The organism is Nocardia pneumoniae NBRC 100136 (assembly GCF_000308755.1).
GTDB lineage: Bacteria > Actinomycetota > Actinomycetes > Mycobacteriales > Mycobacteriaceae > Nocardia > Nocardia pneumoniae.
On the sequence record NZ_BAGF01000075.1, the window covers coordinates 1 to 114,014 of the forward strand.

The 114,014-nt window shown below is 66.9% G+C and carries 106 protein-coding genes and 2 pseudogenes (1 of these 108 running past the window's edge); 49 read left to right on the forward strand and 59 right to left on the reverse strand.

Translation table 11 applies throughout. From position 1 onward, the window contains the following. Positions 1-276 precede the first annotated feature (276 nt). Both ON34_RS23500 and ON34_RS23505 read left to right on the forward strand, forming a co-directional pair. The gene (locus ON34_RS23500; protein ID WP_040783110.1) at positions 277-1,083 is read left to right on the forward strand and encodes an LLM class flavin-dependent oxidoreductase; all 807 of its coding nucleotides are present in this window, start codon (positions 277-279) and stop codon (positions 1,081-1,083) included. Positions 1,084-1,436: 353 nt separating this feature from the next. After that, positions 1,437-1,910, forward strand: coding sequence for an ATP-binding protein (locus ON34_RS23505; protein WP_040783113.1), 474 nt, complete (start codon positions 1,437-1,439; stop codon positions 1,908-1,910). 415 nt (positions 1,911-2,325) lie between these two features. Here ON34_RS23505 and ON34_RS23515 read toward each other — a convergent pair whose 3' ends face one another. Further along, positions 2,326-2,532: a hypothetical protein gene (locus tag ON34_RS23515; RefSeq protein WP_040783117.1), complete on the reverse strand. Its 207-nt coding sequence runs from the start codon at positions 2,530-2,532 to the stop codon at positions 2,326-2,328. 1,157 nt (positions 2,533-3,689) lie between these two features. Here ON34_RS23515 and ON34_RS23520 point away from each other — a divergent pair. Next, a complete protein-coding gene (locus ON34_RS23520) occupies positions 3,690-4,055 on the forward strand; it encodes a MerR family transcriptional regulator (protein WP_245548165.1) in 366 nt (121 codons plus the stop codon). 7 nt (positions 4,056-4,062) lie between these two features. Here the strand turns inward: ON34_RS23520 and ON34_RS36285 are convergent, their stop codons facing one another. Next, positions 4,063-4,233, reverse strand: coding sequence for an ATP-binding protein (locus ON34_RS36285; RefSeq protein ID WP_157172393.1), 171 nt, complete (start codon positions 4,231-4,233; stop codon positions 4,063-4,065). 33 nt (positions 4,234-4,266) lie between these two features. Here ON34_RS36285 and ON34_RS38155 point away from each other — a divergent pair, with 33 nt between their 5' ends. Further along, positions 4,267-4,671: a Rossmann-fold NAD(P)-binding domain-containing protein gene (locus ON34_RS38155; RefSeq protein ID WP_051023023.1), complete on the forward strand. Its 405-nt coding sequence runs from the start codon at positions 4,267-4,269 to the stop codon at positions 4,669-4,671. Between the two features lie 459 nt (positions 4,672-5,130). Here the strand turns inward: ON34_RS38155 and ON34_RS23530 are convergent, their stop codons facing one another. Next, a complete protein-coding gene (locus ON34_RS23530) occupies positions 5,131-6,165 on the reverse strand; it encodes a LysR family transcriptional regulator (RefSeq protein WP_051023024.1) in 1,035 nt (344 codons plus the stop codon). 177 nt (positions 6,166-6,342) lie between these two features. On the opposite strand from ON34_RS23530, the gene ON34_RS23535 reads away from it, so the two are divergent. Then, positions 6,343-7,632, forward strand: a complete 1,290-nt coding sequence (locus tag ON34_RS23535; protein ID WP_040783120.1) for an amidohydrolase family protein — start codon at positions 6,343-6,345, stop codon at positions 7,630-7,632. 192 nt (positions 7,633-7,824) lie between these two features. Here ON34_RS23535 and ON34_RS23540 read toward each other — a convergent pair whose 3' ends face one another. After that, positions 7,825-8,778 carry an ADP-ribosylglycohydrolase family protein gene (locus tag ON34_RS23540; RefSeq protein ID WP_040783122.1) on the reverse strand — a complete coding sequence of 318 codons (954 nt, stop codon included), beginning with the start codon at positions 8,776-8,778 and terminating at the stop codon, positions 7,825-7,827. Between the two features lie 413 nt (positions 8,779-9,191). On the opposite strand from ON34_RS23540, the gene ON34_RS23545 reads away from it, so the two are divergent. Together ON34_RS23545 and ON34_RS23550 are read left to right on the forward strand one after the other, a co-directional pair. Then, positions 9,192-9,743 (forward strand): dihydrofolate reductase family protein, encoded by a 552-nt coding sequence (locus tag ON34_RS23545; RefSeq protein ID WP_040783124.1) that lies wholly within the window; start codon positions 9,192-9,194, stop codon positions 9,741-9,743. A gap of 275 nt (positions 9,744-10,018) precedes the next feature. Continuing rightward, positions 10,019-10,750, forward strand: coding sequence for a hypothetical protein (locus ON34_RS23550; protein ID WP_040783126.1), 732 nt, complete (start codon positions 10,019-10,021; stop codon positions 10,748-10,750). A 10-nt stretch (positions 10,751-10,760) separates the two neighbouring features. Here ON34_RS23550 and ON34_RS38160 read toward each other — a convergent pair whose 3' ends face one another. Beyond that, positions 10,761-10,886 carry a hypothetical protein gene (locus tag ON34_RS38160; protein ID WP_281032464.1) on the reverse strand — a complete coding sequence of 42 codons (126 nt, stop codon included), beginning with the start codon at positions 10,884-10,886 and terminating at the stop codon, positions 10,761-10,763. A gap of 187 nt (positions 10,887-11,073) precedes the next feature. Here ON34_RS38160 and ON34_RS23555 point away from each other — a divergent pair, with 187 nt between their 5' ends. Further along, on the forward strand, positions 11,074-11,511 hold the full coding sequence (locus tag ON34_RS23555) for a DoxX family protein (RefSeq protein WP_040783129.1): 438 nt from the start codon (positions 11,074-11,076) through the stop codon (positions 11,509-11,511). A gap of 130 nt (positions 11,512-11,641) precedes the next feature. Here the strand turns inward: ON34_RS23555 and ON34_RS23560 are convergent, their stop codons facing one another. After that, complete coding sequence (locus ON34_RS23560; RefSeq protein WP_157172394.1) at positions 11,642-11,887, reverse strand: hypothetical protein; 246 nt, start codon at positions 11,885-11,887, stop codon at positions 11,642-11,644. Between the two features lie 377 nt (positions 11,888-12,264). Here ON34_RS23560 and ON34_RS23565 point away from each other — a divergent pair, with 377 nt between their 5' ends. The 4 genes from ON34_RS23565 to ON34_RS23580 all read left to right on the forward strand — a co-directional run bounded on the left by ON34_RS23565 (position 12,265) and on the right by ON34_RS23580 (position 16,587). Continuing rightward, the gene (locus tag ON34_RS23565) at positions 12,265-13,098 is read left to right on the forward strand and encodes a hypothetical protein (RefSeq protein WP_157172395.1); all 834 of its coding nucleotides are present in this window, start codon (positions 12,265-12,267) and stop codon (positions 13,096-13,098) included. Between the two features lie 520 nt (positions 13,099-13,618). Further along, a complete protein-coding gene (locus ON34_RS23570; RefSeq protein WP_157172396.1) occupies positions 13,619-14,131 on the forward strand; it encodes a hypothetical protein in 513 nt (170 codons plus the stop codon). A 344-nt stretch (positions 14,132-14,475) separates the two neighbouring features. Further along, positions 14,476-14,655, forward strand: a complete 180-nt coding sequence (locus ON34_RS23575; RefSeq protein WP_040783137.1) for a hypothetical protein — start codon at positions 14,476-14,478, stop codon at positions 14,653-14,655. 1,035 nt (positions 14,656-15,690) lie between these two features. Beyond that, entirely contained in the window at positions 15,691-16,587 is an 897-nt protein-coding gene (locus ON34_RS23580; RefSeq protein ID WP_085997131.1) for a TetR-type transcription factor C-terminal domain-containing protein, read from the forward strand. Between the two features lie 211 nt (positions 16,588-16,798). Here ON34_RS23580 and ON34_RS23585 read toward each other — a convergent pair whose 3' ends face one another. Further along, positions 16,799-17,650, reverse strand: a complete 852-nt coding sequence (locus ON34_RS23585) for an AraC family transcriptional regulator (protein ID WP_040783140.1) — start codon at positions 17,648-17,650, stop codon at positions 16,799-16,801. 142 nt (positions 17,651-17,792) lie between these two features. On the opposite strand from ON34_RS23585, the gene ON34_RS23590 reads away from it, so the two are divergent. Next, on the forward strand, positions 17,793-18,338 hold the full coding sequence (locus ON34_RS23590) for a carboxymuconolactone decarboxylase family protein (RefSeq protein ID WP_040783143.1): 546 nt from the start codon (positions 17,793-17,795) through the stop codon (positions 18,336-18,338). A 235-nt stretch (positions 18,339-18,573) separates the two neighbouring features. Further along, complete coding sequence (locus ON34_RS23595; protein WP_040783145.1) at positions 18,574-19,275, forward strand: glutamine amidotransferase; 702 nt, start codon at positions 18,574-18,576, stop codon at positions 19,273-19,275. 78 nt (positions 19,276-19,353) lie between these two features. On the opposite strand, the gene ON34_RS23600 is transcribed toward ON34_RS23595, so the two are convergent. Continuing rightward, positions 19,354-20,298, reverse strand: coding sequence for a MerR family transcriptional regulator (locus tag ON34_RS23600; protein WP_040783148.1), 945 nt, complete (start codon positions 20,296-20,298; stop codon positions 19,354-19,356). A 221-nt stretch (positions 20,299-20,519) separates the two neighbouring features. On the opposite strand from ON34_RS23600, the gene ON34_RS23605 reads away from it, so the two are divergent. Next, complete coding sequence (locus ON34_RS23605; protein WP_051023025.1) at positions 20,520-21,230, forward strand: maleylpyruvate isomerase N-terminal domain-containing protein; 711 nt, start codon at positions 20,520-20,522, stop codon at positions 21,228-21,230. Positions 21,231-21,400: 170 nt separating this feature from the next. Beyond that, positions 21,401-22,462 (forward strand): BtrH N-terminal domain-containing protein, encoded by a 1,062-nt coding sequence (locus ON34_RS23610; RefSeq protein ID WP_245548166.1) that lies wholly within the window; start codon positions 21,401-21,403, stop codon positions 22,460-22,462. Between the two features lie 77 nt (positions 22,463-22,539). Here the strand turns inward: ON34_RS23610 and ON34_RS23615 are convergent, their stop codons facing one another. The 3 genes from ON34_RS23615 to ON34_RS23625 form a co-directional block, all read right to left on the reverse strand. Further along, complete coding sequence (locus tag ON34_RS23615; protein ID WP_085997128.1) at positions 22,540-23,406, reverse strand: alpha/beta fold hydrolase; 867 nt, start codon at positions 23,404-23,406, stop codon at positions 22,540-22,542. 10 nt (positions 23,407-23,416) lie between these two features. Then, positions 23,417-23,683, reverse strand: coding sequence for a hypothetical protein (locus ON34_RS23620; RefSeq protein ID WP_040783156.1), 267 nt, complete (start codon positions 23,681-23,683; stop codon positions 23,417-23,419). 161 nt (positions 23,684-23,844) lie between these two features. After that, the gene (locus ON34_RS23625) at positions 23,845-24,786 is read right to left on the reverse strand and encodes an alpha/beta hydrolase family protein (RefSeq protein ID WP_040783158.1); all 942 of its coding nucleotides are present in this window, start codon (positions 24,784-24,786) and stop codon (positions 23,845-23,847) included. Positions 24,787-24,960: 174 nt separating this feature from the next. On the opposite strand from ON34_RS23625, the gene ON34_RS23630 reads away from it, so the two are divergent. The 3 genes from ON34_RS23630 to ON34_RS23640 all read left to right on the forward strand — a co-directional run bounded on the left by ON34_RS23630 (position 24,961) and on the right by ON34_RS23640 (position 27,421). Next, on the forward strand, positions 24,961-25,548 hold the full coding sequence (locus ON34_RS23630) for a TetR/AcrR family transcriptional regulator (RefSeq protein WP_040783160.1): 588 nt from the start codon (positions 24,961-24,963) through the stop codon (positions 25,546-25,548). Between the two features lie 373 nt (positions 25,549-25,921). Continuing rightward, positions 25,922-26,875: an EamA family transporter gene (locus tag ON34_RS23635; RefSeq protein ID WP_051023026.1), complete on the forward strand. Its 954-nt coding sequence runs from the start codon at positions 25,922-25,924 to the stop codon at positions 26,873-26,875. A 225-nt stretch (positions 26,876-27,100) separates the two neighbouring features. Continuing rightward, on the forward strand, positions 27,101-27,421 hold the full coding sequence (locus tag ON34_RS23640) for a sigma-70 family RNA polymerase sigma factor family protein (protein ID WP_063821732.1): 321 nt from the start codon (positions 27,101-27,103) through the stop codon (positions 27,419-27,421). Between the two features lie 119 nt (positions 27,422-27,540). On the opposite strand, the gene ON34_RS23645 is transcribed toward ON34_RS23640, so the two are convergent. Continuing rightward, the gene (locus tag ON34_RS23645; protein ID WP_051023027.1) at positions 27,541-28,083 is read right to left on the reverse strand and encodes a nuclear transport factor 2 family protein; all 543 of its coding nucleotides are present in this window, start codon (positions 28,081-28,083) and stop codon (positions 27,541-27,543) included. Positions 28,084-28,181: 98 nt separating this feature from the next. Between ON34_RS23645 and ON34_RS23650 the strand changes: the two genes are divergently transcribed. After that, the gene (locus tag ON34_RS23650; protein WP_040783162.1) at positions 28,182-28,634 is read left to right on the forward strand and encodes a MarR family winged helix-turn-helix transcriptional regulator; all 453 of its coding nucleotides are present in this window, start codon (positions 28,182-28,184) and stop codon (positions 28,632-28,634) included. 96 nt (positions 28,635-28,730) lie between these two features. Here the strand turns inward: ON34_RS23650 and ON34_RS23655 are convergent, their stop codons facing one another. Continuing rightward, on the reverse strand, positions 28,731-29,873 hold the full coding sequence (locus tag ON34_RS23655; protein WP_040783164.1) for an epoxide hydrolase family protein: 1,143 nt from the start codon (positions 29,871-29,873) through the stop codon (positions 28,731-28,733). Positions 29,874-29,936: 63 nt separating this feature from the next. On the opposite strand from ON34_RS23655, the gene ON34_RS23660 reads away from it, so the two are divergent. Then, complete coding sequence (locus ON34_RS23660; RefSeq protein ID WP_040783472.1) at positions 29,937-30,896, forward strand: helix-turn-helix transcriptional regulator; 960 nt, start codon at positions 29,937-29,939, stop codon at positions 30,894-30,896. A 114-nt stretch (positions 30,897-31,010) separates the two neighbouring features. Here ON34_RS23660 and ON34_RS38345 read toward each other — a convergent pair whose 3' ends face one another. The 3 genes and pseudogenes from ON34_RS38345 to ON34_RS37790 all read right to left on the reverse strand — a co-directional run. Continuing rightward, positions 31,011-31,661 carry a VldE C-terminal domain-containing protein gene (locus ON34_RS38345; RefSeq protein WP_040783167.1) on the reverse strand — a complete coding sequence of 217 codons (651 nt, stop codon included), beginning with the start codon at positions 31,659-31,661 and terminating at the stop codon, positions 31,011-31,013. 407 nt (positions 31,662-32,068) lie between these two features. Further along, the gene (locus ON34_RS37785; protein ID WP_245548167.1) at positions 32,069-32,617 is read right to left on the reverse strand and encodes an MmyB family transcriptional regulator; all 549 of its coding nucleotides are present in this window, start codon (positions 32,615-32,617) and stop codon (positions 32,069-32,071) included. A gap of 133 nt (positions 32,618-32,750) precedes the next feature. After that, positions 32,751-32,936 (reverse strand): annotated as a pseudogene (locus tag ON34_RS37790) (helix-turn-helix domain-containing protein); the annotation flags it as partial. Between the two features lie 138 nt (positions 32,937-33,074). Here ON34_RS37790 and ON34_RS23675 point away from each other — a divergent pair. From ON34_RS23675 to ON34_RS34940, 4 genes are all read left to right on the forward strand, one after another. Further along, complete coding sequence (locus ON34_RS23675) at positions 33,075-33,854, forward strand: NAD(P)H-dependent oxidoreductase (RefSeq protein WP_040783168.1); 780 nt, start codon at positions 33,075-33,077, stop codon at positions 33,852-33,854. A 174-nt stretch (positions 33,855-34,028) separates the two neighbouring features. Further along, a complete protein-coding gene (locus ON34_RS23680; RefSeq protein WP_051023028.1) occupies positions 34,029-34,949 on the forward strand; it encodes a TIGR04222 domain-containing membrane protein in 921 nt (306 codons plus the stop codon). Positions 34,950-34,962: 13 nt separating this feature from the next. After that, positions 34,963-35,817, forward strand: coding sequence for an MbnB/TglH/ChrH family RiPP precursor modification enzyme (locus ON34_RS23685; RefSeq protein ID WP_040783480.1), 855 nt, complete (start codon positions 34,963-34,965; stop codon positions 35,815-35,817). Then, positions 35,814-36,203, forward strand: a complete 390-nt coding sequence (locus tag ON34_RS34940) for an SCO6045 C-terminal-like domain-containing protein (protein WP_174372070.1) — start codon at positions 35,814-35,816, stop codon at positions 36,201-36,203. The genes ON34_RS23685 and ON34_RS34940 overlap by 4 nt, the downstream gene beginning before the upstream one ends. A gap of 18 nt (positions 36,204-36,221) precedes the next feature. Here ON34_RS34940 and ON34_RS23690 read toward each other — a convergent pair whose 3' ends face one another. Further along, positions 36,222-36,641: an ATP-binding protein gene (locus tag ON34_RS23690; RefSeq protein WP_157172399.1), complete on the reverse strand. Its 420-nt coding sequence runs from the start codon at positions 36,639-36,641 to the stop codon at positions 36,222-36,224. Positions 36,642-36,890: 249 nt separating this feature from the next. Here ON34_RS23690 and ON34_RS23695 point away from each other — a divergent pair, with 249 nt between their 5' ends. After that, complete coding sequence (locus tag ON34_RS23695; protein ID WP_063821733.1) at positions 36,891-37,262, forward strand: STAS domain-containing protein; 372 nt, start codon at positions 36,891-36,893, stop codon at positions 37,260-37,262. Between the two features lie 75 nt (positions 37,263-37,337). On the opposite strand, the gene ON34_RS23700 is transcribed toward ON34_RS23695, so the two are convergent. The 3 genes from ON34_RS23700 to ON34_RS23710 are packed head-to-tail and all read right to left on the reverse strand — an operon-like array spanning position 37,338 to position 40,542. Then, the gene (locus ON34_RS23700; protein WP_040783173.1) at positions 37,338-37,781 is read right to left on the reverse strand and encodes a response regulator; all 444 of its coding nucleotides are present in this window, start codon (positions 37,779-37,781) and stop codon (positions 37,338-37,340) included. Further along, positions 37,778-39,385 carry a sensor histidine kinase gene (locus tag ON34_RS23705; protein ID WP_051023029.1) on the reverse strand — a complete coding sequence of 536 codons (1,608 nt, stop codon included), beginning with the start codon at positions 39,383-39,385 and terminating at the stop codon, positions 37,778-37,780. Before ON34_RS23705 ends, ON34_RS23700 begins: the two co-directional genes overlap by 4 nt. Continuing rightward, entirely contained in the window at positions 39,382-40,542 is a 1,161-nt protein-coding gene (locus tag ON34_RS23710) for a PP2C family protein-serine/threonine phosphatase (RefSeq protein ID WP_083889726.1), read from the reverse strand. The genes ON34_RS23705 and ON34_RS23710 overlap by 4 nt, the downstream gene beginning before the upstream one ends. Before the next feature lie 677 nt (positions 40,543-41,219). Between ON34_RS23710 and ON34_RS23715 the strand changes: the two genes are divergently transcribed. Both ON34_RS23715 and ON34_RS23720 read left to right on the forward strand, forming a co-directional pair. Then, positions 41,220-42,002, forward strand: a complete 783-nt coding sequence (locus tag ON34_RS23715; protein ID WP_157172400.1) for a hypothetical protein — start codon at positions 41,220-41,222, stop codon at positions 42,000-42,002. 146 nt (positions 42,003-42,148) lie between these two features. Continuing rightward, positions 42,149-43,639, forward strand: a complete 1,491-nt coding sequence (locus ON34_RS23720) for a glyceraldehyde-3-phosphate dehydrogenase (RefSeq protein ID WP_040783181.1) — start codon at positions 42,149-42,151, stop codon at positions 43,637-43,639. A gap of 10 nt (positions 43,640-43,649) precedes the next feature. Here the strand turns inward: ON34_RS23720 and sigJ are convergent, their stop codons facing one another. Then, a complete protein-coding gene (sigJ, locus tag ON34_RS23725) occupies positions 43,650-44,540 on the reverse strand; it encodes an RNA polymerase sigma factor SigJ (protein WP_040783184.1) in 891 nt (296 codons plus the stop codon). Positions 44,541-44,677: 137 nt separating this feature from the next. On the opposite strand from sigJ, the gene ON34_RS23730 reads away from it, so the two are divergent. Together ON34_RS23730 and ON34_RS23735 are read left to right on the forward strand one after the other, a co-directional pair. Beyond that, positions 44,678-45,262, forward strand: a complete 585-nt coding sequence (locus tag ON34_RS23730) for an NADPH-dependent FMN reductase (protein ID WP_040783186.1) — start codon at positions 44,678-44,680, stop codon at positions 45,260-45,262. Between the two features lie 11 nt (positions 45,263-45,273). Further along, complete coding sequence (locus ON34_RS23735; RefSeq protein ID WP_040783188.1) at positions 45,274-45,765, forward strand: nuclear transport factor 2 family protein; 492 nt, start codon at positions 45,274-45,276, stop codon at positions 45,763-45,765. A gap of 78 nt (positions 45,766-45,843) precedes the next feature. On the opposite strand, the gene ON34_RS23740 is transcribed toward ON34_RS23735, so the two are convergent. Together ON34_RS23740 and ON34_RS23745 are read right to left on the reverse strand one after the other, a co-directional pair. Beyond that, positions 45,844-46,137, reverse strand: a complete 294-nt coding sequence (locus ON34_RS23740; protein ID WP_040783190.1) for a hypothetical protein — start codon at positions 46,135-46,137, stop codon at positions 45,844-45,846. Positions 46,138-46,246: 109 nt separating this feature from the next. Continuing rightward, positions 46,247-47,653 (reverse strand): selenium-binding protein SBP56-related protein, encoded by a 1,407-nt coding sequence (locus ON34_RS23745; RefSeq protein ID WP_040783193.1) that lies wholly within the window; start codon positions 47,651-47,653, stop codon positions 46,247-46,249. A gap of 796 nt (positions 47,654-48,449) precedes the next feature. Between ON34_RS23745 and ON34_RS23750 the strand changes: the two genes are divergently transcribed. Then, the gene (locus ON34_RS23750; RefSeq protein WP_040783195.1) at positions 48,450-48,689 is read left to right on the forward strand and encodes a hypothetical protein; all 240 of its coding nucleotides are present in this window, start codon (positions 48,450-48,452) and stop codon (positions 48,687-48,689) included. 438 nt (positions 48,690-49,127) lie between these two features. Here the strand turns inward: ON34_RS23750 and ON34_RS23760 are convergent, their stop codons facing one another. Continuing rightward, a complete protein-coding gene (locus ON34_RS23760) occupies positions 49,128-49,382 on the reverse strand; it encodes a hypothetical protein (protein ID WP_040783201.1) in 255 nt (84 codons plus the stop codon). Between the two features lie 18 nt (positions 49,383-49,400). On the opposite strand from ON34_RS23760, the gene ON34_RS23765 reads away from it, so the two are divergent. Together ON34_RS23765 and ON34_RS23770 are read left to right on the forward strand one after the other, a co-directional pair. After that, positions 49,401-50,039 (forward strand): hypothetical protein, encoded by a 639-nt coding sequence (locus tag ON34_RS23765; RefSeq protein ID WP_040783204.1) that lies wholly within the window; start codon positions 49,401-49,403, stop codon positions 50,037-50,039. 228 nt (positions 50,040-50,267) lie between these two features. Further along, entirely contained in the window at positions 50,268-51,110 is an 843-nt protein-coding gene (locus tag ON34_RS23770; RefSeq protein ID WP_040783207.1) for a glutamate ABC transporter substrate-binding protein, read from the forward strand. Positions 51,111-51,406: 296 nt separating this feature from the next. Here ON34_RS23770 and ON34_RS33780 read toward each other — a convergent pair whose 3' ends face one another. Continuing rightward, positions 51,407-52,015: an SLATT domain-containing protein gene (locus tag ON34_RS33780; RefSeq protein ID WP_051023030.1), complete on the reverse strand. Its 609-nt coding sequence runs from the start codon at positions 52,013-52,015 to the stop codon at positions 51,407-51,409. Positions 52,016-52,182: 167 nt separating this feature from the next. Between ON34_RS33780 and ON34_RS23780 the strand changes: the two genes are divergently transcribed. Further along, positions 52,183-52,437: a DUF7161 family protein gene (locus ON34_RS23780; protein WP_040783209.1), complete on the forward strand. Its 255-nt coding sequence runs from the start codon at positions 52,183-52,185 to the stop codon at positions 52,435-52,437. Between the two features lie 48 nt (positions 52,438-52,485). Beyond that, on the forward strand, positions 52,486-52,680 hold the full coding sequence (locus ON34_RS23785) for a hypothetical protein (RefSeq protein WP_157172401.1): 195 nt from the start codon (positions 52,486-52,488) through the stop codon (positions 52,678-52,680). Between the two features lie 113 nt (positions 52,681-52,793). Here the strand turns inward: ON34_RS23785 and ON34_RS23790 are convergent, their stop codons facing one another. The 7 genes from ON34_RS23790 to ON34_RS23820 form a co-directional block, all read right to left on the reverse strand. Beyond that, on the reverse strand, positions 52,794-53,324 hold the full coding sequence (locus tag ON34_RS23790; protein ID WP_157172402.1) for a F0F1 ATP synthase subunit B family protein: 531 nt from the start codon (positions 53,322-53,324) through the stop codon (positions 52,794-52,796). Next, positions 53,311-53,778: a F0F1 ATP synthase subunit B family protein gene (locus ON34_RS23795; protein WP_040783215.1), complete on the reverse strand. Its 468-nt coding sequence runs from the start codon at positions 53,776-53,778 to the stop codon at positions 53,311-53,313. Before ON34_RS23795 ends, ON34_RS23790 begins: the two co-directional genes overlap by 14 nt. Before the next feature lie 4 nt (positions 53,779-53,782). After that, positions 53,783-54,043 (reverse strand): ATP synthase F0 subunit C, encoded by a 261-nt coding sequence (gene atpE / locus ON34_RS23800; protein WP_040783217.1) that lies wholly within the window; start codon positions 54,041-54,043, stop codon positions 53,783-53,785. A gap of 69 nt (positions 54,044-54,112) precedes the next feature. Continuing rightward, the gene (gene atpB, locus ON34_RS23805; protein WP_040783219.1) at positions 54,113-54,835 is read right to left on the reverse strand and encodes a F0F1 ATP synthase subunit A; all 723 of its coding nucleotides are present in this window, start codon (positions 54,833-54,835) and stop codon (positions 54,113-54,115) included. Then, positions 54,832-55,254, reverse strand: a complete 423-nt coding sequence (locus ON34_RS23810; protein ID WP_157172403.1) for a hypothetical protein — start codon at positions 55,252-55,254, stop codon at positions 54,832-54,834. Before ON34_RS23810 ends, atpB begins: the two co-directional genes overlap by 4 nt. Before the next feature lie 156 nt (positions 55,255-55,410). Continuing rightward, positions 55,411-56,628, reverse strand: a complete 1,218-nt coding sequence (locus tag ON34_RS23815; RefSeq protein ID WP_245548168.1) for a glycosyltransferase — start codon at positions 56,626-56,628, stop codon at positions 55,411-55,413. Positions 56,629-56,631: 3 nt separating this feature from the next. After that, positions 56,632-57,921, reverse strand: coding sequence for a glycosyltransferase (locus tag ON34_RS23820; RefSeq protein ID WP_040783221.1), 1,290 nt, complete (start codon positions 57,919-57,921; stop codon positions 56,632-56,634). A 114-nt stretch (positions 57,922-58,035) separates the two neighbouring features. Here ON34_RS23820 and ON34_RS23825 point away from each other — a divergent pair, with 114 nt between their 5' ends. Further along, on the forward strand, positions 58,036-59,025 hold the full coding sequence (locus ON34_RS23825; protein ID WP_040783491.1) for a Gfo/Idh/MocA family protein: 990 nt from the start codon (positions 58,036-58,038) through the stop codon (positions 59,023-59,025). Here ON34_RS23825 and ON34_RS23830 read toward each other — a convergent pair. The 3 genes from ON34_RS23830 to ON34_RS33785 are packed head-to-tail and all read right to left on the reverse strand — an operon-like array spanning position 59,008 to position 72,469. Continuing rightward, positions 59,008-60,084: an alpha/beta hydrolase gene (locus ON34_RS23830; protein ID WP_040783224.1), complete on the reverse strand. Its 1,077-nt coding sequence runs from the start codon at positions 60,082-60,084 to the stop codon at positions 59,008-59,010. The two genes, ON34_RS23825 and ON34_RS23830, sit on opposite strands and share 18 nt — an antisense overlap. After that, positions 60,081-62,381, reverse strand: coding sequence for a thioester reductase domain-containing protein (locus ON34_RS23835; protein WP_040783226.1), 2,301 nt, complete (start codon positions 62,379-62,381; stop codon positions 60,081-60,083). Before ON34_RS23835 ends, ON34_RS23830 begins: the two co-directional genes overlap by 4 nt. Next, positions 62,378-72,469: a hybrid fatty acyl-AMP ligase/type I polyketide synthase gene (locus ON34_RS33785; RefSeq protein ID WP_051023031.1), complete on the reverse strand. Its 10,092-nt coding sequence runs from the start codon at positions 72,467-72,469 to the stop codon at positions 62,378-62,380. Before ON34_RS33785 ends, ON34_RS23835 begins: the two co-directional genes overlap by 4 nt. Positions 72,470-72,724: 255 nt before the next feature. Here ON34_RS33785 and ON34_RS23845 point away from each other — a divergent pair, with 255 nt between their 5' ends. Next, a complete protein-coding gene (locus ON34_RS23845; protein ID WP_040783228.1) occupies positions 72,725-74,050 on the forward strand; it encodes a cytochrome P450 in 1,326 nt (441 codons plus the stop codon). Positions 74,051-74,082: 32 nt separating this feature from the next. Here ON34_RS23845 and ON34_RS23850 read toward each other — a convergent pair whose 3' ends face one another. The 7 genes from ON34_RS23850 to ON34_RS23880 all read right to left on the reverse strand — a co-directional run bounded on the left by ON34_RS23850 (position 74,083) and on the right by ON34_RS23880 (position 80,937). Continuing rightward, positions 74,083-75,327: an SGNH/GDSL hydrolase family protein gene (locus tag ON34_RS23850; RefSeq protein ID WP_040783229.1), complete on the reverse strand. Its 1,245-nt coding sequence runs from the start codon at positions 75,325-75,327 to the stop codon at positions 74,083-74,085. Between the two features lie 135 nt (positions 75,328-75,462). Next, positions 75,463-75,963: a metallophosphoesterase family protein gene (locus ON34_RS23855; protein ID WP_040783231.1), complete on the reverse strand. Its 501-nt coding sequence runs from the start codon at positions 75,961-75,963 to the stop codon at positions 75,463-75,465. Positions 75,964-76,051: 88 nt separating this feature from the next. Beyond that, positions 76,052-76,471, reverse strand: coding sequence for a VOC family protein (locus ON34_RS23860; protein ID WP_040783235.1), 420 nt, complete (start codon positions 76,469-76,471; stop codon positions 76,052-76,054). Between the two features lie 85 nt (positions 76,472-76,556). Then, the gene (locus ON34_RS23865; protein WP_040783238.1) at positions 76,557-78,125 is read right to left on the reverse strand and encodes an esterase-like activity of phytase family protein; all 1,569 of its coding nucleotides are present in this window, start codon (positions 78,123-78,125) and stop codon (positions 76,557-76,559) included. A gap of 420 nt (positions 78,126-78,545) precedes the next feature. Further along, positions 78,546-78,719 carry a hypothetical protein gene (locus ON34_RS36870; protein WP_169333894.1) on the reverse strand — a complete coding sequence of 58 codons (174 nt, stop codon included), beginning with the start codon at positions 78,717-78,719 and terminating at the stop codon, positions 78,546-78,548. A 395-nt stretch (positions 78,720-79,114) separates the two neighbouring features. Further along, entirely contained in the window at positions 79,115-80,008 is an 894-nt protein-coding gene (iolB, locus tag ON34_RS23875; RefSeq protein WP_040783497.1) for a 5-deoxy-glucuronate isomerase, read from the reverse strand. A 5-nt stretch (positions 80,009-80,013) separates the two neighbouring features. Then, positions 80,014-80,937, reverse strand: coding sequence for a Cgl0159 family (beta/alpha)8-fold protein (locus ON34_RS23880; RefSeq protein WP_040783243.1), 924 nt, complete (start codon positions 80,935-80,937; stop codon positions 80,014-80,016). A 214-nt stretch (positions 80,938-81,151) separates the two neighbouring features. On the opposite strand from ON34_RS23880, the gene ON34_RS23885 reads away from it, so the two are divergent. Further along, positions 81,152-81,886 carry a GntR family transcriptional regulator gene (locus ON34_RS23885; RefSeq protein ID WP_040783245.1) on the forward strand — a complete coding sequence of 245 codons (735 nt, stop codon included), beginning with the start codon at positions 81,152-81,154 and terminating at the stop codon, positions 81,884-81,886. Between the two features lie 42 nt (positions 81,887-81,928). On the opposite strand, the gene ON34_RS23890 is transcribed toward ON34_RS23885, so the two are convergent. Continuing rightward, a complete protein-coding gene (locus tag ON34_RS23890) occupies positions 81,929-82,744 on the reverse strand; it encodes an SGNH/GDSL hydrolase family protein (protein WP_040783247.1) in 816 nt (271 codons plus the stop codon). A 114-nt stretch (positions 82,745-82,858) separates the two neighbouring features. Then, complete coding sequence (locus ON34_RS23895; RefSeq protein WP_245548169.1) at positions 82,859-83,074, reverse strand: hypothetical protein; 216 nt, start codon at positions 83,072-83,074, stop codon at positions 82,859-82,861. 326 nt (positions 83,075-83,400) lie between these two features. On the opposite strand from ON34_RS23895, the gene ON34_RS23900 reads away from it, so the two are divergent. Further along, positions 83,401-84,330 carry a DUF5996 family protein gene (locus tag ON34_RS23900; RefSeq protein ID WP_051023058.1) on the forward strand — a complete coding sequence of 310 codons (930 nt, stop codon included), beginning with the start codon at positions 83,401-83,403 and terminating at the stop codon, positions 84,328-84,330. 139 nt (positions 84,331-84,469) lie between these two features. Here ON34_RS23900 and ON34_RS23905 read toward each other — a convergent pair whose 3' ends face one another. Further along, complete coding sequence (locus ON34_RS23905; RefSeq protein ID WP_040783250.1) at positions 84,470-84,847, reverse strand: winged helix-turn-helix transcriptional regulator; 378 nt, start codon at positions 84,845-84,847, stop codon at positions 84,470-84,472. A gap of 109 nt (positions 84,848-84,956) precedes the next feature. On the opposite strand from ON34_RS23905, the gene ON34_RS23910 reads away from it, so the two are divergent. Further along, entirely contained in the window at positions 84,957-85,862 is a 906-nt protein-coding gene (locus ON34_RS23910; RefSeq protein ID WP_051023032.1) for an alpha/beta fold hydrolase, read from the forward strand. Positions 85,863-85,868: 6 nt separating this feature from the next. Here ON34_RS23910 and ON34_RS23915 read toward each other — a convergent pair whose 3' ends face one another. Beyond that, positions 85,869-87,026: a hypothetical protein gene (locus tag ON34_RS23915; RefSeq protein WP_040783253.1), complete on the reverse strand. Its 1,158-nt coding sequence runs from the start codon at positions 87,024-87,026 to the stop codon at positions 85,869-85,871. Positions 87,027-87,034: 8 nt separating this feature from the next. Next, positions 87,035-87,961: a metal-dependent hydrolase gene (locus tag ON34_RS23920; RefSeq protein WP_040783255.1), complete on the reverse strand. Its 927-nt coding sequence runs from the start codon at positions 87,959-87,961 to the stop codon at positions 87,035-87,037. Between the two features lie 252 nt (positions 87,962-88,213). On the opposite strand from ON34_RS23920, the gene ON34_RS23925 reads away from it, so the two are divergent. Then, a complete protein-coding gene (locus tag ON34_RS23925; protein ID WP_040783257.1) occupies positions 88,214-88,846 on the forward strand; it encodes a TetR/AcrR family transcriptional regulator in 633 nt (210 codons plus the stop codon). A 97-nt stretch (positions 88,847-88,943) separates the two neighbouring features. Here the strand turns inward: ON34_RS23925 and ON34_RS23930 are convergent, their stop codons facing one another. From ON34_RS23930 to ON34_RS23955, 5 genes are all read right to left on the reverse strand, one after another. Then, on the reverse strand, positions 88,944-89,516 hold the full coding sequence (locus tag ON34_RS23930; protein WP_040783259.1) for a 3'-5' exonuclease: 573 nt from the start codon (positions 89,514-89,516) through the stop codon (positions 88,944-88,946). A gap of 381 nt (positions 89,517-89,897) precedes the next feature. Then, positions 89,898-91,124, reverse strand: coding sequence for a helix-turn-helix domain-containing protein (locus ON34_RS36290; protein ID WP_157172404.1), 1,227 nt, complete (start codon positions 91,122-91,124; stop codon positions 89,898-89,900). 721 nt (positions 91,125-91,845) lie between these two features. Further along, positions 91,846-92,256: a VOC family protein gene (locus tag ON34_RS23945; RefSeq protein WP_040783262.1), complete on the reverse strand. Its 411-nt coding sequence runs from the start codon at positions 92,254-92,256 to the stop codon at positions 91,846-91,848. A 5-nt stretch (positions 92,257-92,261) separates the two neighbouring features. Beyond that, entirely contained in the window at positions 92,262-92,711 is a 450-nt protein-coding gene (locus ON34_RS23950) for a helix-turn-helix transcriptional regulator (RefSeq protein ID WP_040783265.1), read from the reverse strand. A 65-nt stretch (positions 92,712-92,776) separates the two neighbouring features. Beyond that, positions 92,777-95,173, reverse strand: coding sequence for an ATP-binding cassette domain-containing protein (locus ON34_RS23955; RefSeq protein ID WP_040783267.1), 2,397 nt, complete (start codon positions 95,171-95,173; stop codon positions 92,777-92,779). Positions 95,174-95,491: 318 nt separating this feature from the next. Here ON34_RS23955 and ON34_RS23960 point away from each other — a divergent pair, with 318 nt between their 5' ends. Next, entirely contained in the window at positions 95,492-95,752 is a 261-nt protein-coding gene (locus tag ON34_RS23960; RefSeq protein ID WP_040783269.1) for a hypothetical protein, read from the forward strand. Between the two features lie 12 nt (positions 95,753-95,764). On the opposite strand, the gene ON34_RS23965 is transcribed toward ON34_RS23960, so the two are convergent. After that, a complete protein-coding gene (locus tag ON34_RS23965; RefSeq protein ID WP_040783272.1) occupies positions 95,765-96,874 on the reverse strand; it encodes an FAD-dependent oxidoreductase in 1,110 nt (369 codons plus the stop codon). Between the two features lie 67 nt (positions 96,875-96,941). Between ON34_RS23965 and ON34_RS23970 the strand changes: the two genes are divergently transcribed. Then, positions 96,942-97,622, forward strand: coding sequence for a TetR/AcrR family transcriptional regulator (locus ON34_RS23970; protein ID WP_083889729.1), 681 nt, complete (start codon positions 96,942-96,944; stop codon positions 97,620-97,622). 114 nt (positions 97,623-97,736) lie between these two features. On the opposite strand, the pseudogene ON34_RS23975 reads toward ON34_RS23970, so the two are convergent. Continuing rightward, positions 97,737-100,096: pseudogene (locus ON34_RS23975) on the reverse strand (arylsulfatase). 866 nt (positions 100,097-100,962) lie between these two features. On the opposite strand from ON34_RS23975, the gene ON34_RS23980 reads away from it, so the two are divergent. The 3 genes from ON34_RS23980 to ON34_RS23990 all read left to right on the forward strand — a co-directional run bounded on the left by ON34_RS23980 (position 100,963) and on the right by ON34_RS23990 (position 105,331). After that, positions 100,963-102,747 (forward strand): acyl-CoA dehydrogenase family protein, encoded by a 1,785-nt coding sequence (locus tag ON34_RS23980; protein ID WP_040783276.1) that lies wholly within the window; start codon positions 100,963-100,965, stop codon positions 102,745-102,747. Positions 102,748-102,979: 232 nt separating this feature from the next. Then, positions 102,980-104,188: a cytochrome P450 family protein gene (locus tag ON34_RS23985; RefSeq protein ID WP_040783511.1), complete on the forward strand. Its 1,209-nt coding sequence runs from the start codon at positions 102,980-102,982 to the stop codon at positions 104,186-104,188. A gap of 390 nt (positions 104,189-104,578) precedes the next feature. Continuing rightward, positions 104,579-105,331, forward strand: a complete 753-nt coding sequence (locus ON34_RS23990) for a YwaF family protein (protein WP_051023034.1) — start codon at positions 104,579-104,581, stop codon at positions 105,329-105,331. Here the strand turns inward: ON34_RS23990 and ON34_RS23995 are convergent. Both ON34_RS23995 and ON34_RS24000 read right to left on the reverse strand, forming a co-directional pair. Next, positions 105,262-106,485: a cytochrome P450 family protein gene (locus ON34_RS23995; protein ID WP_051023035.1), complete on the reverse strand. Its 1,224-nt coding sequence runs from the start codon at positions 106,483-106,485 to the stop codon at positions 105,262-105,264. The two genes, ON34_RS23990 and ON34_RS23995, sit on opposite strands and share 70 nt — an antisense overlap. Before the next feature lie 126 nt (positions 106,486-106,611). Further along, a complete protein-coding gene (locus ON34_RS24000; protein ID WP_245548170.1) occupies positions 106,612-107,571 on the reverse strand; it encodes an MBL fold metallo-hydrolase in 960 nt (319 codons plus the stop codon). Positions 107,572-107,717: 146 nt separating this feature from the next. Here ON34_RS24000 and ON34_RS24005 point away from each other — a divergent pair, with 146 nt between their 5' ends. Next, complete coding sequence (locus ON34_RS24005; RefSeq protein ID WP_051023036.1) at positions 107,718-108,671, forward strand: AraC family transcriptional regulator; 954 nt, start codon at positions 107,718-107,720, stop codon at positions 108,669-108,671. 73 nt (positions 108,672-108,744) lie between these two features. Then, positions 108,745-110,094: a family 1 glycosylhydrolase gene (locus tag ON34_RS24010; RefSeq protein ID WP_040783278.1), complete on the forward strand. Its 1,350-nt coding sequence runs from the start codon at positions 108,745-108,747 to the stop codon at positions 110,092-110,094. A gap of 67 nt (positions 110,095-110,161) precedes the next feature. Here the strand turns inward: ON34_RS24010 and ON34_RS24015 are convergent, their stop codons facing one another. The 3 genes from ON34_RS24015 to ON34_RS24025 all read right to left on the reverse strand — a co-directional run bounded on the left by ON34_RS24015 (position 110,162) and on the right by ON34_RS24025 (position 113,062). Continuing rightward, the gene (locus ON34_RS24015; RefSeq protein ID WP_040783524.1) at positions 110,162-111,088 is read right to left on the reverse strand and encodes a hypothetical protein; all 927 of its coding nucleotides are present in this window, start codon (positions 111,086-111,088) and stop codon (positions 110,162-110,164) included. 2 nt (positions 111,089-111,090) lie between these two features. Beyond that, complete coding sequence (locus tag ON34_RS24020; RefSeq protein WP_040783281.1) at positions 111,091-112,140, reverse strand: 3-oxoacyl-ACP synthase III family protein; 1,050 nt, start codon at positions 112,138-112,140, stop codon at positions 111,091-111,093. 85 nt (positions 112,141-112,225) lie between these two features. After that, complete coding sequence (locus ON34_RS24025) at positions 112,226-113,062, reverse strand: SDR family oxidoreductase (RefSeq protein ID WP_085997129.1); 837 nt, start codon at positions 113,060-113,062, stop codon at positions 112,226-112,228. Between the two features lie 248 nt (positions 113,063-113,310). Here ON34_RS24025 and ON34_RS24030 point away from each other — a divergent pair, with 248 nt between their 5' ends. Next, on the forward strand, positions 113,311-114,014 hold the 5' portion of the coding sequence (locus ON34_RS24030) for a lipase family protein (protein WP_040783287.1). 496 nt of this gene lie beyond the right edge of the window; 704 of the gene's 1,200 nt are visible here — the first part of the coding sequence; the start codon lies at positions 113,311-113,313; its stop codon lies off the right edge, out of view.

Sequence of the window (114,014 nt, forward strand, 5' to 3'; positions counted from 1 at the left end):
GCCGATGTCAGAGCCGCCGCTGAAGCAGACAGTCGGTACCGCCCAACCGACGTGCCAGGCCCTGCGGAACCCGCCTCCCGGCCTGATTCCGCGGCGGTGCCGCGAGTGAACAAGTCCGGGCTGCGCCGCGGCTGAAACAGCCCGTTCTGGTCGGGGTGTCCCCTTCAGTGGTCCTTGCGTGCCCTCCGTACAGGACGGGTCGGCACTCGACCCGATGAATTTCGGGTGGATCCGTCGTCGATTCCTCTGGATAGATCGAACGACAGGAGTCCAGAGATGACGAGACCGTTCCGGTTCGGGGTCGTTGCCCCGCTCAGAACCGACCTGCCGACGTGGCGAGATCGCGTACGCCGCATCGCCGACAGCGGCTACTCGACGCTGCTGGTGCCCGACTTCCCGCAGATGCAGCCGGCGCCCGGTCCCATGCTGGCCACCGTCGCGGCTCTGACCGACCTGCGCGTTGGCACGTGGGTGTACGCCTCTCCGCTGCGCTCGGCGTGGCTGACGGCGTGGGAAGCGCACTCGCTGTCGCTACTGACCGACGGTCGCTTCGAGATGGGCATCGGCACCGGCAGACCGGGAATCGAGGACGAGCTGCGCGACAAGGGACTGCCGGTCGTACCGCCGCCGAAGGAGCGGCTGGCACAGGTGCGTGAGACCGTCAGGATGCTGCGAGATCTGGACGGTCCCGACCGTCACACGCCCGTGGCGATGGCCGTACTCGGTCCGAAGGCCAGGGCGTTGGCGGCCGATGTCGCGGACACGGTCACCTTCGCGCTGGGGGATCAGCCGAGGGGCGTAGTCGAGCGGCTGGCACGCGACTTCCGCACCAACGGGGACGTCGAGCTCGCGCTCGCCGTGCCGGTCATCGGTGACACTGTCGCGCCGCACATGGCGCGCCCCGACACCGACCCTGCCGCGCTTCGCGCGGCGGACGCACTGACCGTACTTCCGGATGATCCGGCGGCCGCTGCCGAGGAAATCCAGCGGCGACGGGAGGAGATCGGTTTCTCCTATTTCGTCTTCGGCGCCGACTTCGCCGACAGGTTCGCTCCGGTCGTCGCCGAGCTCGCCGGACGTTAGTCGGGCGGTGAGGGACGATGCCCTGCCAAGAGGATGAGCGCGACAGCGTTCAGGGGTCGTCGGCCGCGGAGAAAGCGAGGGCCCACGCTATAGCCAGGATGTCGCGGATCGAATACAGACGGATTAGCGATGAACGTTCTGACTGTCGAAAGACACAGTGCCGCAGTTGGTTTCATGGAAACCTATCCAATCGACCAGTAATTTCAGTGGATCGCTAGCCGAGGAAATCCGGGACGGCGGGCCCTCGCCCGGTGCAGTACCGCAGCCTCCGCCCAGATCCACAGCGACAGCGGTCCCGCGAAAACCGTTGCCAGCCAGCCCGCCAGTTCGAGGCTTTGACCACCGCCTTGGGCATGTCGGACGGTGACGCCGAGCCGAGCCCCTACCTGGTGGGTCTCGCCGCACTGACCCTGCTGGCCGATGCGGCAGCCGAACGGCCGCTGCTGGTCATCGCCGAGGACGTGCACTGGCTCGATCCCGCCAGTGCTGAGGTTCTCGCGTTCGTCGCGCGCCGCATCGACTCCGAACCCGTCGCCGTGCTCGCCACGGTGCGCGACACTGCGGACTCACCGCTGCGCGAGGCCGGGCTGACCGTCATGCGGCTCGGTCCGCTGCCCGATGACGACGCGAACGCCCTGCTCGACAGCGCCGCACCGGAACTGCCCGCCCTCCTCCGCCGCCGGGTGCTCACCGAGGCGCACGGCAACCCGCTCGCGCTGACCGAACTGCCCACGGCGATAGGGGACCTGGCCGATTCCGCTCCGACGCTGCCCTTGACCGAACGCCTCGAGCGGGCCTTCTCGGCACGTGGCGCCGTGCTGCCCTAGCACACCCGATCGGCATTGCTCGTCGCGGCGCTGGACGACAGCGATTCGGTCGCCGAAACACTGACTGCCGCGGGGATTCTCCTGGGATTCGGGGTGGGAACCGAGATTTTCGCCCCCGCCGTTGCGGCTCGGTTGATCGACATCGGTTCCGGCACGGTGACTTTCCCCCATCCCCTACAGCCTGCTGGCCGTGACGCCCGTGATCCTGATGGGCTCGGCGCCGCGCCACCGGGGCGGTAGTGCTCGCAGTCGACCGCGCTCGGTCAGCTTCAGGCGACCAACAATTGGCATCGACTCGCCCGTGAATGGCTCTGCGACGAGCCCCCGGAAACCGAAAACGATCATCTCCTGTTGCTGGTCACGTAATCCCACCGCCTACGTCGCTACCCGACCCAGTCGAGCCGGCCGTGGCGGTTCAGCGGCGGACGCGCCGCCGCCAGTTCCAGGAGCGGCCCCCGGTACCTACGCGCGCGCCGGAACCGAATCCCGCGAGATGCAGTGCGAGCAACAATAGTCCGACGGTGACGAGGGTGCCGTCGGTAATAGCCGCACCGAGGGTGGCATCCGCCAGATCGAGAATGAGCGCAAGACCGAATGCTACGGCGGCGGCGATGGCGAGCATGAGAACCTCCTGATGTTCCTCCGGAAGCGATGACCCCCGAGCAAGCTCATCGAGTTCCTCTGTTGCACATACCCGCAAACCACGCCAACACACCGTCGTGACGCGAATCGGCTGGCACAACTTGCTACGACCTGAGCTATCCGTGCCAGACCCACGCTGCCACGCGGCGGAGCACGCGTACCCTTCTGCCTGTATCAGCGGACCGAGACACCGCGCCAGAATTCGGCGACAGCGGTCGGCATGCAGGGTGCTGGTCGGGCTCGGTGGACCAAGGGTGTCCGCGTCTTCGATGTCGTTCTTTGTGCCTGCTGCAATGGCCACCGAGGCCTGCACGTCGACGGTGACGAACTGGTGTCGATCCGATGGCAAGCCTGATCGACCCCGCAGAGCCTGCTGGATCTTCCGTCGGACGGCATCGTCGCGTTCGCGGGCGGCGGCCTCACGGAGGCTGGGCTCGGCCTCGGGAGGCCAGTGGTCTGCGGGCCACCGGGCGAGAGTGTCGGCGGCAGATACTCGATTACTGGTGACGGGACTTCGTAGCACCGCAGCGACCAGGGGCCAGCCGACAGTGGGGTGGCGCGACAGTTTCGGCGTTCCGCCCGTCCAGCGAAGAGCTGCGGCAGCGCTGGACTCACCAGTACGCCACGTCGGCGCCGGCGATGACGGCCGTCGCGTTCATCGCCGTCGCCGCCTACGCCGCGTTCGCGACGTTCGGAATCGGGTGGGCCCGCCTAGCGACCCGAGGCCCGACGGCAGAAAACAGCTACCAGGGAAGTCGGAAAATCTGCATCGCAGGATGTAGACATTCTGAAAGGTGGGGTGTACGTTCTCTGTTGTTGGAAATGAGATGTCTGGTTGGCCGGGCAGGTGAACTGCACCGGAAGCAAGATCCACCATCCCCTCCGGCGGAGAAGAGGATCCGGTGCAGTCGGCCGGACCGCCGGAGGGGATGACGAACTCCCGCAGACACGTCCGGCAGCCCAGGAGGTGGTTTACTGAACAGCTCTTCCGAGATTCCGCGTCCCGGGCTGTTGCCGGGCGCGGTACCCGCGGTCGGCACTACCGCCGACCGGCGGGATTGACGTGAAAACCCCCTCGATCCCAGGCCCCGGCGCACCACGCGCCGGGGCCTGTCGACGTTGAACCCAAGAGGTGTTGTGCAGCAACCGAATGACTCCACCGACCCGACCGACGCTTCCAGTGCCGCCGACCGGCTGGATGACGAGGACTACCCGGCCTACAGCATGGGCCGGGCCGCGGAAATCCTCGGCGTCACTCCCGCCTTCCTACGTGGCCTGGACGCCGCCGAACTGCTGACACCGCAGCGCTCACCGGGCGGGCACCGCCGCTACTCCCGCTACCAACTGCGGATCGCCGCGCGCGTCCGCGCGCTGGTCGATGCGGGCACACCGCTGGAGGCGGCGTGCCGGATCATCGTCCTGGAAGATCAGCTCGCCCAAGCCCGCGAGCTCAACGCCGAACTCACCCGACGAGATTTACCCGGGTCGGACCGCGACAGCTGAGCTCCGATCAGCCGCGGCCGCGGGCGCCGAGCTCGGCGCACACCGTCCTGCCACACCCGTGGTAGTCCACACCCCAGCAGGTGGCCAGCTGATCGACCAGGATCAACCCCCGCCCGCCGGTGTGATCCGGTCGGCAGATCCGCGCGGGCGCGGGCGACAGCGTTGCTGGCCAACACATCACCCCTGCACCGCGTCCTCGACCCCGACACCGGTGAGCAGGCGCCGCACCAACCAGGACAGCGTGTTCGCCACCTACGGCCACGGCCGCATCGCGGTCATCGACGAACACGACATCGCGTCAGTCGCCGCCACCGGGGGTCACGACGGACGGACCTACCGGCTCAGCGGACCGGATGCGTTGACCCCCGGCGAGATGACAGCCATTCTCGCCGACGTGCTGGGCAGGCCGCTACGGTTCGTCGAAGCCGCACCGCCGTCGCCCGTCAGGCACTCCTGGATACTGGCCGAGCTCATGGCCGACGCGATCATGGCGCTGCGTGCCACCGCAGTAGAGTCGTTCACCTCCGTCGTGCACCCGATGGTGCACGACGGCACCGGCGTCCGACCGAACTCCTTCCGCGAGTGGGCCACCCGGCTCGTCGACGACTTCGCCTGACAGATCGGGACCGATGGGCCGTAGCTTGTGTGGCGGTGTTGACTGCCGCGAGGGAGTCGGCGGCGGATCAGCGGGCCGAGTTGCAGGGCTTGATCAACAGTCCGGACGTGTCTAGTGCAACACCGGAGTCATCGTCTACTCGCCGCTGCAATCGGGACTGCTCACCGGCACTTTCACCACCGAACGCGCCGCCGCCCTGCCCGCCGACGACTGGCTGCCGTCTATGGGTGTGTGCTCGGTCCGCATCCCGCGCTCAGCAAACTCCGCGAATACCTCGGCTCCAGACGAGCGGACGCACCCGGCGCCGAGGTCTGGATACCGAAATGGGCGTAGCGCATCCTGGGCGCCGCAGCGACGTCCGGTTGATCGGCATGACCGCAGTCTGTCCAATGCTGCGCGTGGAAGTCCACCCGCCCACAGGGCGTGAGCATCAGCGAATGCACAAGGCGCCCAAGGAATTCAGCGACGCGAAGTGGATCCGGGTACATCGGGCCCACCGCCCGATCCTCCGTGTAGTCGTCCATCACCTATCACCGGATGTGGGCTATCCGGACCCGGGTTCCGCTCGAACTGAGTTGGTGCGGCGGATCCGGTGGCGATGCCGTTCGACGGCGCATGCTTGCTTGCTGTTCTGGTCTGTGCAGCGGTGAGCAGGCTCAGCGCGGAGGCGCGGGGTGTGGAGTCGGGTAGTGCGAGTGCGGCGGGGACGCGGATCGGTGGGTCGGGCTCGATGAGGGCGACGGCGGTGAAGTCTTGGGAGACGACGCCTGCGGGGAGCAGGGTCCAGCACTCTTCGGAGGCAACGGGTCCGGCAAGGAGGTCTTGGACTCGGGTCAGAGTCGGCCCCACGCGGGGGGTGAACCCGGCCGCTTGGCAGGCGGCCGTGATCAGGTCGTAGATGCCGGGGTTATCCGCGCGGGCGGGTCGGGCCAGGGGGAGCTCGGCGAGCGTGGCGAGGTTGCTGGCGGTGCGGGCGTATGCGGCGGGGACGGCCAGGAGTAGCGGCTCGTCCCAGAGGTGATGGACTCGCACGCCCGGGGTGTCCGGTGGAGCTGCCACGAATGCGGCATCGAGGTCGTCAGCGGCGAGGGCGGCGAGCTGACCGGTCGTCGAGGCGGAGCTTGTCACCTGGAGCGTGATGCCGGGGTGGGCCTCACGGACAGCGGCAAGAGCGGCTTCGATACGAGGGTTGAATACGACGCTGCTGCCGATGCGCAGTAAACCGGTGTTACCGGCGGCGATGTCGGCGGCCGCGGCGGCGGCACGGTCGATACCGCGTAGCGCGCGGCGCGCGTGGGCAAGGAATGCCTGGCCGTCCGGGGTGAGCCGGGCCCGACGGTGGGACCGGTCGAACAAGGTGAGTCCGAGTTCGCGTTCCAGCCGCGCGATCTGCTTGCTTACGGCGGGTTGAACGATGTGCAGGGTCTCCGCAGCCCGGCCGAAGTGTTCACATTCGGCGACGGTGACGAAATAGCGCAGCTGCCGGACCTCCATCGCTGCTGCCCTCCCGGCCTCGATCAATTCCTTTTGGTGATTGTTTCATGGCTGGGTTGGTCGTTGATCGGCACTGGTGAGACCGGCTGGAGTAGAGGGTGCAAGTAGATGTCATCAGCCAGCGTGGAAGGGCGCAGCGTGGTGAAACCGGTGCATGTGCCAGAGAGGGAGGTCGTCGTGACCGCAGCAACAACGATCGTGAACGCGAAGGTGTTCGACGGGACGAAGTCGCAGGACTGGACTTCGGTCCGATTCGCTGACGGCCTGATCACCCAGTGCTCGGCCGCCTCGGCCGCCCGAGATGGCGACGAAGTGATCGACGCGGCGGGCGGAACTGTGCTTCCCGGTCTGATCGACGCGCATGTGCATCTCGTTCCCGGCGCCCTCGCGCAATCGTTGACCTTCGGCGTTACCACCGTTCTCGACATGTTCAGCACACCCGACCTGGTGGCCAGGGCCAAGGAGCAGGCCGGTTCCCGTCCGGACGTGGCCGATGTGCGGTCCTCGGGTGTCGGTGCCACCGCGCCCGGCGGGCACCCGTCGATGATGTACGCCCCGTTCCCGACGTTGACCGCCGCTGACCAGGCCGAGCAGTTCGTCGCGGAACGGATCGCGGAGGGCTCGGACTATCTGAAGATCATCTCCGGCACCGGGGGTCTATGGCCGTCGCTGGACTCCGAAACCATCACGGCACTGGTCGCTGCCGCGCACGCCCGCGGCGTGGTCGTCGTCGCTCACGTGAGCTCGACGGCCGGTGTCGAGAAGGTCGTGTCCGCCGGTGTCGACGTGGTGGCCCACGTCCCCGCGGACGCCGAGCTGGACCAGCCCCTGGTCGAACGCATGGCCGAGGCCGGGATCGCGGTCGGTCCGACGCTGGCCACCATCGAGAACACCCTCGGTGAACCGGGTGGCGCAGCAGTGGCAGCGGACCCGCGGCTCGCTGAGGCGCTCGGGGACGCCTGGGCACGCCGGTTGACCTCGGATGCCCCGGGATGGCGTGGCCGGGAAATGCCGCCCTACTCGCGGGCCGAGGACAACGTGCGGCGGCTGGCCGATGCGGGGGTCACTCTGCTGGCGGGCACCGACGCTCCGAACCCGGGGACCGTGTTCGGAGCAAGCCTGCACCGGGAGCTGGAACTCCTTGTCCGTTGCGGTATCAGCCCGGCGCAGGCCCTGGCCGCTGCCACAACCGAACCGGCACGAGTGTTCGGCCTCGCCGACCGAGGACGTGTCGCGCCCGGGCAGCGCGCGGACCTGGTTCTCGTGTCCGGTGACCCGTTGACGGACATCACCGCGACACGCGCGATCGAGCGGGTATGGCGCGCGGGCACAGCCTGCGACCGAGGCGCCTTCGTCGCGAGCGCTGCCGAAGCCGAGCAGCTCGACGCCTTCGACGCCCAGGTCGCCAAGGTCGTGGCAGCCGTCCGCGAACGCTGGACCACCTTCGACCCGACCAAGACCAGCTGAACAGGCTCCCGCGTTCATGGGTTGCCCAGCTGCGGCCGCCGGACACGCCCTGCGGAGGAATGGTCTTCGATGTCGGATCGACAGGCTTCGAAGATCCGCAACCAACCCAGCGACGGCGAATCGATGCCGGTCGAAGTACCCATGCCCCACGATGACCGCGATCGGCGAGCTATTCACCACCCGATCGCGGCATTACCGCACGTTCGAGCCGTGCCTGTCGTCGAGCTTTTGCCGGGCGTCGCCATCCGTCGCCCAGACAGGCAGTGGCTCTCGCGCCGATAACCACTGCGGGGGTATTCCGCGTACGCCGCTTCGCGTGCCGATGCCTGTGCGCGCTGCCACGATCCCGCCGACGATCGCGGCCGTGGTGTCCGCATCACCACCGGCCTCGACACATGCGGTAACAGCGGCGGGATAGTCGTCGAGAAAGGTCGCGGCCGCCCACAGGGTGAACGGCACCGTGTCGAAGGCGCTGACTTGCGCACCGTTACCGAGTTCGTATGCCGCTTCGGCCACCGAGCGCCCCAACAACCGCCGGGCCCGGCGGACACCACTGGCGGTCCGGCCCTCGACCAGGTACGGCTCCACAACGGCCAACAATTCCTCGGGCGCGCAATCTCTTCCGCGGGTGGCCGCGGCGTGCCCGGCCGCGACGGCAACCGCCATGGCGGCCGCAATCGCTTCCGGATGCCGATGCGTCACCTCGGCCGACAATGCGGCTTGGGCCGCCGCACGGTCCAGATTCCCGGCGAAATACGCTCCGAGCGGAGCGACCCGCATCGCAGCACCGTTGCCCCAGGAGCCACGCCCGTCGAACAGGGCGCCCGCCGCGTCGGCCCAAGGCCGTCCGTCGCGAATCTCATGCAGCACAGCGACTGTGCCGCCACTGTAGCCCCGGTAGGGCTCGCATCGGTCGGCGAAGGCTGCCGCCAGCCCGTCGCGGTCGATCCGGCCGCAGCCGCGGATCTGCACATACACCGAGCAGGCCATCTCCGTGTCATCGGTCCATTCCCACGGCGCCGCCGGCGCTCGGCCAGCGAGAGGATCAGGTAGCGAACGGCCCGGCACGAAGAATTGAGCACCCAGCGCGTCACCGACGGACAAGCCCTCGAGACTGTCACGAGCGACATCGGAAACCAGTGGCATATCGGCAACTATGCTGCCAAACCAGGACGAACCACCGCAACATCACTGCCCCGAAGCATTTCGCTGGTGCAAATTGACCGTTGAAGGGTGCGGCTCGGCGCCGTGGAAGACAGCCTCGATCCATTCGTCTACGTCTGCGCTGGTGGCGCCGGCTACGCCGAAGGGTGGCCATAGGGGTGGTTTCGGAATCTCGGGGATGCCGCTGCGCCCACCTAGTTTTGCGTATAGGCGCCGCCGAGCGCGCAGCCAGGCCCAGCGGTCGGAGATCCGAGGGAGGAAGCCGACCTCAGCACTGCGCCTGCCGCCTCAGTGAGCGGCTATGAATCCGGTGAATCTTGCTGGCTGAGCATGCCCGCCGTCGCGGCGTGCCCCAGCGCCGATGAGTTTCGAGCGCGTAGGAGGTCTACCCTGTCATGAGAAAACTGATCTACGGGTTCAGCGTGTCCCTGGACGGCTACATCAACGACCGCGACGGCAGCATCGACTGGACCGTCCCGGACGAGGAGCTGCACCAGTTCCACAACGACCGCTACCGCGGGATCGATGTCTCGCTGCACGGTCGTCGCCTGTACGAGCTGATGGCCGAGTACTGGCCGCACGTGCCCGAGGACGCGCCGCGCATCGAGCGTGAGTTCGGCAGGCTCTGGACGGAGAAGCCCAAGGTCGTCTTCTCCCGGACGCTCACCGAGGTCCACTGGAACAGCACGCTGATCAGCGAGAACGCGGTCGAGGAGGTCCGCAGGCTCAAGGCCGGAGGCGACGGCGTCATGGAGGTCGGTGGCGCGAGCCTCGCGGCCTCGCTGATACCACACGGGCTCATCGACGAGTACCAGCTGTTCGTCTCGCCCGTGGTGCTCGGCGGCGGCACACCGCTGTTCCCATCGCTGGCCAAGCGCATTCAGCTCCGATTGGCCGAGACGAGGCACTTCAACACCGCGGTGATGCTGCGCTATCTCGCCGACTGAGGTTCGTTAAACCGCAGCAGCACCAGAGACGCCCGACGCCGTCACATTGATCTTTTGTTAGGACGAGCGAGCGGTTCCGTGGCATCCGGTCACGGAGCCTCCGCGAAAACCTGTTGGCGGACTATGGCGACCGCTGCTACTTTTCGGAGGCCGTGCGAGAGAACGAGGAGGTGGTACCCGTGAACATTTCGACTTGGGTGCTCCCCTCCGGGGTCACGGTCGGGCGATAGGTCGTCCGGGAGCGCCGCTCGAGAGCACTCCCGAAAGGCACGACCATGCAATTCACTTCCGAACATCGCTTCGACGACGGCGTCCTCGAACGCGAATTCACCCTCGGCGAGATCCCCGGCATCCTGTGGACGCCCGGATTCGCATCCGCACCGGCCCCGCTGATCCTGATCGGCCACCCCGGCGGACTGCACAAGATGTACCCCCGACTGGTGGCCCGGGCCCGGCACTCCGCGGCGGCGGGCTTCGCCGCGGCCACCATCGAGCTCCCCTGGAGCGGTGACCGGCCCCGTTCAGCCGCCGCCGAGCAGGCCCGCGCGGACCTGCACCGGGCGCTGCAGGCCGACGGGCCGGTCGACGACGAGATCGTCGACCGGCTCGTCCTCCCATTGGTCGAAAAGGCGGTCCCAGAATGGCGGGCCGCCCTGGACGCCCTCCTTTCGCTGCCCGAGATCGGCGGCTCGGTCGGGTACGCGGGAGGGGTGATCGCCATCGGCATCCGGCTGGCGGTGGTCGAGCCACGCATCTGTGCCGCCCTTCTGTTCGCCGGGAGTTTCGTGCCCCGCACCATGTTCGAGCAGGCACGGCAGATCACCATTCCGCTGCAGGTCCTGCTGCAGTGGGACGACGAAGGAAACGACCGACAGCTGGCCCTGGACTTGTTCGACGCCTTCGGCTCCAAGGAGAAGACGCTGCACGCCAATATGGGCGGGCACACCGGCGTCCCGCAGTTCGAGGGAGACGCCGGGAACCGGTTCTTCGCCCGGCACCTGAAGTGAGGCCGACCTGTCAGGCTGGCAGCAGACGATAGGAGCTGTCGGCCAGGATCCCGCTCATCGAGGACAGGTCCCGGCCCTCCTCGATGGCGGCGGCCAGCAGATGCACAACCGCCCCGATCACGCTGGTACCGGTCATCGGCGGTACCGGCCGATCGGGGCGGCGCTCTGGCTGCACGCGAAGTCCCGAGGCGGTGCAGTGCGAATCCGGAGTGCGGCGGCGGTTCCGAAAAATCTTCGCGGACACCGATGAGTCCTCGGACGGTGCTCCGTCCTATCCGTTGAACGCGCTACCAACCCGGCGCGACCGACCAGAAGGACCAGAAATGACCACCGCCAACCCCTCCGCCGACTTCTCCAACGACCTCACCGACCGTCCCGGCAAGGTCCGCAACCGCACCCTGTGGACCCTGCAGATCCTGCTCGGCCTGTTCTTCATCATCGCCTCCGGCGGGCCGAAACTGGTTATCCCGCACGCCCTGACGGACAACGCCCCCGAGAATCTGACCATCCCCCTCGGGCTGCTCATCTTCATCGGAGTTGCGGAGGTCGCAGGCGGTATCGGCCTGATGGTGCCGCGGCTGAGTGCGCTGGCTGCCGCGGGTCTGTCCGTTCTCACCGTGCTCGCCGCCGGGACGCAGGCTTTCATCGCCGACAAGCCCTTGATGGGGATCTTCCCCCTGGTGCTCGCCGCGATCTTCGCCTGGATCGCCTACGAGCGCCGCGCCACCATCACCGACCTGCGCAACTCGCTCTCGCGATGACGAATCCATAAGTACGACCGGCGATCGGTGGCCCACCCACCGATCGCCGGTCGTGCGTTCCCGGATCGATCGCTCGTCGGGTTGGCGGCGATCGATCCGGGCGCGTTCAGCCAACACGCGCATGCCTGAACTATCTGATCCGCCTCGTTGTGCGGCGGGAAGGACGCGGGAGCCTGCGTTGCGAGAACAGTTCGGCCACGGCGTGGACGAGGTCGGCGCGTTGTTCCGGCTGCGTGCCGCGCAGCACGATGACCAGCGCGAGTAAGCGGGTGAGTGCGTAGATCGCGGCATACGCGATACCGCCGACGACAGTGATGTCGCTGACCAGCCCCATAGGGTTCTCCGGTGATTTCGTGCGCACGCGTGCGCCAGCCACCGAAGGTCTCTTCCGCCAGAGCGGGGGCTGGTCAGCGCTCCCGCTTTCGAAGCCGACGGCCCCGGAGGAGCGTGAACTCCTCGGGTTGACGGGACCGCCGCGAAGGAATACTCCCCTCCACTTGCCTCCCCAGCATCGCACACAACCCGCTGCGCCGGGGTCCGAAGAGAAAACCAGGGGTGAATGCGTCACGTCCGGTCCGACTTTGCTCGACCTCGCGTCGCGTCCCAATCTGATTGCGGCGCCGTCCTCTAGGACGCCAAACGTGCCGGGAGCGAACGGGACCGCTACTGCCCGTGACGGCGGTGGCGGGAATACAATCGGCTCGAAGTTGCCGTTCGACGGAGAGCCCGTTGCGGAATCGAAGGGGCCACAGGGTGACCGATTTCCAGCGCGGACCTGGCGGTCAGCCGCCTATACCGGGCGACGTCGATCCCGCTGCGCAGCAATGGGATTCGCCGGTAGGCGGCTGTGCCATGTCTTCCGTGCCACCTGGCCAGGGATATGGGTCGGCACCGTCGTACCCGCCACCATCTACCGGCAACGGCAGGACAGGTTTGATCATCGCCGGTGTTCTCGGGCTGGTGGTGGTGCTGGGGCTCGGCGTGGTTATCGGCATGGTCGTCAGCGGTGGCGACAGCAGCAGCGAGTCCGCCGATACCTCGGCCACTGCCTGGCGGGAAGCGGCAACCTATTCCATGAATGCGATCACCAACGCCTGCGACCTCGTCGATCCCACGCCGTTGACCAAGTGGTCGCCCACGCCCAAAGGTGCTCCCGAGCATAGGGAAACGCGGCCGACCGCCTACGGAAGCGGCAGCCTGAAGTGCGATGCCGAATACACCAGCGCGACCGTCGGCGAGTTCGCTATGAACAAGGCCGCAATGAGCGTCGAGGCCGAATTCACCAACGGTGCGGCGGCACCCTTCTACGACCATTGGAAACACGCCGACGTCGCCACCCCCGAGTCGGAGTCGGCTTCCGGTCCGGTCACCGGAATCGGCAATCAGGGCTACTGGTACTCCGAAGTCAGAGGAAACCTCGTCGCGAACATGACCTACGTCGTCTGTGTCCAGGACGGCAATGTCTCGGTGCGGGTGAAGATCTTGCTCACGCGCGAGAAGGGTTCTCCCGTGGTGAGATGGGACGAACTCGATTCGATCGCCAGGTTGCAGGCGGCCAGGACGCTGGACGGTCTACGCGAGAAGTAGCGACCTGCGACTCGAACGGACCAGTGGGACGGCGCCGACGACCAACGGTGGCTGGAATACGATCGGGGGTCGGAGTTGACGGCGAGCCCAGTGCGGAACCGGAGAGGCGACGGGGATGACCGATTCTCAGCACGGACCTGACGATCGGCCGACGCCGAAAAGCCCAGATCCTGCTGTGCGGCGACCTGATCCGTCAGTCGGTGGCTGGGGCGTCCCGGATCCGGGCAGGTACCCGCCTCCGCCCGGGGCCACGTCCGGTCAGCCCGCTACCGGGTACGGCTCACCTGGTCCGAGATACGGGCGTCCACCGTACCCACCGCGGACCGGCAGCGGCAGAATGGGTCTGATCGTTGCCGGTGTTATCGGGCTGGCGGTAGTGCTCGGTCTCGGTGTAGTGATCGGTGTCGTCGTCGGCGGCAGAGACAGCGATTCCGCCACTGCCCCAAACCCGTCCAACACCTCGTCCAGTGCGGCTCCAGCCACGACATCCCGCCCGGAACCGGCGCCGGGAATCTATTCGATGAGTGGGATCACCAACGCGTGCCACCTTGTCGATCCCACGCCGTTGCACAGGTGGTCGTCCACTCCGAGGGAAGCCCCCCAGCATCAGGAATTCCCGCCGAATACCTTCGATGGCGGCAACCTGTACTGCGCCATCCGCTACACCAGCCCCTCGACCGTCCCCGACGACGCGACCGTCAATGAAGCAGGCATCAGCCTCCAGGCCCAGTTCACCGGTGCCGCCGCCCCCGCCTACGACCGGTGGAAACAGACCGACACCAGCGCTGCCGGATCGGGGCGCGCCTCGGGCGAGGTCACCGGAATCGGCGCCCAGGGCTACTGGCATACCGCGACCACGGACACCAGCAACGGAATGACCTACATCGTGGGCGCGCAGGACAGCAATGTCTCAGTGCGAGTGGAAGTCGCCATCCTGCGCGCGAAGGGCGAACCCCCGGTGAACCGGGACGAGCTCGCCGCGATCGCCGAGAACCAGGCCCGCAAGACGCTGGACGGATTGAAGAAGACATAGCACGCTTCGTCGAAGCCGTCCCCGCGTCACGGGCTCGAATCCCACCACCTACCCTGACGGCTGTTGGGTATCGCGGGTTTCCGCGGGCGGCGGGCTGCCATCACCGAGTGGGCGTTATCGGCCGTTGAACTCCCACTCACGGCTCGCTGATCGGCCGATCGTGTCGGGCCCCTCGCGGCATACTGAGAGTCATGGGGTATGAAGCCGTGCGGCGGCATTCTCGCAGGGGACGGGTAGGCGGGAGTTACGTAAGGGGGTCGGTCCGTTTCACCGACCGACGCGCACCCCAACGGCCGGGGCGCTACCGGTCCCCGTACTTCCACGGCTACCGCAGTGCATCGCCCATGCCGATCCTGTGGGGCCTCGGGGCCCTCGTAGGCGGCGTGTTCCTCGTGCTGGTCGTGCTGACCCTCACCCATATGGGATCTGCCAACAGGCCAGCCGACACCGCCGTGGTGCCGTCGACCCTCGCGCCCGCGCAGCCGACTGCCCCGCCGAAGTCGTGCTTCCCGTTCAACTGCTGACCACAAGAACAGCGCGGCTGTGTCCGTTGTCAATCGTCGGATGATCAACCGGGGCAACGACATCGAACAGCGATCAGTCCGCCCTCGCCCGGAATCGTCTGCGGGTCCACACCGTTGTGAACCACCCCGACGCCGTCGTCGGGGTGAGAGTGTCGCACACTCTCACCTGATCGGAGCCGCGGAGCCAGATCTTCCGAGTATTCGGAATTCGACCCCCGAACTCATCGCGGTGTCCGTCCTTCTTGCTCCCTGGCCTCATGAAGTAGGACAGCTTCACGAGCTTCGCCTGGGCGTGGAAGCTCCTGAGTAAGGAAGGTATGTTTCGCCCATTCGTATGCGTAGAGCGCTCTCCGCATCCAGTGTGAGGGACAATCTTGAAAATCATCACTGGGGTGCGGATCGTCCATCACCAGGGCTTCCATAGCCGCGTGAAACCCAGCTCTGTTGATATCTATTTCGGAAAAATACATGCTCAATCCTTATTTTCAAGTCAGTGTGAGGCACCTCCGGTAATGGCAGCGATAGCAAGTGACAGCAATATACGGACCGCACTTGCTTGTCTGCTGGGAACGACGTCAGCAACCCGCGGCCCGGCTGCCGCAAGCTCGAGGATTGGATCGACGTGTTCGCCGTTCCTGAGTCGGTGGTGCGCGAACCGGCGAATGGTGGCGAAGGTTTTTTCCCGGCAGTCCTGCTCGCGGGCGGCCGGATCGCCAGTCGTGCGCACCAGGAAACACCACGGAAGCGGATTCCGCGCCCGGCTGGGCTGGATGCTGCGGCGGCACGCACTTCGTGGGCTCCTCGGCAGTCGGGCGCCGCTTTTCGCAGTTCGTCGGCGACTCGTCGAGCAAGTCGAGAAGGGCCGGCACCTCGGCCATCGCGCATCCTTCCGTTCGCCGGTGGGCTGAACATGCACCGTACGTTCGCTAGGTAGCCGTTCAGGCAGTGACCATGCTCACAGGATCTGGGGATACTGTCAAGCTCTCCTGGCAATTCATGCACCCGCATGCGGAATGCTGATGTAGTATGTTCAGCATGACTGAACACCCAATTGTCGGTGTGGGTGCTGGCGAGACCGGTGTGGGTCATCTGGTGCGCCGGACTCGTACGGCGGCTGGAGTCTCGCTGCGCGAACTGGCGCGCAAGATCGACGTCAGCGCCGCAACCCTGAGCGCCATCGAGAACGGCAAGACGCCGCTGACCGTCGACCGACTCGACCGGATCGCGGCCGAACTCGGTGTCTCCACCGTCGACATTCTCACCGTCCGCCCAACAGCGGCTGCCGACGCTACCGACCCCTCTCCTGCCCGTCCGGCCCGTGACGGGCAAACGTGGCGCAGTTTCGAGCCTCTGATCCTCGATCCTGTTCTCGGCGCGGCGATCGCCGTATTCATGCAAACCGGTTACCACGGCGCGACGATGAGGAGCATCGCAGCGAACGCCGGTATGAGCGTCGCCGGCGTCTACCACTACTACCGGAGCAAACAGGACCTGCTCGTCGCCATCTTCGACCTCGGAATGTCCGAACTGCACTGGCGAATTCCGGCAGCCCGCGACGACGGCGTCACCGTAGTCGAACGATTCGCCAACATGGTCGAAGCCCTCGCGCTGTTCCACACGCACCGTGGTGACCTCGCGTTCATCGGCGCCAGCGAAATGCGCAGCTTCGACGAACCCAACCGCTCCCGAATCGCCGCTCTCCGCACCGACGTTCAGCGAATGATCGACGATGAAGTTGCCGCAGGCATCAGGGCAGGTGAATTCACCACCCCCCACCCCCGCGAAGCCGCCCGCGCTGTCTCCACCATGTGCACTTCCCTGCCGCAGTGGTTTCGCCCCGGCGGCACCATCTCTCGCCACCAAATCGCTGTCGAGTACGCCCAATTCGCCGTCGACATCATGCGCGGACACACGCGAGCCCAGCCGTCATAGCCCAGCCTCCATCGGGAGCGTGCCCGAGCCGCCCTCCCCCACGATCGAGAGGGCCGACGGTCCGCATGGAGTTGGCCACCGTGAGCTTTGGCGAGTGGGGCTGTGGTGTCGACGCCGACGGCGTCTACCGGGAAGTGCACTACTGACAGAACCTACATCCATCTGTGTCGATCCGCCGACACCGAGGCGACCACGGGCTTCTGCGGATGGCTCAGCGGGCAGTCGCCAACCATGCGCGTGGTGAGCATCCCACTCTTTGGGTGAACGCCCGCGAGAACGCCGGAGGGTTGGCGTACCCGAGTTCCGCGGCCGTGCGAGCGATCGAGGCGCCGGCGCGAAGCCGGTCCTGGGCGACCGTGATCCTCCACCCGATCAGGTATTCGGCGGGGGGCTGCCCCACCATCTCTTTGAACCGGGCGGCGAATGAACTGCGGGACATGCGCGCTTCGCGCGCCATCGTGGCGAGCGTCCAGGGCCGCCCAGGCGACTCGTGGATGGCGACCAGTGCACGGGCGAGGCTTTCATCGGAGAGCCCTGTCAGCAGCCCGGTGGGCAGCGCAAGCTCGTCGGCGTGGTCGACAATCCAGCGGAACAGTTGGATGAGGACAACTTCGAAGAGCCGATCGGCGAGCACCTTTTGGCCGCACCGCACGTTGTCGATCTCGGCGAACAATAGATCTAGCGCTGGTTCGAGGGTGTCGACGGCCTCGAGTGGGAGCACGATCACAGGAGGCAGCGTGCGTACCAGGGGGTGGGTAGATCCGCCGTCGAAGTCGAGTGTCGCGCAGGCGAAGTCGGAATCCTCGGTGGGCGCGTTATGGAAGGCGTGTTCCAGCGGGCGCGGGTAGAACAGCAGGCTGGGCTCATCGATCTGCCGCTTTTCCAGCCCACCGCTGGCACCTCGATGCGTCACTTCCATCTCACCGCATCGGAGCACGTGGAGGAAACCTCGGCCTAGTTGCGCGTCGAAGGTCGTCACGCCACACAACGGTCCCGCATGGAACAGGCGGGTTCGCACCCGGAACCGTTCGAGTAGGGGCGAGAGCTGGTCGAGGGAAGCCACAGACCAAGGATGACAGACGATCTGGTAAGAAATCGAGATGATATGACTCGATCAGTCCAAGGGGCCCAGGCAGTCTGAGAGTGCGTCACCCGGCGAGACACTGCCGGAGGCGTCGTCCGCATCACGACCCAAGGAGCACTCCATGTCACTTGTCCCCCTTGTCGAGCGCGATTCCGCGACCGGAACGGTCAAGGACCAGCTCGATCAGATCCATGCCGCGTTCGGCACCGTGCCCGCGATGTTCCGAGCCGTCGCGAACTCGCCTGCCGCCCTGACGAGCATGTGGGCTGCCTTCGGCGCCTTCGGCGGCGGTGCCCTCGGGCCGGCGCTCAGCGAGCAGATCGCCGTGGCCGTCGCCGACCGAAACTCCTGCGAGTACTGCCTGGCCGCGCACACCGCTCTCGGACGCAAGGCCGGGGTGAGCCGTGCGGCGCTGGAAGCCGCGCAGACGGGCCAGTCCGATGACCCTCGGACGGCGGCACTCCTGGGCTTCGCGCTGAAGCTGGTGGAACAGCGCGGCCAGGTCACGGCAGAGGACGTGCGGGCACTCCGTGACCAGGGCTGGAGTGATGAGCACATTGTCGAGGTCATCGGGCAGGTCGCGCTCAACCTGTTCACCAACTACGTCAACGTCGCCCTCGCAGTCCCGGTCGACTTCCCCGCAGTGGGTCTGCGGCGGGCCGGCTGATATTCCACCGGTGCCGACGCCGACCAGAAGCTCCCATCCCGCCGACATCATGGCGTGAATGGCAGCCCTGACCATCGTGGCGACAGCTCGATGTGGCAAGGGGGGCGTCGAGCTCGTAGATCGCTCCGCGGCGGGCGTGCATCCACTCGGATGTGCGCCCGCCCCGCCTCGGGAGCCGCAACCAGCCCGACCGCCTCCGGTGGCCCGGAGTTCCGACTGCGCAGGAGAATCCCCCATGAACTACACCGCCGTCGTCATCCGCCACGTCCTGTTCGAGGACCTCGGCATACTCCAACCGATGCTCACAGCGCGCGGGTATCGCATCCGCTATCTCGACGCCGGTATCGACCAGATCGGCGACGACCGCTTGCTCGACGCCGATCTCGTCATCGTGCTCGGCGGGCCGATCGGCGTCGGCGACGGTGACCGTTATCCGTTTCTGGACGAGGAAGTGCGGACCATCGCCGCGTGGATCGGCAACGGTCGGCCGATCCTCGGCATATGTCTCGGCGCGCAGCTCATCGCAGCAGCACTCGGCGCCGAGGTCACGCCCACTGGCAGATTCGAGGTCGGCTACGGCCCGCTCACTCTTACGCCGCTCGGTGAGCAGAGTCTCCTAGCCCCACTCAGCGGCGTCCCGGTGTTGCATTGGCACAGCGATGAATTCGCGATTCCCGCTACAGCCACTCGCCTAGGGGAGACTCCTGGCTTCCCCAACCAGGCATTCATATCCGGGCAGAACCTGCTCGCTCTGCAGTTCCATCTCGAGGCCGACCACACCATGATCGAACGGTGGCTGATCGGTCACGCTCACGAACTCGCCGCGAACGGGATCGACCCACGAACGATCCGCGAGCAGGCCCGTCTGCACGGCCCAACGCTCGCCATCCGCAGCCGATCTGTGTTCGCGACATGGCTCGACGCCCTCGATAACTGACAGATACCCTCTCGCCGCTGGAGTTCGGCGACCGTGGCCGACCAGCCGCAACCCGTTGGGTGCGACGCACACAGGAGGTCAGTGTCGGCTGTCGAACTGAGTGCGCAGTGCCTGGCCGAACCAGGTGAACACCGGTTCCAGATCCGAGAGCGGGGGCCAGCCGTTGATCGTGGCCACTAACTGCCAATACCGCGTGACGCGAGGGTCGTTGGCGACCTCGAGCCGTTCGAGGATCCACCACTTCAACTGGTCATCGTCGGCCTTGCCGAAGGTCTCGGCGTAGCGTGCGGTGAGCGTGGCGACAACACCGCTGGCCTGCTCCGAGTCCGGTGCGATCCCCGCCTCCATCGCTCGGCCAACGTCCTCGCGCACGGTCTCGGTCAAATCGTGATGCAGGCCGGTGGTGTCTCCGTCGGCGCGTTGGGCCGCCTGATACTCGGCCATCCGCCGCACCGCCGCTCGGAAATCGGTGTCCTGCACCAACTGCACCAGCTCCATCCACGCCTCGACCTGCCCAGCGGTGGAGTCTTCGGGTAGTTCCGGCATGCTCGAACGCAGCAGTTCAACCATGGCCGGATTGGCGTCGACACCGCCGAAGGTGTCGTCGATGAAATCGTGGATGAAGCGGCGCCGTTCGGCATCGGACAGGTTCACCAGTTTGTGCATCAGATCCATCTCCTGAGGGTTCGATTCCCGGTTCGCTACCGCCGCCAACACCGCGCGCCGCAGGCGCAGCGCCCGGATCTGCACGTCGAGGGCCGCCGCGTGCGCTGCGGCGACCTCGGCCAGCGAGGTCTCACGGGCCAGCACACGCCGGACCGTGGCCAGATCGATGTCCAACTCACGTAGCGTCCGGACCAGTTCCAGACGAGCCAGGGCATCCACGTCGTACAGGCGGTAGCCAGCCGGGCTATGACAGGTCGCCGGAACGATCCCCTTGTCGGAGTAGAACCGGATTGTCTTGACCGAAAGACCGGTCCGCGCAGCCAGAGCCCCGATCGCGAGGAGGTTCTCGTCGTCCATGCCCACAAGCCTGCAGTCTCCCCCTGATGGAGACTCAACCCAACACCGCGACCGGCGGCATGCCCCGACGAGCCGCACTACCCCGATCACGAAATCGGGCTGGAGTACCAGTCGCTGAGATCATGGATCGATGCAATCGCTCGGTTGCATCGATCTGATGCTCACCCGACCCCACGGGGCCACGCACGGCGCGCACCTTTTCCAATGGAGCAATGTCGATCATGAACGCTGAACGGCCTCGCGCCGCAACATCCGACGCGACCGGTGAAGATGTTGTGCGGCCGGCTTTCCGCGCGGAGAGCTCGAGATTGTCCGAGGTGCTCGGGGAGCTGACAGAGGCGCAATTCGCGCTTGCGACTCCGTGCCCGCCATGGAATGTCGCCGAATTGGCGGTGCACATCACCTCCGCTGTCGCCCGTGTCCTCGCGGGACTCGACGCGCCCGCGCCGCCTCGAGCGGACATCGCCGCCGCCGACTACTACCGGCCGGCGATCTTCGACGCCGCTGCCAATGCCGAGCGGGTGCGCATGGCCCAACGCGACGCCGCCAATTATCGGAACGCGACCGCGATCACCGCGGCATTCGACGACACTTGGCGGCGAACCGACACAGCGATATCGGCGCAACCTGCCGATCGCCTGATCACTACCCGTTGGGGCGACGGCATCCTGTTGAGCGAGTTCATGATCACCCGTGTGGTCGAACTGGTTCTGCACGGCCTCGACCTCGCCATCGCACTCGGTGCGTCGGCATGGACTACACCAGAAGCCGCTGCGGTTGTGGGCGATTTCTTGCAGATCGAGCCAGCCATTACTCACCTGGGTTGGGATCGTCGGACTGCGTTGGCCAAAGCCAGCGGCCGCTGCGCGCTGTCCACCGAAGAGTCAGCCGAACTCGCGCGTCTCAACATCATCTGGAGACGGTTCGGCTAGTTGCATGAGGTCGTGACGGATCATTTGCCCCGCGAGCGCCGGTGGCCTCGTCGTATGCACTGCCCGTGTCGGTGATGAGATTCGCCAGCGGGACGGAGCGGATCTCGGGAAGATGACTTGCCGGGCCGGTGAGTACAGCGTTGGACTCTGCCCCCGCGGGAGAGTCCAACATGACGACAGGGCTTCCTTCGCCGCCTCCCCGTCCAGGAAAGCATGGCATGACCACGGTAATAGACATTGAAACCCGCAGCGGCCAGCATTGCGAGACGACAGCTCTGGGGGTGCTGCTGCGGCACCTGGGACTCGATCTGTCCGAGCCCATGCTGTTCGGCCTCGGCTCCGGTTTGTCCTTCGTCTACTGGGACAGCAAATCCATGGGCTTCCCCTTCCTCGGGGGACGGGTGAAACCTCTCGAGCTCACCAGAAACCTGGCCCCCAGACTCGGGCTGGAACTTTTGGTCCAGGAAACCACCTCCCCTCGCAGGGCCTGGGAGAACGTGGTTGCCCCCATCGACACCGGTCGGCCCGTCGGACTGCAGCTCGACAGCTACTACCTGGACTACTTCGGATCGAAGGTGCACTTCGGCGGTCATGTCGTCGCTATGTACGGCTACGACGACCACGACGCCTATCTGGTGGACACCGACCAGCAAGGCGGCACGGTATCCACCAGCCTGACCAGCCTCGCCCAGGCCAGGGCCGCGCGCGGCCCGATGACCGCCGAGCACCGGTCTTTCACCCTCACCGCTGCGAGGAACCCGCTCTCCCCGCGGAGTCAGATCATTCCCGCGATCACCGCGTGCGCCGACGCCTTCCTCAACCCGCCCATCGCCAATCTCGGCTACCGAGGCATCGAGAAGGCCGGCAAGCTGGTGCGCACCTGGCTCCAGCGGACCGACAACCCGCAGCGGGACCTACCACAGGCCGCCCTCTTGATGGAGAAGGCCGGCACCGGCGGCGCCCTGTTCCGCAACTTCTACCGCGACTTCCTCGCCGAATGCACCCGAACGCTCGACAGCCGCCACCTGCGCACCGGCCACGAGCTGTACACCGAGGCAGCCACCCTGTGGACGGAAGTCGCCGCATTGATCACGCAAGCCGGTGTATCAGGCAATTCCCAGTGCCTCGTACAGGCGGGCACCATTCTGTGCGATCTTTCACGGATAGAGCGTGAGGCCATGCAGGCGCTGATCTGTCTGGCGAGCAAAGCCCCGAACGCGATCCAGTCCTGATGCTTGCGGCCAGGCACGCTTGCCCCGTCGGTGTATCGCGCCCGGCGCGGTTTCGCTCCGGGGCGATCTGCCCCTGGTCAGCCGAGCTTGCGGGCCAGGAAGTCGCGGATCAGTGCGGCGATCTCGGTGCCGTGCGTTTCCAGCGCGAAGTGGCCCGTATCCAGCAGGTGCAGTTCGGCGTCCGGCAGATCGCGCAGGTAGGCGCGGGCGCCGTCGGCGCCGAAGATCTCGTCGTGCTCACCCCACGTGATCAGGACCGGGGGCCGGTGCTCAGCGAAGTACTTCTGGAACTCCGGGTAGCGGTCGAGGTTCAGCTTGTAGTCGGCGAACAGCTGGAGCTGGATCTCCTTGTTGCCCGGACGATCCAGGTAGTGCTGATCCAAGGTCCACGTGTCGGGGTTGACCTGCGCCAGCCGATCGGCCGGAACACCGTGCGTGTACTGCCATTTCGTGGCGTCGAGTTCGAGCAGCTTACGCACCTCGGGCTCGTGTGCCGCACGGTCGTTGGCGTGTGCGAACAGCACCTCCCAGAACGGGGTGAAGCCCTCCAGGTAGGCGTTGCCGCTCTGGGTGACGATCGCGGTGACACGCTCCGGATTGCGGGAGGCGATGCGCAGCCCGATCGGTGCACCGTAATCGTGAATGTAGAGGGCGAACCGCTGAATGCCCAAGGTGTCCAACAGTTCCAGGGTGACCTCGGTGAGCTTCTCGAAGCTGTAGTCGAAGGCGAGTACGGACGGCATGGCCGACTGCCCGAAACCGATGTGATCCGGTGCGATCAGATGATAGTCAGCGGCCAGTTCCGGGAGCAGAGTGCGGAACATCGCCGAGCTGGTCGGGAAGCCGTGCAGCAGGACAAGTGTCGGCTTGTCCGGATCTCCCGCCTCGCGGTAGAAGACCGGCAGGCCCTGGATTTCAACGGTGTTGTGACGAACTGCGTTCATTGCGATTCTCCTAGTTGTGTTGATCGAACGGACACTTGGGTTCGGTCAGGCCGCCGATGAGCACCCGCTTCGCACCGGCCCGGTCCAGCAGGCCGCCGACGAACGGCTGCGCCGGCCCCGTCACCGTGGGGCCGAGAGCGGCGGCCACGGCCACCGCCGCCGCATTCACCCCGTACGAGTCGACGGTGGGCGCGAAGAACACTCCTATGGGGAAGTTCAGCCCGAATGACACCGTCATAGCCGCCAAGCGCGCCAAGGCGATCCGTTCGCGCCGCATACCCACCTCTAACCGTCTAACAATGTTTCAGTGGTTAAAGATTGGTCGCGTGAGTCCAACCTGTCAATGTGATATAAATGGTTAGAATTCGGGAATAAAGTCAGTGTCCGCTGGCAGCACCCATGGGGTGGGAGGGGTCCGATGCGGTGCCCGCGAATCTCTTACTTGCTCTGCAACTTCCCGAGTGGGTTGGGGTTTTCCTCCAGGGCGGTGGCGACCGACTTCCAACTGGTGTCCCCGGGATACAGGGCGCTGCGCAGGAATGCCGTAGTGAGCTGCTGTACCAGAGCGACGCGCGCGGGACTCTCGTCGGTCGTTTCGGCGACCTGGTAACCGGCGATGCCTCCGAGTGAGTGCTCTGCGCCGAACAGTGTGAGCAGGCTCTTGTTTCCCGGACTGTGGGTGTAGGAGTCGGTGAACCAGTCCGGTCCGCGAGTGGACAGGTGGGACTGGTCGTGGTCCCCGGCGACGATCAGGGCCGGAGTGGTCATGGTGTCGAAGGACGGCTTCATGAAGGGAAAGTGCTCGGCGGCGAACGGGGTCAGGTCGTCGCCCAGGCCGGTAAGGGCCAGCAGCACACCCGCTTTGGCGCGGTGGTCGGACATATCCTCGCCCGGCATGCCGTCGGGGCCGAGGATGCGCGCGCCCAGCAGTGTGCTCGCCGTCTGCGCTCCCCAGGAATGGCCTGCCACGGCGATCCTGTCGCGATCGAGGCGCCCGCGCAGGCTGGATACGGAGGCTTCCAGTATGTCGAGTCCGTCCAGTACGCGCGTGAGATCCTCGATGCGGTAGCGCCAGATCCGCGGTGTGCGAGGGTCTTCGGCAGGCAGGTCGAGCGTCCTGGAGTCGAGGTGGGTGGGCTGCACGACTACGAAGCCTCGAGCGGCCCAGAAGTCCGCCAGTGGGGCATAGCCGCTCATTGACCAGCCGAAACCGTGCGAGAAGACGATGATGGGCAGCGGGCCGCCGGTCGCGGGAGCGGACACACGGACCTGGAGGTCCTCGCCACGTCCCGGGCTGCGCAGGACGACCGGCATCGCTGATATCACCGTGGTGGGCGCGCCCGCGATCTGTGGTGCGCTCGTGGTGTTGAAGTCGGGCATGGAAGTGCCTTTCACTGTGCTTCTTCGTAGTTTGCTGCGGCTGATCCGGCCGTCGGCGGGAGCGTGACAAGGGCCAGCGACTGATTGGTCTGTCATCATGAATAAAACGGAACGTTGCTCCGATAACGATACGGAACACTGTTCCGCTTTGCAACTCAGGAAAGGAGCGCCGCTGTGAACGACAGCAACCAGCAGGAAAGCGCCGCCGGATCCAAACGGAAGGACGCCCGGCGCAATAAGCAGACCCTGCTGGACGCGGCCGCGGCGGTCTTCGTCACCTCGGGCGTGGAAGCGCCGGTACGCGACATCGCGGCCAAGGCCGGCGTCGGGACGGGCACGATCTACCGCCACTTTCCCACCCGGGCGGACCTCGTGATCGCGGTCTACCGCCACCAGGTCGACGCCTGCGCCGAAGCCGGCCCGGCCCTGCTGACAACCAGCCCGACACCCCACGCCGCCCTCGAACGGTGGGTTGAGCTGTTCGTCGACTTCCTGGTCACCAAACACGGTCTCGCGGCCGCACTGCAGACCGACAGCCCCGGCTTCGAAGCACTGCACGCCTATTTCCTCGACCGACTCGTGCCCGTGTGCGCCCAGCTGCTCGACGCTGCCGTCGCCTCCGGCGAGATCGGCGCCGACCTCGACGCCTACCAACTCATGCGCGGCATCGGAAACCTCTGTATCGGCGCCGAAAGCGACCCCCGCTACGACGCGCGCCGCCTGGTCGAGCTCCTTGTCGCAGGACTACGCCAACCGTCCTGATTGCCCTCACCAGGTGGTGGCCGGTCTACTCCAGCCGGACTCGATCGTGATGCGCCGGATTCGCCTCGGCGGCCACGCGCCGCTCACCGGCTGCTTGCCCGAGGTATGGCGGACGACGCGCGATGCGTTCCCGAGCAGCCCATCGCGATCATCGGGAACATGGCCAGGGCGCATTACGGAATCTCCAAAATGTCAGCTGGAAGCACGTCATCGGGCGCACTGCTCTCGCGGTCAGCCCAGGTGCACGGGTGGACAAGGAAGCCCGCGCGTCCGCCCTTGCGTGTCGCTATGTCCCGTCTCGTCCTGCGGTTCTGGGCGCAGCCGCTCGGAAATTCTGTGGTCCGGACGGGATCGCTCAGGCACAGTGCCAGGTGTGGTCGTATCCGAGAAGGCTGTGCGGGTGCCCAGCCGGGCCCGGTCGACCGGGCTGAGTGTGATCTCGTGGGTGCTGTTCGCAAGTTCCGGCTCGCTGGCCGCGGCGGTGATGGCGGCGGGCTGGTCTCCGGCTGCGGTGACCTCGGTGCGGATCGTGTTGGCCGCGGTACTGCTGGTGCCGGTGGTCGCGGTGCTGCGGCCGCGGGGACTGCGGTTCCGCCGCGCCGATCTCTGGCTGCTGCTCGGCTACGGCCTACTCGGCGTCGCCGGGGTGCAACTGTTGTTCTTCGTGGCCGTGGCGAGGGTTCCGGTCGGGGTGGCGACGGTTCTGGTCAACGTGGCTCCCGCGCTGGTCGCGCTCTGGGTGCGGGTGGTGCGGGGCACGCGGCTGCCTGGACTGGTGTGGCTGGGGATCGGGCTGGCATCGGCCGGATCGGCTTTGGTCGCGCAGATCTGGCAGGGCGCCAGGTTGGACCTGCTCGGTGTCGCCGCCGGGCTCGGCGCGGCGATCTGCTCGGCCGGGTATTTTCTGCTCGGCGAGCACGGCGCGAGCAGGCATGATTCGTTCGGGCTCACTGCGGCTGGTCTGACCATCGGTGCGGTGGTGGTAGCGGCGCTCGCCCCGCCGTGGACGCTGCCCTCTGATCTACTCAGCACCGCCGCGGTACTCGGCACTCTGCGGGCCCCGGTGTGGCTGGTGTTGGTGGTGCTGGCGGTAGCCGGTACCGTGCTGCCCTACCTGGCCGGGTTGCGGGCGCTGCGCGATCTGCCCGCGACCATCGCCGGTGTGCTGGCCCTGGTGGAACCCTTGGCCGCCGCCGTGCTGGCCTGGCTGCTGCTCGGCCAGGCGCTCGGGCCGACGCAACTGGCCGGGGCGGTGCTACTGCTCACCGGCGCGGTACTGGTGCAACTGGCCCGGCCCGCAACCGCTTCCGGAAGGTCGCTAGCTTGACTTCGACCTTTGCGGCGTGGTCACGACCCGGTGTCGACGTCGCGCCAATGTGGGATCTGGCACGGTTTGCATGCGCGCCGTCGCCGTCTGCGCCCGACGGCCGGGTCGTCGCCGTGCCGCCCTCGACGCGCAAACCCTGCGGCCGACGGGAACTCGGCGAGGATCTTTGCGTCCAGACCCCGATGCCACCAATCCGGGTGCCTCGCTCCTACCGAATGCAACGCCTTGCTCTCGCTCCTCGCTCCCGACGCCACCTGGACCGCCGACAGCGGCGGCAAGGCCACCGCGGCCCGCCGGCCGGTGGTGGGCGCGGAGAAGGTGGCTCAGTGCCTCCTGAACATCTTCCACACGAGGCGGCGGATGCCGGACATGCGGATCGAGATGGTCAACTGCAACAACACGCCAGCGCTGGTCGCCTACCGTGGCGACCATCTGGAAGGCGTCTTCCTGATCGACATCTTCGACGGCAAGATCACCAACTTCTACGTCATCCGCAACCCGGACAAACTCGCCACGGTCACGGTCCCGCGCCGGATCAGCCGGTAATGCACCGCCGTGGAGTGACCCGACCCGGGGACTCGGCAGCCGCACTCGGCAGCCGAGTCCGCCGCTGGGCGTGGGGCGGTAGTCGCGTCGGCAGGAGTCCGGGAATCAAGGTGACCGGATCAGGAAGGCAGGGTGCCGGTGGCCCAGACCGGTGCGGTCTCCACGCGTGAGAATCGCCAGCCTTCGGGAGTGCGGACGGCGTCGAATCGGTAGGCCCCTCCTGTGGTGAACAGGGGTTCTGGGGCAATCTTGCCGTCCACGGTCGATGTCGGAGCGATCACGAGGACCGCGGTCGCACGGACCGCCGCGCGGTCGCCCGCCACGTCGATCTGCACGTTGCTGATGTAGTGCGGGGCTCGCCGTTCGTTCGAATGGGTCCGGCTCGCCAGTGCGATCACGGCGTCACGTCCTTGCGCCTCGCCGCCGGGAGACGTGGCCTTCACGTCGGCGGTGTAGATCGTGTCGAACGTATCGAATCGCCCTTCGTCGAGGGCCGTTGCCAGCCGGTCGACCAAGGCGTGGAGTTCCTGACGGTCCAGCAGTTCTCGCAGTTGACGCCGGATGGAGTCATCCTCGGTCGCGGTGGCATCAGTCGAGCACGCGGTAGCAAGCAGCGTCAACAGCAACGCAAGGACGGAGAGTGCGCGGCGGAGCTTGTTCATCGGACGATCCCTTCCACATTATTGTTGGTGGTGCCAACATGGGTGTCGCCAACGTATCATTTGTGGGTGTCCCCAACAAGTTTTGGTAGATTGACCGCATGGAGATTGCGCACGACGGCGCGGCGAGCAGGTTGCGCGGATTGCCGACCCGGCTGGTCAACCAGGTCGCTGTCCTGGCTGATCGGGCCACCGAGCGTGCCCTTGCCGATACCGGGTTACGTCGGCATCACTACGCGCTGCTCGTCACTCTGCGTGAGTTCGGTCCCGCCAGTCAGGCAGACCTCGGCCGCCGCACCCGCATCGATCGCAGTGATATCGTCGCAGCGCTCAATGACCTGGCCGAGCGTGGCCTGATCGATCGCAGCCCCGACCCCGGCGACCGCCGCCGGAACGTCGTCACCATTACGGAACCGGGCATCGATCACCTCGAGGAGTTGGACCGTAGGATCGACCGCGCCCAAGACGAACTGGTCGCCGCCCTTTCCGGAGACCAGCGCCGCCAGCTGGTCGACCTGCTCACCCGGATCCTCGACGACCACGCCCGACGGTGATCCCTGCCAGGTGCGACAGGAGGACGCCGGATCCGGTTCGGCGTACTCGGTGCGGGGTGAGTTGGCCTGCCCGCCGCGAACCGGTGAGATCCGGTGTCAGGCGCGGTATTCGCGGAAGGTGGTGCGCAGGTCGTCGATGATGAGGTCGGGTTCCTCCATGGTGGCGAAGTGGCCGCCGCGGTCGAATTCGGTCCAGCGCACGATGTTGTGGTTGCGTTCGGCGATGCGGCGGACCGGGATGCCGAGATCGTGGGGCATGACTGCGACGGCGACCGGGACGTCGGTGTCGGGTTCGGGCCTTCCCCAGGTGGCGGCGCTTTCGTAGTAGTAGCGTGCCGACGAGCCCGCGGTGGCGTTGAGCCAGTAGATCATGACGTTGGTCAGCATCGCGTCGCGGTCGACGGCGTCCTCGGGTGCATTTGCGGAATCGGTCCAGTCCTTGAACCGTTCGACGATCCAGGCCAGCTGGCCCACCGGTGAGTCGGTGAGCGCGTACGACAGTGTTTGGGGGCGGGTTGCCTGCAGCATCGCGTAGGCGCCGAGCTCGTACTGGGCGCGGCGAGCCAGTTCGACGGCACGCTGTTCGGCGGGGTTGTCCGGGTCGGCGGTCTCGGCGGTGACGGTCGCCGAGGCGATCATCGTCAGATGCACGGCGACCACGTGCTCGGCATCGATCGCCGCCAGCTCGCGGGAGATCGCGGCACCGGTGTCTTCGCCGTGGGCGGCGTAGCGGTCGTAGCCGAGACGGCGCATCAACTCCGCCCACGCCCGCGCGGCACGGGCGGTCGACCAGCCGACCGCAGGTCCGGAGAAGCCGTATCCGGGAATGGTGGGCACCACGACGTGGAAGGCGTCCTCAGGTTTGCCGCCGTGTGCCACCGGGTCGGTCAGTGGACCGATCACCTCGAGGAATTCCACGATCGATCCGGGCCATCCGTGCGTGAGCATCAGCGGCAACGCGTCGGGTTCCGCGGAGCGGACGTGGATGAAATGCACGTTGTGGCCGTCGATCTGGGTGCGGAACTGCGGGAAGGAGTTCAGTCGGGCCTCCTGGGCGCGCCAGTCGTAGGTGTGGCGCCAGTAGCGGGCCAATTCCCGGGTGTAGTCGAGCGGGATGCCCTGTGCCCAGCCTGCCCTGGGATCTGCGTCGGGCCAGCGGGTTTCGTCGAGTCGCCGGTGCAGGTCGTCGAGCTGTTCCTGCGGGATGTCGATGCGGAAGGGAGTGATCTCTGTGCTCATGAGAATCACGCTAGAGACTGCCTAGGGCAGGTTTTGCCCTAGGTCTCCGGCAGAATGTGCGGTGTGTTGGAGACCTCGGCCCGGCTGCTGGAACTGCTGTCGCTGCTGCAGACGCCCCGCGAATGGACCGGCGCGGAACTGGCCGAACGCCTCGAGGTCGATGTGCGGACCATCCGCCGTGACATCGACAAGCTGCGCACCCTCGGCTACCCGGTGCACGCGGTCGCGGGCGCGGCCGGATACCGGCTGGGTGCGGGAGCCAAACTGCCTCCGCTGCTGCTCAACGACGACGAGGCGGTCGCCGTCGTGGTCGGGCTGCGCACCGCGGCGGGCGGCACCATCGCGGGCATCGAGGAGAATTCGCTGCAGGCGCTGGCGAAACTGGAGCAGATCCTCCCAGCCCGGCTACGTCACCGCGTCTCGGCGCTACAGGCCGCCACGATCAGCATGCCGGCCGGAACCGCGGCCGTGGACCCCGACGTGCTCACCGCGATCGCCGCCGCCATCCGCGACCACGAACAACTCCGCTTCGACTACCGCACCCACAGCGGCGCCCAGATCCGCCGAAAGACCGAACCGCACCGGCTCGTCCACACCGGACGGCACTGGTATCTGGTCGGCTGGGACGTCGACCGAACCGACTGGCGCACCTACCGGGTCGACCGCCTGCACCCGCGCATCCCCAACGGCCCGAGGTTCACCCCGCGCGAGGCGCCGGAGCCGGACCTGGCCGGGTTCGTCTCCCACGGGATCAGCACCGCCCCCTACCGGTACCGGGCACGCATCACCCTCGACGTATCGGCGATCGTGGCGGCCGACCGCATTCCACCCACCGTCGGCGTCATCGAGGTGATCGATGACGAGCACTGCCTGCTGCGCACCGGCTCGAATTCTCTCGATGAACTAGCCGTCTACGTAGGGCTTTTCGGCTTCGGATTCCGCGTGCACGAACCACCCGAACTCATCGACCACCTGCGCGCGCTGGCACACCGGATCACCACAGCCGTCCCACCCCAAGACTGAGCAGAGCATTCCACGCCGACCAACCCCGATATCAGCGAAGCCGATGACCGCGGAGATCGTGCGGTTGGCGAGGCTGCGCCGAGGCGCAGCCCGCGGAGGTATCGGTGGTGGCAGTCAGCAGGTGACGTCCACGTGGGCGGCTTTGTGGAACGACACGTGCACATGGTCGTAGTGATTGGCGGTCGGGCTGCCGCGGTCTTCGAGGTACGACCAACCGCTGCCGTCGTTGTACCGCTGCCGCCAGATCACGTAGGTCACACCGAAACGCTGCTGATTGGCCAGCACGAAGTCGGCGATCGCGTCGCCGCGCGCGGAATCGGATGTCATGAGATCGAGCGCCAGGCCGGCGCCGTGGTCGCCGTCGCGACGGCCGACGGCGCCGCCGATGTCGGTGACGCCGAAGGTCTTCTTGAGCAGGTTGCCCACCTGTGCCACGTGCGGCTGTGTTCCGGCGAGCTCCGTCGAACACGGGACGGAGGGAGGCGGTGGCGGCAGGTGCTGTTCGGCTTTCTTGGCCGACGGTGGTGGCGGCTCGGCTGCGAGCGCCGCTGGCGCCAGTGCTGGCTGAGTCGGTGACGGCACGGTGGTCGGGGCCGGGACGGATCCGACGGCGGACGGCGGCGAATCGACCGCTGCGGCATGCTGAGCAGCCGGGTTGGCTCGTATCGCCACCCACAACACGACGGCGGCAGTCGCCGCGATGCCACACACGGCTAGTCGAGTGAGCTTCCGGGCTGCGGTCCGTTTGCGGTGTTGACCAGGCATTTTGTCGATCACCGATTACTGTCGAGGATAGGTCACGGACACATTACGGAAAGGTCGCGAAAAAGTCACGCCGAGATCCTCGGTGGTCGCCATCGAGCTCAGCGTCTCGCGTTCTGGGGTCACGTCGCGTCTGCGGAACAGGCTTCCGCGCGTCGGCGTGGGGTGACGCCATGGAGGTCGGCGATTGGACGTGTTACGGGAATCGTGACGCCCGCGCAGGGGGTTATGCGGGCGCGGAGCAAGGACCGACCAGTGTGACTTGCAGTGCTATGCGGCGGTGTTTCGCGCTGTCAGGCGGCGCCGATGACGAGGGCATTGCGTCGGGTTTCGACGACGTCCGCGGTGATGGTGCGGAGAGCCATGAGCAGCGGCACTGCTCGGCGTCTGGCCGATGAGCAGCGGGGTTGTCAGGGAACCGGGTCACCGGCGCTTCGCGGCTCGTTCCGGGGGTTCGCCTGGGCGGGGTCGTCGGTGGCGCCCAGGCTGGCCAGCAGGCGCAGGTTGTCGTGGGCGGCGGTGCCGGAGGCGGCCGATTGCACAATCAGTTCCGTGCCCGTGCTGTCCGGGAGAACGAAGTTCTCCTGATGCAGTTCCAGATAGCCGACCGAGGCGTGGTTGTACGCCTTGCGGCCGTGGGTTCGGGTGCGGACATCGGCACGCGCCCAGAGTTGGCGGAAGCGTTCGCTGTGCATGGCGAGTTCGCCGATGAGGGAGGCCAGCTCGGGATCGTCGGGATAGCGACCGGCGGACAGGCGCAGATGGCCGACGGTGTCGAGGGTGCAGGTTTCCCAGTCGGCGAACAGCGCGCGCCCTTCCTCGGTCAGGAAGAGGTGCCGGGCGATGTTCAGACCCTGTGCGCGACGCCCGTAGAGCAGGTCGGCGAGCCGGTTCGCGGCCAGCACCGTCAGACGGTGGTCGATGAGGAACGCGGGGGCGTCGGCAACGAGCTCGAGCACCCGCAGCAGTTCGGGGCGCAGCCGCGGCGCGGATACCCGCCGTGGCGCGCGCCGGTCGGTGAGCGAGCCGGTGCAGATGCTCGCGTTCCACCTCGTCCAGACCGAGCGCTCGCGCGAGCGCGTCGAGAACCTGTGCCGAAGGTTGGCGCGCCCTCCCCTGTTCCAGGCGGACGTAGTAATCGACGCTCACTCCCGACAGGTGCGCGACCTCCTCACGCCGCAGCCCGCTCACGCGGCGGCGCGAATCGGCGGAGATGCCGACGGTCTCCGGGCGGACCCGGGCTCGCCGTGTGCGCAGGAAGTCGGCCAGATCGTCCATCACTCCAGTATCCGTGCCGAATCTTCCCGTCGGGTGGTCCCGCTGGTACCAGGAAGTCCGGGCCTACGGAGAAAGCGCCCCTGAATCGCAGGGTCCGAGCTCGCGAAGATCGAATCCACATCGACTCGAGGAGCAGATATGAAAGTCTTCATCGTGCACGCCCACCCCGAGCGGCGGTCGCTGAACGGCGCGCTCACCGACATCGCGGTAAACACGCTGACCGATGCCGGTCACGAGGTGCGGGTCAGCGATCTGTACGCGATGCGCTGGAAATCCACCATCGACGCCGAGGATTTCGGCGCCGCCGCATCCAATCCGCTGGACGCGGTCCACGATTCCGGACGTGCCTACGAAACCGGCACGCTCACCGCCGACATCCGCGCCGAACAGGACAAACTGTGGTGGGCCGACACCGTGATCCTCCAGTTCCCGCTGTGGTGGTACACGATGCCCGCGATCCTCAAGGGCTGGGTGGACCGCGTGTTCACCTACGGTTTCGGCTACGGCGTAGGCGAACACAACGAAACCCGCTACGGCGACCGCTTCGGTGAGGGAGCCCTCCAAGGCAAGCGCGCCATGCTGTCGGTGACAGTCGGCGGCCCCGAGTCCCACTACTCCGACCGCGGCATCAACGGCCCGATCGACGACCTGCTGTACCCGATCCAGCACGGCATCCTCTACCACCCCGGTATGCAGGTGCTGCCACCCTTCGTCCTGTATCGCACGGTACGGATGTCACCCGAGGTGTTCGCGGACGCGACCGAGTTGTGGAAGAAGAGGCTGCTGGCCTTGGAAGACACCGACCCCATCCCCTACCGCAGCCAGAACGGCGGCGACTACGAAATTCCCGCGGCGCGGCTGCGCGAGGGACTGGAGAAGCCGGGCCGCAGCGGTTTCGGCCTGCACGTATACGCCTGATCCACCCGGGTCGTCGTTTCCCGCAGCGGCCCACTGTCCGCCGAGCGCACCGTGGGTCGCCGGAGCGACGACGTGAACACTCGGCGAAAGGTCGGCACAGCGGCGATTCGTAATGGCGCGCCGACCGGCACGGCCTGATACTGAGGGCAGGTTGGACCGATTCCGAGGTGGAAGATGAGCGTGATCGACGGGGTGGACTCGGAATGGCTGGTGGCAGCCGGTAATACATGGGGAATTTCCGGGCCGCAGTTCCTGGCCGTCTATGTGCCGCTGGTGCTCGTAGCAGTGATCGCCGGCGTCTGGCTGAGGTCGCGGGTCACGGGCGCGGACCCGGAATCCGACGCGGTCGCCGCGCCGGGAGCCGAGCTGACGTTGCCCGAGGTGGGAATGCTGTTCGGCGATCAGAACGCCGCGCTCGCCGCCGTGGCGCGACTGCGCGGGATCGAGGCGATCGATTCGGCGGCCGCGCCGGTCCGCGTACTCACGGCGCAGGAGCGCGCGCAGCTGGATTCGTTCACGGTGTCGGTGTACGACCGGCTCGCGGCGGGCCAGCGCAAGACGGTCCACTCGATCATCGATGGATCGCCCGCCGCCCTCGAAGCCCTGCGCACCAGGATGGTCGAGCTCGGATATCTCCCCGGGCCCGCAATGCGGCACAGTCTGCGTGACGCCGGCATGCCGATCCTGGTCACGGGCGCGCTCGGTGTCGTGCGCGTCATCGCGGGCGCCTCGCACGGGAACCCGGTGGGGCTGTTGGTCGTGCTGGTGATCGCCCAGGCGATCTGCTACTGGCTGGTGGTGCGCAAACCCCGGCTGACCCCGCTCGGCGTCCGTGCCCGCGACGCCGCGATCGCGCGCAACAGCCATCTGCGGCCGGTGAATTCGCCCTCCTATGTGACGTACGGCGCCGAGAGTGCCGCGCTGGCCGCGGCCGTCTTCGGCATCGGCGCGCTCATCGCGCTCGACCCCGGACTCGCTCAGGCGGTCGTGCCGCCGAACGCGTCGGGCGGTGATGGCGGCGGGGGCGGTGACAGCGGCGGGGGCGACGGAGGCGGATGCGGCGGGGGCGGGGGCTGCGGTGGTTGCGGTGGATGAGCGGTCCCGGCCGCTGCCGCCGCATGCCCTCGGGATCGGATGGCGGCCCGAAATCTGCGGAGTGATCGCGGAATTGGATGGTCTCGGGTTCTGTGAGGTCATCGCCGAGTCGTTGACCCCGAGTTCCCGCGATCCCGGTCGGGTCACCGTCCCCGCCGAACTCGCGGCGTTGCGCGCGCGGGGCATCGCCGTGGTGCCGCACGGTATTTCGCTGTCCCTCGGCGGCGCGGAACCGGTCGCGAGTCATCGCGTCGAGCATTTGGCGGCATGTGCCGCGGCCCTCGCCGCGCCACTGGTGAGCGAACACGTCGCCTTCGTCCGAGCGGGCGGCCTGGAGGCCGGTCACCTGCTCCCGGTACCGCGAACCCGGGAAGCGCTGGACGCGCTCACCACCAATATCGCCCGAACCCGGGCAGCTCTCGACGTTCCGCTGGCGGTGGAGAACATCGCCAGTCTGTTCGACTGGCCCGACGACGAGTACACCGAAGCCGAATTCCTGTGCGAACTCATCGAGCGCACCGGTGTTCTGCTACTGCTCGATCTCGCCAATGTCTACGCGAACGCGCGCAACCGCAGACGCGACCCGTGCGCCGAACTGTCGCGTCTGCCCGCCCGACACGTGGCGTACTGCCATGTTGCGGGCGGTCACGAATCCGGCGGCCGCTACCACGACACCCACACCGATCCCGTCCCCGCCGAAGTGCTCGCGCTGGTCGCGGAATTCGCCGCGACGCACTCCGCACCCATGATGCTGGAGCGCGACGGCAACTATCCGCCCGCGTCCGAGCTGCTCGACGAACTGGACGCCATCGCCGCTGCCGCCGCGCGGCCGCCGATCACCACCGGCGCCAGGGCGGTGCTGGCGTGAGTACGGTGTCCGGGCCGACACCGCAAGGCGCCGCGAGTCTGGCCGAGCGGCAGGCAGCACTGGTGCGGGCATTGGTCGCGGGGGCCGCAGTGCCCGTGGGATTCGATGCCGACGCCGTCGGCGCGGCGGCGGACGCAGTGTTGTCCAAGCGGGCGGGTGAGGTCGCGCGTCGTTTTCCATTGCTCGTGCACGCTTGCGATGGCGACTTCACCGCGGCTTTCACAGCCTGGGCGCGGCATCATCCGAAGACGACGACCCCCGCTGACGCGGCCGTCTTTGCCGCGGCCACAGGTATCGACTGGAGCGCCGCACCTCGCCGAGGTAGATGGCGGCAACGCCTCGCAACGGCACTCCTGAATCGGTCGGGGAGCACGAGCCCCACCTGAATTTCGCGACCCGTGGAATCAGGCGGTGAGCGGCATCCGCATCGCCACAGTCGTTCCGCTGTCCCCGGTAGTCACATTCACCTCTGGAATCACCGTGCGGATGATGTCGAGCCCGCGGCCGCGGACGGACGTCGCCTGCCGGCCGGGCGGCTTCCAGCGACCGTGATCGGCGACCGTGACGTTGAGCTCCGCACCGGTGAACGAGGCGCGCACGCGCACCGTGCCGCCGTCGCCGCGATGTCCGTGCTCGACCGCGTTCGCGCACGCCTCCCCGACCGCGAGCAGCACGTCGCAGGCGCGGTCGCCGCCGATGCCGCACCGCCGCAGCCAGTCCCGAAAGGTGTGCCTGACCTTGGCCAAACGATCGGCGGTGGCCGGAAAGTCCAGCTCCAACGGTCTCGGCGGCGTTCGAAGCCGAAGTGAGCGGGACGTGGTCACCTCGCTACCTCCCTGCAACATCCATGTCGATTGCTCCTCGCCCGAGCAGTACCCATTCGTTCACCGCGCAAGCCCGATCGCACGCGACGATACGGCCGATAGTGGTATCCGTCCGCGTATTTCGGCGCGGCGATTACGCCGGTCACGATCGGGTAAATTGACTGCGGAGAACGCTCACAGCCTTGTCGCGCCACGGCGTGACAAGGCTCGATGCTGCAGAGGTGGAGAAGTGGCGAATTGCGAGCTGGTATGCCGGCGGTGAGTGGCGAGGGCACGTCCAAAGTTCTCGACGTACAGGTGCGCGAGCACGGCGAGGTCGACGTCGTCATCGTGCACGGCGAGGTCGACATGGCGTCCGCGCCGCGGCTGCAGGCCGCCTTGGACGAGGCTCAGCGGGGCGGAAAGCCGCTGGTCGTCGACATGTCGGAGGTGGAGTTCCTCGGTTCGGCGGGGCTGAGCGTGCTGCTCGTCGCTTCCGAAGCGGAGCAGGCACCACTGCGCGTCGTCGCCTCCGACGCGGTGCGCCGCCCGATCGAACTCACCGGGCTCGACAAGCTGCTCTCGGTGTTCGCCTCGCTGGACGCCGCGCTCGCCGCGGACGAGAGCAGCACCCCGAGCTGACCGCGCCTGGCGGGCGCGGTCGGACGACGTCCGTCGAAAACCACCCCGCATGGCCGGAGCGACGCGCAGGGACGCCTAACGCTGCCGTGGCAATCGGACGACCTGCACGAAGAACTCGTCGATCTGCTTGATCGCGGCCACGAACTGGTCGAGATCCACCGGTTTGGTCACGTACGCGTTGGCGTGCAGTTTGTAGCTGCGCAGAATGTCCTCCTCGGCCGCCGAGGTGGTCAGCACGACGACCGGGATGTGCGTCAGCTCCGGATCGGCCTTGATCTTCTCCAGCACCTGCCTGCCGTCGTATTTCGGCAGGTTCAGGTCGAGCAGGATCAGATCGGGTCGCGGCGCGTTCGCGAACGGCCCCTGCCGGTACAGGAAGTCGAGCGCCTCCTGTCCGTCGTGCGCGACGTGCAGCGTGTTGCCGATCTTGTTGTCCTCGAACGCCTCCCGCGTCATCAACTCGTCGCCGGGATCGTCCTCGACGAGCAGGATGTCGATCGGCTGGCCGGGAATGGTCATACGCTGCTGGCTCCTTCGGTGATCGGGCTGGACTCCGTGCTCGCGGATTCGACGGGCTGGAGGGTGAAGCAGAGGCGGGTGCCTTCGCGGTGGTCTGTATCGATCCAGATTCTGCCGCCGTGATATTCGACGATCTTCTTGCAGAGGGCCAATCCGATGCCCGTGCCGCTGTATTCGTCGCGGCCGTGCAGACGCTGGAAGATGACGAACACCTTCTCGGCGAACTCCGGTGCGATGCCGATGCCGTTGTCGGTCACCGAGAACTGCCAGCCTTCCGGCTCTTCGGTGGCGCGCTCGCAGTCGATGCGCACGACCGGCGGAACGTCGGGCTTGCGGAACTTGACGGCGTTGCCGATCAGGTTCTGCCACAACATCACCAGCAGGGTCGGCTCACCCACGATCTCGGGCAGTTCGTCCGGCAATTCGATGGTGGCGCCGCTGTCCTCGATCGCCGAGGCCAGGTTGGTCAGCGCCTTGTGCAACGGCCGATCCAGCCGGGTCGGCTCGATGCCCTCACTGATCCGCCCGACGCGGGAGAACGTCAGCAGGTCGTTGATGAGCACCTGCATGCGCTTGGCGCCGTCCACCGCGAAGTCGATGTACTGCTTGCCGCGTTCGTCCAGCTGTGCGCCGTAGCGCTTCTCCAACAGCTGGCAGAACGAGGCGACCTTGCGCAGCGGCTCCTGCAGGTCGTGCGACGCGACGTAGGCGAACTGCTCCAGCTCGGCGTTCGAGCGGCGCAGCTCCTCGGCCTGGAAGTCGAGGTCCGCCTTCTGCTGCTCCAGCAGCGCCTGCTGCGCGCGGTAAGCGCCGAGCTCGGCGACGATTCGACGTCGCATGTCCTCCACCGCCTCGGCGACCAGGGAGAGGTCGGCAGGGCCGTGGGCGTCGATGCGATGGTCGAAATCGCCGTCGGCGACCCGTCGCGACGACTCGGTGAGGTAGCCGAGCGGCCGCGCGACCAACCGCCGGATCAGCACGGTCAACACGACGCCGGTCAGCAGGATGGTGGCGATCAAGCCGGAGAGCACCACGCTGCGCACCGTGCGGGCGTGCGCGAGTTCCTCGTTGCCCCGCGCGACCTCGGCCGCGATGTTGTCGCGCTGCGCGGCGGAGGCGGCACGCACCTGATCGAAGACAGCTTTGCCGCGCAACGCCGTCGAGGTCTCGACCGGACGGGTGGCGCCCGTGGTCACGGTCGCGGCCAGCGGGTCGGCGTACTCGGCGCGCCACCGCTGCGCCGCCCGCTCCACCGCCTCCACATCGGCGACCCGGTCCGGCCGGTCGGCGAGCAGCTCGCGCAGCCGGGCCGCGGCGCGCTCCTGTTCCCGTTTGCCTTCGTCGTACGGCTCGAGGAACCGCGAGTCGGCGGCGATGGCGTAACCGCGCAGGCCGGTCTCCTGGTTCACCAGCGCGCTTTCCAGGCGGTATGCCTCGGCGGCCGCTGGCATGGTCTGGCTCAGCAGCCGGTCGGTGACCCGATTGGTGTGCGCGATGACCTGCCCGCCCGCGATCGCACCGACGATCACCAGCAGGACCATCACGGCGAGCACGAGCTGCAACCAGCCCTGCGCCGTCAGTCTGCCGACGGTTGTTCTCGTCATCGGTCTCCCCTTCCGTCCGTCCGCCAGCGCAGACACAAGATCGCCAGGTCATCGTCCAAACCGCCTGCTGCGCCCGCCAATTCCTCGACTCTCCGGATCAGCTCGTCGACGAACGGTTCGGTCCGTTCGGCGGGAACCGTGCGCGCCAGTTCGACCAGGCCCTGTTCGCCGAGCCGCTGCGCACCCGCGCCGACGCGGCCCTCGAAGAGGCCGTCGGTGAACAGCATCAGACCCGCGTCGTCCGGGAGCTCGATCTCGTGACTCGGCCATTGGGCGCGCCCGGGCAGGAAGCCGAGCGCGGGTCCGCCCGGCACCTCGAGCCAGTGCAACTCGTCGCCGCGCCGGCGCAGCATGCCGGGGTGTCCGGCACGCCAGACGTGCACCCGGCGCGTCCGCGGGTCGAGCACCAGGCTGGTCGCGGTCGCGAAGGTCTGCCGATCGGTGCGCTCGGCGAGCAGCACCCGCTCCAGCAGACGTAACTGCCGCGGGCCGGTGACGCCGCTGAGAACCAATGTGCGCCAAGCCAATCGCAACGCGACGCCGGTGGCGGCGGCGTCGGGTCCATGCCCCGACACGTCGCCGATGACGGCGTGCACCGTGCCGTCCTCGCCCTGCACCACGTCGTAGAAATCGCCACCGAGCAGCGAATGCGCGCGACCTGGGCGGTACCGCGAGACCACGTCGACGGTCCGATCCGGTCCGAGCAGCGGTGTCGGCAGCAGGCCGCGCTCCAATCGGGCGTTCTCCTGCGCCCGCATCTGGCTGGCCTGAAGGGCCGCGCTGGTGCGTTCGGCGTGTTTGCGCTGGATCGCGTAACGCACCGCGCGCACGAACACCTCGGGTTCGACCCGGCCCTTCACCAGGTAGTCCTGTGCCCCGGAAGCGACCGCGTCGAGGCCGGTTCGCTCTTGGTCGAGGCCGGTCATCACCACGACGGCGACCTGATCGTTGTACGCGCGGACCCTGGCCAGCGCCTCCAAGCCCTGGGCGTCGGGCAGGTGCAGATCGAGGAGCACGCAGTCGGGAGTCGAGACGCGCAGCCGCTCGCCCGCCTCGGCCAGCGTCCGCACCCACTCCAGGCGCAGACCCTGCGCGACATCGGCGACGAGTTCCTCGACCAGCAAGGCATCGCCGGGGTCGTCCTCGACCAACAGCATCGTCGGCTCCCGATCCAGCAGGCCCGAATCGATAGCGACATCAGCATCGTGGGTGCGCAACGACACCACGGCCTCCGATCACGACAAACTGGCGTCACCCCGGGGGCACGCCGACATACTCAGCGGCCGGTTGCTGGACCGAGAGGCAGCAGTGATCGTATCCGATCTTGTGCGCGTGGCGCGCTCGCCTACCGGCCAACGACGTCGACGTCAGAACCCGGGGGCCTCGGGGTTCTGCGTGCGCTGCCGATGTATCCGCTCGATCGGCGGTCATCGCCGTTGCCTGCAACTTGTCGCGGTGGCGGTGGTAGCCGCACGTCGGGTTCGAGGTTCGCGACGGCTCGGGCGCGGCCGCCGTAACGGCAAAGGACATCAGCGAATCCGGCTGTGGGGGAGCTGCTTTCGCAGCCGGGCGATCGGCTGACGATCACTGGTAACGTAGCGAGCCACCTTGCAAGAGTGCGAATCTCGAGAGGTGCGTCGTGTCCCTCGCTCAACCGGCGGAAACCTTTTGCCGCATGGTCTCTCGGCTCGCGCGAGACATCGACTCGTCCAGTCGCTCGTATGGCGATCGTCTCCGGGAAGCGGCGTCGCGAGCCCGGGAGAGCGCCAGGGCTCTGGACGAAGCCGATCGAGCCGCCGGCGAGCCGATACTTTGGTTTCCCGGCTGCGAGTGGGTGCCGAAGGCCGAACGGCAGGCGCGACTCGCACGCGGCGAAATCCCCTCGCCGAGACTGTGGTTTCGCGCCGAAGCCGTTTCCTACGAGATTCTCCAGGATGTCGAAAGGCAACCGATCGGGCTGTCGTTCAACTCCAAACCCCCTGATCACGCACAACACACCACCTGGGCCAAGGCCCGCGACCTCAGGGTCGACCGAGAGTACGAGGTGGCCGACGACGACGCCATTCGCGATTGGGAGGGCCAGGGCACGTGGATCGATCGCGCGCGCACGAGGGTTGTGCGCGCGTCCTGGTACCACCCGGATCGACCGGACGCGAAGCCGATCCACATTCGCGGGCACGGCAACCAGCACCGATTCACCTTCAACGTCCAAGTCGGTCGAGAGCCCACCGGTGCGCCCAAGCACCTGAAGGTGGCCGTCAACGGGCACGTCATGGGGAACTATCTCGCCAGCAATCCCGACTTCTGGTCTCTGCTGCAGTCCCGAGGCGGAGACGTCCTCTTCCACAATTGCAGCATCGCCGCAGACCAGGGCACCGCGTTCAGGCTCGCCGCCGGAGCCCTGCGCGACCACGGGGTAGAGGTGCCGCTGCACGGTGCTTCCAGCACAACCATCACGCACGCCAGCGATGCGTCCGGCTGGCCGCAGGCGCGTCCGGACCAGAACGTCTACGGAGGTGTCGCATGGGATCCGGACCCGTCCATCGGGGCGCTCTACGTACTGCCGGGCAAGGACGCCGATGGCAACGCCCAGCCGGGACGATTCGTAACGCTGTGACCGGGACCGCTGTGATGGTCTCGATGGAACTGCTGGATCGACGGCACAACCTGGAGATCTCACGAGTGGGTATCCGGCCTCGGTGATGTCGCGGCCCTCATTAGCATCGAGACGGCGAACAGATCGAAGAAATCCGAGGACCCGCGTTGACTACCGAACAACTTGACCGCTGGAACGCCCAGGAAGCCGCCGCTGAGGCGATGATTCCCATCATCGGCAGGTTGTACCGGGGGAAAGGGGTGACGATCCTGCTGCACAGCCGGTCACTGGTGAACAAGTCGGTGATCAGCATCCTGCGGACGCACCGCTTCGCGAGGCAGATCGAGGGCGAAGAGTTGTCGGTGGACGAGACCCTCCCCTTCCTGCAAGTGCTCAGCGAGCTGGATCTGGGGCCCTGCAAGATCGATCTCGGTCAGTTGGTCATGACCTATCGCGCCGACGATCGCGGACTCTCGATCCGCGAGTTCACCGCGGCGGTGCTGGCCGAGGTGACCAACGGCAACAAGGCTCAGTCGCCAGGCCCCAGGGACGTGGTGCTGTATGGCTTCGGCCGCATCGGTCGCCTGGTCACTCGCCTGCTCATCGAGAAGGCCGGATCCGGCAACGGGCTCAACCTGCGTGCCGTGGTCGTCCGCAAAGGAGGCGACGACGATCTGGCCAAGCGTGCCTCCCTGCTTCGCAGGGATTCGGTTCACGGCCACTTCAACGGCACGATCAAGGTCGACACCGGCAATGACACGATCACCGCGAATGGGAATGTGATCAAGTTCATCTACAGCGATGATCCGACGACGATCGACTACACCGGGTACGGGATCAACGACGCGATCCTGATCGACAACACCGGCAAATGGCGTGATCGTGACGGGCTGTCGCAGCATCTGCGCCCCGGCATCGCGAAAGTCGTTCTCACCGCGCCCGGTAAGGGCGACGTCCCGAATATCGTGCACGGCGTCAACCACCGCAGCCTGGACCTGTCGCAGCGGATCTTCTCGTGCGCGTCGTGCACGACCAACGCGATTGTTCCTCCGCTCAAGGCCATGGATGACGAGTACGGCATCATCCGCGGGCACGTGGAGACGGTTCACTCCTTCACGAACGATCAGAACCTGCTCGACAACTATCACAAGGCGGACCGGCGCGGTCGGTCCGCGCCGTTCAATCTCGTGCTCACCGAAACCGGCGCCGCGTCCGCGGTCGCGAAGGCGATGCCGGATTTCAAGGCCAAGATCACCGGCAACTCGATTCGTGTTCCCACCCCCGACGTATCGGTCGCGATTTTGAATCTGCAGCTCGCGCGCAAGACGACGAAGAGCGATGTGCTCGAGTACCTGCGTCAGGTTTCGCTCGCCGGACCGTTGAGCCGAAACCTCGACTACACCGCCGCCACGGATGTGGTTTCCAGCGATTTCATCGGATCACGCGCGGCGGCGATCATCGATGCCAATGCCACGATCGTCGAGGATGACACCGCGATTCTGTATGTCTGGTACGACAACGAATTCGGCTACTCGTGCCAGGTGGTGCGGACGGTGCAGTACATCTCGGGCATCGAGTATCCGACCTACCCGCAGGCGGGCGCGGGGCTGGACCACGCCGCCGATTCTCGCGTGTTGACCGCGACCGACGCGCGGTAATTCGCGCGATTCAGCGCGCTGTCCAGGGCCGCAGTTTCTCCGGGTTCCGGATCGCCCAGATGCGGGTGATCCGGCCGTCGGCGATGTCGAAGGCGTAGACCGACACGATCGTGTCGGCGAGCTGCGCCACCAGGCCGGGTTGGCCGTTCACCGTGCGCTCGAGCAGCGTGACTTCGGGGCCTCGGGCGGCGATGTCGATCCAGGCGCGGGCGATCTGCTCGCCGCCGGTGATCGGGCGGCGGAAGGCCGGAGCCAGGCCGCCGCTGTCGGCGGTCGCGGTCGCCTGCGGGTCGAGCAGGCCGATCAGGGCCTCGATGTCTCTCGTCTCCCAGGCTCGTTTGAAGTCCCTGACCACCTCGGCGCGCTGGGTTGTCGACGAACCCTGCGAGGTGCGGATGCGGCGGCGGGCGGAGGAGGCGAGCTGGCGGCAGGCCGCGGGGGTGCGCCCGACGATGCCGGCGACCTCGGCGAAGGAGTAGCGGAAGACATCGTGCAGGACGAACGCCACCCGTTCGGCCGGCGTCATGGAATCCAGCACGACGAGGAAGGCCATGCTGATCGACTCGTCCAGGGTGACCCGGTCGGCGGGATCGGCGGGGGCGGGTCCACCGAACCATTCGGAACGGTCGGGCACCGGCTCCGGAATCCATTCGCCCACGTAGTGTTCCCGCCTGGCACGCGCGGAGCCGAGCAGATCGAGGCAGATGCGGCTGGCGACGGTCGTCAGCCAAGCGCCGGGCGCCGTCACATCCTGGCGCTGCCGCTCCGACAGCGCGTACCAGCGCATGTAGGTCTCCTGCACCACATCCTCGGCTTCGGCCAGCGAGCCGAGCAGCCGGTAGGCGAGATTGATCAGCTGACGTCGTTCGCTGATCACCGAGCGCAGGTGCGGATCGGTCATGGTGTCGGCTCCTTCGGTCGATGCTGCCCTCATCGAAATCGACGAAATAGCGGCCCGAATTGTGAGGCGGCCTGACATTCCGGCCGCCTGCGTCGTCGAAGGGTCGTGACACCTTCAGCAGAGCAGGAGTTCCGGCCATGATCAGAATCGGCATCATTCTCGGCAGTACCCGGCCCAACCGCAACGGTACGCAGGTCGCGCAGTGGGTTCTGGACACGGCATCGCAGCGCGGCGACGCCGAGTTCGAACTGATCGATCTGCGCGATCACCCGCTACCGCATCTTGACGAGCCCGCGCCGCCGATGTTCGGCCCATCGGTCCATGAGCACACCCGCGCCTGGGCCGAGCGGATCGCCCCGTTCGACGGCTTCGTGATGGTGACTCCCGAGTACAACGGCGGCGTCCCCGGAGTGCTGAAGAACGCCATCGATCACCTTTTCGCGGAGTGGACCGACAAGGCGGTCGGCTTCGTGTCCTACGGCGTGAACGGCGGCGCCCGCGCCGTGGTGCAGCTGCGGACGGTCTGCGGCACGCTGGGCATGGCCGACGTGGGCTATCAGGTCTCGATCTCGCTGCTCACCGATTTCGAGAACCACACGACCTTCACGCCGCGCGACCACCATGTCGCAGCCCTGAACAAGACGCTGGATCAGGTCGTCGCCTGGAGCGCTGCGCTCGCGCCGCTGCGGGCTGGCGCCGAAACCACTCTCGTCAATTCCTGAGGAGCCCGAACATGCCGATACCATCCGACTTTCGGTCACTCGCCGACCGTATCGAGATCGAAGCGCTCTGCGGCGAATTCACCGACGCGGTGATGATGCGCGACTTCGACCGCCTGGCAGCACTGTTCACCGACGACGCGGTGTTACGCATCCCCGACGCGGGTATCGAAGTCGCCGGCCGCGCCGAATTCGGGCCCGGGATGCGGCGCATGCAAGGCGCCTGGGACTACTTCGTCCAGCACACCCATCCCGGCGCGATCGACGTCGACGGCGACACCGCCTCCGGCCGCGCCCACATCTGTGAATTCGGCCGACTGAAAAGCGGCAGTTCGCATTTGAACTATGCGATCTACCACGACCGCTACCGGCGAACGGCCGACGGCTGGAAGTTCACCGAACGGGTCTACGAGATTCGATACCTCGACAACTCGCCGCTGGCGGGCTCACCGCCGGGAGAGAACGGACTGGGTGTGGACATATCCGCGGCGAAGCTGCACGGGTGAGCGCGCCATGGGGCCGCCGCCATCACAGGCAGCCCCATGGGCAGCATCGTGTCCTGCTGGCCGAGTCGGCGGCTACCGTCAGGACTCCGGTGGGAGTATCGGCGAGGTGAACACTTCCTCCAAAGGTGTCGGGCCGGTGTAGCGGCGGCAGTTGCAGCCGACCCATTCCTTGAGGCCGTGGGTGCCCTTGCGGGAGATCTCGGCGTGGCACGTACCTGTGGCGCGATCGTGCAGCGCCAGGTCGTGACCGCAACCGCAGCGCGCGGGAAGCTTCTCCCCCAGCCGGGCTCGCCGCCGATGGCTCAATCGGCCGCAAACCCAGCCGACGCCCACCAGACCGGCGCCGACGGCGAGGCTGAGCGGATCCAACATACTCGCAGTATACGTATACGCATAGACGCTGTCATTCGAACCAGGACTCCGGGAGACCGGCGGTTCGCGACTGTCCGCGGATTATGGCAGCGACCTCCTGTGGGCTGGCTCACCGGTAGCAGTACGAATCTGAGGAGGCGTCGCCGCCCTGGAGGCGCACTTGGTGCACTCGCAGACCTCGGAAGTCCTCGTCGTGTGGGAAGAAGGACTCGTCGATGGTCATTCCGCCGTCGGCATTGGTGCGCAGCACGGCCATCCAGGCGCCGACACCGTCCGGGTAGAACTGGTCGTCCCACGCGCCGTACAGCGAGTTGGTGACGTAGACCCGCCGACCGTCACGGCTGACCTCGACCATTTGGGGTCCGCCGGCAAGCGGCTGATTCGGCGCGGCCGGGTGGGCGGTGCGGCCAACGATCCCGCCGAGCCGGACGGACCCGGTCTGTTTCGGGCTGGCCGGATCGCGCACGTCGAACTGCTTGAGCTCCCCGGTACCCCAGCACGAGACGTAGAGGAAAACGTCGTCGACCGACAGGTCGATGTCGCTGACCAGCGGGGGTACCGCGCCGAACGGTTTCAGCGCAGGCGGCAGCAGGTCGGGATCAGCCGGCTCGGCCGGGATAGTGATCACCTTGTCGACCACCCACTCTGCACCGTCGCGGTGCCAACGCCACACGGACGCCGACAAATCCTCGGTCGAGATCACCACGCCGACGAAACCCCAGGTGGCCTCCGGATCGTGCGAAGGGCGCAGCTCGAGTGGCATCTGGTTGTGCTCGCCGAGATCGATCCGCTGCTGGTGCCGACCGGCGGCGAGGTCCCAGAAGTGGATCGCGTGGCCGTACTCGTTGGCCAGCAGCAACTCCGGTTTCAGTCCGTCCTCGATCATCGACGGCGTCCCCCACTCGCTGCTGACCAGCGTGTTCTGGTTGAGATGCCACCAGGCGTCGTACGCGAGGTATTGCGGCCCACGGTCTGTTTCCCATTGCCGCAGCACATCGAATGTGTCGTGATCGAGCAGCGCTATCCCACCGGGCCCGTCCGACCCGTCTGCCGCGCCCAGGCAGGTCATGAACACACCGTCCGGTCCGCAGTGCAGCGTGTGCGGGCGGGAATACCCGGCCTTGGCCGCGAGTTCGGACCTGTCCACGATCTTGGCCAGGGCGGGTTGGCGTGGGTCCGGTTGGGTGTCGAACACATACAGGCATGACGAGCGCAGACCCGGCACGATCAGGTACCGCCGAGCCAGCCCCTCCATGTGGTGGCCCGCGTGCTTCAGCGCGCTGCTGCAAGCGTTCCAGCCGAAATGGTGCAGCTCGTTGCCCAGGTGCGGTACCTCGGTCCAGCCCACCACCCGGCCATAGGTGACCGAGCCCGGATCCACATCGATCACCGACAGCGCATCCGGCTTCTGTGCCGCGCGGTCGAACGCGACAACGTATGCGAGCCGCTCCGGTGGGGCGGCAGCCGCCTCCGCGGCGCTCCGATAGAAGGTCGGGTCCATTTCCGAGTGATTCATTTCCGCCTCCTTCCTTTCGATGGCGGAGACCCACGCACCTCGCCCGACTTGCTCGTTTCGAGGTCGGCGCGACCCGTATGGTCGCGTGCCGTGATCGCGCGGGCAGGCAGTTACCAGTCTCGGCCTTCCGGCGTGGATCGACCAGCTAGCGCCGATGCGATCGCAGAGCGTGAGTCGTTGTCCGGGACGACTGGAGTGTCACAGCCTGTGCGAACGGCTACGCGTTGTCTGGGTGGAGTCGGTCGAATGCGGCGAGTGCGTCCGCCAGGACGTCTGCGGCGAGTTCGGGGTGGGCCGCGATCAAGGCACGCGCCGGAGAAGATGCGTACTAACGGACGCATAAACCGGGCGTAAACCTGTGTTGATTGTGATGTGAGTCACACGCCACTGGCAAACTCCCTGGCTGGGCGGCAAACCAGGTCCGCACCTGCGGTTCTCTACAGCAACTTGCCGACTCGCCCTATGCGTAGTTAACCGACTGTGCGTAAACTGTGACCAAGCTGATATCAAAATGGCGGCCGGAAGGTCGGTGGTCCTGTAAGCGCTCGGTCGGCACGACCGTACGTCCGCAGGTTGCCCGCGAGGTCGGCGAGCAGAAGTCGGCAACCGACTCGCGATCTTCCGTCTCCCCATGCGTCACCGTATTGAGCGTCTCCCACAACAAAAGAACTGCTGCATCGGCGAGCCTCAGCGGCTCACGCTTCCCGGCTCCCTGGTACCCCACCAGGTTGCCGGAACCCGATCCCTCCGTTCGAGAAACGATCCACCGCCGCCACTGGCCACCAAAGGAGCTGCAATGCGCGAGAAGGTCGAAGACGCACTACATCAGGATTTCAATCGCTGGAGCGAGCTGGTCGACCGCGCCGCACACGCAGATAACGAAGTCGAAAGGGAAAGGCCCGCCCGGGCCGCGGCGGAGCTGGAAATGAAGTGGATCCGCACTGCCGCCGAAGACTGGAGAACACTGCACGACCAATGGTGCGAGAGAATCGACCGGACGCGCACGAGTATCAAGTCCGAATACGCTTTGCTTTGAGCCGTTCTCCACTGCAGGACGCGCACCGTCGCGGACGGCGAATGCGGGTGCACGCACCGCCGCCGAACCGCTTCCCGTAGATCCGACCCAGCCGTCGGCAATTGTGGGTCCGGAAGCATCCGCACGCCGACAGCGGCCTGAGTGGCCGCGTGTACTCGGTCTTCTGGCGATGGGCCGGAGTGCGCCACGGTCCGCTCGTTCGGCGGCAGGTAGCCAGCTACTCATTAGCAACGCTGCCGCCTGAGCGCCACCTCCTGAAGTGCCGCCTGATCCAGCCGCCGCGCACCGCGGCGCCGCTGTCCAGATCGCTGCACTTCGATGTGGTGAAGCAGTGGTCGCGCTGACCCGAGTCACTCCGCCTCGGCGAGGACGAACTCGATCACTCGACGCTCGACGAACACCCCAGTTATCGACGCGTCCAACCTGCTCGGGTCGCGCTCATTTCCCTTGCTGTGATCGGCGACGGAACAATCGCCGAATACGCCCACCGATACCGGAGGATGCCCGCGGTTCCGCGGTGGGGGTTTCGATGGTTTCCTGAACCGACGTCGCCTGGGCGAGTCGCACGTGCAGTTGTTCGCGGACCTGATCCGGGGTGTAGGCACGGCGGCGGCGCTCGGCGCGCACCACCACGACCCCGGTGGCGACCACACCGGCCGCACCCGCCAATCCCAACACCTTCCACCACCGCATACCGCATAGGCTACGACCATGACGGGGACGGGCATCACTCTCGACCGAGCGGCCGAGATCACCAGAACGGGTGACATCTGGCTTTTCCGTGGCCATTCGACAGCCGACCGGGTGATCCGGATGACGACGAACAGTCCGGTGAACCACGTCGGGATGTCCGTGGTGATCGACGATCTGCCCGCCCTGATCTGGCACGCGGAACTCGGACGGTCCCTGCCCGACATGTGGTCGGGAAGCACGCACCGTGGCGTCCAGTTGCACAACCTGCGCGATGCCGTGCTGGTGTGGGCGCACCGCTACGGTCAGCAGGCTTGGTTGCGCCAGTTGGACCCTCCTGCCACCCGAGAGATGGAGGACAGCGTGCTGCGCACCATCGCCCGGCTCGACGGCACGCCGTTCCCCTCCACCGCCGCTCTGGCGGGGCGCTGGCTACGCGGCCGCGCACGCCTCCCCCGCCGCGGAACGAGCCGGTCGGCCGCCCGGCAACTGGAGAACGCGTACTGCGCCGAAATCGTCGCTGCGACATACCAGTCGATGGGACTGCTGCCCGAACACCGCAGCCCCGACTGGTACGACCCGGGCCGATTCTGGAGCGGAGACGGACTGCGGCTGTCCGGTGACTACGAACTGGGTGGCGAGATAGCTGTACTCGGCTGACTCGACCGGGTGGTGCGGCAGTCGACGACAGTGAAACGATGGCTACCCGCCCTGTCGCGACCTCGGTCCGCACCCCCGCGCAGGTACCGGTTCGTCGCGGCCGACCGGTTTCCACTGGTGGGAAGACGTTAGATACGGCCGCTGGGCTCCCGGGGAAAAATAACCTGCCGTTAGCACCTGGGCCTGCGATCGGTCCTGACGGCTCACCCTGAGAGGGAACCAAATTCGATGAGGATCAACCGCGCACTCCGCCTCGCTATCGGGGCGATCGCCGTCACCCTCGCCGCTACCGCCTGCGGTGGCGGTAGCTCCAGCGACTCCGCGACCGCCAGCGATCACGTGCGGGACGGCAAGCTGACCATCGGCATCAAGTTCGACCAGCCCGGACTGGGCTTTCGCGAAGCGGACGGCTCGTTCCACGGCTACGACGTGGAGATCGCCAAGTACGTGGCCGGCAAGCTCGGTGTGCGGCCCGAGGGCATCACCTTCAAAGAGGCGCCGTCGGCGCAACGCGAGACGATGATCATGAACGGTGAGGTGGACTTCATCGTCGCCAGCTATTCGATCACCGACGCCCGCAAGGAGAAGGTGGACTTCGCCGGGCCGTACTTCGTGGCCGGACAGGCCCTGCTGGTGAAGAAGGAGACCACCGATATCACCGGTGTCGAGTCGCTGACCGGCAACAAGAGGCTCTGCTCGGTCAAAGGCTCCACTCCGGCGCAGTACGTCAAGGACAACCATGCCAAGGACGTTCAGCTGGTGGAAGTGGACACCTACTCGCGGTGCATCGAAGCCCTGCGCAGCGGTTCGGTCGACGCGGTGACCACCGACGACATCATCCTCGCCGGTTACGCGGGGGAAGCATCGGGCGAACTGAAGCTGGTCGGCAACACGTTCACCATCGAGAAGTACGGCATCGGCCTGAAGAAGGGCGATCAGGAGACCCGGGCCAAGATCAACGACGCGCTCGAGGCAATGATCGCCGACGGTTCCTGGAAGAAGGCGTTCGAGGACACGATCGGTCCGCTCCGTGACTCGACGCTGACGCCGCCCGCTATCGACCGGTACTGATCACCGATTTCGGCACCGGCACAGATGATCGATCCCGCGATCTTCGATCCGGCCCGGTGTCGGGATAGGCGGCGGTATCGCGTCCGTGGCGAAAACGGCACAGCGTAGTGCCGAATCGCTAACCCAACCGTTGATTCGCGGCCTGGGTGGGTGTTCCGGTTTCGACGAGTCCGGTCAGGGCCGGTGGGAATGGGCCCTGGTGCAGGACGCGGAGGCGTTGGGTGGCGCGTGCGCCACCCAATCGGATCTTCCGGTCGTCCTGACCGCGGGGCGAGGCGGTCAGGACGAAGCCGAAGCTACGAGGTTTGTCTCCGATCGAATCTGCTCATCCGCGCTTCCGCCGAGAGCGGAAATTGCATCGTCCAGGTGTCCGTTTCGCGTGCGATCACCCCATTGACCCGGTGGGAGAAATCTCTGAGCAGTCCCATTCGCCGGTCTATTTCCCCATTGGAATTTGCGGACGCCCTCGAAACGGACGCCCACTCGAGTTGGAAATCACACAGCATCGCGTTGATCGACTGCGCGCTTCGGATGTCACGCAGCCACGCTGCCGAAATTCCGAAGAATCGGTCGAAAGCCGCGCATCCGCCCGCGCAGGCGAGCAGTGCGTAACCCCAACTCGGGTTGACGGCGTCGACCCCGGCGGTCGTCAGCAGCGGCACCAGAATTCCGAGTAAGCCCAAACTGATCATGGCCGCGGTGAGGGCTAGGCTGGTTCGCCGCTTCGTCAGTTTGTCCCTCGCGTACCGATCGCGTGCCTCTATGGCATACGTCTCGACACGTTGGAACAGCCGGGCAAGGGTCTCATCGGAATTCGACCAGTCGGCGGCGCGGAGGTCCAGCGAAGGCGGCACTCCGAGGTCCTGCGAGCGATCCCCGCCGATGGGCGATCGGTGCTCTGTCACGGCCGTACTGTATCGCCCCGAACTCCGCGTTGATCACCTGATCGACTGTTCCCGGGCAGAGCGGGCTGCGCTGCGGCGCCTGACGGGCCTGCGACGCGGTCGACCCGGTGCCGCAACAGGATTCAGACCTGTGGCGATCGCGCACTAGAATCGCAAGCGATCATCATATGAGCGAGAATCAGGGTCTCACGCCGCTGCGCTACGACCAGACGGGCCTGCGCGGCAGGCTCGCGCGGGTACTCGTCGAGGAGCCCACCGATGAGATCGGTTGGCCTGCCGACCTACCGGCCGGGGTCGATACCGTCGTGATCCTTGACGATGAGCCGAACCCGCATCACACCCTGCGGGTGCACCCGCAGGAGGACCCGGCGAACATAGTCTTGGTCGTGTTCGACCAGTTGGCGCTGTGTGCGGACCGGTGACAGATGGACCCCCGACGGATCGAGCTCAACCGTAGGCACAGCCGGGAGATGGGCGTGCTGTTCCAGCGGTTCCTCGACGCCCATCCGGATGTCGAATCCGAAGTCCCCGGAGCACAGATGACCGAAGTCCAAGAAGCCGCGTGGACGGCCTTCAGCGCGGCGCTCCTTGCTCGGCATCAGGCCGACCGATCTGCGCTTGCGGCCGAAATCGAAGCCGAGCAACGACAGCGCGACACCCGGTAGACCGGTAGACACCTCGGCGAGCCACCCTGAGGCGGTGTCGATCGGGCCGCCAGCGCCCGGGTCATGAGCCGATCCGGACGCCGGTCAGGGATACCTTTGCGGAACACCGAGGATTACGACGAACCAGGGAATTCCAGTCCAGCCAACTCGTCCAGGACCCGATCGATACTGTCAGATCTGGCATCTGGTGAGTCGAGGCGTTCGCGCAGCACGGACTCGGCGCGATCGAGCACCGCCGTGGTGAGGTCGTGCCCGAGTTCCTCCCGCAACTGGCGACGCACCTGCCGGAGGTGGTCCAGACCGTGTCGGCGCACCCGTTCGACCTCGGCGGCTGCGGTTTCGCGCAGTTCCGCGAGGATCCGCTCGGCATCGGCGTGCGCTTCCCGGTGGATGCGGGTCACCTCGCTGCAGGCCCTTGCGTCCGCTTCTGCGAAGGCCCGTTCGGCGGCGGCCAGTTGGGCCGCGGCCCGCGAGCTCTCCTCCAGTTGTTCGCGAATGGTGTGCTGCGACCGGTGCATCATCGCCTTCGCCTGCGGCGCAATCCATTTGCCGAGCGCACCGACAATGACGGCGAAGCCGAGCAGCTGACTCAGGAATACCGGCCAGTTCCAGGTGATGTCGTAGATGCCGTCACGTTCGTTCAACGCCTCCACCTCCGATCACTCGGTCTGCCAGATCACCGGCCAGCGGTTCGAGTTCTCCACGCAGCCGCGCCGCCACCGCGTCGGCGTGCGCCCGCAGCTCTATCGTGGCCTCGGCCAGCATCTGGTCCGACTGTTGCCGCGCCCGCTCGCGCGTCGAGAGCAGGATCGCCCGACCGTCGGTCCTGGCCTGTTCACGCAAGCGTGCGGCCTCGCCGCGAGCCTGTGCCACTGACGAGCGATACCGTTGCTCGGCCGCCTCGAGAATCTCGCGCGCCCGTTGCCCATCAGCGGCGGTCTTGGCGACGCGAGCCTCCCGTTCCGCGAGCACATCGCGGATCGGCGGCACCACGATCAGCCGGATGACCGCGAGCACGAGCAGGAATATCGATAGTTCGACGAAGAGGGTGCCGTTGGGTATCAGAAAATTCTGCCCTGCCAGGGTTTTCGTGGTCATGGCATTACTTGCCCGGCGCAGCGAAGGCGAACAGCGCCATGAATGTCAGGTTGATGAAGTACACGGCGTCGACCAGGCTGACCGCCATCAGATAGTTGCCGCGCAGCCTTCCCTCGGCCTCGGGTTGCCGGGCAACGCCGTTGATCAGTGCCGAACCCGCCATCCCGTTGCCATAGCCTGCGCCGATCGCGCCGCCGACCATCATCAGTCCGCCCGCGAGCAGGGCCGCCGCCTGAACGATCGTCGCATGGGTCACGTCTGTCATTTCTGTTCTTTCCTTTCCCCCGTTGAATAGGAATGTGGTGGTTCGGAAGATGGATCTGGTTTACAGAGCTCAGTGCTTTTCGTGCTCGAGCGCGGTGGCCTGACCGAAGTAGAGGATGGTCAGCAGAGCGAAGATGAAGGCCTGAATGAATCCCACGAACAGGTCGAACAGCTTCCATGCGGCGTTCGGGCCCCAGCTGAGCCAGGCCGGGAGCAGTGCGATCACCGAGATCATCACCCCGCCCGCGAACATGTTGCCGAACAACCGCAGGGCCAGCGACAGCGGTTTCGCCAGTTCCTCGATGACGTTGACGAGAATCATCGGGCCCCACCCTGTATGCCCCTTCAACACCTGTTTCACATGCCCGATCGGACCGCGTCGCGCCATACCCGCGGCGTGGTAACAGAGGAAGACGAACAGCGCGAGCGCATAGGTGAAGTTGACATCCGCGGCGGGCGGTTTGATCAGTTCACCGTCGCCGTATTGCACCGGCAGCACGGACAACCAGTTCGACAGCAGAATGAAGACGAACAGCGTCACCGCCAGTGGCAGAACGAAAGGCGCGATCCGAAGTCCGACTGCGCTTTCCACCTGACCGCGCAGCTGCACGGTGACGGTCTCGAAGAACAACTGCACACCGTTCGGAACGCCGGAGGTCAGTTTGACGCGCAGGTAGAGCGCGAGTCCCACGACCACAACAGCCGCGACCGCGGTGGCGAGTACGGTATCGACGTGGAAGTCCATTCCGAGGAAGTGCGCAGTTTCATGATGTCCCACTTCGACTTTCGTCATCGGGTGCCTCGCGACACCGGCATTGCCGCCCAGGGCAGCAGGGCGATCTGAAAGGACACCAGCCCGAAGAGAACGCCGAGCCCATCACGTCGCGTCAGTACGCCGACGACCAGCGCGAGCGCCGTGACACCGAACAACCGCAACCCGCTCGCTGCAGCCAAACGCTGCTTACCGGTGCCGATGTCATGCGAAATCCGGACGACGGCAACGCGAGTGAGCCACGCATTGACACAGCCCAATGCCATCCCGACGCAGACGAATACACCCAACAGCAGCCGATCGAGCATCCCGGCCACCGCGAGAACGATGATTCCCGCTCCGGCGGAGACGATGATCGGACGCCGGTCCACGCTGACCGTCATATGCCCTCCCGTAGTGACGATGTGACGGTATGTAGCAGAGCTACTACATACGGCCACGACATCATTCTTACTTACTACGGGCGGTAGTACCAGAGATTGGGACAAATCGGGCATGCCGGTCGAGGTTGCCTGCGTATCGGGTTCATGCCTCTGTCACCCATGCTGAATCACCGTGTGGTGGGGCAGCGGATCCACGCCCCCATGCGGTGTCGATCAGGAGAGCGATTCGGCATAGACCGACAGAATCCGGGTGGTGTGCCTCGATTGGCGCGGTTCATCGGCGTGTGACGACAATGCCCGGCGCATGGCGTGCAGTTGTGTTCGGTCCCCCGCGAGGCTCCGCAGCACGGTGGCCAGCGACTCCACCGACCGGTCGGGGGCGCGGACGCCACCGGCGTCGGGCACTGTTTCGGAGAGTTCGGGGTCGCAGTACACGACCGGCAGACCCATCGCCATCGCTTCGAGCAGGACCATGCCCTGGGTGTCGCAGTCGGAGGTGAGCAGCAGGACGTCGTGGGTGCGCATGGCGCTCAGGCAGGCGGCTTGGTCGACCTCGCCGTGCAGGTGGACGCGATGACCCAGATGCGCCCCGGCGACCGCCGAGCGGGCCCGGTCGGCCAGCGGCCCGCTGCCGTAGACGTCCAGCGTGCATTCCTCCACGAGGCGCGCCACCTGGATCGCTTCCAGCGGGCGTTTCTCCGCGGACAGGCGGCCGCACCACAGGGCACGCAGCGGTGCGTCCGCGGTCGTCGCCGCACTGTCGGTGCCGCGGACCCGCTCGAGCAGTTCGTCATCGATACCGTTGGACACCACGTGAATCGGCCGGTCCACGCCGCGTGCGGCCAACCGGCGGGCGAAGTAATGGGTCGGCACGATCACCCGATCGGCCGCCTGAGCCTGCGCGACCAGCGGACGCCACGCCAGCCGGGCGATCCTGCCGTCGCCGTTGTGTGCGGGGCGTCCCTGTAGCGGTACGAACCAGCCGTGCACCAGCCGCATGGTCAGGGCGGACAAATACGGTGCGGGGGAATATTTCTCGATGACCGTTTCATCACGGCTCTGCATGGTCTGGACGGTCGGGATACCGTGCCTGCGGGCCGCTCGTGCGCCGGAGATTCCGCAGCCGTAGGTCGTCAGCGCGTGCACGATGTCGATCGGGCCGCGCTCGGCGAACGCGGCATCGATCCTGCGTTGGTTGGCTCGAGTCGGAAGGACCACCGGCAGCCCGTTGGACATCGCGATCGGCAGCGCCTGGAGAACTACCGTATCGGCATCGGGCGTCACCGACCCTGGTGCGGGCGCGGTGAATACGGTGACTCGATGACCGAGCCGCCGCAGGCCCGCGCACAGCGACCGCATCGCGGTTTGGACGCCACCCAGTGTCGCCGGATGAAAGTCGCTGAAGATCGCGACGTGCACGGATTCGGCCATGGCTCAGGCCGAGGCCGAGACGGCGAGTCGTTCCACCGCGTCCGCCGTGGCCTGGACACCGTTCTCGGTGGACACCGTGCGGCCGAGCTCTTGGGCCCGCCTGCGCGCCTCGGGTGTCAACGTCCGGACCAGCGCGTCGTGCAGCCGGTCCTCGGTCAGCGACGGATACGGGAAGTCGGCCCCGATCCCGAGTGACGAGATCCGCCAGCCGTAGAAGAATTGGTCGCTGTGCACTCCGATCACCACCGCGGGCAGCCCGGCGCGCAGCACATCGTGGGTATTGCCGCTGCCACCGTGATGGACGACCGCGCGACACCGCGGGAGGACGCGGTCGTAATCGAAGGAATCGAGGACGAACAATCTCCGGCCGTATCCGATGCCGCGCGGATAGCCCTCACCTCGCACGGTGACCAGGGCGCGGGCACCCAGGCGGCGGCACACGGCGGCGATGAGATCGCAGCACCCGGCTGGATCGAGGATCGGCATACCGGTCATGCAGAAGTAGATCGGCGGCTCGCCCTCGTCGAGCCATTCGGTCAACGCCGGATCGACCACCGCTTCACCCCAGGCGTCACGCAGGTGCGCGGGCAGGATCGGCGCACCGACGACGGTCGACCGGTCCGGCCAGTCATCGGGTTTCGGCAACAGCACCGGACTCACCATGTGCACCAGCGGAATACCGTCCTCGCGGATGCGCCGGAACGGATTCCGTGGTTTCCCCGGCAACTCCATCATTTCGCGCACCCGCCGGTCCACCCGGCGATACGCCACGCCGTACGCCACCTCGAATGCCGAGTAGCTGGCCAACCGCAGTCGCCGCGACGAGATCATGTGCTTCACCATGAACGACGACGGAAACTCACCGGTGCGCTCGAGCGGATACGGCAGGCAGCCCACCACCTTCTGCCCGGTCTTCTCCGCACGCTCCATCGCCCAGGGCAGTGTCGAGGCGCACGACACGATCACCTCGGCCGATTCGCAAGCGCCGCTCAGCACCTGGTGCATCCGCTCACCACGCTCGCCCGCCATGATCTTGACCGTGTCCAGCATGATCCGCACGAATGGCAGCGTCTTACCGGAGGACAGGGCGCGTTTGGCCGCGGGCGATTCCAGTAATTCCGCGGAGTTGAACGGGATGACGTGCGGCTGGAAGCCCGAGCGGCGCACCACATCGGCGTAGTTCTCGGTGGCGGTCATTTCGACATGGTGTCCGCGAGACTGGAACTCGTCGGCCAGGGCGAGATACGGCTGATGATCGCCCCGGGTTCCCGCCGTCAACAACGCGATGCGCATACTCTCGACTTCCGTTCGTGTCCAATGTGATCGGCCCGCATTCAGGGTTCGTCCTGCTGTCGGAGCAGCCCAGCCGTGCGGTGCCGATGTTAGTGTCTGCTGGTGACCGAAGACATGCGCTCCGGGCTCCGGATCGGGATTCTCGGCGCGGCCCGCATCGCACCGGCGTCGGTGATCAAACCGGCCGAGCGCAACCCGGAGGTCGTCGTCGCGGCGGTCGCGGCCCGGGATCGGTCGCGTGCGGAGCGGTTCGCCCGCAAGCACGGCATCCCGCGGGCCTACGACAGTTATGAGGCGCTGATCGAGGCGCCCGATCTCGACGCGGTCTATATCCCGCTGCCGAACGGCCTGCACGGCCGCTGGACCCGCGCCGCCGTACAGGCCGGAAAGCATGTGCTGTGCGAGAAGCCGTTCACCGCCAACGCCGCGGAGGCCTCCGAGATCGCAGCCCTGGCGAGTGCGTCCGATTGTGTGGTGATGGAGGCGTTCCACTACCGCTACCACCCGCTGATGTCGGCCGCCGAACAGATCATCGCGTCCGGCGAATTGGGGACACTGCGACGGGTGGAAGCCGCGCTGTGCTTTCCGCTGCCGAAGTTCTCCGACATCCGCTACGACTACGCCCTCGCCGGCGGCGCACTGATGGACGCGGGCTGCTACGCCGTGCACATGGCCCGCGTGCTGGGTGGCGAGAACCCGGAAGTCGTTGCGGCGCAGGCGAAGCTGCGCGAGCCGCGGATCGACCGAGCGATGACCGCCGAACTGCGCTTCCCGTCCGGGCACACCGGCCACATCCGGTGCTCGATGTGGTCGGCGGACGTGCTGCGTGTCGGCGCGACCGTCATCGGCGAACGCGGGCGGATGCGGCTGGTCAATCCGGTGCTGCCGCACCTGGGACATCTGCTGACGGTTCGCTCGGAGGGCCGCAGACGGGTGCGGCGGTTCGCGCGTCGGACCTCCTACGACTATCAACTCGACGCCTTCGCCGCCGCGGTGCTGCGCGGCGAGCCGGTCGCCACCGCGCCGAGCGACGCCGTCGACACCATGTCCGTCATCGATGCCATCTACCGGACCGCCGGGCTGCCGCTACGCCAACCGAGCTGACGTCTCGTCGAAGAAATCGACGATATGTCCGAACACGTCCAGCGCCGCGCCGCGGCCGAGGAACGTGTCGAGATGGCCGTAGGAAGGAATCTCGACATAGCGGACATCGACATTGGGATTGCGCGCCGAAAGCACCTCATAGCAAAGCCTGTTGGAATCCAGCCAGGCCTCGTTGCGGCTGCCGGACAGCAGCAACACCGGACAGTCGATTCGATCGGCCTCGTCGAGCGCGTTCTCCGGAAGCGCGCGGTAGCGTTCGTCGTCGACGTTCCACCGGACCACGGCGTGCGCCAATTCCATCTGTCGTAGATGCGGCAGCACCGATAGCGGTATCGCGCCGAACAATTCGGCCAGCCGACCGTGGGTACGCGCATCCAGGTGGTCGTGCTCGAACAGCCTGGCGCCCATCCCCCACCCATGGTGAACCATCCGGCAGGTCGGATCCGGGCAGTCGCCCTTGCGCGACAGCGCCGCGTAGAGCAAGGTGCGCCGGGACCAGAGCCCGACCTTGCGGAAGTCGGATTCGATGTGGCTGACCCGCGACCCGAGCAGTTCGCTGCCGAGCAGCACCCGGACCCGCGCCGACGTGCTCACCTTGGGGGTCAGGAAGACGCCCTGCGCGACCACGCCTGCCAGTCCGGGCAGCAGCCCGGCCGTCATGCTCAGCGAGAGGGCCAGCGCGCCGATGCAATGCGCCACGACGAACAGTGGGCGGTCCGCGATCCGCTCTCTCATCTGCGCGACCGCCGCGGGCAGGTCGTAGAGCGCGACGTCGTCGACGGTGTAGGGCGGGCCGGATTCGTTGTAGGGCAGACGGCAACTGCCGCGCCAATCGAGCAGCCACGACTGGTAGCCCGCATCGGTCAATACATCGGTGACATTGCGGATCTCGGGAAGCGCGAACATCTCCGATGACACCCCGTGCCCATGAATCAGCAGCACCGCGGGCGCGTCGGCGGGCCCCACGCGACGCAACGCGAGATCGAGACCGTCGGCGGTTCGGAAGGAAATCACCTCCTCCGCACCGAGTTCCGGGACGGTCGATCGCGGATCGGTCATCGGCGGTTCTCCTTACGCGCGGCTCGGCGCAGATCCAGCAGATCGACACCGACCCGCAGGACCGGTTCCAGCAGACCTTTGCCGAGCTGGCCGCCGAACCAGCTGAGCCATAGCAGTTTCGCCAGCCGCTGCTGGCGTTCGGGCAGTCGTGGATCGATCTGGATGCCGTCGATCTGGTCGGCCAGGTAGGTGTGCATCGGCACGGCGACCTCGCCGGTGTAGGACGCGGGCTCCCCGGTGCGTCCGATCTCGATCACCTGTGTTCCGAGTTGGCGCACCATGCGTCGTCGCGCCGCGGCGAACTTGTATCCCTCCAGCCACCAGGTGCCGCCGGAGGAATCACGCAGCGTCAGCCGGTAATGCATGATCGGATGCCGCAATTCGTGACGCAGCGGTATCCCGTCGTGCGGCCGAACCGTCGCCGTGCCCTCGACGGCGAGTGGCTCGTCACCCAGCCCAGCGCAGGCGAGTTCGCCGGTGACGTCGATCGTTCGAGCGGTGAACATCTGCGCGCTGCTCGCGACGGACAGTGTCAGCCGTAGATCGCAGGGGATGTCGGCGGTCTCACCGATGGGACCGACGGCCCCGGTGAGTGTTTCGTTGAACCGCAGATAGGGTTGGTCGCCCGGCTGCGGTCCGAGGCCCGGCATGGCTGCGGCCATCCGGCCGCGGGACGCCGGACCGGGTGTCGTGGGCGCGGGCAGGCCGTTGGCGGCCACGAACGCTTCGGTGCGCGCGGCCGATGCGGGCGGCGCGGTGACCATCGCCGCCAGCTGACGCCGGGCCACGGGACTCTGCAACACCTGCGCCAGCGATTCCAGCTCCGGCACCGGCTCCGTTCTGATCGCGCGGACCACGTCATCGCACCACTGCTCCCAGTGCTGGACGCGGATACCCATACCGGCCAGCGTGGTTTCGGCGACCACCTGATCGAGTGAGGTGGGCGCGCCGGTGAGGTGATAGGTGTGGCCCCAAGCACTCGGGGTGACGACGATCTGCGCGGCTACCCGGCTGACCCAATCGACCGGGGCGGCGTTGAGGTACCGGAACCCCGGTGCGGTACGAAATCGCGTGAGTGCCGCGGTGATTCCGGCGTTGAGGTCACGCGGGTTGTGGGCGCCGGTCTCCGGGTGGCTGCCGATGCCGCCGGGACGAAGGATGGTCACCACGAGTCCGTGTTCGCCCGCACGGCGCAGCACGGCCTCGGCGGCCCACTTGGATCGGTCGTAGCCGATCGGCAGCGCGGAGACGTTCGCGGTCGGATCGTCCTCGCCCAGCGTGGTGGCATCCGATCCGTTGAACACCGCCAGCGAGGAGACGTGGTGCACCGGCTTCGGCCGGTCGGTGCAGGCCAGCTCCGCGAGGGTCAGCGGGCCGAGAACGTTGGTCCGGCGCAGCGACGGATAGCCGCGCAGGAAATCCACCGCGGCCCCCGCGTTGACGATCGCATCCGCCTCCGCGGCGAGGGTCTCCCACCGTTCGTCGGACAGGCCGAGCCGGGGCAGGCGCAGATCTCCCGCCAGCGGCGTCACGCGCCGCAGGACCTCCCGGCTCCAGGGCAGTGCGAAGCGCCGTAGGGCGTGCTCCAGCCGTTGGGCGGCGGCGTCGTCGTCATCGGCGCGAATCAGGCACACCACGTGGGCTGGGCTGTGTCGCAGCAGGTCGAGCAGCAGGTGACTACCGAGGAAACCGGTCGCTCCGGTCAGCAGGATGCGGCGCGGCGCGACCCGCTCCGGCGCGGCCACCAGCGGCAATCGGTCGGCGCCCGCGAGGTCGGCGAAGAGTTGGGCGAGATCGTCGGTATCGGCTTCGGATTCGGCGTCCGGTCGCGGCGGTGCGGCTTCGGGGTGGTCGGCCAGCCAGCGATGCGCCAGCCTGCGGGGGCGCGCGTCGAAGAAGACCGTGTCGAGATCCAAGTGGACATCCAGCTCACGTGCCAGTGCCGCGACGAACTCCACCGCCGCGATGGACGTGCCGCCCGCATCGAAGAAGTCGGTGTCCGCGTCCATGGTCGTCGCGGTGAACCGATTCGCCACCACGGTGACGGCCGCGGCCAACGCCTCGGCGTCCATTGGCGTCGCGCGGGGTGCGGTGTCGGCCCGAGGCGCGCCGTCACCGTTTCCGGGCAGCGACCCACTTCCATCGGCTTCCGCCAGCGGGGCCGCGCCTTTGCCGCCCGCCCGGGCGAGCAGGGTGGCGACATCCAGTCCGACAGCGCCCCGTTCGAGGGTTTCGCCGCGCACGCGACGGTCGACGCCCGGGTTGCGGACCTGCGTCGGCTCGTCAGGAACGGTCACCGTGTCACGTCCTCTCCATTCGCCGGTGTCTCCCAGGACCGGAACTTCCGCAGGCGATCGGGCGTCGCGGCCACGTCCAGCCGTTGATCGTCGGAGCTGCCGCCGAGCAGGCGCGCGGCCAATCGGCGCGCGGGTGCATTGCGGACGGTGTGCTCGACCGACATCCGCACCGTGGAGCAGCCGAGCGCATCGGCCCGATCCGCCACCCAATTCAGCAGCCGCTCCTCGACGCCGCGTCCGAGGGCCCGGCAGCTCAGTTGCCAGCCGCTGACCCACAGACTGTCCGCGTCCACCCGGAGTGCGAGTACCGAGATCAGGCCGTAGTCGCCGAACCGGTCGCGCGCCGTCGCGGTCCATACCTCGCCCTCGTCGCGCCACCTGTCGAGGTCATCCGCGGCGACCTCGGCGAGGGTGAACTGCGTGGTGCGCCGCACGAGTTGTCGCGCACGCTCCATGGTGGCATCGGTCAGCTGCTCGAGGTCGACGACGAGGTCCAGCTGCTCCAGGAATTCCGCGAATTCCGCGGTGGCGCGCGCATTGTCGCGCTCCTGCTCCTGGCGGTAGAAATCGGCCCGCGCACGATCCTCGGCCGTCGCGGCGATCGGCACCATCGGCCACAGTCGCGCCAGGAACGATTCGAGTTCACCGGCGGGAGGGCACGTCACCGACAGCACCTCGGGCAGCATCGCGCGCATGCGCGCCACTTCCACCGGGTTGTCGTCGAGATAGCAGAAGCTGTCCAGTCCCAGCCGCAGTGTGCGAGCAACCTCCTCCAGCCGCTCGGGTTTACCGCCCCAGCCCGCCGAGATGGCGGCGAAATGCTCGCGCCGCAATGGGCTGTCGGACCGATTCAGGATGTCGCGGACGATATCATCGTCGTTGTTGGTCACTAGCACAAGCAGCGTTCCCGCCGCGCGCCATTGCAACAGCCGCCGAGCCAGCGCCTGGCGGGGCTCATCGAAAGACACCGCGCCCGAGCCGATTTCGCCAGCGGTTCCGCTCCACAATGTGTCGTCGCCGTCGACGGCGATCACCTTCGGCGCGGGCTCGGTCACGGCCGCGGCGGTCGCGACGAGGGTGAGCGCGACCGCCGCCTGGAATTCCGGTGTGAACGGCAGGTGCGCCAGAATCTCGGTCCGGTCGTCGAACGGGTTGTCCACCGCGTGGTGGCGCGTCCACTCCCCTGGCTCCAGCACCGCGACGCCGGGAATGTCGCGCAGGCGTTCGGCGACGAGCCGCTCCCACGCGAGCAACCGTTCCTCCGGGCGGGCCGAGGGCAGGATGCCGACGATGACCGGCCGGTGCGCACGTTCGGCCACCTCGCGCACGGCCGCCGGGTAGTCGGCGGCCAGCTCCGCGAGCAGGTGATCGGAGACCGCGCCGAAACGTTCCAGATCCGCCGCGCGCAGCAGCACGATGCCCAGTGCCGTCGACGGTTGCGCGAAGACGCCCGACGGGTCACGCAGGCAGGACAGCACATGGTGATACGGCGCCTGCGCGACGGTGATCGCCGTGGCATCCGAGGACGCCGCCGCCATCAGCTCCGGCAGCCTGCCGAGCGCGAACGTCGCGCCCAGCGCCGCACGAAGGCCGGAAACCGGCCGCTCACTGGTTCCGGGCCGGGCGGGCGCCCCCGGGTCTGCGACCGCGGCCGCGACCGTCTTCAGGTATTCCGTGCCGAACTCGGTGCAGGTCCGGGCGTCGATGATGTCGCTGTTGTGGGTCAACCACACCTGGCCGGTATCCGGCAGCACCGCCACCATGAGGTCGAGATCGGAATAGCCGGTGCTCACCGGAACGATCGCGGCCCGCGTGACGGCGGAGTTTGCGCGCAGGTAGTTGAAGTACACCTCGATCAACGGCGCGTTCTCGCGGTACAGGCCCTCGGCGGCCAGCGCGGCGAGCGCATCCGCGAAGCCCGCGCCGGGCGCGAGCAGATTCCGCAGCCGCTCGCCGGTGCGGCGCAGCACGTCGCCGACGAGATCACCGTCCGCCACGGCGGCCGGGAACGGCACCGGCACACCGAAATACCCGACCGCATCGGTCGCGTCGGCGTGCATCCGGGTGTCCACCGGGACCGCGAGGGCGAAGCGGTCGACCTGCTGCCGACGTGCCAGCAGGACGGTCAGCGCGCCGAGGAATACCGCGGCGGGGGTGACGCCGAGGTCGCGGGCCCGGTCCGCGACCCGGTCGTGCAATCCGGGCGGCATGTCCAGCGCGATCGATCCCGCACCGTAGCTGCGCTGGGCCGGACGCGGCCGCGCCAAGGTCAACTCGAGTCGGCGAGATCCGGAGAAGGCGTCGCGCCACCGGGTGCTCGCGGTGTCTGCGCCGTCGCGGCTGCTCGACTGCGCGGCGAGCAGTTGGTGCATATCGCGGTTGGTGACGGCGTCATCGAGCTGCGTGCCCGACAGTTCCGCGGCGAGTTCGCCCGCGACCAGCAGCATCGACTGCACGTCGCTCATGCTGTGGTGCGCGCCGAAAAGCAATACCGGATCGGCGGATTCGGCATGGAGAAGCTCGAAGCGCCACAGCGGGCCCGTCGCCAGATCGAACGGCAGCGCCATCAGCTCCCGGAAGCGCTCCTGCACGACGGCGTCATCGAGTCGGTCCAGATCGCGCCAACCGGCCAGCGCGCCGGGTTCACGGCGGATCTCCAGCTGACGTCCGTGCTCCTGGCTGGGCTGGATAGTCGTGCGCAGCGCCGCATGTCGGCGGGCCAGCCGCGCCAGCGCCTGCTCCAGCCGCGGCCGGGTGACCGGCGCGGGCAGCCGCACGGCGACGCCGCCGGTCTGCGCGGCGGCGGGGATACCGAGTTGCTCGGTCCGCAGCAGACGCATCATGTCCCGGGTCACCGGAAGCACCTCGACCTCGGGCACTTCGGTGGCCGCGGCATCCGGCGCGTCGGCGTCGGACTGCCGCAGCAGCTCACCGACGAGATGATCGGCGAGGTCGGTGAGACTCTGCCCGGCCAGCATCGTGCCGAGCGGCACCGAGATTCCGGTGTGCTCGCGCACCTTGTTGCGCAGTTCGACCGCCATCAACGAGTCCAGGCCCAGACTCTGGAAGGACTCCTCGGCCGCGACCGTCTCGGTGCCCGCATGACCGAGCACCTCCCCCGTCCACTCGGCCACCGCGGCGAGCACCAGGGCGGTGGCCTCCGCGCGCGGTACGGCCCGCAGTTGTTCGGCGAAGCGCGATCCCACCGCCACGTCGACGGTCGCGCGGTCGGCCACGGCTCGGCGTGGCACGCGGCGCACGAGTCCGCGCAACAGCGGCGGCACGGCCGGTGCGCGGCGCAGCACGTCGGTGTCGAGCAGCAACGGGACCAGCAGCGGATCACCAGCCCGCAGCGCGGCATCGAAACACGCCATCCCCTCCGGCACCGAGAATGCGCGGATGCCGGCGCGCGCGATGCGCCGGATATCGGCCTGCGCCATGTGGTCGTGCATATCGACCTCCCACGCACCCCAGGCCAGCGACTGTGCGGGGAGACCGAGCGACCTGCGATGCAGCGCCAGCGCGTCGAGATAGGCGTTGGCAGCCGCGTAGTTGGCCTGCCCTGGTGTCCCGAACAGACTCCCTGCCGCGGAGAACAGCACGAAGATCGACAGCTCCCGATCCGCCGTCAGCGCGTGCAGATGGTGTGCCGCATCGACTTTCGGACGCAGCACGGCGTCGAGCTGCGCTGGCGTCAACGAGCCGAGTGTGCTGTCGTCGAGTACGCACGCCGCGTGGACCACACCGGCCAGCGGCATGCCGTCGAGCAGCTGCGCCAGAGCCGAGCGGTCGCTGACATCGCAACGCGCGAATCGCACGCGCACCCCGCGGCTCTCCAGCTCATCCCGCAATCCGGTGCCGCCGGGACCATCGATACCGCGGCGACTGACCAGCACCAAGTCTCGGGCCCCGTACGCGTCGGCCAGGTGACGGGCCAGCGCCGACCCCAGCCGCCCCGGCGCCCCGGTGACCAGCACGGCGCCCTCGCCGAGCGATACCCTGCCTTCCGATACGCGCCCCGCCGTCTCCGGCAGCCGGGCCAGCCGTGGCACGAACGCCACTCCGTCACGCACGGCCACCTGCTGTTCCCTCGCGGCGAGAAGCGCGGCGACATCCACCTCGGGGTCGGCGGTGTCGACCAGCACGATCCGGCCGGGATTCTCCGACTGCGCCGAGCGCACCAGCCCCCACACCACCGCGCCTGCCGGATCCGGGCTGTCCTCACCGGGCAGCGCTACCGCGCGGCGGGTACGCACGACCAGCGTCGCCTGCTCGAATCGACTGTCGGCGAGGATCGTTTGCAGCGCCGCCAGAATCTGCTGGGCGGTGTCGTGTACGTGTCTCGGCGACTCGCCTTCGGGCACCGGCAGCACGATCACGTCAGCGGGCATCGGGACCGCGGAATCCCATTCGGCCAGCGTGAGCGTCCGGTCCGGCGCGGGCAGCGGAAGCTGCGCCCAGTCCATCCGGAACAAACGACGGTACGCGGGCGCGATCGATGCGGCATTCCACTGCGCGGCGGCGACCGCACGCGACAGCACCGAACCCACCGACACCACCGGACGTCCGGTCCGGTCGGTCGCGGACATGGTGACGGTGTCGGGCCCCGACCGGGTGAGCCGCACCCGGAGCGCGGTGGCACCGGAGGCCCACAGCGCGACATCGCTCCACACGAACGGCAGCAGGGCGTTCTCGTCGTCGGCGGCGAACAGCGCGGTGGCGTGCAACGCGGCATCCAGCAAGGCCGGATGGATACCGAATCTCGCGGCATCGCGATGAGCGGATTCGGCCAGTTCGACCTCGACGAAGATTTCGTCATCACGTCGCCACGCCGCCCGCATCGCCTTGAACAGCGGGCCATAGTGGTGCCCGCGCGTGAACAGCTCGGCGTACAGGTCGTCGACATCGACGCGCACCGCTTCCGCTGGCGGCCATGCCGACGAATCGATTTGCGCCGGAAGGTATTCCGACTGTTCGGCCAGTGTGCCGTCGGCATGCAGCGTCCACTGGGCATCCGGATCGTGTTCATCACGGGCGTAGACGCGCACCGTGCGGCGGTTGCCGGCGTCGGCGCCACCGACCACCACCTGGATCTGCAAAGCTCCGCGATCGGGGACGAGCATCGGGGCGCGCAACACCAGCTCCCGTACCACCGGGCTGTCCACCTCGTCACCGGCGCGGACGGCCAGTTCGACCAACGCCGCGCCGGGCACCAGCACCGCGTTCGGGCCCGCGTGATCGGCCACCCACGGCTGCTGCTGACGCGACAGCCGCCCGGTCAGTGTGATGCCACCCGAATCCGGCTGCGGCACACCCGCACCGAGAATGGGGTGGGCGACGTCCTGAAGCCCGAGCGAAACGGTGTCGCGGTTGACCGGGTCGGTCCAGAACCGCCGCTCGTCGAAGGCATAGGTGGGCAGGTCCACCCGCCCGCATTCGGGAACCAGCCGGGTCCAGTCGAGTTCGTGGCCCGCGACATACAGTTCGGCCTGCGACCTGGCCAGGCAGGTGGGTCCGTCCTGGTCCCGTACCAGCGAACCCACGGCCACCACCTCGCGCGCGAGCTCCTCCGCGACCGTCCGGACGGCCGCGGTCAGCGACGGGTGCACGCCGAGTTCGACGAAATACCGGAACCCGTCGGCGATCATGCGCTCGATCGTGGCCGCGAACCGCACGGTCTCGCGCGCGTTCCGATACCAGTAGCCGGGTCCGATCGGCTCGTTCGTCATCAATTCGCCCGACACCGTCGAATACCACGGAGTCGCAGGCGAATTCGCCGACATACTCGCTAGTTCCGTCGTCAACGGATCGCGGATGGACTCGATCAACCGGCAGTGCCCGGCGAACCCGGGACCGGCCGCGCCGAGCCGTGTGTAGATTCCCGCACTGTCCATCGCGGCCAGGAGTTCTTCCACCGCGGCCTGCTCGCCCGCCACGATCGTCGAGCGACGCACATTGACCGCCGCGATCGACACCCGGCCGCCGAACTCCGCCAGCCGTCGGCCGACCTCGGCCTCGGGCAGGCCGATCATCGCCATCGCGCCCGGGGCGGTGATGCCCTGCATCAGGCGGCTGCGGGTCATGACGATCCGTGCGGCATCGCTCAATTCGAGGACACCGGCGCAGTAGGCGGCGGCGATCTCCCCCTGACTGTGGCCGACGACCGCATCCGGGGTGACGCCCGCCGCCCGCCAGGCGGCCGCGAGCGCGGCCATGGTCGCGAACAGCAGGGGCTGCACGACGGGGAAATCAGCGAGGTCCGCGGCGGTCATGGTGGTCAACCGGTCGCTCAGCGACCAGTCGAGGTGTGCGCTGAAAGCCTTGTCGCACTTCTCGAATTCGGTGCGGAACTCCTCGCAACTGGCGAGCATGTCGCGCGCCATGCCGACCCACTGCGTCCCCTGCCCCGGGAAGACGAATGCGGTTTTGGCGTTGGTGAGCACCGGACCGGCGCCGACGACGGCATTCGGCGAGGGTTTGCCGTCCACCAGATCGCGCAGCGCACGCACCATCTCGTCCCGATCGCCCGCCACCACGACCGCACGTCGCTCGAACTGAGTGCGCTGCAACGCCAATGCACGCGCGACCGGACCAGGCTCCAGCCGCGGATCGGCGACCACCAGGTCGAGCAGCCGTTCGGCCTGGCCGTGCAGCGACGGCTGACTGCGGGCCGAGATCGGCAGCAGCGCCACGCTTCGGTCGTCCACCGTGTCCGGTACGACCACGGGTTCGGGCGGAGCCTCCTCGAGAATCACGTGCGCGTTCGTGCCGCTGAGCCCGAAGGCGCTCACCCCGGCGCGTCGCGGCCGATCCGACCTCGGCCACGGCATGGGCTCGGCCTGCACTGTCACACCGCTGCGCTCCCAGTCGACCTGGGGCGACGGCACACCCGCGTTCAGGGTGGCGGGGATTCGTTCGTGGTGCAGTGCGAGCACCAGCTTCATGACGCTGGCCACGCCTGCCGCAGCCTGGGTGTGCCCTACGTTGGACTTCAGCGACCCGATGCCCAGCGGCCGGGCCGGGTCACGATCCGGCCCGAACACCCGCGCCAGTGCGCGCGCCTCGATCGGATCGCCCAGCGCCGTGCCCGTGCCGTGCGCCTCGACATAGTCGATATCGTGCGGAGCCAGACCCGCGACACGCAGTGCCGAACGCAGGACCTGCTCCTGGGCAGCGCCGTTGGGCGCACTCAACCCCTGACTGCGGCCGTCCTGGTTGACCGCGGAACCCCGAATGACCGCGAGGATACGGTCCCCGCTTCGACGTGCGTCGCCGAGACGCTTCAAAAGCAGCAGACCGGCGCCTTCCGCCCACACGGTTCCGTCGCCGTCGGCGGAGAACGGCGCGCACCGGCCCGTCGGCGACAGCACACCCAACCGGCACAATTCGATATGGGCGGTCGGTGACATCAGCAGCGTCGCGCCGCCCGCCAAGGCGAGATCGCACTCCCCCGCGCGCAGTGCCTGCATCGCCAGGTGCATCGCGACAATCGACGAGGAACACGCCGTGTCCAGGGTGACCGCCGGACCGTGCAGCCCCAGCGTGTAGGCGATCCGGCCGGACGCGACACTCGGTGAGAGTCCCGTTCCCACCTGGCCGTTCAGCTGCTCCGGTGCCGGGTCGGCCAGATAGCCGGTGCTGTACACGCCGAGATAGACGCCGGTCGCACTGCCGTGCAGGGTGCGTGGATCGCGTCCCGACCGCTCGATCGCCTCCCAGCTGAGCTGCAACATCATGCGCTGCTGCGGATCCATCACCGCGGCCTCGCGCGGGCCGATGCCGAAGAAAGCGGCATCGAAGCGATCGATGCCGTCGACGTATCCGCCGCGGAAGGTGTACGCCTTGCCCGGCGCGGAGGTGTCGGGGTCGTACAGCCCGTCGATGTCCCAACGGCCCGCGGGTACCTCGGTGAGCGCGTCACCGTTGCCGTCCAGCAGCCGCCACAATGCCTCGGGCGAATCCGCGCCGCCGGGGAATCGGCAGGACATCGACAGGATCGCGATCGCGTCGTCGTCCGCGTCGTCGGCCGCGGCCGCATCCGTCTCGACCGCCTCGACACCGGCCTGGCCCGGCGCGTTCGGCGCGGCGGGCGCCAGTGCCGTGGCGACCTCGTCGATCGTGGGATGGTCGAAGAACAGATTCGTGTCGATGAAGCGTCCGAGGAACTCCGACAGGTCGACCACCAGCTCCACCAAATCAGCCGAGCCCAAACCGAATTCGACCATCGGGCGGTGCACATCGATGCGTTCCGGATCCAGCGCGGCCTGCCGTGCGATCGCCGTCACCAGCCAGGACCGGACCGCCTCCGCGGACGGCTCGGCCGCGGACGCCTCGTTCAGCGTGTCCGCTTCGTAGTCGTCCAGCTCGTCCTCCGGCGACCGCACCGGACCCGCCGACAGCGCGATCAACTCGCCGGACAGATACGCCGCCCGGCACGCCGCACGCTGGATCTTCCCACTGCTGGTCTTGTAGATCGTGCCCGGCCGGATCAGCAGCACGGCCGCGAGCGTGAGACCGTGGTCGGTCGCCACCGCCGCACGCACGGCGCCCTCGATCTCGGCCAACTCGCCGGGATCCGCGCCGCGCACCTCGGCCACCACGACCGGCTGCTCGCCGCCCACTCCCACGTCCGCGGAAAACGCCGCGACGCATCCGGCCCGGACATTCTCGTGCGCCGCCTCGACGGTCAACTCGATGTCCTGCGGATAATGATTGCGGCCGTCGACGATCATCAGATCCTTGTGTCTTCCGGTGACGAACAGCTCACCACCGGAAAGGAACCCGAGGTCCCCGGTACGGAGGTACCGGCGATCGTCGCCGGGCAGCGTCGCGCCGAACATCTCGGCGGTGGCCTGCTCGTCACGGAAATATCCCGCGGCAACGCTGTCGCCCGCGACCCAGATCTCGCCTTCGTCCCCGTCGGCACGCTCGGTGCCGTGCTCAGGATCGACGACCGCTATCGAGATTCCCTCAGGCGGCTGTCCGACACCGACCAAATCCGCATTGCGAGTGCGGTTGCCGTCACCGGATCGCCCGGCGACCTCCAACACTGTCGGCGTCCCGGTGGTGGACGACGCGGTCACGATCAAGGTGGCTTCGGCCAGACCATAGACCGGCCGGAGGGATTCGGCGCGGAAGCCGGCGCGAGCGAATGTCTCGGTGAACCGCCGCACCGTCGCGGCGCGCACGGGCTCGGAGCCATTGAACGCCACCCGCCATCGGCTCAGGTCGAGCCGCTCGATCCGCTCCGGCGACATCCGGCGCAGGCACAGTTCGTAGGCGAAGTTGGGGCCGCCGCTGGTGTGGGCGCGGTAGGTCGAGATCGCCTGCAGCCACCGCTCGGGGCGCTGCAGGAAATGCAGCGGCGACATCAGCACCGAATTCCCACCGAGATAGACCGTCTGCAGTATCGGCGCGATGAGCCCCATGTCGTGGTACATCGGCAGCCAGCTGGCGAACAGCGCACCGTCCCAGGACTCGATCACCGCGCGGTCGTGGCCGAGCCCCGCGGCGATCGCACGCTGGTTGTGCAGCAGATTCCCATGGGTGAGCAGCACACCCCTCGGCGCGCTGGTCGAGCCGGAGGTGTACTGGATGAACGCGACCGAGTCGGGTCCGAGATCCGGCTCCCGCCACCGCGATGCCCATTCGTCGGCCATCTCGTCGGTGGCCAGCCACGGCAAGGGGGCCAGCTCGGGAATCTGCGCATGCAGTGCGGCCGAATCCGCGACGATACGCCGCGAGGCCAGCACCACATCGACATCCGCGTGCGCCACCATCCGCCGCAGCCGATGCATCGACCGGTTCTCCCATTCCGGCAGCGGCGCGGGGACGGCCACCACTCCGGCCGCCAGGCACCCGAAGAACGCCTCGATGAACTCCGGACCGGCCGGATACAGCAACAGCGCCCGCCGCGGCATCGAATCCTGGAGTGCGGCGCCGATCGCCCGAGCACGGACACCCAGGTCGGCGTACCGCATTTCGCGGACCACACCGTCGACGTCACCGCTGTCCAGGAACCGGTACACCAACTCGGTCGGCCGATTCTCGACTTGGGCGAAGAGTGTCTCGACGAAAGTGTTGTGCACGAACTACTTCCTCTACCGGTGAAACTGGAGATTCAGCCGGTCTTGGTTCCCCGGCGTACGGAGGAACGGCAGGCGGCGCGTTCCTATTGACAGCGCACACAATATAGCCGTCGTTACGCCTCTTACCCGGGCAGGCAATATCAACGTCGTCATCGTGTGTGCCCCTAATTCTGGGGGCAGTAGCCGCCCGACACGCCTTGCGGCTGTGGGAATTTCACATTTGCGAGTCGTCGTGCGGGCAGTGAGGATGGCTACGTGTCACACACCCCCGTATCGCTGCGCGAACTTCCCCGGCTACGCAACCGTCACATCGCGCGGATCGGTGGACTGATGCGCCCTGGCACCCACCGCTCCCCCTTGCTCGAATTCGGGGATCGGTTCGTCGTCTCGCCGCCGGGATTTCCCACCATGCTGGTCACCCACGACATGGACGATGTACGAGAACTGTTCGCCAACCACGACGACTTCTCGATCGGGCAGGTGCTGAGTCGGCTCTCCAGCCACGACGTGATGTTCGGCAAGCAGACGTTGATCTTCCTCGACGGTGACGACCATCGCCGCGAGCGGCGGCGGTTCGCTCCGCCGTTCCAGCACAAGGCGCTGCGGTCCTACGAGGATCTCATGGTGGAGGTGGTCGAGCGCGAACTTCCCACCTGGCCGGTCGGGGAGCCGTTCGAGTTCCTGAAGGTGGGCTATGACCTGGCCATCGGTGTCCTGCTCGGCGTCGTCTTCGGCGATGTGGCCCCGGCCCGCAGGGACCGGCTGAAGCAGGCGGTGAGCCGGTGGTTCGGGGAGATCGAAAGCCGCGGATTTCTTGCCGTCACTTTGCTCACCCCGCTTCTCGGCGGCTACACGCCGCCCTACCCGCCGCTCAGTCGCCGCCAGTCCGATGTCGACGCCATCATCATCGAGGAGATCGCCGCACGCCGAGCCACGCCAGGGGCCGGTGACCGGAAAGACGTGCTGTCCCGGTATGTCGGCACCGAACTGGATCAGCACGACGACGCCGCGCTGGCCCGCAACATGCGCGGCGTCCTGCTGGGCGCCTACGAGACCACCGCGATCACACTCGGCTGGATCGCCGCCATGCTGGCCGGCCACCCGCAGGCCATGGCCGAAGTGGACGCGGCGGCCGACGCGGGCGACCATGCCCGGCTCGACGCGTACCTCGACGCGGTGGTCGCCGAGACGATGCGGCTGCGTCCGGTGTCCCCGTTCACCGGACGGCGAGCGCTGCGTGACACCGTGATCAACGGTGTCCACATCCCCAAGGGCGCCATCGTCATAGTCCCGATCCTGCTCATTCACGAATCACCGCGGCACTACTCGGATCCGATGGTCTTCCGCCCCGAGCGTTTTCTCGACGAGCGACCCAAGGCCAACACCTGGCTGACCTTCGGTGCCGGCGCGCATCGCTGCCTCGGCGCCAACTTCGCGCTCCTGGAAGCGCGCATCCTCTTCCGCACCGTCCTCCAGCACCGCCGCATCGACGCCACCCCCGGATCCGTCGAACCACCGCGCCGGTATCACACCGGACTCAGCCCCGCGCACAACGCCCGGATCACACTCCGCCCGCGCTGAGGTATCCACGAGAGGTCGATGCGTTTCTCGCCCTAGAGCCTGCTCAGGTCGATGACCGCGGCCATGGCGGCGTATCCGGCCGGGCTGGGATGCAGATGGTCGCCGCTGTCATAGGTCGGGTCCAGTGCGTCGGCGTCCGTCCTTGACACCAGCGCGCGTTCGAAGTCGGCGACGGCGTCGAATTCTCCGGATTCGCGGATCCAGGAGTTGACCGCCTCGCGGATGGCTTCGCCGCGTTCGCTGTAGTACCGAGCTCCCTTGTACGGCAGGAGCGTGCCACCGATGATGCGGACACCGTGGGCGCGTGCCAGGGCGATGAGATCGCGATATTCGGCGATCAGATGGTCCGCGGTGACTTCCGGGCTCGGTTCCAACCGTGGATCGCCGAGTTCGCTGGTCCCGATGTCGTTGATACCGGAGAGCAGGATCACCGTGCCCACGCCCTTCTTGTCGAGCACGTCCCGCCGGAATCGGGTGAGAGCGCGCTGACCAACGTAGACCGAATCGGACACCACCCGGTTCCCTCCGATTCCCGCATTCAAGACTGCCCGCGATTCGCCTGCGGCGGCGAGTCTTTCGGCCAGGACGTCCGGATAGCGGTTGTCGACGTCCATGGTGGCTCCCGCTCCGTCGGTGAGGGAGTCGCCGAAAGCGACCACACCTCGCCTACTCCCGGTGCCGCTGACCTCGACGTCGGACACGTAATACCAGGACCGGGACGACTCGGTGAACGACGCGCCGCCGGTGTCGGCGGCGTGATCGCCGACAGCGCGGTACGAGGTGGCGTTGCCTAGGAAGTGGAAGGTCGCCGGCCCGGTGTGATCCGCGAGGTAGAGCGTCACCGTGATCGGATGCAGCGCCGGAATCGACAGGTCGACCGCGTCACTGGTCTGCTCCGTGCCCGCCGGGATCTCCGTCCGCTGCGAGTGGCCGAAGAGCAGTTGGCGCAGGGTGCCCGGCAGCACCGCGGCCGGTCCCGCGGTGATGCCGACTGTCGCGGCCGTGATCCGCAACGGCCGGTCGCCGAATCTGTTGGAGAGGGTGATGCGGACCCGGTCGCCGCCGATGGTTGGGCGAAATGACTGCCGCACAGAGTGATTCGAGAAACCGGCCGTCGACCAGTTCGGCCCCCACACGTCCGCGGCGGCCGTCTGGGACGACGACCAACTACCGAGCCAATGGCGCTGCTCGCTCGAAGGGTTGCCGCAGGCCGCGGCACCCAGGACGAGTAGTGCCGTCACCGATGCCGACGCCAGTTCGGCTGTTCGAGTCTTCATCCGCACTCCGCTCGTGATACTTCGGTTGAAGTGAAGCTACGAGCTGAAAGTGAGCGTTGGAATGGCTGTTCGGCTCATATCAATGCCCGAATGACTCTGCAACGACACGGCCATGCCGACTTGGTCAGAGAGAGGTCAGATCCTCGAAACGGTGTGCAGTATTACCTGGCTCAGCTCACCGGAATGTATTCGGGCGGTCAGGTAGGTGTGATGCGGCTGTCGGCGTCGATCCGTCGGCGAGCCGGGATTGAGCAGCCGCAACCCGGTGTCGGTGACGCTGTCCCACGGGATGTGACTATGCCCGAAGACCAGCACGTCGGTGTCCGGGAAGTTTCGCGCGCACCGCTGCTCACGGCCCTTCGCGGGGCCGGTCTCGTGTACCACCGCCAGCCGCAGGCCGTCCAGTTCGGCGCGGGCGATCTCGGGTAGCCGGGCACGTAGTTCGGGTCCGTCGTTGTTGCCGTATACGCCGATCAGGCGCTCGGCGCGCGCTTCGAGCCGGTCCAGCAGCGCGACCTCCACCCAATCGCCCGCGTGCACGACAACGTCGGCGGCGTCGACCTCGTTCCATACGACCTGCGGCAGATCCCGCGCGCGCTTGGGCACGTGGGTATCGGAGATGATCAGCAGCCGCACGGACTCCGGTGTACCACGACGCTGAGGCCGCCCCGCGCCGAAACGCAGCGTGGTGCGCGAAGTGTCTGCACAGGTGAGCCCACTCGGCTTACGTCACACAGAACTCGTTGCCCTCGGGGTCGGCCATGGTCACCCAGGTGTACGGCCCCTGCCGCCCCTCGTGCAGGACTTTCGCTCCGATGCCGACCAGACGCTCGACCTCCGCCAATCGGTGCTCGTTACCCACCCGAATGTCCAGATGCATGCGGTTCTTGACCGTCTTGGATTCGGGGACGAGCTGGAAGAGGACACGCGGCCGGTCAGGATGGCGGATCGCCGTCCCTACCTTCCACACAAGCTTGCCCCGATGCGTGGTGGTGTCTTCCTCCGACGCCCGCCCCTGAGCGACCATGCTGCGGATGAACTCCTCGTCTTGGGGCTCCACCTCCCAGCCCAGCGCCTCCGCCCACCAGTCGGCGAGCGTGTGGGGGTCGGCACAGTCGAGGACGACCTGGAACTCGTATCCCATACCCGGAACCTTAGACCCCGCCTACGACAACTCCATGGTGCCTGCATGGGATGTGTGTCATCGACCGGTCCCGGCCTGGTGCGGCCTACTTCACCGTGATCGTGATCGTCTTCGACTGCGTCTTGGCGGGCAACTTGGTGGTGTCGATCATCAGTACCTCGCCCGAGTCCTGCACGCCGTTGACGAGGGTCTTGGCCTTCAGTCCGAACGGCGGCTGCTCACCGGTGGCGGCCTCGATGCCGAAGTCGCTGTCGTTGGCGATGTAGAGGGTCTTGCCGCCGTCGCGGGTGGCGACGCCCTCGATCTTGTCGTGGCCGAAGAACGTGCCGTCGGCGTTCAGGCCGTCCAGCAGGCCGCCGAGGTCCAGGTGGGACTTCTTGGTGACGGGGGTGATGCCCGCCTTCTGTAGCGTGGCGACGCCGTCGGCGGTGGGCACGGCGCCGACGAGCAGTTCCAGCGGCTTACCGTCGACCAGGAGGCCCTTCTCCGGATCATATTGCGCGCCCTGGACTTTCGCCTGCGGGCCGACATCGGTGGCGCCGGTGATGTCGATGGTCCACAGCTTCTTGTCGGCCTTGGGCGTCTTGTTGCCGTCGCGCTCATCGACGAGGAAGGTGGTGTTGCTCAACGCCGTGATCTCGGAGACCGCGAGCTTTCGCTTCGGGTCCTCCAGCGGATACACGAATTCCTTGACGTCCCGGGTCTTCAGATCCACGGTGACGATCCGGGTCATCGGGACCTCACGCGCCGACGCGACACCCGGCTGGCTCAGTGCGCTCTGCATGATGCCGACCAGCGTGTTGCCGTCCGGCGTAATGGTGAGCCCCTCCATGCCCTGGTTGGGAGTGCGCAACGAAAGCTCCATGGGCAGCCCGCGTCCCGGTGACAGCCGCTCCAACTCGGTGCCCTTGGCGTCGAAGTGCACGAGGAACGGCCCGTACTCGTCGGACACCCAGAAGGTGCCGTCGGGCATCGCGACCAGGCCTTCGGTGTCGATGCCGTGATCGGTGGGCGGCAGGACGTTTCCGTTGAGGTCGCGGATGGTCTCGCCGGTGCTCGCGGAGATGTCGACCTGGCCGTTGAACGGCTGACCGGCCGGGTTCTTCAGGGGGATGGCGGTTTCCAGCACCGCCGTGGAGCCGACGAGCTCGAACTTGCCGATGGCGGGCGTGAACGTCGGCACGGGCGCGAGTTTCTCGTTCTTGGTCTTGCCGTCCACGTTCGGACCGCGGTCGGTGAGACCGTAGAACTCGTCGGTCGATCCGGGTACCGGCGTAAACGCCGACCCGTACCCGCTGGCCTGCAGGCTAACGTCGCCGAAGTCGCCGAGCGGCGGCATATCGGTGGTGAACAGCCGCACGGCGTCGGTCGTGGTCACGGTGATGCTGTCGGACCCGGTGTACCCGGCCGCCGGGGTGTACACCACCGCACCGTCGGTGCGCCGGGTGATCGTGCCGTGCCGCGGATCTGCGATCGCGACCGCGGCGCTGCCGCCGGTCTCGGCCAGCAGATCATCCAGCGAGATCACCAGCGGCTGATCCTTGGTGGCGGTGAAGTCCCCGCCCGAACTCGACGACGAGCAGGCGGACAGAACAGCGGTCGCGCACACGGCAACCGTGACGAGTGCGCTTCGGGTACTGCGGCGAATTCTCACCAGCGATACTTACCATCCGAGCTCGACCACCAGTTGACGTCGAGCCGAACAGGCACCGCTCGATCCCCGCGACCATCCATCGGCGCCGGGCGGCCGCCCGTGCCGATATGAGTGCGCCGACGAACCCGCGGAGCGCGACGACATCGTGCTGACCGCACGGGAGCGGCAAGTGGCCGAAGTCGTCGCGCAGGGCCTCGGCAACCGGCAGATCGTCGCCTGACTGCACTCTCCCACCAAGGGCGGTAGCCAAGGTCACCGTGAAATACGCGGGCCCAGCGGCGAAGGCGGGTACCACCGGCCGATCAGAAGGCCGTGGCATCGGATGGTTGCACGCGGCGGTGGCGACTCCGGACCGGAAACGCGGAATCCTGCGCACCACGGACAGTCTCCCCACCGCCGCGTGCAATTCGGGTCAGCTGGTTACAGGCAGATGCTGAGCTCGATTTGGCCGACGGGGATGGGGAGGCACACTTCCACGGAGCCCGAGACGGGAGTGGCCGTGGTGGCATCCGCGGAGGCGATGCCGCCGCTGAGAGCGGTGGCGGAGAGCGCGAGCGCGGTGACCGCGAGCGGACGGATAATTCTGGAGGTCATGCAATCATCCTCGGTTGTACTTTGTGACGCGTCCCGGATTCGGAACGTGCCGATCACATCACGGGGCCGTGGACTGGGGCTTCGCCATCTGGAACATTCAGGGTTTTTCAAATCGTTATATGCAGACTGTGACGAATTAATGGTGAATGTTCACAAACAACGTCATGAATATGCACAATAATCCGGTCGATTAATCGCTGTTCTTTCGTCGCCCGACATCGAGTACTGCGCGGGCGTTGACCGCGGCGTCCGCGGCCAGATCGAGGTCGGCGTCGGGCAGGATCACCGTGTGGTTCTTCGCGCCGCCGAGGGCTTGGACTCGCGGCCAGCGAGGTGTCGCGCCAGCTCGGGAATGCTGCCGAGGCCGCGTCGATAGCGGTGCGGACGTCGGCCGATTACGCGCGGTTGCCCTCGATGTAGTCGGTGGTGTGCAAGGGAAGCCGCGGGTCGACGGCCATGTCGGCCCAGGTATGGCGCAACCACGCGTGGGCCGGGTCGTCGCTGATCCGCCAGGCGCGCTCCGGGCCGGGACCCGCCATGACGTTCAGGTAGTACATGTGGTGGCCGGGGGCGGCGATGGACGGCCCGTGGTAGCCGTGTGGCACCAGCACGACGTCGCCGTCGCGGACCTCCTCGAGCACATCGATGGGGCGCTCGGGCGTGCCGTAGACCCGGTGGTAGCCGAACCCCGGCGAGCCGTCCGCGCCGCGCGCGATTTCGAAGTAGTAGATCTCTTCCAACGGGGTCTCGGTCTCGGTGAGCTCGTCGTGCTTGTGCGGCGGATACGACGACCAGTTCCCGCCTGGGGTGATCACCTCGCAGGCGATGATCGACTCGGCGTCGAAGGTGTCGGCGGTGGCGAAGTTGTGCACCTGGCGGCTGCAGTTCCCGGCGCCACGCAGCTCCACTGCCACATCCGCCGCGGCGACATACCGGAACGGCAATTGCCGGTGTGCGCGGGCGCCGCCGAGTGCGAAACGCCCCCCGGCCGGGCTGGAGATCGTGTAGGAGCTGCCGCACCCGATATACGCGAAATCGGTCGGTCCATCGAAAACGCTTGTACGGCCATGCAATTCAAATGATTCACTGCCGCAGGCCACGCTGCACGAGCCGGATAGCGGAACCACGACGACCTCATCGTGGTCGGTATCGGCCCGATACGACCCTTCGGCGCCGAGTTCGATGACGTGCAGGCTGGTGTGGTCCCAACCGGCGGATTCGGGCGTCACCGCGACGAGATGCGGGGCGCTCGCGGCGCTGCGGGCCGGTAGGTAGTGCGTGCCGCGCATCGCGATCACCGTACCAAGGACACGGCTGTGTCGACGGCTCCGGCGACGTCGCCGTCGCGTGGATACAACAGTGCGCGACCGACGATCAGCCCCCGAACACCGGGCAGCGCAAGGGCTTTCGCCCAGCGGGCGTAGGTCTCCTCGGGCGCGGTCTGCGGGTCGCCGCCGAGCAGCAGAGTGGGCAAGGTTGTCGCGTCCATGACGCGTTCCATCTGCTCGGCGGCGGGCAGCTTCAACCAGGTGTAGGCCGAGGTGGAGCCGAGTCCCTGCGCCAAGTGGATACTCTTGATCACCGCGTCCGGCGACAGGTCGTTGACGACCTTGCTGCCCGGACCTGCGGGGCGGTGCGACATGAACGGCTCCAGCATCGCGACCAATCCGTGCGCGGCGAGTTCATCGATGGCGGCCGCGCTCGCGGTCATCATCGACAGGGTGCCGGGGTCGGTGAGATCGAACCGATTGAGCATCTTGGCGCCGTTGAGGCCCGCCGCCGCGGTGGCGGCAGCCGTGTAGGCGGTCATCCGGTCGTCGATTTCGAAGTCCGCGCCCGCGAGGCCGCCGCGATTCATCGAGCCGAACACGACCTTGTCTTCCAGCGCTCCGAGCAGCAGCAGATCCTCGATGATGTCGGCGGTACCGAGCACGCCGTCGACTCCCGGCCGGTGCAAGGCCGTGACCAAGCGGTCCAGCAGGTCTTTGCGATCGCTCATGGCATGCGGGTCGCCGGAGGCCGACAGGGCTCCGCGTGCAGGATGGTCCGCGGCGATGATCATCAATCGGCCGTCGCCGCGCACCAGTTCGCGGCGTTTGCGCGCTGCGAACGCCCGTGCGATCGCCCCGGGATCGGCGGCGCGGACCTCGGTCAGTTCGGCATACGACCGGATCGGCGGCGTGCTCCTGGGTGGAGCGGTCAGCGTGGCTTCGGTCATCGGATCAGGCCTTTCCAGTCAGCGACGGCGCGAGCTCCGGGTTCGGGTGGGCACGAGGACGGGCGTCTCCGCCTGGTCCGACTGTGCGTCACGACATCGACGGCTGTCAATGCTTTGTCCGGACATATTGACTTAATGACGTCCTTACGCTACGGCGTCCAGCAAGGCCTACGATGAAAGTGCCGGAGCCGACCGTTTCCCGAGGAGCCTTCCGATGCCCGCGCCCTTGGATATCCCCGTCGACCGGAACAGCCCGGTACCGATGTACTTCCAGCTCCAGCAGGCCATCGAGCAAGCGATCACCGAGGGTCGGCTGACGCCGGGCGACCGGATCGAAAACGAGATCGCGCTGGCCAAGCGCCTCAATGTGTCGCGCCCGACGGTCCGCCAAGCGGTCCAGGCCTTGGTCGACAAGGGGCTGCTGGCGCGCAGGCGCGGGGTGGGCACCCAGGTGGTGCAGAACCGAGTTCACCGCCCCGTCGAGCTGACCAGCCTCTACGACGACCTGCTCACCGCGGGCCAGGAGCCGACCACCGAATTGCTCGATTACCAGCTCGGTGCACCGGACGCCGATATCGCCAAGGAGCTGGGTGTAGCGGCGGACGCGCGCTTGGTGACCTTTCGCCGCCTGCGTCGTGCGGGCAGTGAACCACTGGCGATCATGACCAATCACGTGCCCGCGGAATACGCACCGGCACCCGACCAGCTCGAAGCGCACGGGTTCTATGAGTGCCTGCGCGCCAAGGGAATCCACATCACGATCGCGAGGCAGCGGATCGGCGCACGCAGCGCCACCCGCGCGGAGGCGCAGCTACTGGACGAGCGCACCAATGCGCCTTTGCTGACTATGCAGCGCGTCGCGTTCGACGATTCGGGGCGGCCGGTCGAGCTGGGTCGCCACGTGTATCGCGCCTCCCGGCACTTCTTCGACACCACGGTCCGGCACTGAGACGTTCGGCGAATTCGTCCGGACAAAGCTCCGCGCCCGTGGTCACCCGGTAGGCAAATCGGCGATCGGATCGCTCAGGGTTCTCTCGTTGCCGCGAACCGGCAGCAGGTCGGGCCGCTTGGCGGTGCGGCCGTCGCCGGAGGACCGTCCCGTGAGGCGGCGTCCTATCCAAGGTCCGAGAAAAGTCGCGGCCCAGCGCAGTTCGTCGGCCAACGAGCCGCTCGCGGCGAGCGGTGGCTCCAGGGGCCGACTCCAGCTGTCATCGCTGCCGGGCAGTCGCAGAGCGTGCGCGAGCGCGTCGGCGATGCGCTGATGGCCCAGCGGGCTGGCGTGCAGCCGATCCGGACTCCACAGCCGTGGATCGGTGACGACCGCATGGCGGGCGGTGTCGGCGACGATGACGCGGTGGCGTGCGGCGGATGCTCGAATCCGCTGGTTGAGTGCCCTGACGCGGCCGCTGATCGGACGGGCGAGCGGGGTGATCCGCGCGAGCTCCGGAAATGTCACGGTGGCCACGACCGCACCGTGGGCGGTGAGCTCGGCGAACATCGCGTCCAGATGACCGGCGACCTCGTCGGCGTCGAACCCGGGGCGTAACAGGTCGTTGACACCGGCGGCGACGGTGGCCAGATCCGGGCGCAGCCGCAGTGCGGCGTCGAGTTGCTCGGAACGGACCTGTCCGGCGAGCTTGCCGCGAACGGCGAGGTTGGCATACCGCAGCTCGGGGTTCGACGCGGCGAGGCGTTCCGCCAGGCGGTCGGCCAAGCCACGCAACCCGGTTCGGTCGTCGCCGTCACCGACGCCTTCGGTTTGGCTGTCACCGAGAGCGACGTATCGCGAGTACGTGCCGCTGGTCATGCGGCCGGGGCCGTTGGGTGCTGGTGATCGGCTGGCATGCGACTAAAATAAGACACAGAGAACTATTTGTCTATTTTGGGTCGGCCTACGGACGACGCGCCTGAGGTTGGTTCGCTACGGACTGGGCTGGGGCACGTTGCAATCCGTGATCTTGGGATTCAGGCCCAGGTAGTTCAGTGGACCGGCGACTACCGTCAGCGCGATCGTGCCGAAGCCCGCGCAGTTGATCGGGCCGCTGTCGAAGTAGTCGCGCTGGCCCGCCGCGATTATCCCGATGATCAGCCAGGCCAGGATCAGCAGACTGCCGAGGCTCATGTTCTTCACGTGCATCGTTCCGGTCCTTCTTGCGTGGATGAGCCGAGTATCCGTCCCAACCGGCGACACGCCCGCGACTTCGCACACCGATTGCGTGCCGCTGCGCCTGCGCTGCGATCCGATGTAGCGCCGGTGGTTCCCGTATTGCAGGTTCGACGTCCGGAGCAACCGACCAACAGGTACGTTCAGGTGCGAGACCGCTGCACAGCGGGTGCGGCGACGAAATCGGGAATGGTGGCGGGCAGGTCGCGCGGGTATCGAAGGGAAGTTTTCCGAAGAACAAGGAGGTGCGTGCAGCAGTGAACGACACAGATCCCGCGCCCCGGCTGGCGTGGCCCGCATTGCGAGTCGACGATTGGACTCCGACACGCGAAACCTTGCATATGTGGACGCAGATTGTCGGAAAGATCCGACTCTCCCACGCTCCCCTGGTCAATCACTGGTGGCAAGTCACGTTCTACGTCAGCCCCCGGGGACTGACCACCTCCGCTATCCCGCATGCGGCGGGTTCATTCGACATCGAGTTCGATTTCATCGACCATCAACTCCACATCCGTTCCAGCGATGGCCGGAACCGGCACGTTGCGCTGGCACCCAAACCGGTCGCTGCCTTCTATGCCGAAACCACTAACGCACTTGAAGAACTCGGAATTGCGGTGCGGATCCAAGCCAAACCCAACGAGGTCGATCCGGCGATCCCCTTCGCCGACGACTACGAGCATCGATCCTATGATGCCGCGGCCGCCACGATGTTCTGGCAGCAATTGATTGCCGCCGACCGCGTCATGCACGAGTTCCGATCGCGTTTCATCGGCAAGGTGAGCCCGGTGCATTTCTTCTGGGGAGCGATGGATCTGGCGTGTACCAGGTTCTCCGGGCGGACCGCACCGCGGCATCCTGGCGGTGCTCCCAACTGCGGTGACTGGGTGATGGTGGAGGGTTACTCCCATGAATTGAGCAGCTGCGGCTTCTGGCCGGGGGGTGGTGCGGAGGGCGCCTTCTACGCCTACGCCTATCCGGAACCCGACGGATTCGCCGATTACCGCGTCGGACCGCGGGACGCCTTCTACAGCAAAGACTACCGACAGTTTCTGCTGCCGTACGAGGCGGTGCGCACCGCCGCGGAGCCGGAGCAGGCGCTACTCGAATTCCTCGACACAACATATGCGGCCGCCGCCGAACTCGGCGACTGGGATCGCGCGGCCCTCGAGGCAGACCCGGGACGTTGGAATCACGTGCGCCGAATCAACGCATCCCAGCAGCGTCCGTGACCGACCGCCCAGACGTATCAGCCACCGAGTGTTACCACGGATGGCGTGTCCGGGAACTCGGACTCGACTCGCCCACCCGCCGGGCGAGCCGCTCCCTCGCCCGCACATGTGTACCCGCGCCGGAGATTCGAACGTCCGGTCATTCGGTGCCTCCACAGTCGGCACGGTCGATCTCGGCCATGTGTTCCTCGGCCCACGCGCGCAGCGCCGCGAGCGGAACGTCCAGGGACAGACCGAGATCGGTGAGCCGATAGTGCACGCGCGGCGGCACGGTGGGCTCGACGCGGCGTGCGACCAGTCCGTCGCGAGTCAAGTTCCGCAGCGTCACGGAGAGCATTTTCTGCGACACACCGGGCATGCGCCGCTGGAGTTCGGCGAAGCGCACCTCGCCCGGCGCGGCCTCGGCGAGCAGTTTCACCACCATCGAGACCCATTTCGTGCCGACGCGGTCGAGCAGCCGCCGGGTCGGACAGGCCGGATCGAACAGATCGCCGCGTGCCTCGGCGGGCTTACGCATGGGACCGGTAGTCACCTGGAACTCACCACCTGATTCGAACGTGCGGTCTTGGCAACGCCCAGCAGCCTACCTACGGTCACCTGGTAACGAAAAGTGACTAGGAGTAGGTATGACATCCACGTCTTCCGATATCTCGCTGCGCCGCGTCGCGACCAACGGCATCCACGTCAATGTCGCGATCGCCGGACATGGGCCCGCGGTGCTGTTGCTGCACGGGTTTCCGCACACCTGGCAGCTGTGGCGCGAGGTGATCGGGCCGCTCGCCCAACGCCATCGGGTGATCGCACCGGACCTCCGTGGCCTAGGGGCCAGTACGCGAGCGACCGACGGCTATGACGCGGCGAATCTGGCCGTCGACGCCGAAGGGCTGCTGGACGCGCTCGGCGAGCCGACCGCGGTGGTGGTCGGGATCGACGCGGGCACGCCGCCCGCCTTCCTGCTGGCCATGCGGCGGCCCGACCGGGTGCGGCGCCTGATACTGATGGAATCGCTATTGGGGACACTGCCCGGCGCCGAGGACTTCCTGGCGAGCGGGCCGCCATGGTGGTTCGGATTCCATGCGGTTCCCGGCCTCGCCGAGACGGTCCTCGCCGGAAACGAATCAGCCTATATCGACTGGTTTCTGACCGTCGGCACGCTCGGTCACGGTGTGCCAGGGCCGATTCGGGACGCCTTCGTCGACGCCTACGCCGACCCTGTGGCGCTGCGGTGCGCGTTCTCCTACTACCGCGCCATGCCGACCAGCGCCCAGCAGATCCGCGACGCCGTGGCGACCGCTCGGCTCACTGTGCCGACAATGGCCGTCGGCGCGCATCCGGTGGGTGACGCGCTGGCTCGGCAGTTGTCCCCCGTCACCGATGAACTGATCCATCATGTGATCCCCGGCTGCGGGCACATCATTCCACTCGACGCACCGACAACGCTGCTTCCGCTGCTCACCGATTTCCTTGCCGTCGACAGTGCTCGAGAGCATTCTTCGGCTCGCACGGCACGCTGCGGTCTGTCCGCCGATTGAGTCGGTTCACACCGGGTCGGCTGCGTAATCTGCGGTTGAAGGGTTCGTGCTCTCTTCTGCTCTTCCTCGCGGCACCGTGAATATGGAGATTGCACAGAGAATTGCGACAATGAAGCACCCCAGCGTGTACCAGAGGTTCCCGATGGGATCTCCCTCGCTCGTGCGACCGTCGACGGCGCCGAGGAAGTCGGGTAACGCGGTGACCCACAGCAACGCCATGACGCACAGGTACACCACGCTGTACCACCGGGCAAAGCCGCTCGTGTAGCGGGGGACATCCGAGGTTTCCCGGCGCAGCCGCAACCATTGACGGGTCAGAATCGGAATCGCGACGAGCGTGACGATGACCAGTTCCGCCGCGTAGACGACTCCCCGGACGGTCGTGCTTCCCATGCCGAGGACAGTCGCCGGTAGCGGGAGGACGAACGTGCCCAGCGAGGCGAGGATACCGATCGCGACTGTCCGCCATACCAATTGGCGGCCGGAGAAGTGCTGTCCCTGGTCGACGTAGCGACCGACGAACAACTGGACGCAGAATGCCAGCGACATCGGCCACAAAGCGGCGAACACCACCACGCTCGGCAGCGGGACCGAATCGAACATGGGTTGGTTGATCGGATTCGTTGTCGACCATTCCCACCATCTCAACTGGGGGCCGATGTGGTCGAAGATCTCGTAGAACGCGTGGTGAACGAAGCCCGCGCAGACCGAACCCACGAGCACGCCGTGCCGCCGGAAGACGCCGAGCATCCGGACGATCTCGAAGGCCAGTGTGGCCATCAGCGGGTAGATCGCGATGATGTACAGCGGGAGCCTGCCCCAGAGGAAATCCACGGTGAACACATTGTGCGCGAACATCGTGTCCACGTGGTCTTCGATGCCGAAAGCCGCGGGAAAGTACAGCGGTGGTTCGATGATGAACAGGTATGCGGTGGCGCCGAACCAGAGCACCAGGTTGGTGGGATCGCCGTTGCGGCGCAGGCGCACGATGGCGAACACGAGCGCGAGCACCGAGCCCAGAACGATGGTGAACTCGAGGACCGGCAGGGTCCAGTTCTCCAACGCCAGCGGGTTGCGCACCTCGACGACTCCCCCGGCCTCCTGGCAGGAGAAGCCGAGTGCCGTCGCGAGCTGCTCGAAGGTGGGTGAGCAATGATCGGCCATCGGTCCTCCTAGGATGCGGCCGCGTCGGCGGTGTACCAGTGCGTGACGTCGTAGCCGGACTCGTAGCGCTCGAACCACACGTCGGCGAGGGCGGGCAGCTTCTCGTGGGCAGGGTTGTGCTTCGGCAACTGGCTGCGGATGATCCCGGCCAACGCGGTGAGTTGCTCGCCGAGCGGTAGATGGTCGAACGCGCGCTCCATCGGACCGTGGTCCTCCGCGCTGAGCAGCGGCAACCGCTTGCGCAGGCTCTGCTTACGCCGGTAGGACGCGAACATCGACAGCGCATCGATCTTCCGATCCTCCAGCGGGACATGCTTGTTGAACCCCTCGCAGGCCAGTCTGATGACCTTCAAGACGTGCCGGAAGATGGATGGGGCCACCCGCATCCGGTACAAATCGCTGCCGACAACGGAATCGAAGATGATGAGCGCGGAACTCCGATGCTCGACTTCCTCGACGAAGTGCCAGATGAACAGCGACGCCACCCGGTCGTCTCCGGGACGGAACAGAGTCGAATCGTGGTCCAGCATCAGCTTGAACACCGGCGTGAAAGTCGCCTCCAGGTCGGCGGTGTAGGCGAGCCGGTAGTTCAGCGGGGTCTCCTTGGTGAGCCGGTCGAACTCTCCGATGACGTCGTCGAGCGTCTCCTGCAGCCCCGGGTACCGCTTGATCAGGCCCTTGACATGCTGGCGGTGCGCGGCCGAGTGCTGTCCTTCCTGACGCATGAACGCATCCGCCTCCTCGGCGACCGCGGCGTCGGTGATCAGCGGCTTCGTTTGCAGAATCATCTTCACGATCATCTTTTCGAAGCCGATCGCCAGGAACGAGACCGCGTTGGCCATGCTCGAGAAGGCGGGATTCTCCGGGTTCCAGAGGAACGGCACGTCGTAGTCGGCGAACGCGAAACTCATCTTTCGGACATGAAGATCGGTCACTTTTCGATACCTCGTCGTACGGAAGTGGGCTGGTCGGCGGCCTTGTTCGGGATGCGCCGAAGCCATGGTGGAGCTGATCATACACATAGACGCGTTTGTGTATGATAAGATTCGTCGTTACCGTCACCGATCGCACGACCGGCCGCACGACCGCCCTGTGGTACCGTCAGGCCCCTGATCCGGAAAGTCGGCGGGCTTTCCCACGCGGAGGGCCGCGTGCGACCGAGATGGTTGGAGCCGAGGAAGCGGGCAGTGGCAGGAAGGCGCGGGTGGGGCGGGAGGCCGCCGGAGAACGACGAGGAAGCGTCCCGTCGGATCGTTGCCGCCGCGGTCGAGCTGATCGGACGAACGGGTTCGGAGATCAGCATCGCCGACGTCGCGGAGTCCCTCGGCGTCATCCGTCAGACGGTGTACCGCTACTTTCCCAGTGCCGACGCTCTGATGAAGGCCGCGGCGATCGCGTCGGTCGACGGATTTCTCGACCGGCTGACACAGCAGGTCCGCGGCATCGAAGACCCGGTCGACGCGATGACCGAGGCAGTGGTCTACACGCTCACCGAGGTGCGCCGAACGCCGCACCTGGGGATTCTGCTGACCGGCACGTACTCGAGCGCCCATCACGACGGTATGACCTCCCAAGAGGCGCGAGCCTTCGGAATGACGATGATCAGGCGCTTCGACGTCGATTGGGAGAACTACGGCTACGACGACGCCTCTCTGCACGAGCTCGTCGAATATGTGCTGCGAACGATGCAGTCGTTCTTCATCTCCCCTGGCAATCCCCCGCGAAGCGACGATGAGCTACGGCGATACCTGCGCCGCTGGATGGGAACCGCAATCACCGCGCAAATGCAGCCATCCGCGAGCGTTCCGAGGCCGCGGTGAGCGCGTCGAGGTGATAGGGGCGGGTGCGGCCACCGTCTCACCGTCGCCGCGTCGTCCGGTTGCGAGAGCTCTCGCGGAGCGTCGTGCGACGGGCGAGTCAGCCGCCCGAGGTGGTTCGCCAGCCGTTTCGTTCGATGAGGTCCAAGACGAGAGCGGCGATATTCCAGGCATCGTCCTCGCCGCGATGGTGACGGCCCTCCAAGGGCAGCCCGGCAATCCGAAGGGCGCTCGCCATGCCCTGGCGGCGGTCCAGCCCGTACGCCTCGGAGAATACCTGCTTGGCATTCGTATGGCGGTGCCCGAAGGGATATTCGGCGCCGGTGGCGGCGCACTGCCGTTGGAACTGTTTGCGGTCGTAATCACCCCAGCTGGCCCACGGCCGAGGTCCGGCCTGGTGCTCGCTCGCCAGTAGGCGGCACGCGTCGGCGAACGCCATACCGGTATCGACTTCGGCCTGGGTGAGTCCGGTGAGCTCGGTGCAGAATTCGCTGACCGTGGAGCGGGCAGGCCGAACAACGATGCGGTGCTTGGCAATCCGAGCGCACGCGTCGAGATCGACAACGGTCAGTCCGATCTCGATGATCTCGCTGACCGCTCCCACCGGTGCCTCGCCCTCCCAGCACGTCGCCTCCACGTCGACCACATTCAGCAGTCTGGAGTTGCCGTTCATACGCCGAGCCTAGGGATCGAGGTCTCCGGCCCTCAATCGGGTTTTCGGTCCCCGCACCATCTGCGCAACCGACAGTTGTCAATGGCTCGGCTGCCGCGACGAGACCTACCTCGTACCGTCGGCTCCACGGAACGACGAATCCTTAGGGCGCACGACATCCGAGGATGCCGGTAGGGTCGAATGCCTGGCTCGGTGCGAGCATGCCGGACTCAATGCCGTCGGCGGCGAGCCGGACCGCCGCGTCGGCCGCGGCAATTGCCGGGAACTGGTAAGTGTCGGTCCTCTCGACGACTCACACGATCGCAACTCCAGCGGAGGTTCGATACAAGCCGGGCTGATCGGCTGCAACGAAGATAGCTTCGAACTCGGCGGCGCGCATGGTCACGCTGGCGTGCTGGCAAACAGTTCCGGTGCAGCCTTCCGCACTTTTCGCAGAACATTGGTTGCCCGTTCCGAGGACACCGCTGACAGAATAGGCAGGGCAGGCCGCCACATCGACACCGCATCGGCATGCTTGCCCAATTGCCAACGGAGAAGGCCGGTTTCGGCGGCAGTAAGCGCGTAGACCCGCGCATGTGTCTGTGGGCTCCAAATGGACGTAGCCAACTCGCAGAACTGTTCGGCCGCTGCCCGTTCACCCACCGCCCGAAACGTCTTCGCGGTCTGGTGGACCACGGTTGCCTTGTTCGGACACCAAAGCGACATCCAGCGAGGTTGCCCGTCGGTCATCTCCGGATTGAGATACGGCTCGGCCTGCCGCAGCATTGCCATCGCTTCGGCTTTGTTTCCAGACTCGGCGTGGCAGCGAGCTACACAGACAGTGAACAACGCCATCGCGTCAGGCCCGACGTGACCAGCGGCGCGGCGAACCGATTCTTCGGCTAGCGCGACGCTGAACTTGCTTTGTCGAATATCGGTTCCCTGCAAGGCCAGAATGCGAAACACGAAGCCGTCCTGCCCCGGCACTCCGGATTCCTCCGCGAGCCGCAACGCAGACAGGAAATACCGTTGCCCGATGCCATCTTCCCCGGCGTCGTGCGCTTTGAAACCAGCCAGATACGCCAGCTCGGCGGCGGCGCTGAACGCGGAAGCCCGGACAGTCGAATCGGCGAATCGCGACCGCAGCAGCGACGCGACATCAGTACTCAGGAACTCGGCGACAGCGGTTCGACCGATACCGCCGCCCTTCACTTCGTCCAACCGCAGGAAAGCATCGGTGATGCCCTGTAAAGCGCGAACTTCCGCCATGCCGACTCGCGTGGAGTCCTCGACTCGGATCAATCGGGCCATGTCCGAGTGCGATGCCAGCGCGGTCGCAGACAGCGCCGCACTGTAGACAGACGTGCGTAGGAACGACCGCCGGTCGACATCTGCTCTGCCCAACACGCTCACCAGTGTGACAGGATCGCATGTCACTTCGCCGCAGGCATGCGTGTACGCGGCGACCACCTCGGCGCAGGCGGGACGCGTACCGGTCTCGATATGGCCGAGGTAGCTACGCGAAAACGGTATCCGCGCAGCCAACTCGGCTAGCGAGAGCCCTGCCGCCTGCCTGGTGGCCCGCAAACGTTCCCCGATGTCCGCCGGCAAGCCGCCGTCAGTCCCCATACGGGGGATGGTAGGCGGATCTGTAGACCCGCAGTAGCCGATTCCCCGGTCTCGCACGGAGATTTTCGAGCGACTCTTGGAGCCAGCACCCACCCGGCGGGCGCGTCCTCCATTGCCTCTCGAAGCGGACGCACCGCCAGCCGTGAGCGGCCCGCGGTGACCAATCACCCCGCCGGGTGGCGTGCACCCAACGACAAACGACGCAGCAGGGGTGAAATGATGGCGTTCAACTGGTGGAGAGAAGCCGAGCAGGACGACACATCGCCGCAAGCGATCATCGACCGCGTGCAGGCCGAATGGCGCGCCGGACGCCGACACGAACGGATTCGAGCTGAGCAGCCCGACATCGGACCGCGGCCGACCGGGTCGCCGCACGAGGCGCCCGACCATGAACTCAGTGTTTCCGAAGCGCACTGGATCATGCAGCGCCACAGGGGATGCCGCGCCGATCAGTGCCCCCTCAAGCAGGTGGCCCGCCGAACGTTGATCGACGCCGGTCGGATGCGACCGGATACCTCGCGGGAGCCGTACTGACGGGGCCGGGGCAGCTACCGCCGAACGGCCGAAATCCGGTGCTCCAGTGGTTTCCGGCGCGACGGCCGACGAGATGTGATCCGGCGATGGTGACCCGACCGGCACGATGCCGAGGGCGACCGAGCGGGCCGGGGTCGGCGGCCACAGGGAGTGAGTTGCGGCCTCCGATTCCCGCATCGCCGACGGCTCAGGGCAGCTCCTGGATACGGATCAGGTTGCCCGCGGGATCGCGGAAGGCGCAGTCGCGCACCCCGTACGGCTGGTCGGTCGGCTCCTGGACCACCTCGGCGTCGCTGGCCTGCACCCGATCGAAGGTGCCGTCGAGGTCCTTGGTGGCCAGCAGGATGGAAGCGTAGGTGCCCTTGGCCATCATCTCCGCGATGGTGCGGCGCTCGTCGTCGGTCACGCCCGGGTCGGCGCCCGGCGGGTACAGAACGATGGACGTGCCCGGCTGACCGGCGGGGCCGACGGTGATCCAGCGCAGCCCGCCGTAACCGACGTCTTTGCGGACCTCGAAGCCGAGGGTGTCGCGGTAGAAAGCCAGGGCCGCGTCCGGGTCGTCCTGCGGGAGGAAACTCGAGTGAATGGTGATGTCCATGGCAGTCACGCTAGACGGGGCTCGGAGGTGCGTGCTTCTCGATTCCTGATCGGTCTGGTCACCTGTTTCGCCACGCACGACGGCATCCCCGCCGTCGCGTCCGCCGCCTCGCGCTGATAGACGCTGGGCGGCACGCCGACCAGCTCGGTGAAGCGAGTGCTGAAGGTGCCCAGCGACTGGCAGCCGACCGCGAAACAGGCCTCGGTGACGCTGACGTCGCCGCGACGCAGCAGCGCCATCGCGCGCTCGATGCGCCGCGTCATCAGATAGGAGTACGGCGACTCGCCGTAGGCGAGCCGGAACTGGCGGCTGAGATGCCCGGCCGACATGTGCACGCCACGGGCGAGCGCCTCGACGTCCAGCGGCTGCGCGTACTCACGGTCGATCCGATCGCGAACACGGCGCAACAGCGCCAGGTCGCGCAGCTGCTGCGCCGAGTCGGCTCTCCGAGTCACATAGCGGATCCTACGTCGCTCCGCCGTTGCCGAGGGCACTCATATCGGTGTGCTCCGGCACCTGGTCAAGCGCCGACGTAGGCCGCGAGGTGCTCGCCTGTGAGGGTGGAGCGGGCGGCGACGAGGTCGCCGGGTGTGCCTTCGAAGACGATCCGGCCGCCGTCATGGCCTGCGCCGGGGCCGAGGTCGATGATCCAGTCGGCGTGCGCCATCACCGCTTGGTGGTGCTCGATGACGATGACCGACTTGCCGGAGTCCACCAGCCGGTCGAGCAGGCCGAGCAGCTGCTCGACGTCGGCGAGGTGCAGACCCGCGGTCGGCTCGTCGAGCACGTAGACGCCGCCCTTCTCGGCCATGTGGGTGGCCAGCTTCAGTCGCTGCCGCTCGCCGCCGGACAGCGTCGTGAGCGGCTGGCCGAGAGTGAGGTAGCCGAGCCCGACGTCGGCGAACCGCCCGAGAATGGCGTGCGCGGCCGGCGTGCGGGCCTCTCCGGAGCCGAAGAACTCCTCGGCCTCGGTCACCGGCATCGCCAGCACCTCGCTGATGTCGCGGCCGCCGAGTTTGTAGTCCAGCACGGCTGCCTGGAACCGCTTTCCCTCGCACTCCTCGCAGGTGGTGGCGACACCGGCCATCATCGCCAGGTCGGTGTAGATGACGCCCGCACCGTTGCAGGTGGGGCACGCGCCCTCGGAATTGGCGCTGAACAGCGCCGGTTTCACGCCGTTGGCCTTCGCGAACGCCTTGCGGATCGGGTCGAGCAGTCCGGTGTATGTCGCCGGGTTGCTCCGTCGCGAGCCGCGAATGGGCGCCTGGTCGACCGAAACCACGGCCGCCGAGGCGGGGATGGAACCGTGGATCAGCGAGCTCTTGCCGGACCCGGCGACGCCGGTGACGACGCAGAGCACCCCGAGCGGGATGTCGACATCGACATTCTGGAGGTTGTTGGTCGTCGCGCCGCGGATTTCCAGCGTGCCGGTGGGCTTGCGCACCGCCTTTTTCAGGGTGGCCCGGTCGTCGAAATGGTGGCCGGTGACGGTGCCGCTGGTCCGCAGCTCCTCGACGGTTCCCTCGAAGCAGACGGTGCCGCCCGCGGTTCCGGCGCCGGGGCCGAGGTCGACGACGTGGTCGGCGATCGCGATCGTCTCCGGCTTGTGCTCCACGACGAGCACCGTGTTGCCCTTGTCGCGCAGCCGCAACAGCAGGTCGTTCATCCGCTGGATGTCATGGGGGTGCAGACCGATGGTCGGCTCGTCGAAAACGTAGGTGACGTCGGTCAGCGACGAGCCGAGATGCCGGACCATCTTGACGCGCTGCGCCTCACCGCCCGACAGCGTGCCCGACGACCGGTCGAGCGAGAGGTAACCCAGTCCGATCTCCACGAAGGAGTCCAGCGAATGCCGCAGCGCGGCCAGCAGCGGCGCCACCGACGGCTCGTGCAGCCCGTTGACCCATCCGGCCAGGTCACTGATCTGCATCGCGCAGGCGTCGGCGATGCTGATCCCCTGGATCTTCGACGTCCTGGCGGCCTCGCTGAGCCGGGTGCCGCCGCACTCGGGGCAGGTCTGGAAGGTGACCGCACGGTCGACGAACGCCCGGATGTGCGGCTGCATGGCCTCTCGGTCCTTGGCGAGGAACGACTTCTGGATCTTGGGGATCAGCCCCTCGTAGGTGAGGTTGATGCCCTCGACCTTCACCTTGGTCGGCTCGCGGTAGAGGAAGTCGTGCATCTCCTTCTTGGTGTACTTGCGGATCGGCTTGTCGGGGTCGAGGAAACCCGACTCGGCGTATATCCGCACCGTCCACCAACTGTCGGACTTCCAGCCCGGGATGGTGAACGCGCCCTCCGCGATGGACTTGGAGTCGTCGTAGAGCTGGGTGAGGTCGATATCGGAAACGGTTCCGCGGCCTTCGCAGCGGGTGCACATGCCGCCGGTGCGGGTGAAGGTGGCTTTCTCGGCCTTGGTCTTGCCCGCGCCGCGTTCGACCGTGATCGCACCCGTGGCCCGGACCGAGGGGACATTGAAGGCGTACGCGCTGGGCGGGCCGATGTGCGGGGTGCCGAGTCGGCTGAAGAGGATGCGCAGCATCGCGTTGGCGTCGGTGGCGGTGCCGACCGTGGAGCGCGGGTCGGCGCCCATCCGCTGCTGGTCGACGACAATCGCGGTGGTCAGCCCGTCGAGCACGTCGACCTCCGGCCGTGCCAGCGTCGGCATGAAGCCCTGCACGAAGGCGCTGTAGGTCTCGTTGATCAGACGCTGCGACTCCGCGGCGATCGTGTCGAACACCAGCGAGCTCTTGCCCGAGCCGGAGACACCGGTGAACACCGTCAGCCTGCGCTTCGGGATCTCGATGCTGACGTCCTGGAGGTTGTTCACGCGCGCGCCGTGCACGCGGATCACGTCGTGGCTGTCGGCAAGGTGCGGCGCGGAGGACTGCGCGTCCCTCGTCGTGGCCGTGCTCATCGTGTCTCCCTCTGTTGCGGCGGGACTGCCTTCGCGGTCGCAGTGGGCGGCGCCTGGCTCGATCTAACCAGCTTCGAGCAGGACGTCCGGCCGTCCGTCGTCGGCGCGGCCGTGGCACGTCCCGTTGTGATGCCTGACCTACCGCGCCGCCGGGCCGACGTCGTCGAACGTGTCGGCCATGGCAGTCACGCTAGGCGCGGCTCGGGGGCGGGCGCTTCTCGATTCCTGACCCGATCTCCTCGTAGCCCTTCCCCATATGGTGGACCATCATCTATCGTGTCGTTATCCAACGGTACGTTATACGACGGGAAATATGCCATGGAGAACGCAAAGAAGCGTCGCGCGGTACGTCGAGTGGTGGCCGCCACTCTGATCGGAGGCGCGCTGGTGACACCGGCCATCCTCTCGCCCGAACCGTTCGTGGCCGTCACCGCGGACAAGTACTCGCATGACCCTGCCGATCGGCGCGGCTCCGGCGTGGGCGAGCGCAGCCGCAGCAGCAACCATGGGGGGTACCGAGGTCGCAACGAGCGACCCTGCCAGTACACCCCCGAGGGCTACTGCACCGGACGGCGCTGAATCGGTGACATCTCAGCCGGGTTGGAAGAATGCGAGCATTCTCCGGCTGGCGTCCGGCGACATCAGGATTTCCTGCATGCGTGCGGACATCCGGGCGGCAGCGCTGGTGCGTTCGAACATCTCGCGTTCGTATTCTTCGACGGCGGCGGGAAAGTCGTCCGGGTGCGCGGCCAGCGCGAGACCGAGCACGGCGCCGTCCAGCAGCGCCATGTTGGCGCCCTCGCCCACCGGCGGCATCAGGTGCGCGGCATCGCCGAGCAGCGTGATGCCTGGCGTCGACGGCCAGGTCAGCCCGACCGGGAGAGCGGTGATCGACCGCGGCACGACCGAGTCGTCGCAGGCCGCGATCAGCGCGGTGAACCGTGCGTCCCAGCCGCTGAGCAGGTCGATCAGCCGCGCCCGGGCGGCGGGCGGGTCGTCGAACGGGATCCCGGTGGTGGCGAACCAGTTCTCGTCGGTGTTGTAGAAGCTGAGGCCGATGCGAACGCGGCCGTCGCCGTTGCGCTGCGCCGCCAGCGATAGTCCGTTGCCGAGCACCCAGTAGTTGCCTCGCCCGACCATCGCCGCGAGGTCGGGGTGCGTGCGGTCGATGTCGGGAATGCCGAGTTCGACGACGTTCTGGCCGATATGCGCCGGGCGGGCGTCGGTGAGCAGCGTGCGGACCCGGGACTGCGCGCCGTCGGCGCCGACCAGCAGGTCATACATAGCAGTGCTGCCGTCGGCGAAGTGCAGCAGGCCGTTGTCGGCGGATCTGAACGCGTGCCCCCAGCGCACCACGTCCTCGGGGAGGGACTCCAGCAGCAGGTTACGCAGATCGGCGCGGTCGACTTCGGGTCGCTCGAGCGGGGCGTCGTCGGGGGTGTCCTCCTGGAGCAGCAAGGTGCCGTCCGGCTCCAAAAGGCGCATGTCCTGCCCTTCGCCGCGGGCGATCCCGTGGAACTGGTCGATCAGACCGGCCGCACGCAGCGCTCGCTGCCCGGAATGGATGTCGAGCATGCCGCCCTGACCGCGCGCGTCGCGCGAGGGTTCCCGTTCGTAGACGACGGCGTCGATGCCGTTCACATGCAGCACTCGGGCGAGGGTCAGGCCGCCCAGTCCGGCTCCGACGATCGCGATGTTCATGGCCACCCTTCGATACAGCGTATTTGCCAATACACTGTATCGCACCATGCGATGTATGGTCAGCGGCATGTTGGTGTGGGAGAGGCCGGAGCCGCCGGATCGACCGGCGCCTGCCCCACTGAGCCGGGAGCGGATCGTGCGAGCGGCGATCCGGCTGGCCGACGCGGACGGACTCGCGGCGGTGTCGTTACGCAAGGTTGCCGCCGCACTCGACGTCGGGCCGATGCGGCTGTACGGCTACATCGCCACCAAGGAGGAGTTGCTCGACCTGATGGTCGACGCGGTCTACGCCGAGATCCGACCGGCCGGAGAGGGGTGGCGAGAGGTGCTAAGGTCCCTTGCCGAAACCACCCGGCAGGCCGCTCACCAGCACGAATGGTTTGCCGACCTGATCGGTGGACGGCCCCAGCTCGGGCCGCACGCGATGGCCAGAGGAGAGGCTGTGGTGGCCGCGATGGGCGACCTCGACGTGGACACCGTCATGCCGGTGGTCGACGCGGTCAACGCGTACGTGATCGGCGCGGTGCGCCGGGAGATCGCCGAGCTGCGGGCCGAGCGGGCCACCGGGATGGACAAGCAGCAGTGGCAGGCCGCCTTCGGGCCTTATCTGGAGCGAACCCTCGCAACCGGCCGATTCCCCGCGCTGGCCACGGTCATCCGCGAGGGCGCCCACCTGGACGCCGACCAAACCTTCCGCACCGGCCTCGACTTCCTCCTCGACGGCATCCAAGCCCGCATCTCGAGCTGACGCGCGGCCCGAGTACCAGGCGAACGCCGCCCGTGGCACACGTTCGGCGCTGACGCGTCGCCATCGGCGCAGTAGATGCCCCTGGCGCCGCGAGGCGCAGAGCTGTCCCGCGATTCATTCGGCGACGAATTCCGCCTCCCGCTCCACCGCCTCGATGGTCTGTTGCGGCACTTGGATCGGGCCGGGGGTGTAGGTGATCGCGCGTAGATCGCCGGTGTAGCGGAAGGTGCCGCGCGTTCGCGCAGATCCCAGGATACCGGGCCGCGGGCGTCGACGCCGACGGAGATGCCGGTCCACGGCGACATGCCGACCAACTGGACCTGATCGAGTAGCTGCGCGACCTGAACGCCGTCGATCTCGATGGCGAAATCCGAACGCAACCGAGGGCGCACTGCGGCGTGCACGGTGATCCGCTGCACGCCGTCCGCCAAGGGTTCCGTCGTGACCGTGTCGTAGCGGCCGTAGCTATTGAGACCGAAGGTCACCCGGCCGTTCTCGATGTAGAGCACGTAGCCGCCCAGCGGATCGCCGTGTGCGACAAGGACACCCTCGTCGCCCGCCTTGTAGGCGCCGAGTTGCGCCTCGATGGCGAAGTCCCGGTAGGCGATCAGTCGCTGCGAGCGATACCGTTCCAAGGTCGGCGTGCCGGGCAGCAGCCGGACCGGGGCGGAGAACCGGGACTCCTCAGGCCGTCGCCGAGCCAGATCCTGCCGCGTGGCCAGCGGGAAAACCGTATTGGCCCAGGCGGATTCGTCCCAGGCGGCGGCCAGCTCCGCGACTTTCTCCGGAAACCGCTCGGACAGGTCGTGCAGCTCCGTCGGATCGGTGCGGACGTCGAACAGCTGCCACTTCGGCTTGTCGATATCGGTCCCCGGCTCATACAGCGACAACAGTTTCCAGCCGTCACGGTAGAAGCCGCGGTTGCCCACCATCTCCGAGTACTGCTCGGTGTGCTCGGACACCGCCTCGGGATCGCGCAGCGTCCGCACCGCCGATACGCCGTCGAACTCCTTGGCGGGCAAGCCGCTACGGACGGTCGGCCGCCGCAACCCGGCAAGCTCCAGCAGCGTCGGCGCGAGATCGGTGACGTAGGTGTATTCGTGCCGGATGCCGTTGTCCCCTTCGGCGCGCGGCAGTCCTTTCGGCCAGGAGAGCAGGAACGGCACGCGTACGCCGCCCGCGAAGGTCTGGCCTTTGTAGAAGCGGAACGGCGTATTGGACGCCTGCCCCCAGCCGCGCGGATAGTGCACGCCCAGTTTCGCGGTGCCGATCAGCTCCTCGTCGTGCGGGACATCGCCGACCCAGTCCGGATCGGTGATGTGCGCGAACTCCGCGAAGTAGGTGCGGGTGCCCTCCGGCCCGCCTTCGGCGGTGCCGCCGTTGTCCGAGGTGAACACCACGATCGTGTTGTCCAGCTCGCCGAGCCGCTCGAGCGTGTCGAGGATGCGTCCCAGGCTCTGGTCGATGCTGTCGACCATCGCCGCGTACACCTCCATGTACCGGGCGAATCGTCGCTGTTCCGCCGGGGTCAGCGAAGCCCATTCCGCCGCTTCGTATCCGGGTTCGGTGTTGCGCGGCTTCTGCCGTGTTCCCGGAGGGAACAGGCCCTGGGCGAGTTGGCTGGCGAACCGGCTGCGGCGCAGTTCGTCCCAGCCCTCGGCGTAGCGGCCACGGTATTTGGCCAGATCCCGCGGCTTGGCCTGCAACGGACCGTGCATGGCGACGTGGGCGAAGTACAGGAAGAACGGCTTGGTGGCGTCGTGCGCGCGCAGATCCTTGACGTAGGCGATGGCCTTATCGGTCAGATCGTCGGTGAGGTAGTAGCCCTCCGGGTATTCCTCGATATCGACGACCGAGGAGTCCGAGACCAGCTGGTTCGGGTAGTAGAAGGAGTTGAGCCCCTCCAGTGAGCCGTAGTACCGGTCGAAGCCGCGCTGGGTCGGCCACGAATCCCTATGTGCCGCGGGGTTCATCGTGGCGTCGCGCACTAAGTGCCACTTGCCGACCGCGTAGGTGGCGTAGCCGTTGTCGCGCAGAATCTCCGGCAGCGTCAGCACATCGTCCGCGAGTTCCAAGCGCAGACCCGGATAGCCGGGATCGGCATTGGCGACGAACCCGAAACCAGCGCGGTGGGCATTGATGCCGGTAAGCAGCGACGCGCGCGACGGCGAGCACAACGGGGTGGTGTGGTAGTTCGTCAGCCGAAGACCGGTGGCGGCCAGCCGGTCCAGCGTCGGCGTCTCGATCTCGGAGCCGAACGGGCCGATATCGCTGTATCCCATGTCATCGATCAGCACCACGACAATGTTCGGAGCGCCGTCGGGGGCGGTTGGTGGATAGGTCCATTCGGGGGTCGAATCGACGACGGTGCGACCGACCGAGCCACCGAAATCTTCGTAACCGCGAGCATGAGAGGGAACAGGCACCCTTCCAGTCAAACCACACGCTCCGCAGATCACGACACTTTCGCGCATGGTGCGTCGAACCGGCAGCCGGTCCCCGTGCTCGTCCGGCTGACCTGCCGCCATGGTTTCGGTCCCGCCGATGCTCCGCTCACCCACGTGTGGTGACGGCCGTTCGGATTCCTGTCGACGATGCCCGGCCAGGGCCGCACCGTTAGGTGCTGGAGCGCGCTTCATGCCGACCTTGCGTGACGGTTCGAGCTGATCCAGTGCGCAGCTGGGCGAATGCCCTGAGTGATCTCCTCGCCGAGCCGAATACCGAGGCGGGCGCTGGCGAATCGGCAGACAGGGCTGTTCGCCCGATCGGCGTGGGCACGACATGGTCGGCCGGGTTCAGCAGAACGCCAGGTCATCGGCCCAGACCAAGTGTTTGTTTTCGTTCGGAATGAGTTGCAAGACTGTCTGTGGCACAATACTTTTCGTGCGTCGGTCGACAAAAGGCAACTCTGCGGCAACGGCGATGTCGCAGTTCGGCGCGACCGTGCTATCGGCTCGGCAGCGTGTACACGTTGCCGCCCGGCCGATACGAACAGACCGCACGCCCCGCTGGCGGGACCGGAACGGGCGATCGCGGCTTTGGGAACCTTCCCTTGTGTTCCCGCGACTCCCCGACGGGTCGGCATGGGCGCGCGACCATTCCGTGGCGCAGTGCGCGAAACTCCGTGGCCGGGCAGCGGAACGAAACCTCACGTGAAGGTGTGTGGTGCATTGAGCTTTTGACAGGTGATCGTCCGGCTTCCTTGTCCCGGTCCCCGGCTGTGTCCGCGTGAACCCGCGGTAACCGCCGACTCCGGTGCGTCGAGGTTCGGCAGCGATGGCCCGGGTATGCCCAACGGTTGACGAGTAACCGCTGGGATCGGAAATGGTAGGAGGCGGTTATGGTTACGCACGCGGATACGGAACGCACATCGCTGGCCGAGCTTCTTCGGCACGGCGACCGAGAGTTCCACCAGCAGCTGCAGCAGATTCTGAGCAACCCGGACTTCGCCGTCACGGAGAAGCAGAGCCAGGAGCAGCGGCGGGAGAACGCGTATGATCAGTTGCGGTATCTGGTCAAGGAGATCGGCAGTACTCGCGCTGTCGCAACCGATCTCCCCCAGCTGTTCGCGGTGTTCGACTGGTCCGCGGTGCTGGCGACGGATCTGATCCCGCTGATCTCCGGCCACTACAACTTGGCCTCGGGCAGCCTGGCCACCCTGACCGATCCAGAATCCGCCTCGCCGTATCTTCAGGACCTGGATGACGCTTCCAGCATCGGCGTCATGCTGCTGACCGAGTACGGGTGCGGCTCCAACATCGGATTCATGCAGACCACCGCGACATGGGACGGCAACGGGTTCGTGCTCAACACCCCGAACTCGCGGGCGCGGAAATTCATGCCCAGCGTCGGCATCCCGGTTGCCCGGGTCTGCGTCATCGGTGCGCGGTTCATCGACGCGGCGGGCGTCGATCAGGGTGTGCACTTGTTCACGGCGCGACTACGCGACGCCAACGGCGACCCCTGCCCCGGCGTGACGATCACCCAGCTCGACCATCAGCCGCTGGTCATCATGGACAACTCGGTGATCAGTTTCGACAACCTCCGGGTGGAACGGAATGCCTGGCTGAGCAACAACCTGGCCACCATCGACGACAATGGTGTGCTGACCTGGCGCGACGAGACAAGCCGGAAGCGGGCGTTCGCCTCGGCGATCAGTCAACTGACCGTCGGGCGCTTGGCGCTCTCGTCCTGCCTCAACGCCGCGGCCCGCGCCTCGCTCTACATCGCGCTGCGCTACGCCACCAAGCGGGTGGTGCCGTTGACGCCAGCCGACGAACCATTCATGTTCGACGTCCCGCACGTGCGCGACACCCTGCTCACCGACCTGGCCGGCACTGTCGCCCGGACCATCTACGGTAACGCGATCAAGACGTTCCTCGCGGACAGTGATCTCACCGACCGCGACACCGTCGTGTCGGTCATGTTGGCCAAGCACTTCATCCAGAAGCACGCCTTGGCCACAGTCACCGACTGTCGCATCAAGATGGCCGCGCAAGGGATGTTCAGCGCGAACCGGGTCGCCGACTACCTCGGAGTCTGCCATGCCGCCATCACCGGTGAGGGCGACATCTACGTTCTCGGTTCCGTCGCCGGTCGCGTACTGGCCAAACAACTCGCAGGCACACTGCCGCCCGAACCCACTGTCCACGATCCCGCCGACGCAGGAGACCGCGCGCGCTTGCTCAGCGCCCGCACTCTGACGATCGCGCAAGAAGCACAGCCAGCCTTGGGCAACCCAGGCCTGGAAGCTCGACTGGAGGTCATTCCGGACGCGCTCGAGCTCGCCGAGGCCTACTGCGCCGAACAGACCTTGCGGTTGCTCGACGAACACGCGGAACACCCCGAGATCGCGGCTGTGCGTGACGTGTTCGCTCTGGATCAGATCAACAAAGAGTCGACGTGGTACCTCACCCACGGTCTACTCGACATCGCCGGCGTGAACGCGGTGAAGCAGCAACTCCGCAAAGGGCTGCTCGCCCAAGCCATCGACAACCTCGCCGACAACCTGCCCGCACTGCTGGACGCCTTCGACTTCGACGACGAGGCACTGGGCGCGCCGGTCCTGTCCGATGATCTGCCCGCCGCGTGGGACTCCCGCTGCCACGACCCACGCCGTCTCTGATCCCCCCAACGCAAGCCGGATCGGGCGCCCCTGCAGCGGCGGCCGATCCGGCTTGCCGGGCTCAGGAGTACGAACCCCAGGCCGGACGGTCGAATCCTCTTGGAACGGAACAACATAACGACGCGGACGATCCTTCACTCGGACCCGGCCTTGGGTACTATGCTGCCGCAACCGATATCAAGGAGACTACGTGAATCCGCAGCACACGCGTCGTGGTGCTACCGCCGACTCGATGTCGTCGATCGAGGTAGTAGGTCCTCGAATTCCGATTTACAGTGCAGAGTTCGCCGCCGATCCACACAGATTCTACCGCCGAATGCGGAGAGACTACGGACCGCTGGTGCCGGTCGAGATGTGGCCAGGAGTGCCTGCAACCCTGGTTATCAAATATCGCACCGCCGTGCGCATTCTGAACGACTCCGACCGTTTTCCAGCCGATCCGAGTACCTGGCAGAAGACCGTACCCGCCGATATCCCGATCATGCCCATGGTCGAGGCCCGACCCAACGCAATACGCACCAGCGGCGCCGAGCACGCTCGCTACCGCAATGCTTTGAACGACGCCTTGGCCGGGATCGACCTGAACTCGCTGCGATCCATGGTGGAGAGATCCGCCATCCCGATCATCAACACGTTCTGCGCGGACGGGAATGCCGAACTGTTGAACCAGTACATCCTTCCGCTGGTCTTCTCGGTCTTCTGCCAGGTACTCGGCTGTCCACCGGATATCGGTGAGCGGGTCGCGGAGGCCAGTGCCGCGATGTTCGACGGTGTGGACACGGAGACGGTCAACGCGAGAATGGGTCAAGCGTTGCTCGACCTCACCACTCTGAAGCGCGCTCACCCGGCTGACGACATCACCACGAGGCTGATCCAGCATCCCGCCGGGCTCTCCGACGAGGAGATGGTGCATCAGTTGGTCTTGCTGTTCGCGGCCGGTGTCGAACCGCCACTGAACCTCATCGCCAACACCCTGCTGTTGATGCTGACCGATGCCCGTTTCACCAACGATGGCAATAGCCTGCACTTGTCGACCAAGACCGCACTCGATGAGCGGCTGGCAACCGACCCGCCAATGGCGAACTATTGCATTACTTATCCTCGCCAGCCAATTCTGATCGAGGACGTGTGGCTGCCGGCGAATCAGCCCGTCATCATCAGCATGGCCGCCTGTAATACCGACCCGGAGATGAACACAGGCGAATTCCTGGACAATGGATGGCATCTGGCGTTCAGCACCGGCCCGCACGCCTGTCCTGCGCACGCCCGGCCGTACGGGTATCTGCTCGCGCAGGACGTCATCGATCAACTCCTGGACACTCTTCCGGAACTGAAACTAGCGGTGTCCCAAAAGGATCTCGTGTGGCGTCCCGGCCCATTTCACCGAGCATTGACCGCGTTGCCGGTTGTGTTCCCGCCTTCTTCTCCGTTGTATCTCTGAAGGTGTAGCTCGTTTGTGGCACTGTTGGTTCATCCGGTGGGAGCCGCGGGGCCGAGTCCGGCAGTACGTGACCGGGTCGGCCCCGGGCCTCGGGTAGGTTGCCGCTCCTGGAAAGGACCATCAGTCCCCCGATGCGCCGGCAAGTCGAACCGTCCAGGACCATCCGCCGACACCGAACCGGCTCCGGACGACAGAAGACCAGCCGACAGAAGCGTCACCACGGCAGCCGCTGCCCACCTCCGCTGTACTGTTCCATCCCGCCGCTCACCGACCGGATCGGAGTGAGGCATCGGTGAACTGGTTTGCGCACTCGAAGCCGACCTGACACGGCGCGACCAGGTCGGCGGCGAGTCTTCGACGGGGCCTGCTCACGCCTATAAGATCAGGTAGGTGGACCCGCTATCGGCGCAGCGGGAGTTCTCCGCGTACGGGCCGTCGCACTGGGTGGTGCTGGCGGTGTTCGCGGTCGGGGCGGCGTCGGCCGTCCGCGTCGGGCGCGCACACCGTAGCCCCGACAGCGCGCGTCGATTCGGGCGAGTCTGCGGCGCCGCGATAATCGCGCTGTACCTGGCGATCTACCTCTCCACGATGGCCCCTCCGACGGTCGGCGGCTCGGTTCCGCTGCGACTGACCGATCTCGCGACCATGGCCGCCGCGTACGCGCTGTGGTCACACCGGCACTGGGCGTATGCCCTGACCTATTACTGGTGCCTCACCTTGAGTACGCAGGCGCTCATCTCCCCCGCGCTGCACAGCCCGGATTTCCCGCACTACGAATTCCTGGCCTTCTGGGCCATTCACCTGGTCGTGGTCTGGGCGGCGATCTACTTGACCTGGGGCATCGGCATGCACCCCGACTGGCGCAGCTACCGGATCGCCGTGACAGTCACCCTGGTGTGGGTGGCGGTGACGTTCGTCTTCAACGCCATCGCCGACACCAACTATGGCTTCGTCAACGGGAAACCCTCGACTCCCTCGTTGCTCGATGTGCTCGGCCCTTGGCCCTGGTACCTGGTCACCGTGGCCGTCCTCCTCCTCGCCGTGTGGGCCATGATGACCTGGCCCTGGACTCGTCAGCCCCGCACGCCGCCGAGGTTGACCGGCACCGAAAGCGGGCCGATCGTGAAGAAGGACGGCGAGTAGGCGATGTCCTTCGGGTCGATCGCGAGGGTGAGTTCGGGCAGCCGCCGATACAGCGAGGCGAGCGCGAGCCTGCCCTCCAGCCGGGCCAGCCCGGCGCCGATGCAGTACCGCGGACCGTGGCCGAACCCGAGATGTCCGGACCGCTGCTTGCGGGTGATGTCGAACTCGTTCGCCGTCTCGCCGTACTCGGCCGGGTCGATGCCACACGCCTGGTAGGCCACGCCGACCGCGTTGCCCTTGGGGATGGTCACGCCCGCGATGGTGACGTCGGTCAGCGTGAACCGCCAACTGGTCATCATCACCGAATGGCGGTACCGCACGGTCTCTTCGACCACGTCGGCCCAGAGATCGTCGGCCTTGGCCAGCGCGAGTTGATCGGGGTGTTGTGACAGCGCCAGGATGGCCTGGCCGAGCATGTGGACCGTGGTCTCGTGGCCGGCGACCAGCATGATCCACAGCACGGCGACCAGTTCCTCGGACGTGAGCTTGTCGTCCTGGTCGCGGGCCTGCACCAGACCCGTGGTGAGGTCGTCGCCGGGCTCGCGCTGCTTGCGCTCCGCCAGTTCGTACAGGTACGCCATGAGCGCCTTCTGCGTCGCGAACGCCTCCTCGGGAGGAGTCGTGTGCGCCAGGAGGGTAGCGGTCCAACGCCGCAGCCGATCCCGTTCCGGCTCCGGCACGCCGAAGAGTTCGCAGATCACCGCCATCGGCAGCGCTTCGGTGAAGGTGGGTACCAGGTCGACACCGTCCCCGGCGGCCACCACGTCGTCCAGCAAGCCGTCGATGATCTGCTGGATCCGCGGCTCCAGCGCCTGTACCCGGCCCGGGGTGAACGCTTTGCTGATCAGGCCACGGAGGCGCCGATGGTCGTCGCCGTCCTTGGTGGACAAGTGGTCGCCCTGGACGACGGCCCGCAGGGGCCAGTCCTCCGGAATGGAACCGTCGTACAGGGCGGGCCAGTGCTTCGGTTCCCGGGCGAACGTCTTGTTGTCCCCGGCGAGAATCTCACGGACGGCGTCGTACGTCAGCGCGAGGTAGGCGGGCACGCCGCCGGGGAACTCCACCTCGACCACGGGCGCGATCTCCCGGAGCCGGATGCAGGTGTCGAGCAGGTCCTCGTTCGGGGCGGGGAATGCGGGCAGGCTGGTTGTCATGAGCTTTCCCTTCTGGCGCGTAACCCGTCAGGGCTGTCTGGTGGCGGGTCGTGCACGAGTATCACGGCGAGCCCGCCCAGGAGACGATCGCATCGGCGAATCCTGCCGCCAACCAGAAGCCGTCCGTCACAAACCGAAAGGGCTGAACGGCGCCCATCGTTCGACCGCGAACGCGCTGCCTTCGCGGCGCACCAGCGCGCCGCCCGGGCCGGGCAGGTGAGCGGGCAGCACCAATGCGTTGGTGTGGGCGGCTCGTTCCAGAAAACGGCGTCGTTGCCGCGCGGCCGCCGGCTCGTCCTCGCTCAGGCATGCCTCGCACTCCGGTTCCACGAATTGCAGCGGAGTGTGCAGGAGATCCCCGATGAACAGAGCCCGGTCACCTCGCGACTCCAGCACCAGTACGGCCGAGCCGGGCGTGTGGCCGGGCGCGGGTTCCAGCACCAAGTTCTCGTCGATGCGGTAGGAGTCCTCCCACAGCACCGCCTTACCGTGCTCGTGTACCGGCAGCACGCTGTCTTCGAACATGTTCTGGTTGCCGAGCGCGCCGCTGATGCCGCCCAGCGAACCACGCTTGGGGTATCCGTTGACCGGGTTCCAGAACTCGAAGTCCGCCCGCGCGATCAGGTACTCCGCGTTCGGGAACGTCGGTACCCATTCGCGATCCACCAAGCGGGTGTTCCAGCCGACGTGGTCGGCGTGCACGTGGGTGTTGACGACGACGTCCACGTCCTCAGGCTCGACACCGGCAGCCGCGAGACGGCTCAGGAAGTCGGTGTCCAGATGCGACCACACTCGCATATAGGGGCGTTCCTTGTCGTTGCCGACGCCGGTGTCGACGAGGATAGTGCGGCCTGCGCTTCGCAGTACCCAGGTTTGGGTGTATGCCTTGAAAAAAGTGGTCTCCGGATCCCAGAAGTGCGGTGCCAGCCAGTCCTGATGGGACCGCCACATCTGCTCGGTGCTGCCGGGGAACACCGCCGCTGCCGGCGCGATCGGAGCATGCCATTCCACGACGCGGGTGATCCGGACGTCCCCGAGCTCCATGGTGTCCACCGCGATGTTCTCGCCTGTGTTCGCCGTACTCATGTGTTTCCTCGCTTTCCTTGCGCCGCAATGGAAGTCGTGCGGCGACACCCACGCTATGAGCTCCGAACGGTCGCATCCATGCTTCGACGGACCCGGAAAATACGCGAAAAGACCACGGACTGGCTGCTTCTCGTAAGCTCGAGATCGTGGACGTCTTCAGCGAGGTCATCGCTACCGTGCGCACCGGTCAGGCGAAATTCACCCGCTCGCGACGCACCGGAGCATGGGGCAACCGGTTCGGCCCCTACCCCGGCGCCGGATTCCATGTGCTGCTGCACGGATCGTGCTGGCTCACTCCACCCGCGGGCGAACCCATCCCTTTGCACGCGGGTGATGTCGTCTTCCTGCCGCACGGCGCGGTGCACGGCATGAGTGACCGCCCCGATCGAGGCATCGAGGAACTGCCGCCGGAGCCGCCCGGCGGATCGGACGAAGGCCCCGACAACCCGGCCGCCATCCGCGCGCACCTGCTCTGCGGCGCCTACCGACTCCATCGCGGACAAGCGCATCCGTTTCTGCGCACCCTGCCGGATGTCGTGCACCTGCGTGCCTCGTCGGGCCACCACGATCTGCGGGCCGCCGTCGATCTCCTCGGTGCGGAACTGGCCAACCCCCGCCCCGGCGCCTACTCCGCGCTACCCGCTCTGATGGACCTGCTGCTGGTGTACCTACTGCGCGCATGGCTGGACGAGGAGGCCACCCGCAGGCCCGACCGAGGCTGGCCCGCGGCACTGACCGACCCGCTGCTGGCCGCGGCGCTCAACCAGATCCACACCGATCCGGCCCGCCGTTGGACAGTGCGCGACCTCGGTGCCGAGATCGGTCTGTCCAAGACCGCTTTCGCGCGCAAGTTCACCGCCATGGTCGGCCAGCCACCCATGGCCTACCTGACGTGGTGGCGGCTCAGCAGCGGGGCCCGACTGCTGCGCGACACCGACGCGCCGCTCGCCGCCATCGCCACCCAGGTCGGGTACGCCTCGGAATTCGGCTTCGCCAACGCCTTCCGCCGAGAATTCGGCGTCGCGCCGGGCCGCTTCCGCCGCGATTCGCGTTCGGCCGGAAGCGGCGAACGCCAAGTGCCGGAGGCCGGTGCGGGATAGCTCGTGACCAGAGCGATCTCGCGACACGCGGATTTCGACAATCTGAAAGTGAGTATCCGGTTACCCTGAGTCGATGCGATCCAGGTTCCGTCGGTACGTCCTGGCCGCGCTCGCCGCCGCGGCGTCGACCCTGCTACTGTGCACCCAGTCCCCGGCAATGCCACCGATACGGTCGGCCGCCACCTTGCCGCCGCTGGACGCGGGATTCCTCTGGGGTGTCGCGGCCTCCGGATTCCAGTCCGAAGGTCATGCCCCCGACAGCAATTGGACGCGTTACATCGCCGCGAACCCCGAGTACGACGAACTGCGGGATTCGGTCGACTTCTACGACCGTTACGCATCGGACATCCGCCTGGCGGCCGACCTGGGCGTGCGGGTGTTCCGAATCGGGATCGAATGGGCCCGGCTACAGCCGTCGCCGGGGGTCTGGGACGCGGGCGCGTTCCGCTTCTACGACGCGGTCATCGCCAGTATCGAGCAGGCGGGCATGCGGCCGATGATCACACTGGACCACTGGGTGTACCCCGGCTGGGCCGTCGACCGCGGCGGCTGGCGCAATCCGGGCATGGTCGAGGACTGGCTGGTCAACATGCGCAGGGTCGTCGACCGGTACGCATCGCATGATCCGCTGTGGGTCACCGTGAACGAGCCGGTCGCCTATATCGTGCACGAGGTCCGCAGGGGCGCCGCCGACGCGGGCCAGATGGAGGAGCGGATTGCGCAGGCGCACAACGCCATCTACGACTACATCCACCAGGTCCAGCCCGGAGCCCAGGTGACCAGCAACGTCGGCTATGTCGCCGGATCGGACGCCCAGGTCAACGGCGCGGTCGTCGACCGCATCGCGGACCGTCTCGACTATGTCGGCGTCGACTACTACTTCGCCTACGATCCGGCGCAGGCGCTGCTCGATTCCATCGTGCGGGCCAGTGGGTCGGCGATGCCGAACCTGCCGGGGCCGCGCATATGGGAGCTGCCGTTGCGGACGGAAGGCATCTACTATGCGCTGCAACACTATTCGCGCCGTTTCCCGAACAAACCGATTTACATCGTCGAGAACGGAATGCCCACGGAGAACGGGCTTCCCCGCGCCGACGGCTACAGTCGCGGCGATCATCTTCGTGACACCGTCTACTGGATCCAGCGCGCCAAGGCCGACGGCATCGACGTCATCGGCTACAACTACTGGAGCCTCACCGACAACTACGAATGGGGCAGCTACACACCACGATTCGGCCTCTACACGGTCAACGTGCGCACCGACCCGACGCTCACCCGCCATCCCACCGACGGTGTCGGCGCCTACACCCAGATCGTGGCCGCGGGCGGAGTCCCCGCTGACTACCGCCCCACCCGCGGCCCGGCCATCTGCTTCCTCGTCGATCCACCAGCCAGCTGCCTGAACCCGGTTGCGGGCCCGTAGCCGCCGGGAGCCTGCTCCACCCGATCAGGCTGAGGAGATGACGACTTTCAGGGATCAGCGTTCGCGCTCACCCACGCGCCAGAAGCGGCTGGCGGGTAGGCGACGCCACCCGCGGGTGGTAGGCGAGGCAGGCTGCCGATGCGCCGTCCACGGCCAGGAAGATCACGGTGCGCACGGTATCGAGCAGGCCCGCATTCAGTGCGTGCAGGTAAGCGTGCACCGGTGCGGCGGTGTAGGGATCTCCGATCGAGGGCTCGAAACCGACGACCGACTGCGACGGGATGGCGAGTGCGTCCGCCAAGCGGGCGGGGAATCCGAGCGCTTGCGCGGGGGCAAGCAGCACCGCGCGCCCTTCGGCGAAATCGCCGCCGTCGATTCCTTCTTCGTCCAGGCAGGCGCGTACCACCGCCGTGGCCAGATCGACCGGGTCGTCGTCACCGGCACGGACGGACATGACAGAACGGCCGTTGGCCCCTGCTTCGCCCAGCGCCACCCAGGCGATCGGCTCGTCCGAGCCGGTGGTGTGGCAGCTGTGCAGCTGCCCGAAACCCCCTGCGGTAGGCGAGCTTCCGAGGAGTAGTGCGGCGCCGCCGGTGCTGTACGGGAAACCCGCGACGTCGCGCATGGTCGAGGGGTGGGCGTCGCCCGCGACGAGCAACGCGTACTCCACCGCGCCGGTGACGAGGAAGGATTCGGCGGTCACGATGGCGTGCAGCAGGCCGGTCGCGCCCTGCATCAGGTCGAAAGAGAAAGTGGGCGCACGCCCGGCCTCATAGGAGAGCCCCAGGCCGATCCGCTTCTGAATGAGCGCCGCCACCGCGGGCTCGGAGATGTTGCTGTCCCGGAAGACGCCCGCGTTGATCAGCATTCCGATCTCGTCGAGACCGACGTCGGAGCGCTCCACACAGGTGCGCGCCGCCCGGGCGGCCAGTTCGAAGTAGCTGCCGGTGTCGGGGTCGGAGTTCGTCGCGGCGGAGATGATCGTCGTTGCCATGCTCATGCCTCCAAACGGGAGATGGTCGCGGCGAGATATCCGGAGACGATTCCCGACGCCGCCGGGACCATGAGGATCTTCGACCCTTTGGGGATCTTCTGTTGTCTCAGATGCTCGTGCAGCACCAGGAAATGCGAGGTCGACGCCGTATTGCCGTAGTCGCGCAGCACGTTGAGAGCCTGCGGCATCGGCGTGCCGAAATGCCGTTCGGTCAGATCCGAGATGTACTCGATGGCGGGCGCGCTGAATTGATGATGAATCCAGTAATCGTACTTCTCACTCTCCCAGGTGCGCCCGGTCTCGGCGAGAAAATCCGCCATGCGGTCGATGGCCCGCTGGTAGCGGGCTTCGTTCTGCATGGCGCGATTGTCGGTGTACATCGCGATCCCGCTGCCGCGGTCACTGGGCATACCGATGCAGTGCTCGGCGCCGTCGGCGGAGGTCATGAGTTCGACGTAGTGGATCTCGTCGCTGTCGTCGCCGCGGTTGTCGAGTACGACGGCGACCGCCGCGTCCCCCACCGTCAACGCCGCGAATTGCGGGTCGTAGGGCTCGCTGATCTCACGCACGGCCGTCTCGGCGATCGGTGTGATCTGCTCGCCGCTGACCACCAGGCCGTTGCGCACCACGCCGGCCTTGATCATGCGGTCCAAGACCATCACCCCGGTGATCATGCCCGCACACGCGTTAGACACATCGAAATGCCGTGCCGTGTTCGCGCCGATCGCATTGCCCAGCATTGACGCGAAAGACGGTGCGTAACAGAAGATTTCCTTGCCCCGGGTGCGGGTGATGGAGGTCGAAATGATGACGTCCAGCTCGTCGGCCGCGTAGCCGGAATGCTGTAGACAGTCCTCGATCGCCCGCAACGCCAGCTCGAAGGACGACTCGTACCGGTCCGGATCAGAGTCGTAGACGCGCCGATTCCTGATACCGGTGATGCGCTCCAGGTCCAATGACCTCGGCACGGCCAGCGAGGCGATCAGATCCTCGGTAGAACGGATGGTCGTCGGTGTGTACGAGCCGATCGACTCGAAACGAGTACGAAGCATGGACCCCTGCTTTCTGCTTCAGTCGGCGACGAAGGTTGTGTGGTGCTGGACGACAACGGTGCCGTGGACTGCGAGACCGCCGCCGCTACCCGGACAGTCCGACCAAGGCCGCGCTGACGTCGCACAGCTGCTGTCCGACCGCGTCGTCCTGCGCGAGGCGCGACGGAGTCTTGACGCGGTTCTTCTGGAAGTAGTGGCCGCTGACCGCGGCGACTTCGGGATCGGCGGCCAGGTAGGTGAGTGCCCGGCCTCCCTCGGCGGCCGAGATCATGAACACCCGCTTGGCGACCGCGACCAAGGGCTGTCCGAACCACGGCATCGAGTCCCAGATTCCGGTCGCCACCGCACCGGGGTGGAACGCGTTGACCGTCACCCCGGTCCCCTCGAGCCGCCGCGCCAGCGCGCGGGTGTAGAGGATGTTCGCCAGCTTGGAGCGGCTGTAGGCCTTCTCACCCGAATAACCCTGTCGAAAGCCGAGATCCGCGAAATCCATGGTGGCACCGAAATGCATGACCGACGAGGTGAACACGATGCGCGACGGGGCGCTGCGCACCATCAAATCGGTGAGCAGTTCGGTGAGGAGGAACCCCCCGAGATGATTGACCGCGAACGTGGCTTCGATGCCATCCTCGGTTTCGACGCGAGTCTTGTAGTAGCCGCCTGCGTTGTTGGCCAGCACATCCAACCGGTCATACCCGGCCAGAACCGCTTTCGCCAGTTGGCGGACCGACGACTGCGAGGCGAAATCGCACTCCAGCGTGTCGACGCCCGCTGCCCCCGCGGACCGAACCAGCGCCGCCGTATCGGCGAGCTTCTCCGGATTCCGTCCGACCAAGACAAGCCGGTTCCCGTCCGCGGCCAGTTGCCGAGCGGATTCGAGACCGATACCCGATGTCGCCCCCGTGATCAGGATTGTCTTCATAGCCGACCACCCTGCCATAGAAGTTTCCTCGCGGATTGCTGACACGAGTCGCCGGGACCAAAATTCCCGATCGCATCCGAACGCAAGGTGCCGGAACATAATCGGACGACCGCTCAGATCGGCGGAACGCGGCGCGCATCGGCATAGTACAGCGCCGCGGCAATCGGTGTGGTGATCATGCACCGCTGTCCCTACCGCAGGCGCGATGATGGAGTCGAACCGACAAACGAGCATCGGAAGGATCGACTGTGGACGGTCCGAGGCGTTGTCTGGTCGCGGTCCTCGTCCTCTTGGGTGCCGTCACCGGATGCGGAAGCCCCGAGCACAGGCAGCAGCAGGACCGGGGCGAGATCGTGTCGACCACTTCTCTGCTCGGTCTACCGGCCGACCGAACCGCGGCGCTGTTGGCCGACGGCGGGATCAGTACTCCTGTCCGCAACGGTGTCGACGCGGTTCGCGTCGAGTACCGAACGATCACTCCGCAGGGCGAACCGACCACCGCCAGCGGGTTGGTGGTGCTGCCGCGCAGCGATTCGCGCCGATTGCGGGTGGTCAGCTACGAGCACGGGACCATGGTGCTGAAGAGTGACGCACCATCGGTCGATACCCGCAACCTGCCCGACCGGCTGCGAACGGTGATGTTCGCGGCCGCGGGCTACGCGGCGGTCGCACCGGACTACCTGGGCCTCGGCACCGGCCCGGGATGGCATCCGTACACCCATGCGCCGTCCGAGGTCAGCGCCTCCGCCGACCTGTTACGCGCCGCTGCCGCACTGGCCGCGCGGCAAGGTCGCGAGTTCGACCCGAACGTGCTGGTGACCGGCTTCTCCCAGGGCGGTCACGCCGCGATGGCGCTGGGCAGGGCGCTGCAGGGCGGCGCGGTCCCGAGCTTCGGGGTCGCCGCCCTGGCCCCGATCAGCGGTCCATACGACCTGCGGCACGTTCAGACGCC

Coding starts and splice junctions, on each gene's coding strand:
- ON34_RS23860 (WP_040783235.1), bottom strand. CDS start 76,471: ATGGGATACGAGTTCCAGGTCGTCCTCGACTGTGCCGACCCCCACACG.
- ON34_RS23765 (WP_040783204.1), top strand. CDS start 49,401: ATGACGGGGACGGGCATCACTCTCGACCGAGCGGCCGAGATCACCAGA.
- ON34_RS23740 (WP_040783190.1), bottom strand. CDS start 46,137: ATGTTGGATCCGCTCAGCCTCGCCGTCGGCGCCGGTCTGGTGGGCGTC.
- ON34_RS23825 (WP_040783491.1), top strand. CDS start 58,036: ATGCGCTCCGGGCTCCGGATCGGGATTCTCGGCGCGGCCCGCATCGCA.
- ON34_RS23770 (WP_040783207.1), top strand. CDS start 50,268: ATGAGGATCAACCGCGCACTCCGCCTCGCTATCGGGGCGATCGCCGTC.
- ON34_RS23890 (WP_040783247.1), bottom strand. CDS start 82,744: ATGACCAGCGGCACGTACTCGCGATACGTCGCTCTCGGTGACAGCCAA.
- ON34_RS23965 (WP_040783272.1), bottom strand. CDS start 96,874: ATGAACATCGCGATCGTCGGAGCCGGACTGGGCGGCCTGACCCTCGCC.
- ON34_RS23830 (WP_040783224.1), bottom strand. CDS start 60,084: ATGACCGATCCGCGATCGACCGTCCCGGAACTCGGTGCGGAGGAGGTG.
- ON34_RS23625 (WP_040783158.1), bottom strand. CDS start 24,786: ATGCCCGACTTCAACACCACGAGCGCACCACAGATCGCGGGCGCGCCC.
- ON34_RS23735 (WP_040783188.1), top strand. CDS start 45,274: ATGCCGATACCATCCGACTTTCGGTCACTCGCCGACCGTATCGAGATC.
- atpE (WP_040783217.1), bottom strand. CDS start 54,043: ATGACAGACGTGACCCATGCGACGATCGTTCAGGCGGCGGCCCTGCTC.
- ON34_RS23760 (WP_040783201.1), bottom strand. CDS start 49,382: ATGCGGTGGTGGAAGGTGTTGGGATTGGCGGGTGCGGCCGGTGTGGTC.
- ON34_RS23695 (WP_063821733.1), top strand. CDS start 36,891: ATGCCGGCGGTGAGTGGCGAGGGCACGTCCAAAGTTCTCGACGTACAG.
- ON34_RS23540 (WP_040783122.1), bottom strand. CDS start 8,778: ATGCCACTGGTTTCCGATGTCGCTCGTGACAGTCTCGAGGGCTTGTCC.
- ON34_RS36290 (WP_157172404.1), bottom strand. CDS start 91,124: ATGGGGACTGACGGCGGCTTGCCGGCGGACATCGGGGAACGTTTGCGG.
- ON34_RS23985 (WP_040783511.1), top strand. CDS start 102,980: ATGTCGTCGATCGAGGTAGTAGGTCCTCGAATTCCGATTTACAGTGCA.
- ON34_RS23570 (WP_157172396.1), top strand. CDS start 13,619: ATGAGTGGGATCACCAACGCGTGCCACCTTGTCGATCCCACGCCGTTG.
- ON34_RS23550 (WP_040783126.1), top strand. CDS start 10,019: ATGCAATTCACTTCCGAACATCGCTTCGACGACGGCGTCCTCGAACGC.
- ON34_RS23750 (WP_040783195.1), top strand. CDS start 48,450: ATGCGCGAGAAGGTCGAAGACGCACTACATCAGGATTTCAATCGCTGG.
- ON34_RS23600 (WP_040783148.1), bottom strand. CDS start 20,298: ATGGACGACGAGAACCTCCTCGCGATCGGGGCTCTGGCTGCGCGGACC.
- ON34_RS23530 (WP_051023024.1), bottom strand. CDS start 6,165: ATGGAGGTCCGGCAGCTGCGCTATTTCGTCACCGTCGCCGAATGTGAA.
- ON34_RS24000 (WP_245548170.1), bottom strand. CDS start 107,571: ATGAGTACGGCGAACACAGGCGAGAACATCGCGGTGGACACCATGGAG.
- ON34_RS23590 (WP_040783143.1), top strand. CDS start 17,793: ATGTCACTTGTCCCCCTTGTCGAGCGCGATTCCGCGACCGGAACGGTC.
- ON34_RS24015 (WP_040783524.1), bottom strand. CDS start 111,088: ATGGCAACGACGATCATCTCCGCCGCGACGAACTCCGACCCCGACACC.
- ON34_RS23575 (WP_040783137.1), top strand. CDS start 14,476: ATGCCGATCCTGTGGGGCCTCGGGGCCCTCGTAGGCGGCGTGTTCCTC.
- ON34_RS23970 (WP_083889729.1), top strand. CDS start 96,942: ATGTTGGTGTGGGAGAGGCCGGAGCCGCCGGATCGACCGGCGCCTGCC.
- ON34_RS23610 (WP_245548166.1), top strand. CDS start 21,401: ATGACGACAGGGCTTCCTTCGCCGCCTCCCCGTCCAGGAAAGCATGGC.
- ON34_RS23620 (WP_040783156.1), bottom strand. CDS start 23,683: ATGCGGCGCGAACGGATCGCCTTGGCGCGCTTGGCGGCTATGACGGTG.
- ON34_RS23700 (WP_040783173.1), bottom strand. CDS start 37,781: ATGACCATTCCCGGCCAGCCGATCGACATCCTGCTCGTCGAGGACGAT.
- ON34_RS23820 (WP_040783221.1), bottom strand. CDS start 57,921: ATGCGCATCGCGTTGTTGACGGCGGGAACCCGGGGCGATCATCAGCCG.
- ON34_RS24025 (WP_085997129.1), bottom strand. CDS start 113,062: ATGAAGACAATCCTGATCACGGGGGCGACATCGGGTATCGGTCTCGAA.
- ON34_RS36285 (WP_157172393.1), bottom strand. CDS start 4,233: ATGTGTTGGCCAGCAACGCTGTCGCCCGCGCCCGCGCGGATCTGCCGA.
- iolB (WP_040783497.1), bottom strand. CDS start 80,008: ATGCGCGGCACGCACTACCTACCGGCCCGCAGCGCCGCGAGCGCCCCG.
- ON34_RS23500 (WP_040783110.1), top strand. CDS start 277: ATGACGAGACCGTTCCGGTTCGGGGTCGTTGCCCCGCTCAGAACCGAC.
- ON34_RS24020 (WP_040783281.1), bottom strand. CDS start 112,140: ATGCTTCGTACTCGTTTCGAGTCGATCGGCTCGTACACACCGACGACC.
- ON34_RS23785 (WP_157172401.1), top strand. CDS start 52,486: ATGGGCGTGCTGTTCCAGCGGTTCCTCGACGCCCATCCGGATGTCGAA.
- ON34_RS23505 (WP_040783113.1), top strand. CDS start 1,437: ATGTCGGACGGTGACGCCGAGCCGAGCCCCTACCTGGTGGGTCTCGCC.
- ON34_RS23605 (WP_051023025.1), top strand. CDS start 20,520: ATGAACGCTGAACGGCCTCGCGCCGCAACATCCGACGCGACCGGTGAA.
- ON34_RS23815 (WP_245548168.1), bottom strand. CDS start 56,628: ATGGCCGAATCCGTGCACGTCGCGATCTTCAGCGACTTTCATCCGGCG.
- ON34_RS23880 (WP_040783243.1), bottom strand. CDS start 80,937: ATGACCGAAGCCACGCTGACCGCTCCACCCAGGAGCACGCCGCCGATC.
- ON34_RS23895 (WP_245548169.1), bottom strand. CDS start 83,074: ATGCACGTGAAGAACATGAGCCTCGGCAGTCTGCTGATCCTGGCCTGG.
- ON34_RS23905 (WP_040783250.1), bottom strand. CDS start 84,847: ATGCGTAAGCCCGCCGAGGCACGCGGCGATCTGTTCGATCCGGCCTGT.
- ON34_RS24010 (WP_040783278.1), top strand. CDS start 108,745: ATGCGATCCAGGTTCCGTCGGTACGTCCTGGCCGCGCTCGCCGCCGCG.
- ON34_RS38345 (WP_040783167.1), bottom strand. CDS start 31,661: ATGCCTGGTCAACACCGCAAACGGACCGCAGCCCGGAAGCTCACTCGA.
- ON34_RS23885 (WP_040783245.1), top strand. CDS start 81,152: ATGCCCGCGCCCTTGGATATCCCCGTCGACCGGAACAGCCCGGTACCG.
- ON34_RS23945 (WP_040783262.1), bottom strand. CDS start 92,256: ATGGACATCACCATTCACTCGAGTTTCCTCCCGCAGGACGACCCGGAC.
- ON34_RS23960 (WP_040783269.1), top strand. CDS start 95,492: ATGGAGAACGCAAAGAAGCGTCGCGCGGTACGTCGAGTGGTGGCCGCC.
- ON34_RS23545 (WP_040783124.1), top strand. CDS start 9,192: ATGAGAAAACTGATCTACGGGTTCAGCGTGTCCCTGGACGGCTACATC.
- ON34_RS38160 (WP_281032464.1), bottom strand. CDS start 10,886: ATGACCGGTACCAGCGTGATCGGGGCGGTTGTGCATCTGCTGGCCGCC.
- ON34_RS23680 (WP_051023028.1), top strand. CDS start 34,029: ATGAGCGTGATCGACGGGGTGGACTCGGAATGGCTGGTGGCAGCCGGT.
- ON34_RS23980 (WP_040783276.1), top strand. CDS start 100,963: ATGGTTACGCACGCGGATACGGAACGCACATCGCTGGCCGAGCTTCTT.
- ON34_RS23930 (WP_040783259.1), bottom strand. CDS start 89,516: ATGAACGGCAACTCCAGACTGCTGAATGTGGTCGACGTGGAGGCGACG.
- atpB (WP_040783219.1), bottom strand. CDS start 54,835: ATGACGAAAGTCGAAGTGGGACATCATGAAACTGCGCACTTCCTCGGA.
- ON34_RS23615 (WP_085997128.1), bottom strand. CDS start 23,406: ATGAACGCAGTTCGTCACAACACCGTTGAAATCCAGGGCCTGCCGGTC.
- ON34_RS23580 (WP_085997131.1), top strand. CDS start 15,691: ATGACTGAACACCCAATTGTCGGTGTGGGTGCTGGCGAGACCGGTGTG.
- ON34_RS23645 (WP_051023027.1), bottom strand. CDS start 28,083: ATGAACAAGCTCCGCCGCGCACTCTCCGTCCTTGCGTTGCTGTTGACG.
- sigJ (WP_040783184.1), bottom strand. CDS start 44,540: ATGACCGATCCGCACCTGCGCTCGGTGATCAGCGAACGACGTCAGCTG.
- ON34_RS23555 (WP_040783129.1), top strand. CDS start 11,074: ATGACCACCGCCAACCCCTCCGCCGACTTCTCCAACGACCTCACCGAC.
- ON34_RS36870 (WP_169333894.1), bottom strand. CDS start 78,719: ATGACCTCCAGAATTATCCGTCCGCTCGCGGTCACCGCGCTCGCGCTC.
- ON34_RS23650 (WP_040783162.1), top strand. CDS start 28,182: ATGGAGATTGCGCACGACGGCGCGGCGAGCAGGTTGCGCGGATTGCCG.
- ON34_RS23780 (WP_040783209.1), top strand. CDS start 52,183: ATGAGCGAGAATCAGGGTCTCACGCCGCTGCGCTACGACCAGACGGGC.
- ON34_RS23710 (WP_083889726.1), bottom strand. CDS start 40,542: ATGCTGTTGGTCGAGGACGACCCCGGCGATGCCTTGCTGGTCGAGGAA.
- ON34_RS23515 (WP_040783117.1), bottom strand. CDS start 2,532: ATGCTCGCCATCGCCGCCGCCGTAGCATTCGGTCTTGCGCTCATTCTC.
- ON34_RS23595 (WP_040783145.1), top strand. CDS start 18,574: ATGAACTACACCGCCGTCGTCATCCGCCACGTCCTGTTCGAGGACCTC.
- ON34_RS23915 (WP_040783253.1), bottom strand. CDS start 87,026: ATGGCCGATCATTGCTCACCCACCTTCGAGCAGCTCGCGACGGCACTC.
- ON34_RS23850 (WP_040783229.1), bottom strand. CDS start 75,327: ATGAAGACTCGAACAGCCGAACTGGCGTCGGCATCGGTGACGGCACTA.
- ON34_RS23705 (WP_051023029.1), bottom strand. CDS start 39,385: ATGACGAGAACAACCGTCGGCAGACTGACGGCGCAGGGCTGGTTGCAG.
- ON34_RS23675 (WP_040783168.1), top strand. CDS start 33,075: ATGAAAGTCTTCATCGTGCACGCCCACCCCGAGCGGCGGTCGCTGAAC.
- ON34_RS23730 (WP_040783186.1), top strand. CDS start 44,678: ATGATCAGAATCGGCATCATTCTCGGCAGTACCCGGCCCAACCGCAAC.
- ON34_RS23910 (WP_051023032.1), top strand. CDS start 84,957: ATGACATCCACGTCTTCCGATATCTCGCTGCGCCGCGTCGCGACCAAC.
- ON34_RS23745 (WP_040783193.1), bottom strand. CDS start 47,653: ATGAATCACTCGGAAATGGACCCGACCTTCTATCGGAGCGCCGCGGAG.
- ON34_RS23995 (WP_051023035.1), bottom strand. CDS start 106,485: ATGACAACCAGCCTGCCCGCATTCCCCGCCCCGAACGAGGACCTGCTC.
- ON34_RS23955 (WP_040783267.1), bottom strand. CDS start 95,173: ATGAGCACGGCCACGACGAGGGACGCGCAGTCCTCCGCGCCGCACCTT.
- ON34_RS23795 (WP_040783215.1), bottom strand. CDS start 53,778: ATGACCACGAAAACCCTGGCAGGGCAGAATTTTCTGATACCCAACGGC.
- ON34_RS23655 (WP_040783164.1), bottom strand. CDS start 29,873: ATGAGCACAGAGATCACTCCCTTCCGCATCGACATCCCGCAGGAACAG.